The sequence below is a fragment of the Streptomyces sp. NPDC015144 genome, assembly GCF_043079735.1.
Lineage (GTDB): Bacteria > Actinomycetota > Actinomycetes > Streptomycetales > Streptomycetaceae > Streptomyces.
The window spans coordinates 72,159-183,180 of sequence record NZ_JBIBUU010000013.1 but is presented as its reverse complement, the minus strand read 5'-3'; the positions used below and the strand labels follow the sequence as shown (position 1 = coordinate 183,180).

The following is a 111,022-nucleotide window of genomic DNA, read 5'->3' as shown; positions in this document are numbered from 1 at the left end:
CCGGGCTCACCGAACTCCTCGCCGATCTCGGCAACACACAGGTGGCGCTCCCGGTGCTGGGCTGCGCGATCGTCCTCGCCCTGGTGCGCGGCGCGCGCCGCCGGGCGCTGTACGCGGCGCTCGCGATGGCCGCCGTGCCCCTGCTCGTCGTACCGCTGAAGGCGTGGATCGCCCGCCCGGGGCCGCTGACGGAGGCCACCGGCTACTACCCGTCCGGTCACGCGGCGACGGCCCTGGTGGCGTACGGGGCGGCGGCGCTGCTGGCGGCGCGCCCGGGGCGGTGGGGGTCGTGGATGATGCCCGTCGCCGCTGCCTTGCTGGCCACGGCGACGGGCATCGGTCTGGTGCTGCGCGGCTACCACTGGCCGCTGGACGTGCTGGGCAGCTGGCTCCTGTTCGGTGCGGTGCTGCTGCCACTGCGTCCCGGTGGGGTACGGAGTCTCAGCGCTTGAAGTAGGCGTCGAAGTTCTTCGAGAACTCCCCGTTGTTGAACCGGTCCCAGTTGATCGACCAGGTCATCAGTCCGCGCAGGGCGGGCCAGGTGCCGTGGGTGGCGTAGGAGCCGCAGTCGGTCTTCTTGGTGAGGCAGTTGAGCGCCTTGGTGACCTCGGCGGGCGAGGTGTGGCCGTTGCCCGCCTGGGTGGAGGCCGGCAGCCCGATGGCGACCTGCTCGGGGCGGAGCGGTGGGAAGACCTTGGTCTGGTCGCCCGCCACCGGGAAGCCGGTGAGCAGCATGTCGGTCATGGCGATGTGGAAGTCGGCGCCGCCCATCGAGTGGTACTGGTTGTCCAGGCCCATGATGGAGCCGGAGTTGTAGTCCTGGACGTGCAGCAGGGTGAGGTCGTCGCGCAGCGCGTGGATGACCGGGAGGTAGGCGCCCGCCCGCGGGTCCTGGCCGCCCCAGGGGCCCGAGCCGTAGTACTGGTAGCCGAGCTGGACGAAGAAGGTCTCCGGGGCCATCGTCAGGACGAACTTCTCGCCGTACTTGGCCTTGAGGGTCTTCACCGCGGAGATCAGGTTGACGACGACCGGGGTGGTCGGGTTCCGGAAGTCGGTGTCCCCGGTGTTCAGCGAGAGGGAGTGGCCCTCGAAGTCGATGTCGAGGCCGTCCAGCCCGTACTCGTCGATGATCCTGCTGACCGAGGAGACGAAGGTGTCCCGGGCGGCGGCGGTGGTGAGCTGCACCTGGCCGTTCTGGCCGCCGATGGAGATGAGCACCTTCTTGCCCTTGGCCTGCTTGGCCTTGATGGCGGCCTTGAACTCGGCCGCCGACTCGACGTTCGGGCACTCGGCCACCGGGCAGAGGGAGAAGCGGATGTCGCCGGAGGTGACCGAGGTCGGTTCGCCGAAGGCGAGGTCGATGACGTCCCAGGAGTCGGGCACGTCCGCCATCCGGGTGTAGCCGGAGCCGTTGGCGAAGCTGGCGTGGAGATAGCCGACGAGCGCGTGGGCGGGCAGTTTGCCGTCGCCCCCGCCGCCGCCCGCCGTGGTGGTGGCCTGGACGGCGGCCGACTTGGCGGACTCGCCCGCCGCGTTGACCGCGGCGACCTGGAAGCTGTACGCGGTCGACGCGGTGAGGCCGGTCACGGTGGCGGAGGTGCCGGTGGCGGAGAGGACCTTCGTGCCGCCCCGGTAGACGTTGTAGCCGGTGGCGCCCGGGGATCCGGTCCAGGAGAGGTCGACGGTGGAGGCGGTGGCGGTCCCCGCCTTCAGCCCGGTGGGGACGGCCGGGAGTTCGACCGGGGCGCCGCCGGGGCCGGTCAGGGAGAGGTCGTCGGCGTAGTAGGCGGGGGTGCCGAACCAGCCGTGGGTGTAGACGGTGACCTGCTTCGTGGCCGGTCCGGTCTTGAACGTGGTGGTGAGCTGCTTCCAGTCGGACGAGGACGAGGTCCAGGTGGAGACGTCGGTGGTGCCGGTGGACTCCGCGCCGAGGTAGACGTACGAGCCCTGCACCCAGGCGCTCAGCGTGTACGTGGAGTCGGGCTGGACGTTCACCGTCTGGGAGCACTTGGCGTTGTCGGCGCCGGCCGGGGTGGCCTTCAGCGCCGACGTACCGCCGTGTGCCGGGGTGCTGACGACGGCTCCGCTGCCCGCTGTGCAGCTCCAGCCGTCCAGTCCCGCCTCGAAGCCGCCGTTGCGGGCCAGTTCGGCGTCGGCCGCGGCGGCGGACGGGGCGAGTGCGGTCAGCCCGCCGGCGGCGAGCAGGGCGGCCGAGAAGGCGGCCACGACACCGGTCAGGCGGGCGGGGGGTCCCGTACGTTCCACAACGGCCTCCGTGCATGGGGGAATCGAGTGCGGCGGCCACAACATGGTCCAGACCAATCAGGTTGTCAAGACCTCTGACAGCACGGGGCCTTCCGTCCGGTCGGCCCCGCGCGCCTCCCCCGCTGCCGTCGACGGCCCTCAGCGGCCTCCGCGCCCGGCCGCCGCCTCGTGCATCGCGAGCTCCAGCAGCGCCGCGTCGGTGAGGGTCCCCGAGCCGTCCGGCGGGATCAGCCAGCGCACCCCGTCCCGGGCGGGACGGCCCGGGTGGGGTACGACGATCCAGGTGCCCCGCCCCACGCCGCGCACCCCGGTGCCGACCCAGCGGCCGGCGGTGCCCGGCGCCACGAAGAAGCCCATCCGGGTGTCGCCGAACCCGGCGAGCACCGGGCCGGGCCGGTCGATCAGCCGGGTCAGGACGTCGAAGGTCGGGTGGCCCAGCTCCCCCGGGATGATCAGCACGTCCCAGCGTTTCCCGGCGGGCAGGAGGGCGACCCCTCGGGGGTCGCGCTCCCAGACCCACCGGCAGGCGTCCGGGTCCGGCGCCACCGATACGAGCCATTCGACTGCCGCTTCGACCCCCGTGCCGCTCATGGCTTGTCTCCTTTTCCGTGTTCCTGTGCCCGCCGACCTTGGTTACCGGCGCGTACACACGGGTGAGAGAGCGGAGTCGCCGGGTTATGACGCGGCTTCGGGAAAGAAATTCAGAAAAAGCGGCCCGGCCGCCTGCGGGCGGCCGGGCCAGGGGTCCGGAGGGTCCTTTTTCAGACACCCCGGAGGGTTATTCAGAAGGCGATTCCCGGAGTCGGTCGTTGGTTCCCGGGATCACCGGTGATGCCGGGGTCAGCTGTCGAAGCCGAGTCCCAGCCGGTCCATCGTCTTCAGCCAGAGGTTGCGACGGCCCTGGTTGTTGTCGGCCCTGGCCAGGGACTTCCTGGTCAGCTCGATCCCGGCCCAGGCGAACGGCTCGGGCGGGAACGGCATGGGCTTGGTGCGGACCATTTCCAGCGTGGTCCGCTCGTTCTGCTCGCCCGCCAGCAGGTCGAGCATCACCTCGGCCCCGAATCGCGTGGAACCGACGCCCAGGCCGGTGAATCCGGCGGCATAGGAGACCTGCCCCTGATGGGCGGTTCCGAAGAACGCGGAAAAACGCGAACAGGTGTCGATCGCCCCGCCCCAGGCATGGCTGAAACGGACTCCGGCGAGCTGCGGGAAGCAGTCGAAGAACTGCGCCGCGAGCTTGAGGAAGGTCTCCGGCCGCTGGTCGAGTTCGGCGCTCACCCGGCCGCCGTAGGGGTAGATCGCGTCGTACCCGCCCCACAGGATCCGGTTGTCGGCCGACAGCCGGAAATAGTGGAACTGGTTGGCGCTGTCGCCCAGGCCCTGCCGGTTCTTCCAGCCGATGGAGGCGAGCTGGTCGGCGGTGAGCGGCTCGGTCATCAGCGCGTAGTCGTAGACCGGCACGGTGAACGGGCGGACCCGCTTGACCAGCGACGGGAAGACGTTCGTGCCGAGCGCGACCCGGCGGGCGAAGATCCGCCCGTACGGGGTGCGGGCGGCCATCCCCCGGGAGGACCGGGCGAGTTCGAGGCCCCGGGTGTGCTCGTAGATCCGCACGCCCAGGTCGAGGCAGGCCCGCTTCAGGCCCCAGGCCAGCTTGGCGGGGTGGAGCATGGCCACGCCCCGCCGGTCCCAGAGACCGCCCAGGAAGGTCGGCGAGTCGACCTCGGCGCGCAGCGCGTCGCCGTCGAGGAAGTCGGTCCCGGTGAAACCGAGCTTCGTCATCTCCTCGTGCCACTCGTGGAGCTCTTCGAGCTGGTAGGGCTCGGTGGCGACGTCGATCTCACCGGTGCGCTCGAACTCGCAGTCGATGCCGTAGCGGGCGACGGCGTCCTCGATGGCGTCGAGGTTGCGCTCGCCGAGCTCCTCCAGCTTGTGGATCTCGTCCGGCCAGCGCTCCACACCATTGGGCAGGCCGTGGGTGAGGGAGGCGGCGCAGAAGCCGCCGTTGCGGCCCGAGGCGGCCCAGCCCACCTCGTGCCCCTCGATCAGGACGACGTCCCGCTCCGGCTCGCGCTCCTTGGCGATCAGCGCGGTCCACAGACCGCTGTAGCCGCCGCCGACGACCAGCAGGTCGCAGTGCTCGTCCCCGGTGAGCGCGGGCAGTGCCTCGGGCTTGCCGGGGTCGTCCAGCCAGAACGACACGGGCTTCGCGTCGGAGAGTGATTGGGCGGCGATACGCATGGCAACTGGGGCCATGGTTTCCAACTCCTTCAGAGCTTTCTAGCGTGTGCTGTTCTTGCGCCGGTTGGCGATGAGCTGACCGACGACCACCACCAGCACCGCGATGACGAACATCGCCGTACCGATGACGTTGATCTGCACGGGCGTGCCGCGCTGTGCCGATCCCCAGACGAACATGGGGAAGGTCACGGTGGAGCCCGCGTTGAAATTGGTGATGATGAAATCGTCGAAGGAGAGCGCGAAGGCCAGCAGCGCTCCCGCCGCGATTCCGGGGGCGGCGATCGGCAGGGTCACCCGGAGGAAGGTCTGCACGGGGCCGGCGTACAGGTCGCGGGCGGCCTCCTCCAGCCTCGGGTCCATCGACATCACGCGTGCCTTCACCGCCGTCACGACGAAGCTGAGGCAGAACATGATGTGCGCGATGAGGATCGTCCAGAAGCCCAGCTGCGCGCCCATGTTGAGGAAGAGCGTGAGCAGCGAGGCGGCCATGACGACCTCGGGCATCGCCATCGGCAGGAAGATCAGCGAGTTGATCGCGCCGCGCGCCCGGAAGCGGTAGCGGACCAGCGCGAACGAGATCATCGTGCCGAGCACGGTCGCGCCGATGGTGGCCCAGAGCGCGATCTGGAGGGAGAGCGAGAGCGAGCCGCACATGTCGGCGACGCCGCAGGGGTCCTTCCAGGCGTCCAGCGAGAACCGCTGCCAGGCGTAGTTGAAGCGCCCGTTCGGCTTGTTGAACGAGAACACCATGACGACGACGTTCGGAAGGATCATGTACGCGAGGGTCAGCAGACCCGCGAGGACGATCAGGTTCCGGCGAATCCAGCGCAGTACGGGCATCAGACCAGGTCCTCCGTCCCGGAGCGGCGGATGTAGACGGTGACCATGATCAGGACGGCCGCCATGAGGATGAAGGAGAGCGCGGCCGCCGTCGGGTAGTCCAGGACCCGCAGGAACTGGGTCTGGATGACGCTGCCGACCATCTTCGTGTCGGTGGATCCCAGCAGCTCCGCGTTGACGTAGTCACCGCTGGCCGGGATGAAGGTGAGCAGGGTTCCGGAGACGACGCCCGGCATGGAGAGCGGGAAGGTCACCTTGCGGAAGGTGGTGGCGGGGGTGGCGTACAGGTCGCCGGCCGCCTCGTGCAGCCTGCCGTCGATCCGCTCCAGCGAGGTGTAGAGCGGCAGGATCATGAACGGCAGGAAGTTGTACGTGAGGCCGCAGACGACCGCCATCGGAGTGGCCAGCACGCGGTTGGACTCGGTCCAGCCCAGCCAGCTGGTCACGTCCAGGACGTGCAGCGTGTTCAGTACGTCCACGACCGCGCCGCCGTCCGCGAGGATCGTCTTCCAGGCGAGCGTGCGGATCAGGAAGCTGGTGAAGAACGGGGCGATGACCAGGACCAGCAGGACGTTGCGCCAGCGGCCCGCCTTGAAGGCGATGAGGTAGGCGAGCGGGTAGCCGAGCAGCAGGCACAGCAGGGTGGCGGTGCCGGCGTACATCAGGGAGCGCAGGAACTGCGGGTAGTACTCGGCGAGCGCGTCCCAGTAGGTCTGGAAGTGCCAGGTGACCTCGAACCCCTTCTCCAGGGATCCGGTCTGGACGGAGGTCGAGGCCTGGTAGACCAGCGGGAGCGCGAAGAAGACGACGAGCCACAGGATGCCCGGGAGCAGCAGCCAGTAGGGGACGAGCCGCTTGCGGGTGGAGGGCTTGCGTATCTCCGGTTCGGTGACGGGCGCCGGTGGCGCCTCCTGGATGACGGTCACGCCGCGTCCTCCACCGTCTCCACACCGGCGTCGATGTCCTGGGCCGCGTCCAGTCCGAAGGTGTGCGCGGGGTTCCAGTGCAGCACGACCTCGGCGCCGGGCGCGAGCCGGGAGTCGCGCTCGATGTTCTGCTCGTAGACCTGGAGCGCCTTGCCGGCCGGGCTCTCCACGACGTACTGGGTGGACACCCCGATGAAGCTGGTGTCGACGATCCGGCCGGTGACCCGGTTGCGGCCGTCGGCGACGGTGTCGGCGTCCTCGGCGTGGATCAGCGAGATCTTCTCGGGGCGTATGCCGACGAGCAGCTTGCCGCCGTCCTTGACGGGGGCCGTACATCGCCCGGCGGGCAGCCGGAGCTTCCCGCCGCCCGCGGAGACGACCAGCTCGTCGCTGCCGGCGGAGACGATCTCGGCCTCGATGAGGTTGGAGGTGCCGAGGAAGTTGGCGACGAAGGTCGTCCGCGGGTTCTCGTACAGGTCGGCGGGGGCGCCGAGCTGCTCGACCCGGCCGCCGTTCATCACCGCGACCGTGTCGGCCATGGTCATGGCCTCCTCCTGGTCGTGGGTGACGTGGATGAAGGTGATGCCGACCTCGGTCTGGATGCGCTTGAGCTCCAGCTGCATCTGGCGGCGGAGCTTGAGGTCGAGGGCGCCGAGCGGCTCGTCGAGCAGCAGGACCTGGGGGTGGTTGATCAGGGCGCGGGCGACGGCGACGCGCTGCTGCTGGCCGCCGGAGAGCTGGTGCGGCTTGCGCTTGGCGAAGTCGCCGAGCTGGACGAGGTCCAGCATCTCGTCGACCTGCTTCTTCACCGACTTGATGCCGCGCCGGCGCAGACCGAAGGCGACGTTCTCCGCGATGTCGAGGTGCGGGAAGAGCGCGTAGCTCTGGAAGACCGTGTTGACCGGCCGTTTGTACGGCGGGAGGGCGGTGATGTCCGTGTCGCCGAGGAAGACCGTGCCGGTGGTGGCCTCCTCCAGGCCGGCGATCATCCGCAGGGTGGTGGTCTTGCCGCAGCCGGACGCGCCGAGCAGGGCGAAGAAGGAGCCCTGCGGAACGGTCAGGTCGAGCGGTTGGACGGCGTTGAAGGAGCCGTAGGTCTTGCTGATCCCGGTGAGGCGGACGTCGCCGCCGGTCTGCTGCTGTGTCATGGAGCGCGGTCCCAGTGGTGTCAGAGGGGGATCTGGGGGAGATCGGGGGATCGGGAGATCGCGACGATCAAGGGTGCGGGAGAGATCCCGAGGATCGATGTGCGGTGGGGGTGAGCAGAAAGCGGGCCGGGGCGGGCCGTGCGGTCAGGCGCCGATGAGCTTGGCGAACTTCTCCTCGTACGCCGTCTCTTCCTTGGTGCTCAGGGAGCGGAAGGAGTGCGACCGGGCGGCCATTTCCCTGTCCGGGAGGATCAGGGTGTTGGCGGCCATCTTCTCGTCGATCCGGGCGAGTTCGTCGCGGACGCCGTCGACCGGGCAGACGAAGTTGATGAAGGCGGCGAGGCGGGCGGCGACCGGCGGCTCGTAGTAGTAGTCCATGAGCTTCTCGGCGTTGGTCTTGTGCCGTGCCTTGGCCGGGACCAGCATGTTGTCGCTGGAGGTGATGTATCCGGCGGCCGGGATGGCGTACTTGATGTCCGGGTTCCCGGCCTGGAGCTGGATGATGTCGCCGGCCCAGGCGACGCAGGCGGCGATGTCGCCCTTGTCGAGGTCGGCGGTGTAGTCGTTGCCGGTGAAGCGGCGTATCTGCTTCTTGTCGACGCCCTTCTGGAGCCGGTTGATCGCGGCGTCGTAGTCGGCGTCGGTGAAGGAGGCCGGGTCCTTGCCCTGGTCGAGCAGGGTCATGCCGATGGTGTCGCGCATCTCGGAGAGGAAGCTGACCCGCCCCTTGAGCGCGGGGTCGTCCAGGAGCTGGGTGACGGAGTCGACCTTGCGGCCGCCGGTCGCCCTGGAGTTGTAGGCGATGACGGTGGGGATGCCGGTCCAGGGGTACGAGTAGGCGCGGCCGGGGTCCCAGTCCGGGGTACGGAACTGGGCCGAGAGGTTGGCGAAGGCGTGCGGCAGGTTCGAGGCGTCGAGCCGCTGGGCCCAGCCGAGCCGGATGATGCGGGCGGCCAGCCAGTCGGTGACGATGATCAGGTCGCGGCCGGTGTCCTGGCCCGCCGCCATCTGCGGCTTGATCTTGCCGAAGAACTCGACGTTGTCGTTGATGTCCTCGGTGTACTTGACGCTGATCCCGGTGCGCTTGGTGAACGCCTCCAGGGTGGGCCGGCTCTTCTTGTCCTCGCCGATGTCCATGTACTCGGTCCAGTTGGAGAAGTTGACCTGCTTCTCCTCGGCCGAGTGGTCGTCGGAGGCCGCGGCGGCGTCGCCCTCCCGCTGGGCGGGCGGAATACCGCAGGCGCTCAGTGTGCCCAGCCCGCCGATCGCCAGCGCCCCCATGCCGGAGGCGCGGAGGAGCGATCGGCGGGTCAGGGCGCCCCGGCCACTGGTGAGACTGCGTCGCATCGCGGCGATCTGGGCCGCGGAGAGCCGCTCCGGCTCGTACTGCTCCATGCGCGTTTCCCTTTCGGGTGTGAAGGCCGGGGTCGGCCGGATTATCGGTCCCCGAAGATCGTGCGGTGCCAGTCCTTGCGGGCGACCGCGGTGTTGTCGTACATGACGTGCTTGACCTGCGTGTACTCCTCGAAGGAGTACGCCGACATGTCCTTGCCGAAGCCGCTGGCCTTGTATCCGCCGTGCGGCATCTCGCTGATGATCGGGATGTGGTCGTTGACCCAGACGCAGCCGGCCTTGATCTCGCGGGTGGCGCGGTTGGCGCGGTACAGGTCGCGGGTCCAGGCCGAGGCGGCCAGGCCGTACGGGGTGTCGTTGGCGAGCCGCAGGCCCTCGTCGTCGGTGTCGAAGGGCAGCACGACCAGGACCGGGCCGAAGATCTCGGACTGGACGATCTCGCTGTCCTGGGCGGCCCCGGCGACCAGCGTCGGCCGGTAGTAGGCGCCCGCCGCCAGCTCGCCGCCGGGTGCCTCCCCGCCGGTGACGACGGTGGCGTAGGCGCGGGCGCGCTCGACGAAACCGGCGACCCGGTCGCGCTGGGCGTGGCTGATCAGCGGGCCGAGGTCGGTCGACGGGTCGGAGGGGTCGCCGAGCCGGACGGTCTCCATGAGCTCCGCGACGCCCTGCACGAAGGCGTCGTACAGCGGGCGCTGGACGTAGGCACGGGTGGCGGCGGTGCAGTCCTGGCCGGTGTTGATGAGCGCGCCGGCGACGGCGCCGTGGACCGCGGCTTCCAGGTCGGCATCGTCGAAGACCACGAAGGGGGCCTTGCCGCCGAGTTCCAGGTGGAGGCGCTTGACGGTGGCGGTGGCGATCTCCGCCACCCGCTTGCCGACGGCGGTGGAGCCGGTGAAGGAGGTCATGACCACGTCGGGGTGGCCGACCAGGTGCTCACCGGCCACCTTGCCCGCCCCGGTGACGATGTTGATCACACCGTCGGGGATGCCCGCCTCGGTGGCCGCCTGGGCGAACATCAGCGAGGTCAGAGGGGTGATCTCGGCGGGCTTCAGCACGATGGTGTTGCCCGCGGCGACGGCCGGGAGGACCTTCCAGGCGGCCATCTGGAGGGGGTAGTTCCAGGGCGCGATCGAGCCGACGACACCGATCGCCTCGCGGCGCACGTAGGAGGTGTGGTCGCCGTCGTACTCACCGGCCGACTTGCCCTCCAGGTGACGGGCGGCCCCGGCGAAGAAGGAGGTGTTGTCGATGGTGCCGGGCACGTCGAACTCGGTGGAGAGCTTGATCGGCTTGCCGCACTGGAGGGACTCCACCCGCGCGAAGTCCTCGGCCTGCTCGGCGAGGACGGCGGCGAAGCGGTGCATCGCCTCGGCCCGCTCGGCGGGCGTCGCGCCCGACCAGCCGGGGAACGCCTCCTTCGCGGCCGCCACGGCGGCGTCCACGTCGGCCGTACCGGCCAGCTCGTAGGTGTAGACGGTCTCGCCCGTCGCCGGGTCCACCACGTCGTGGTGGTGTCCCGAGGTTCCGGACCGCAGCTTTCCGCCGATGTACTGTGCGCCGTCCGCGAAGCGGTCCCGCACCTGGATGCCGTTGCCCATGACGTTCTCCTCCGCCGCTGACCCCTCATTCGGGGGCGGCGTAGCTTCTGCTCGATTTGAGTGCCGATCCTGACAGAGGGGAGTAACCCCAACAAGTGATTCCGTTGTTGCCTTTTGGTTACGCGACGGAATCTATTGACCATGTGTCGCGTCGGCGCGGAATTACCCGTACGGAGTGTCAGTGGCGGATGCCAGAATCGCATGCCATGGAACACATGGTCGATCTTCTCGCCCGTACCGCTCGCGGCGAGAAGGTGAAGTACCTGCACTTCTGGGGGCACCGCCCCCGGCCCGACGGGCGGGTCGGAGCGAGCTGTCTGAGCCAGTGGTGGCCCTCGCCCTTCACCGTCGACGGTGTGCGGTACGCCTCGGCCGAGCACTGGATGATGGCCGCGAAGGCCCGTCTGTTCGGCGATGCGGAATCGGAGGCGGCCGCCGTCGCGGCGAGAAGTCCGGCCGAGGCCAAGAAAGTGGGCCGGCTGGTGCGCGGTTTCGACGAGGCGATATGGGAGCGCGAGCGGTTCGCCCTGGTGACGGCCGGCAGCGTGCACAAGTTCCGGGCCCATCCGGAACTGCGGGAGTTCCTGGTGAACACCGGGGAGCGGGTGCTGGTCGAGGCGAGCCCGATGGACCGGGTCTGGGGCATCGGGCTGGCGGCGGACGATCCGCGGGCGGCGAGCCCGGCGGGCTGGCGGGGGCTGAACCTGCTGGGCTTCGCGCTGATGGACGCGCGGGCGGAGCTGCGCGCGGCCGCCTGAGCGGGGCCGGACATGCCCGCGGCCCGGCGGGGACCATGGTTCCGGTCCCCCGCCGGGCCGCGGGCGTGCGGTGTGGTGCCGAGGGCCGGGCCCGTCAGCGGTGGGTGTCGACGACCAGGGAGGTGGCGAACGGGTCGTCGTTGTACGTGCCGTCCTCTTCGTACTCGTCGATGTTCGCGGCGATGATCCAGACGAAGAAGCTGATGATCACCACGCCGAGGGTGATGCCGATGGATCCCAGGATGATCCCGGTGAGCGCCTGGCCGCTGTTGGTCGCCTCACCGCGCTGTGCCCGCTTGCGCCCCAGGATGCCGAAGATCAGGGCGAGCGTGCCCAGGATCAGGCTGGGAATGCCGTAGACGCAGAACAGGCAGACCGCCAGGATGCCCAGCACCATCGCCGCGGTGCCCAGGCCGTTGGAGGGCGGCGCGACGCCCCAGGCCGTCTGGCCGTAGCCGGGGTAGGAGGGGTAGCCGCCGTACGGCGGCGCGGGCTGCGGGGCGGGATAGCCGTACGGTCCGGCGGGCGGCGGCATCTGCTGGCCCGGCCCGTTCGGTCCGACCGGCGGCGGCGGTACGTCACCGGCGGCGGGCTCCGGGGCGGTCGGCGCCGGAGCGCCGAATCCGGGCGCCGACGGTGCGTCGGACGGCGCGGGGCTCTCCCCGTCCCCTGCCTCGGGCTGCTGGTGCGCGGCGGCCGGCTTCTCCAGCCGCACATTGTTCTCCGGCAGCGCGGCTCTGTTCTCCGGCGGGGCCCACGGGTCGCTCGACGCGCCCCCGCCCTCGGGCCGCTCTGTGCTGTCTGACATGTGCCTCCCCCATCGTGTCCCGTCATGCTACGGCCCCGGATCCGGCGGACCGACGCGGCCTACGATGATCCCCGTCCCCTGCCCGGCCGACCGAGCCCGGCAGCCGAGCCGTCCACGCCCCGGAGCACCCGATGTCCGATCTCCGTCCCTTCATCGCGGGACTGCCCAAGGCCGAGCTGCATGTCCACCATGTCGGGTCCGCCTCCCCCCGTATCGTCGCCGAACTGGCCGCCCGGCACGCCGACTCCAAGGTCCCCACGGACCCCGAGGCGCTCGCCGACTACTTCACGTTCACGGACTTCGCGCACTTCATCGAGGTGTATCTCTCCGTCGTGGACCTGATCCGCACGCCGGAGGACGTCCGACTGCTGACCTTCGAGGTCGCCCGTGACATGGCGCGGCAGAACATCCGCTACGCGGAGCTGACGGTGACGCCGTACTCCTCGACCCGGCGCGGCATCCCCGAGCAGGCGTTCATGGAGGCGATAGAGGACGCCCGCACGGCCGCCGAGTCCGAGCTCGGGGTGGTGCTGCGCTGGTGCTTCGACATTCCGGGCGAGGCCGGGCACGAGGCCGCGGAGGAGACCGCCCGGCTCGCCGTGGACCTGCGGCCCGAGGGGCTGGTCTCGTTCGGGCTCGGCGGCCCGGAGATCGGCGTGGACCGCCCGCAGTTCAAGCCCTACTTCGACCGGGCGATCGCCGCGGGCCTGCACTCCGTGCCGCACGCCGGGGAGACCACCGGGCCGCAGACCGTCTGGGACGCCCTGACCCACCTGCGCGCCGAGCGCATCGGCCACGGCACCAGCTCCGTCCAGGACCCGGAGCTGCTGGCCCACCTCGCCGAGCACCGCGTCCCGCTGGAGGTCTGCCCGACGTCGAACGTCGCGACCCGCGCGGTGCCGGACATCGAGCAGCACCCGGTGCGCGCGATGGTGGACGCGGGTGTGCTGGTCACGATCAACAGCGACGACCCGCCGATGTTCGGCACCGATCTCAACAACGAGTACGCGGTCGCGGCCCGGCTGCTCGCGCTGGACGAGCGCGGCCTCGCGGAGCTGGCGAAGAACGCGGTCGAGGCCTCCTACCTGGACCCGGCCGGCAAGCGGGCGCTGGCCTCCGAGATCGACACGTACACGGCGGACTGGCTGCGGCGGGGCTGAACACCGGACGGGCGGGGCAGGGCGGCTGAGGGTCGGCAGTCGGGGCGGGGTGGCTGAGGGTCGGCAGTCGGGGCGGGGCGGCTGAGGGTCGACCGGTCGGGGCCGGGCAGTCGGGGGCCGGGCGGTCGGGGGTCGGGCGGTCACAATGACCACATGGTCACCACAGTCACCGCCGTGGCCCACCGCGGCGATCCGTACCGGGTCCGGGAGAACACCCTCGCCTCGATCCGTTCCGCGCTCGGCCGGGGCGCGGACGCGGTCGAGGTCGACGTACGGGTCACCCGCGACGGCGTGCCCGTCCTGCTGCACGACGCCACGCTGAAGCGGCTGTGGGGGCACGACGTCCGGCTCGACCGGCTGACCCACCGGGAGCTCGCCGGGCTGACCGGGGGCGGTGTGCCCACGCTGCACGAGGCGCTGGACGCCGCGGGGGCGCACCGGCTGATGATCGACCTGCCGGGCTCCACCGACGCCTCGGTCCCGGCGGTCGTCGGCGCGGTCCGGGAGGCCGGGGCCGGTGAGCGGGTCTACTACTGCGCCGGGCCCGCCGCGATGCTCCGGGTACGGGCCGCCGACCCGCGGGCCGAGACCGCGCTGACCTGGTCGACGGCCGCGCCACCGCGCGCCGTGCTGCTCGACGCGGTGCGGCCGCGCTGGCTGAACTACCGGTTCGGGCTGGTGGACCGGGAGCTGACGGACCGGGCGCACCGGGACGGGCTGCTGGTCTCCGCCTGGACGGCCGACACCCGGCGGACCATGCGCCGTCTGGTCCGGCACGGCGTCGACTCGGTCACCACCAACCGGGTCGACGTCCTGCGCGGAGTCCTCGGCCGCCCGGCGGAGGAAACGGCGATATGACCGAGGGCGTTCCCTCAGGACCGGTCCGGGCCGCGGACGGCGCGGCTCCGGGGCCGCACCCCGCCAGGGGGCCCGGTGCCAGGCGCCTCGGTCCCCGCACCGTCGACCTGCTCGTCGTCCTGCTCGTACAGGCGGTCATGACGATGCCGTTCGTGGTGCCGCGCGCCCCGGACCTGCCGCCCGCGACCTGGACGGCGTACGGGCTGACCACGCTGACGGCGGTGCCGCTGCTCCTGCGCCGGCGGGCGCCGGTCCTGGTGCTGCTCGCGGTGCTCGCGACCGGAGCGCTGTACAACACCGTGCTGGACGGGCCGGGCCAGCCGCTCCCGTACACCGGGATCGTGGCCGTCTACACCGTGGCCGAGCTGTCCCCGCCGCCGAAGCGGATCGGGGTGCTGGTGCTGACGGCGGTGGCGGTGCTGGTCTCGGTGGGGCTGGACGGCCAGGACCTGCGGGAGCTGCTCTTCTCGCTGTTCGTGTTCGCGGCGACGTACGTCTTCGGAAGGCTCACGGTGGTGCGCCAGGCGTATCTGCGCGCGGTGGAGGACCGGGCCCGGCAGCTGGAGCTGACGCGCCGGATCGAGGCCGAGCGGGCCGTGACCCGCGAACGGGCCCGGATCGCCCGGGAGATGCACGACATCCTGTCCCATGCGGTGAGCCTGATGATCGTGCAGGCGGAAGCGGGTCCGGTCGCGGTGCGTACGGCGCCCGAGCGCGCCGAGGCGGCCTTCGAGGCGATCTCGGAGACGGGCCGGGACGCGATGGTGCAGCTGCGCCGGATGCTCGGTCTGCTGCGGGAGCCGGACGCCTCGCCGGACGCGCCGCGCGCGCCGCAGCCCGGGACGGCGGCGCTGCCCGGACTGGTGGAGCGGGTGCGCGACAGCGGACTCGCCGTCTCGTACCGGGTGACGGGCGATCCCCGGGAGCCCGGCCCGGCGGTCGGCGCCACCGTCTACCGGATCGTGCAGGAGGCCCTGACCAACGTGGTCAAGCACGCGGACGCCGACATGGTCCATGTCCTGCTGGACCACGGAACCGAGGCGCTGGTCCTCACCGTCACCGACGACGGACGGGGCCCCGGCGACGGCCCCGGAACCGGGCTCGGGCTGGTCGGCATCCGGGAGCGGGCGACCGCGCACGGCGGTACGGCCGCCTCCGGCCCCGGCCCGGACGGGCGCGGGTTCCGGCTGCGGGTGACGATTCCATGGACCGCCCCGGGTGCCGGGAGCGAACGAGTGGGGGGAGAGGCACGGTGACGATCCGTGTGGTGGTGGCCGACGACCAGGAGCTGGTCCGCAGCGGCTTCGCGATGATCCTGGACGCGCAGCCGGACATCGAGGTGGTGGCCGAGGTCGGCGACGGGGACGCGGCGGTGGCGGCGGTACGGCGGCTGGCGCCCGACGTGGCGCTGCTCGACATCCGGATGCCCGGCACGGACGGCATCGAGGCCTGCCGCGCCCTCAGTGCCGGGACCGACTGCCGGACGGTGATGCTGACCACCTTCGACTCCGACGACTACGTCTTCGAGGCGCTGCGCGCGGGTGCGAGCGGCTTCCTGCTCAAGGACGTCCGCCGGGACGACCTGGTGCACGCGGTACGGGTGGTGGCGGCCGGGGAGTCGCTGCTCGCGCCGTCGGTGGCGCGGCGGCTGATCGCCGAGTACACGGCGCGGCCGGCCGCCGCGGCGCCCTCGGCCCGGCTGGAGGTGCTGACCGGCCGGGAGCGCGAGACGTTGCTGCACCTGGCCCGCGGGCTGTCGAACGCGGAGATCGCGGCGGCGCTGGTAGTCAGCGAGCACACGGTGAAGACCCATGTCGGCAATGTGCTGTCGAAGCTGGGGCTGCGCGACCGCGTCCAGGCGGTGATCTGCGCGTACGAGTGCGGTCTGGTGACTCCCTCGACGGGCTGAGTCCCCCGGGGGAGGGAGGCGCGGCGCTCCCCTCCCCCGCGCGAGCGAGGGCGTCTCCCTCCCATGACCCCTCGGTCGGGTGATCCGCCCGGAGGCTGCCTTCAACAGGATGGAATCCGACAGCAGTCGAGGTTCCACGTCCAGGAGGCACCGGAGATGAACGCACGCATGTCCCGCACCGCCGTCGCGGCAGCGCTGGCTCTCGGTATCGCGGCGGGCCCCGCCGTCCCGGCCCTGGCGGCGCCCGGCGCCCCGCCCGCCGCAGGAGCCACCGCACAGCGGGCGGTCACCGGGCGGGCGCCGGACGCCGGGGCGCTGCGGTCCGCGCTCGCCGGGCTGCCGAGGGACGACGCGACCGCCGCGCTGGTCCGCGTCTCGGGCACCGGGGGCTCCTGGCGGGGCAGCGCCGGTGTCCACGATCTGGCCTCCGGGCGGCCGGCGGACCCGGGCGGGCGCTTCCGGGCCGGATCGGTGACCAAGGTCTTCACCGCCGCGGTGGTGCTGCAGTTGGCCGGGGAGGGGCGGATCGGGCTGGACGCCCCGGTGCGGCGGTATCTGCCGGACCTGATCCCGGCGGCGTACGGGGCGGTGACGGTGCGCCAGCTCCTGGACCACACGAGCGGCATCCCGTCCGTGGGGGACGGCGGCACCCTGGAGGACTGGTACGCGCACCGCTTCGACCGGCGCGATCCGGTGCGGACCGTGCGCGAGGCCACCTCGCACGAGCCGGACTTCGCGCCCGGCACCCAGCAGCACTACGACAACATCGGCTACACCGTGGCGGGGCTGCTGATCGAGCGGGTCACGGGCGAGGCGTACGCCGCGCAGGTCTCCCGCCGCATCCTTGAGCCGCTGCGTCTGCGGGACACGTACTTCCCGGGGGCCGACCCGACGATCCGGGGTCCGCACAACCACGGGTACCAGGTCTTCGGCGCGGGCGATCTGCGCGATGTGACGGTGTGGGGGGTGACGGACGCGTGGGCGGCGGGCGACCTGATATCGACCACCGCGGACCTGGAGCGGTTCACCCGGGCGCTGTTCGGGGGCCGGGTGGTGCGCGGTCCGCTGCTGGAGGCGATGTTCACGCTGCCCGGCGACGCGGTCCGCGAGTACGGCACGGGCAAGCCCGCCGCGTACGGCGCGGGCCTGTCGGTGATGCGGCTGGGCGGGCGTGACGTCTGGGGGAAGACGGGTGGCCGCTGGGGGTACAACACGGTGATCGCGGCCACCCGCGACCTCTCCCGGACGCTCGTCTACAGCGTCAACTCCACGGACGCGAAGGGCGAGGGGATGAACCCGACGGCGCTGGGCATCGTGGTCGCCGCCTTCGGCGCCCCGTCGGCCGGCTGAGCCCCGGGCCCTCCGGTCGGCCGGGCCGGGGCCCGGGGCCCCACCAGGTTCCGGCAGGTCAGTCGACCGGGACGGCCGGCGTGGCCGGCGTGGCCGTGGCGGCCGGACCGGGGAGCGGAATCCGCTCCAGCGACTCCAGCCGCTTGATCATGCGGCGCAGCACGAGCAGCGGGATCACGCCGAACACGCCGAACGACATGTCGATGACGGACCACCAGAAGGGAATGCCGCGGATGGGGCCGCAGATCAGCGCGAGCGGGATGATCCCGGCGCAGGCGATCATGCCGAACTCGATGACCCAGATATTGCGGACCGGGTCGCGGTAGGGGCCGTAGAAGGCGACCGCGATGACGAGATGCGCGAGGGCCAGCCAGTCGGTGCCGTACAGCACGAAGGGGTACTTCGCGTCGGCCTCGTCGAGGCCGGTGCGGACCTTGGTGATCCACTCCATCAGCGCCGGGAAGTGCTCCGGGACGGGAGAGGCCGAGGACCTCAACAGGTCCTCGGCCCAATGGAGTTCGTGCACGAGCGGAAAGGCGGTCACCCCGCTCAAGATCAGACAGACGACAAAGACGGCCAACCACACGCGTATGCGCCTCAGCAAGGCTCTTCGCTCGCTCATGTCCCGCAGCGTACGCCCGCGTTCACGGCCCTCCGGGGCCGCCCCCGGCCCGGCCCGGGACATCCGGGGGGCCGCCTCCCGGCCCGGCCCCGCCGCTCAGAGACCGACGATGCCGTTCCACTTCTTGGCGAACTCGGTGCGCTCCTCGGAGGTGACGTCGCGGGCGATGGCGAGCCGCTTGCGCATGTCGTCGTCGGGGAAGATCAGCGGGTCCTCGGCGAGTTCGGCGGTCTCCTTGTCCTTGGCGGAGGCGAGCACCTCGCGGGCGGCGGGCACCGGGCAGACGTAGTTGACCCAGGTCGCCAGTTCGGCGGCGACCTCCGGCTCGTAGTAGTAGTCGATGATCCGCTCCGCGTTGCGCTTGTGGCGGGCGAGGTTGGGGATCATCATCGACTCCGCCCAGAGCTCGGCGCCCTCCTCGGGCACCACGAACTCGATCTCGGGGTTGTCGGCCTGGAGCTGGATGACGTCGCCGGAGTAGGCCTGGCAGGCCAGGACGTCGCCGGTGGACAGGTCCTTGATGTAGTCGTTGCCGGTGAAGCGGCGGATGTGCCGCTTCTTCACCAGCTTCTCGATCTGCTCGCACACCAGGAAGAAGTCGTCCCGCTGCCAGCGGGTGACGTCGACGCCGTTGCCCTGCATCAGCAGGGCGATGGACTCGTCGAGCCCGGACATGAGCGTCACCTTGCCGCGCAGGTCGTCCGCCCACAGATCGCTCAGGTGCTTGATCTCGCGGCCGAGCTTCTTGCGGTTGTACGCGATGCCGGTGATCCCGGACTGCCAGGGGACGCTGTACAGGCGGCCCTTGTCGAAGGCGGGCGACCGCAGCTGCGGGTCGAGGTACTTGGCGACGTTCGGCTGCTTCGCCCGGTCCATCTCCTGCACCCAGCCCAGCCGGACGAACCGGGCGGACATCCAGTCGCTGATCACGATCAGATCGCGGCCGGTCTGCTGGTGGTTCATCAGCGCCGGGCTGATCTTCCCGAAGAACTCGTCGTTGTCGTTGATCTCCTCCGTGTACGTGACGGAGATCCCGGTCCGCTTGGAGAAGGCGTCGAGGGTGGGCCGCTTCGACGTGTTCTCGTCGTCGGTGTCGATGTAGAGCGGCCAGTTCGCGAAGTGCAGGCTGTGGTCGCTCGCCGAGGTGTCGCGCCCGGCGCGGTCACCGGGCGCCACGTAGGCGGCGGGCACACCGCACCCGGCCAGCGCGGTACCGGCCGCCGTGGCTCCGAGGGCGCGCAGCAGGGAGCGGCGGGACATGGGGTTCTTCGCAATTGCTCGCACCAGCGAAGGATGCCGGGCGGGCCGCCGGACGGGCAATGGACCAACCGTCCAGCGGCGGCGGCACCCGCCGCACACCCTGTCGATCCGTCCGGGGTCCGCCGCCGGTACCCGGGAACGGGAACGGCCCCGGGCATGCGCCCGGGGCCGTGACTGCCGGCCGGTTGTTCGCCGGCCGTGTCCGCTCGTCAGCCGTCGAGGGAGGTCATGACGTGCTTGATGCGGGTGTAGTCCTCGAAGCCGTAGGCGGAGAGGTCCTTGCCGTAGCCGGACTTCTTGAAGCCGCCGTGCGGCATCTCGGCGACGAGCGGGATGTGGGTGTTGATCCACACACAGCCGAAGTCGAGGTTCTTGGACATGCGCATGGCGCGGGCGTGGTCCTTGGTCCACACCGAGGAGGCCAGGGCGTACTCGACTCCGTTGGCGTACTCCAGGGCCTGGGCCTCGTCCGAGAACTTCTGGACGGTGATGACCGGGCCGAAGACCTCGTTCTGGATGATCTCGTCGTCCTGCTTGAGGCCGGAGACGACCGTCGCGGCGTAGAAGTAGCCCTTCTCGCCGACGCGGTGGCCGCCCGCCTCGACCTTGGCGTGGGCGGGCAGACGCTCGATGAAGCCGCTGACCTGCTTCAGCTGGTTGGCGTTGTTGAGCGGCCCGTACGCCACGTCCGCGTCGTCCGGCAGACCGGTCCTGGTGTCGGCGGCGGCCTTGGCGAGCTCGGCGACGAACTCGTCGTGGATGGACTCGTGGACCAGGACGCGGGTCGCGGCGGTGCAGTCCTGGCCGGCGTTGAAGTAGCCCGCGCCGGCGATGCCCTCGACGGCCGTGGCGATGTCGGCGTCCTCGAAGACGACGACCGGGGCCTTGCCGCCGAGTTCCAGGTGGACGCGCTTGACGTCCTTGGCTGCGGACTCGGCGACCTGCATGCCGGCCCGTACCGAGCCGGTGATGGAGGCCATCGCCGGGGTCCGGTGCTCGACCATCGCGCGGCCGGTGTCCCGGTCGCCGCAGATGACGTTGAAGACGCCCTTGGGCAGGATCTGGCCGATGATCTCGGCGATCAGCACCGTCGACGCCGGAGTGGTGTCGGACGGCTTGATGACGACGGTGTTGCCCGCGGCGAGCGCCGGGGCGAACTTCCAGACCGCCATCATCATCGGGTAGTTCCACGGCGCGACCTGCGCGCAGACGCCGACCGGCTCGCGGCGGACGATGGAGGTCAGGCCCTCCATGTACTCACCGGCGGAGCGGCCCTCCAGGAGCCGGGCGGCGCCCGCGAAGAAGCGGATCTGGTCCACCATCGGGGGGACCTCTTCGACCCGGGTGAGCTCGATCGGCTTGCCGGTGTTCTCCGACTCGGCGGCGATCAGGTCCTCGGCGCGCTCCTCGAAGGCGTCCGCGATCTTCAGCAGGGCCTTCTGGCGCTCGGCGGGCGTGGCGTCGCGCCAGGCGGGGAACGCGGCCGCGGCGGCTTCCATCGCGGCGTCGACATCGGCCTGGCCGGAGAGCGGCGAGGTCGCGTAGACCTCTTCCGTCACCGGGTTGACCACGTCGATGGTCCGCCCGTCAGCGGCGTCCCGGAACTCTCCGTTGATGTAGTTGCGCAGACGGCGCACCTCGGTGGTCACAACCACCCCTCCTGTCACACGTCAATGGGTGAGATCCCCAGCGTAGTGGTTGGGGTGTCGCTTTCGACATGCCCACCCGCCGCGAACTTCGGATTCAGTGAGATCGAGACCCTCAAACAACGGATTTCATCGATCTGGGGTTGCCAGACGGACGAGTCCCGTGCACAGTGGATGCGTGGCCAGTCGCAGCGCAGACTCCAGGACCGGGAACGGATCGTCACCAGCGGTCGATGCCGTCTCCCTCGCCATCATCGAGCAGCTCCAGGAGGACGGGCGCCGCCCGTACGCCGCCATAGGCAAGGCCGTCGGCCTTTCCGAGGCAGCCGTGCGGCAGCGCGTCCAGAAGCTGCTGGATCAGGGCGTGATGCAGATCGTCGCCGTCACCGATCCCCTCACCGTGGGGTTCCGGCGCCAGGCGATGGTCGGCATCAATGTCGAGGGCGACCTCGACCCCGTCGCCGAGGCACTCTCGGCCATGGCCGAGTGCGAGTACGTGGTGATGACCGCGGGCTCCTTCGACCTGATGGTGGAGATCGTCTGCGAGGACGACGACCACCTGCTGGACACGATCAACAAACGCATCCGGGCCCTGCCCGGTGTGCGCTCCACCGAGAGCTTTGTTTACCTGAAGCTCAAGAAGCAGACCTATATGTGGGGAACCCGATAGCCGTGAGCAAGGACCTCAGCCGAACCGCGTACGACCACCTGTGGATGCACTTCACCCGCATGTCGGACTACGAGACCGCGCCCGTTCCCACCATCGTCCGTGGTGAGGGCACCTACATCTACGACGACCAGGGCAAGCGCTACCTGGACGGCCTGTCCGGCCTGTTCGTGGTCAACGCCGGTCACGGCCGTCACGAGCTCGCCGAGACGGCGTACAAGCAGGGCCAGGAGCTGGCCTTCTTCCCGGTGTGGTCCTACGCCCACCCGAAGGCCGTCGAGCTGGCCGAGCGCCTGGCCGACTACGCGCCGGGCGACCTCAACAAGGTCTTCTTCACCACCGGTGGCGGCGAGGCCGTGGAGACGGCCTGGAAGCTGGCCAAGCAGTACTTCAAGCTGCAGGGCAAGCCGACCAAGTACAAGGTCATCTCCCGCGCGGTCGCCTACCACGGCACCCCGCAGGGCGCTCTGTCCATCACCGGTCTGCCGGCCCTGAAGGCCCCCTTCGAGCCGCTGGTCCCCGGTGCCCACAAGGTGCCGAACACCAACATCTACCGCGCCCCGATCCACGGCGACGACCCCGAGGCCTTCGGCCGCTGGGCCGCCGACCAGATCGAGCAGGAGATCCTCTTCGAGGGCCCGGAGACCGTCGCCGCGGTCTTCCTGGAGCCGGTGCAGAACGCCGGTGGCTGCTTCCCGCCGCCGCCCGGATACTTCCAGCGGGTCCGCGAGATCTGTGACAAGTACGACGTGCTGCTCGTCTCCGACGAGGTCATCTGCGCCTTCGGCCGCCTCGGCACGATGTTCGCCTGTGACAAGTTCGGCTACGTGCCGGACATGATCACCTGCGCCAAGGGCATGACCTCGGGCTACTCCCCCATCGGTGCCTGCATCGTCTCCGACCGCGTCGCCGCGCCGTTCTACGAGGGTGGCAACACCTTCCTGCACGGCTACACCTTCGGTGGCCACCCGGTCTCCGCGGCGGTCGGCCTCGCCAACCTCGACATCTTCGAGCGCGAGGGCCTCAACCAGCACGTGCTGGACAACGAGAACGCCTTCTTCACCACGCTGCAGAAGCTCCTCGACCTGCCGATCGTCGGCGACGTCCGCGGCAACGGCTTCTTCTACGGCATCGAGCTGGTGAAGGACAAGGCCACCAAGGAGACCTTCACCGACGAGGAGACCGAGCGCGTCCTGTACGGCTTCCTCTCCAAGGCGCTGTACGAGAACGGCCTGTACTGCCGGGCCGACGACCGTGGCGACCCGGTCGTCCAGCTCGCGCCGCCGCTGATCTCCGACCAGTCGACGTTCGACGAGATCGAGGGCATCCTGCGCAACGTCCTCACGGAGGCGTGGACCAAGCTGTAACCACCTCCGCGACGGCCGGCCGACCACGGATCGCCGGCCGTCGCCCACGCACGGTGCCTACGGCCCGGATGCGCCCAATCGAGTGGGAGGGACGCATCCGGGCCGTGTGCTGTGCGCTCACCGCGGTTCGAATCCTTACGGTGCCGGTGACCGATCGGCCTTGTTTTCGTTCCCCCGTACGAGGGACGGGAATTTCGATCTGAACCGAGGTGTACGCCATGGTGGCCCCGCCGGACAACGATGTGATCTGGGCGCGTTCCCTGCACCACTCCCACAACGGATCGCCCGCCCTCGGCGGTGTCTCCGTCGGGGTCCGCGACGGCGAGATCCTTGCCGTGACCGGCCCCCGGGGCTGCGGAAAGACCACCCTGCTGCACTGTCTGTCCGGTCAGCTGGTGCCCGAGCAGGGCGAGGTGTGGTTCAACAGCGTGCCCGTCCACACCATGGGCCCCCGGCTGCGCGAGCGGCTGCGCCGCGACCGCTTCGGCTGGATCGCCCCCGAGCCGCAGCTGGTGCCCGAGCTGAACACCTGGGAGAACACCGCCCTCCCGCTGCTGCTGCGCGGCACCCCGCGCCGCGAGGCGAAGAAGACCGCCCTGGAATGGCTGGAACGGCTCGACATCGGCGGCTGCGCCCGGCAGCGGCCGCATACCCTGCTCCAGAACCAGCGCCAGCGGATCGCCGTGGCCCGCGCCCTGGCCGGCGCCCCCACCGTGATCTTCGCCGACGAGCCCACCGCGACCCTGCACCGCGACGACCGCACCCACGTCCTGCGCACCCTCACCAGCGCGGCCCGCTCGCACGGCATCACGATCGTGCTCGCCACCCACGACGCGGAGATCGCCGCCCTCGCCGACCGCGCGATCCCGCTGCTGGACGGCCGCCGGATCGCCACCGTCGCCCTGCCCGACAGCTCCGACACCGAAGGCCGGCCGGCGTGCTCGCTCTCCGTCTAGCCCGGGGCTCCCACCCGCTGGTCCTGCTGCGGCGGCTGCTGGTCGCCGCCGCCTCCGCCGGGGTCGGCTTCCTGCTGCTGTGCACGCTCAGCCACGCCGCCGCGCATCCGGAGCACGCCGACGCGGCGGTGCCGCGCCTGCTGTGGTGCCTGGTGCCGCTCGCCGCCACCGTGCAGTTCGCGGTCGCGGTCACCCGCACCGACCCGAGCACCCGGCCCCGCTCCGGGCTCTCCGCCGTGGGCCTCGGGCCGGTCCGGCTCGCCGTGCTCGGCGCGGTCTCCACCGCCGTCTCCTGCACCCTCGGCTCCGCCCTGGCGCTGCTCTTCTTCCTGCATCTCCGCGGCGACCTGTCCGGACTGCCGTTCGACGGCGCGGCGGCCGGGCTGCTCGACGCCGGTGCCCCGCTGCCGCTCGCCGCCGCGCTGGTGCTGCTGGCCCTGGTCCCGGTGAGCGCGGCCGGGCTGAGCGCCTACGCGCTGCGCGCCGAGCGGGTCCCCGCGCCGGTCTCCCCCAAGGTCCCCGACCCGGACGTCCTGACCGAACCGGAACCGCCCGACCCGGCGGCACCCCCGGCGGGGCTGCCGTGGGGGGTGGCACTGGCCTCGGCCGGTCTCGCCATCGAGGCGTACATGGCGCGCGGCGGCGGGCGCGGCCTGCTCCCGCTGCCCGGCCGGACGGAAGCCACCCCCGCCGGGGTGCTGGCGGGCTGGACGCTGGCGGCCCTCGGGCTGGCCGTGGCGGGACCGGGCCTGGCCCATCTCTGCGGACGGCTGCTCCAGGCGGTGCGCCCCGGCGCCGTGCGGCTGCTGGCGGGCCGGGTGCTGATGGACGAGGCGCGCCGGATCGGGCGTCCGCTCGGCGTGGTCTGCGCGGTGCTCGCCACCGCGGTCGCCGGTTACGCGCTGTACGGGGCCGGGAGCCGTCCGCCCGGCCCGCTGGCGGCACTGGGCGGGGTGCTGGTGCTCGGCTGTACGACGGCGACCCTGCTGACCTCGGCGCTGGAGGCCCGGCAGGACCGGGCGCGGACGGCACGCGCGCTGCTGCGGCTCGGGGCCCCCGCCTCGGCCCTGCGCGCCGCGACCGCGCTGCGCGCCACCGCCCTGCTGCTGGTCTTCGCCCCGCTGACCTGGCTGGTCGCCGAGCTGGCCGCGCTCCCGCTGGCCGCCTGAGCCGAACCCGCAGGCCAATTCCTCCGGGCCGAACCGTTTCCTCCGGGCCGTCTCCCCGGACCGTTCTTCCGGGCGGGCCGGATCGCGAGTCCGGCACGGTCCGGAAGGGACGGCCCACGGCCCCGGTGCCGGATCAGCGGGCGGGCTCCAGGACGACGACCTCCGCCGCGTCGAATCCGACACCGACCGCCGCCCCTTCCTCGGGGGCGTCCCGGGGCGCGCACTCCGCCTCCAGCTCCGGGCCGGTCGGCGGGGTCAGCCGCACCATGACCCGGCTGCCGCGGAACGTCCGCCCCCCGGCCACGCAGCGCAGCCCCTGCTCCGGGGAGCCGATCCGTACCCCGGCCGGCCGTACCAGCAGCTCGCACGCCCCCTGCGGCGAGTCCTCCGGCACCGGCACCTTGCCCCACACCGTCTCGGCGACCCCACCGGTCACCGTCGCCGCCACCACGTTGTCGAAGCCGAGAAAACCGGCCACGAAGGCGGAGACGGGCTGCCGCCACACCTCCAGCGCGGTGCCCACCTGGGCGATCCGGCCCTCGCGCATCACCACCGTCCGGTCGGCCAGCGCGAACGCCTCGCCCTGGTCGTGCGTGACGGCGAGCACGGTCGTGCCCAGCTTCCGGAAGAGCGCACGCAGTTCGACGACGAGCCGTTCGCGCAGCCCCCGGTCGAGCTGGCCCAGCGGCTCGTCCAGCATCAGCAGCTTGGGGCGCGGGGCGAGGGCCCGCGCGAGGGCGACGCGCTGCTGCTCGCCGCCGGAGAGCGTGGCGACGGCGCGCCGCTCGGCCCCGGGCAGGCCCACCAGGTCGAGGAGTTCACCGACCCGGCGTTCCTGGTCGCGGCGGGAGGCGCCGCGCATCCGCAGCCCGAAGGCGACGTTGGCGCCGACGTCCCGGTGCGGGAAGAGCTGATGGTCCTGGAACATCAGGCCGAGGCCGCGCCGGTGCACCGGCACCCCGGACTGGTCCGCACCGTCCAGCAGCACCCGGCCGCCGTCCAGGCGCTGGAGCCCGGCGACCACCCGCAGCAGGGTGGACTTGCCGCTTCCGCTCGGCCCCAGCACGGTGACGATCTCGTGCTCGGCGACCGCCAGATCCACCGCGTCGAGCGCCGCCCGCCCGCCGAAGCGGACGGTGGCCGATTCCAGTGTCAGCATTTCCAGAACTCCCCGGACATCTCTAGAACTCGCCGGTCCGGTCCGTACGGACTCGTTCGAGCAGCAGCAGCGAGACGGCGCAGACCACCATCAATAGGGTGCTGAGCGCCATCGCCTGGCCGTAGTTCAGCTCCCCGGCCCGCCCCAGCAGCCGGGCCACGGCGACCGGCAGCGTCGGCCGGTCGGGCCGTGCGATGAACACCGTCGCGCCGAACTCGCCGAGCGAGACGGCGAAGGCGAAACCGGCCGCGACCAGCAGCGCCCGCCGTACCAGCGGCAGATCGACCTCCCGCCAGGCCCGCAGCGGCGAGGCCCCGAGCACCGCCGCCGCCTCCCGCAGCCGCCCGTCCACCGCGCGCAGCACCGGCAGCATCGTCCGTACGACGAAGGGCACCCCGACCAGCGCCTGGGCGAGCGGCACCAGGATCCAGGAGGTCCGCAGGTCCAGCGGCGGCTCGTCCAGGGTGATCAGGAAGCCGAAGCCGACGGTGACCGCGGAGACCCCGAGCGGCAGCATCAGCAGCGCGTCGAATCCGCGCGCCAGCCGGCCCGCCCGCCGGGTCAGCGCCGCGGCGGCGAGCCCGCCGATCACCACCGCGATGGCCGTGGCGACCAAGGCGTACTGGAGGGAGTTGGCGACCGCTTCGAGCGGCGCGACCAGGAACGTACCGCCGCTCGCGTCCGCCGATCCCAGCGCCCGGTAGTAGTCGAGCCCATGGCCGTCCCCGGTGTTCACGGAGCGCTCCACGAGCACCCCGAGGGGCAGCAGGATCAGCAGCAGTACGGTCAGCAGCACCCCGCCCAGCAGCGCCCACTGCCCGGCACCGCGCGGCCTGTGCGCCGTGCGCGCCGGGTCGACCAGGCGCAGAGCTCTCTCCCTGCGCCGGACGGTCCAGGCGTGCACGGCGAGGATCGCACCGACCGCGGCGAACTGCACCAGGGTCAGCACGGCGGCGGTCGGCAGGGCGAGGAGCTGCGCGGTCTGCCGGTAGATCTCCACCTCCAGGGTGGCGAAGCCGGGACCGCCGAGGATCTGCACGACCCCGAAGGAGGTGAAGGTGAAGAGGAAGACCATCAGCGCGGCGGCGGCCACAGCGGGGGCCAGCGCGGGCAGGGTGACCCGGCGCCAGGCGGCGAACCGTCCGGCGCCCAGCACCCTGGCGGCCTCCTCCTGCCGGGGGTCGAGCTGGGCCCACAGCCCGCCGACCGTGCGGACGACCACCGCGTAGTTGAAGAAGACATGGGCGAGCAGGATCGCCCAGACGGTGGTGTCGAGCCGTACGCCCCAGAGTTCGTCGAGGAATCCGCCGCGCCCGAGCAGGGCCAGGAAGGCGGTCCCGACGACGACGGTCGGCAGCACGAACGGCACCGTGACGACCGCCCGCAGCAGTTGCTTGCCGGGGAAGTCGAAGCGGGCGAAGACATAGGCGCCGGGCAGCGCGATCAGCAGGGTCAGGGCGGTCGAGGCGAGCGCCTGCCAGCAGGTGAACCAGAGCACCTCGCGGATCTCCGGCCGGCCCAGCACCTCGCCGATCCGCCCGAACTGCCAGACACCGTCCGTCTTCAGCCCCCGGCCGACGATCGCGGCGACGGGGTAGGCGAAGAACAGCGCGAAGAACGCGACGGGCACGGCCATCAGACCGAACCGCGTCGCGCCCCGCCGCAGGGCCGGACCGCGGGCCGGGCGCACGGCTCCGCCGCCCGGTCCCGGCCCGCGTCCCGCGGTCCTCGTTACTTCACGACGAGCGAGGACCACGACTGGACCCACTGCTCACGGTTCTTGGCGATCAGTTCCGGGGCGACGGTCCCGGGCCGGTCCACCGTCGCGCCGAACTTCGTGAACAGCTCCGGCAGCTTCGCGTCCCCGGAGACCGGGTTCACGAACATGTTGAGCGGCATGTCCTCCTGGAACCTCTTGCTGATCAGGAAGTCCAGCAGGGCCTTGCCGCCCTTCTCGTTCGGCGCCCCGTCCAGCAGCCCGGCGAACTCGATCTGCCGGAAGCAGGCGCCGGTGACCACGCCGGTCGGGGCCTGGGCCGGCTGCGGCTTCGCGTACAACACCTCGACGGGCGGGCTGGAGGCGTACGAGACGACGAGCGGCCGGTCTGCCTTGGCCTTCTTGCCGCCCGCCGAACCGGAGAACTCCTCGTTGTACGCCTGCTCCCAGCCGTCGACGACCTTGACACCGTTGGCCTTGAGCTTCTTCCAGTAGTCCTGGTAGCCGTCCTCGCCGTAGGCCGCGACGGTGCCGAGCAGGAAGCCGAGGCCGGGCGACGAGGTCGCGGCGTTCTCGGTGACCAGCAGGTTCTTGTACGCGGGCTTCGCCAGGTCGTCGAAGCTGGCCGGCGGTGCCAGCTTCCTGTCGGCGAAGTACTTCTTGTCGTAGTTGACGCAGATGTCGCCGGTGTCGACCGGGGTGACCCGGTGCTCGGCGTCGAGCACGGTGTCCTTCGCGACCCGGTCGAGGCCCTTGGCCTCGTACGGGGTGAAGAGCCCGCTGTCGAGGGCGCGGGAGAGCAGGGTGTTGTCGACGCCGAAGAACACATCGCCCCGGGGCGAACCCTTGGTCAGGATCTCCTGGTTGAGCGCGACGCCCGCGTCCCCGCTCTTCAGTACCTTGACGGTGTAGCCGGTCTCCTTGGTGAACTCCGCCAGGACCTCCTTGGAGGCGTTGAAGGAGTCGTGGCTGACCAGCGTCACGGTCTTGGAGCCGGGGCCCTTGGTGCCGCCGGAGCCGGCGGACGTGTCGTCGGAGCCTCCGCATCCGGCGAGTGCGGTGACGCCGACCGCGGCGGCGAGGGCCGAGACCGCGAGCCGGCCGGTCCTGTGTGTGGTGCTCATTGTGGATTCCTCCTGGGTTTTGGCCAGGAAGAGACGCGGCCCCACCCGCGGAAAGCGGGCAGGGCGCAACAGCATGAGTTGATGACCGAACTTCCTACCCGGAATGACCCGGGCGAGGTTCAGAGGGTCTGCGGCCGACCTGTCCTCGGTGCCGCACTCTCAGCGCTGTGGCGCTCCCCTGTCGGAATATGAAGTTGATTTCGGGCACAGAGTACACGGGCCTCGACGGCCACCCCGGGGGGTGTCCGTTCCGGCCGTCCTCCACCGGACCGGACACCCCCCGGCGCACTCAGCGCTCGGACGCCGCCAGCTGCCCGCAGGCCCCGTCGATCTCCTGGCCCCGGGTGTCCCGCACGGTCACCGGCACGCCGTGGGCGGCGATCGCCTCGACGAAGGCCCGCTCGTCCTCGGGCCGCGAGGCGGTCCACTTGGAGCCGGGCGTGGGGTTCAGCGGAATCAGGTTGACGTGTACACGCTTGCCCTTGAGCAGCCGGCCCAGCCGGTCGCCGCGCCACGCCTGGTCGTTGATGTCCCGGATGAGCGCGTACTCGATGGAGATGCGACGGCCGGACTTCTCCGCGTACTCCCACGCGGCGTCCAGCACCTCGGCCACCTTCCAGCGGGTGTTCACCGGCACGAGGGTGTCGCGCAGTTCGTCGTCCGGCGCGTGCAGCGACACGGCGAGCCGGCACTTGAAGCCCTCGTCGGCGAAGCGGAGCATCGCCGGCACCAGGCCCACGGTGGAGACCGTGATCCCCCGCTGCGAGAGCCCCAGTCCGTCCGGCTCCGGGTCGGTCAGCCGACGGATCGCGCCGACCACCCGGTTGTAGTTGGCGAGCGGCTCGCCCATGCCCATGAAGACGATGTTGGAGAGCCGGGCCGGACCGCCGGGGACCTCCCCGTCCCGCAGCGCCCGCATGCCGTCGACGATCTGGTGGACGATCTCGGCGGTGGACAGATTGCGGTCGAGCCCGGCCTGCCCGGTCGCACAGAACGGGCAGTTCATCCCGCAGCCCGCCTGCGAGGAAATGCACATCGTCACGCGCTCGGGGTAGCGCATCAAAACGGACTCCACGAGCGTCCCGTCGTGGAGCTTCCAGAGCGTCTTGCGGGTGGTGTCGTCGTCGCAGCTGATGTGGCGGACCACCGACATCAGGTCGGGGAACATCGCCTCGGCGAGCTTCTCCCGCGAACCGGCGGGAATGTTGGTCCACCCGGCGGGGTCGTGCGTGTACCGCGCGAAGTAGTGCTGCGAGAGCTGCTGGGCGCGGAACGGCTTCTCGCCGATCGCGGCGACGGCCTCCCTGCGCTCGGCGGGCGTGAGGTCGGCGAGGTGCCGCGGCGGCTTCTTGGCTCCGCGGGGCGCGACGAAAGTGAGTTCTCCGGGCTTAGGCATGGTTCATCCAGTGTCGCAGACACGCCGTGGTCCTCCGGGCCGTCGCCCAGCTCAGGCCAGGCGACGGCTACGCGGAGCCGGTCGTCATTGGTCGTCACCGGTTGTCACTGGCAACCCTTCGACGGCCCACAGACGGCCCGGCGTCATGGCTCTACCACAGGTAAAAGCCCCAGGTGGGGAACCGCGCGCCCGCAAGGCATGCCACCATCGGTGCGCTTCCCAGCAGCTCTTACCGCTTCTTGCGGATGCTGCGCTTCTTCGCCTTGGCTTCTTTCTCCTTGCGCTGCGCGACCCCATAGGCGGACCAGGGCCCCTGATGCTTCGCGCAACGAGAGGTGCCTACTACTGCGAGATTTCGGCACGCCGTACCGGCATTGGTTCGAGCGCCGCACTTGGACTGTGATGCCATTGCCTGCCCTCCATGAATCTACGAGTTCTGGACCAGGGGCAGGCTTCCACTGAGTGCCGCGCCGGAGGAGGCGTATCCGCGAGGCACGGAAGCACGCTCGGGATCACCCGCGCTGCCCCTCCGACAGGCAGGCGAGGGCTGGTGTGCCAAGCTGTAATGACCACCCTAGGGAAGTGAGGAGTAATGGCGGAAAACGCCAGGGACATCGCCGACGTACTGCGTGAACGCATCCGCTCCGGCGATCTGGCTCCCGGCGTGCGACTGCCCGGCGAGCCCGCCCTAGTGAAGTCGTACGGAGTAGCCAAGGAGACAGCACGTCGGGCCCTGATGCTGCTGGTCAGCGAAGGGCTCGCAGTGCGCCGCAAGGGAAGCGGCACATACGTCCGGGAGTTTCAGCCCATCCGTCGGGTCGCGAATCGTCGACTCGCGCAGGAAGGCTGGGGATCGGGACGATCGATCTGGAGTTCCGACGTGGGCGAGCGCCCCATGCAGGTCACGGACCTTCGTGTATACGAGGCGCCGGCCCCGGCTGACGTGGCGCGCGTCCTGGGCTTGGCCGACGGAACTCCCGTCATCGTGCGAGACCGCTTGTTCACGGTGGAGGGCGAGCCGGTACAGGCGGCCGTCTCCTACCTGCCGGCCGACCTCGTTCGCGAGTCACCTATCGCCCGACAGGACACCGGACCAGGGGGAACGTACGCGCGCTTGGCCGAGCTCGGAGCCAAGCCGGTTCGGTTCATCGAGGAGCTGCGGTCGCGCATGCCCAGCCGGGAAGAATCTGAGCGGCTACGGCTGGCTGACGGAACTCCCGTAGTCGAGATCTACCGGACAGCACTCACAGCCCAGGACAGACCGGTCGAGGTAAACCGGATGTTGCTGGACGCCGGGGCATACGTCATGGAGTACCACATCACCGGCTGACGCAACTTGCACACAGCCCCCGAAGGACCCGCTGTCGCGGGTCCTTTTTTCATGCTCGCTTGACCTCCCTAGGGAGATCCGCTTTAAATATCCCTAGGGAGGTTCACGCGAACCTAAGCCCGCGAGGGCTTCTTCGTCGTGGGCGGACCTTGCTCAGCAACTCCATAGCGCGATCCACCGCAGCACGACGGCCGTGACAGCACCGGCCGAGGCGAGTGGAGACCAGTCGGCAGAGAAAGGGCCCCCGTCACACCGGGGCCCGACAACCCAAATGGGAGCTACGCCACCGACTTGAAAGAACCGCATGGCACACATTGACGCTGCCACCTCAGACGTCCGGGACTTCGGTACTCCCCGGATCGAGCAGCGCCGTGCGAACAGGAGAACCGAATCCTGTCCCTGTCCCCGCCTCGCTAGGAGGTCGGCATGAGCCGACGGCATACCAAGGCGTCACCCGCACTGGACCCGCGCGAGTGACTGCGCCCTCCGCGTCGGCGGCCGAGCAAGCAGGCCGCCAGTTCGACCGAACTTCCTGCGGCTATCGCAGGCCGGTTGCCTCCTCCGCCCGTCCGGTTCCGCGCTCAGCGCGAGGGCTGTACGGGCGGGGCTGAGGGGAGTCGGAGAGTCCGGCCCCGGAAGGGGAAAGCCCGATGGAGATCGCCGCTGCTGTTGTCGCGGTCGTCGGCACCGTGCTGGGGGCCGCCGTGGTTGGCGTCCAGCAGTACTTCGCGGTTCGGGCCCAGCGCCGGCAGGCACTGCGGGACCGGGCCATGACCGCCCTGGGCGACCTGATCGTCGCCCTGGCAGATCACCGCCGCGCGATGTGGACGCGGGAGGACCTGCGCCTGTCCGGCGCGGCCCCGGCCGATGTGGCTGAGGCGCGCGAGGCAAGCCACGTCACCCGCTCGGCCGTCACCGCCCCGCAGGTCGCCCTCACGGTGCTGCTTCCGCAGCTCCGGCGCGACATTGACGGAGCGGTCCGTGCCACGTACGAGATGCGCCACGCCCAGACCGTCGAGGTCTTGGCCTCCCGCCGTGAGGCCGCCGTATCCGCGGCCGACGCGCTGACCGCCACGGCAGCGCACATTCTGTCCCGCCCCTGACCAGGAGGACTCATGGACCGCCTTGAGGAAGTACTCGCCCGAGCCGCTCAGCGGCAGAAGGAACTGGACGAGATGCACGCCGACTACGAAGCCATCGACGCAGCCGAGTACGAGGAGTTCAACCGCGAGATGGACGCCCGCGACGCCGCCCGCGCCCGGCGCTACCAGGACTGAGCACCACCGCCCCGGCAGTCACGCCGTGAGGGCGCCGGATCGGATCCGGCCCGGGGCACGAGCCGCCCGCAGCAGCGAGCGGCCAGAGAGAGGACCCAGCCATGCAGAAGAGTTACGAAGACCTCCGCGACGAGATGGCCGCCGAGCGGGCGGCCGAGGAAAGGGCGTCCCAGGCCGCGTGGGAGGCCGCCCACGGGCCCATCGACTACCAGGACGTCGTCTACGGCTGTCACGGCAGCCACGGCTGGCGCAGCTAGCTCGCAGCACCCACCCCGAAACGGCGAGCGGTCCCCAGGTGGCACCCCGGGGACCGCAGTCGGGCCGTTCCATTCAAGAGGAAGAGAAGAGACCCATGAAGAACATCGTTGCTGGTCGCGAGCCCGTTACCGCGACCGAGTTCGTCGAGCTGTCGCTCGGCATCGACCTGGAGCTGTTCACCGGCCCGGACGCCGAGTCCGCCCAGGAGCGGGCGGCCCGGCTGGACGTCGCCCGTGCGGTCCTCGCGGAGCTCCGCGAGACCGACCCGGAGGTCGCCGAGTACGCGGCCTCGCTGCTGCGGACCCTCCCGATGAAGCCCCGCACCGCCCCGTCCCGGCGTCGTTCGGGTCGCCGCCCGGCCACCGCCGCCGTTTCGACCGGTTCGGCGGTGGCGGCATGAGCGCGCCGACGATGAGTCGCCTGTCCGCTGCGGTCACGGTCCTCGCGTCGCTGACGGAGACGTTCTCCGGCCTGCCGGCGCTGAGCCCGGCGGTTGCGGTGCACTGCCCCGACCGGCTGACCCTGACCGCCTACGACAGCTTGTCCAAGTTCGAGGCGTGGCGGGCCGCTCTGGGCATCGACCCCGCCGAGGTGTCCATGGACGCCGAGGGCGGGGTTGGCCCCCTGATGTGGCTGGAGACCAGCACGGTCATCAAGGGCGTCACTGTCCGGCTGGTCGGCTTCGGGCAGGTCCGGGAGGACCGCCGTGCGGAGACGGACCTCGTGGGGGCGATGACCGTATGAAGCGGACCGCTCCCGCCTCGCAGATCGCGGCGTTGCAGTCGCTCCAGTCCGGTCTGACGAAGGTTCTGATCACGGTCGCGGTGGTCGCGCTGGCGTTCACCGCGACGAACGTGACCCTGTTCGCGATCGACCACCACATCAGCGTGTGGATCGCGTGGCTGCTGGACCCGATGGTCGCGGTCGCGCTCGGCGCGGTCCTGATCGTGGACGGCCGCCTGTCCGAGCACGGCGTCAAGCCCTCCGGGTGGGCCACCGTGCTGCGCTGGTTCGCCGGTCTGGGGACGTGGCTGATGAACTGCTGGAGCTCCCTTTGGCCCGCCGGGGCCGGTTTCGGGGTGCCTCGGCAGATCGACCCGGCCGGTCTCGTCCTCCATTCCATCCCCCCTGTCCTCCTGATCGTTCTGGCTGAAGCGATCACGTTCTACCGGCGCGCGATCCTCGACCGGATCGCCGACCTGCGCGAGCAGGTGGACGCCAGGGTGGAAACGGTGGACACCGAGCCCGTCCACCCCGCGTCCCCCACCATGTCCACCCCGGCCGCACCCGAGGCGCCGCTCCCGGCCCCGGCACCCGCCCCGGTGGCAACACTGCCGGTCATCTGCGGTGCACAGCGGGTGTATCCCCTGGCCGTCCCCCCGCTGTCCACCCCGGACGACGACGGGCCCGAGACCGGGCCCCGGCTGAGCGCCGAGGAGGCCGCCGAAGTCATCCGGCAGTGCTTCCTCGACGGCGACACGATCAGTCAGGCTGCGGTGAAATCCACCCGGTCCACCTCCTACGTCCACAAGGTCTACGGCCGCCTCGCCAACCCCCCGGAGGACGGCCCCGGATTGCTCCTCGTGGCGGGGTGACGGCCATGGCATCCACCCCCGTCTACCGCTGGCGCCTCGCCCCCGAGGGCCTGGCCACCCGCCGTCAGCTCCGCGCCCTCGGGCTGCGGCCCGGCGGGCAGGACGTTGTCGCCCAGCTCGAAAGGCCCCGCCGACGGCGGGGCCCGCTGGTCGCCTACCTCTACCGGGTCGACCGGGCCCGGCCGGTGCGGCCGATGACCCCGGCCCGCCGGGCCGCGCTCGCCGCCGCGATGACCGCCCGCCGCACCTGCCCCGTCTGCCGGCAGGACCGCGGCTACTGCATCCCCCGGTCGCTCGGCATGTGCGTGACCTGCCACGACAACCCCACCGAAGGGGAGTCCCGTGTTCGCTGACATCGCGTTCCTGCTCTACCTCGGCCACCTGATCGCCGACTACCCGCTGCAGACCGACCACCAGGCCGAGCACAAGGCCGGGCCCGGCCTGGCCGGATGGCGGGCGAACCTCAGCCACGCCACCACACACGTCGTGGTCTGCGGCCTCCTCCTCGCGCTCGGTGCGGCCGTGCTCGGGTGGCGGCTCCCGGTGCTGCCTGCTCTGGCCGCGCTGGTGTGGATCGGGGCCACGCACGCGGTGATCGACCGGCGCTGGCCGGTGGCTGCCTGGATGCGCTGGGCCCGCCAGGAGTCCTGGGCCGCCGCCGGTGGTACCGCGCACGTCGACCAGACCGCCCACATCGCCGCGCTCGTCGTCGCGGCCCTCTGCCTCTCCGCCTGAAAAGGAGCACACATCATGGTTTTTGCCCAGTCGAACGTTCCCCCGCAGGCCGGTCCGGCCGGGGCTGCCGGGGCGCAGACCAAGAACACCAACACGAAGAACTGGACGGGTTTCGCTCCGTCCTTCGGGCTGAACTTCAACGTGCAGCAGGGCCCCGCCCCGGCCGCCGCCCCGGCGGCCGGGGGGCAGGGGATGCCGGGCCAGGGCGGGTCGCACTTCGTGCTGGGTGAGCCGTCCTTCGACAGCACCGACGACGTGCGGTCCTACTGCAACCACGTCCGTGCCCTGATGCTGCAGGCGTCGATCGAGCTGGCGATCGCCTCGAAGATCCTGGAGGCCCGCCTCGCGCAGGCCCAGACACTGCCCGGCGACAACCCGATCCAGGGCCGCATGAGGGCGCTCAAGGTCTCCCGGAAACTCAAGAAGGCCGCCGACGGGGCGACCGCCGCCGCGAAGAGCGCGGTCGGAGCGCACGCCGCGTTCACCCGGGAGTACGCCGACCTGATGCGCCCGCGCCCCCAGCGCCCGTCGACCACCAACCCGTTCAAGTTCTGAGAAGGGTCCACCTCATGAGCAGCAAGCAGAAGGACGTGGCTCAGCAGCACGAGGAGCGGCTGAACTCGGGGTCCGGGACGTCGAAGATGTCGTCGTGGCTGTGGCACCGGACCAAGCCCTACACCCCGCCGTGGATCGTGACCGGTGGTGTGTTCGCCGCTGGTGCCGGGGCCAACCTCCAGTGGGAGGGGGCCCCGTGGGCGGGGGTCGGACTGACGCTCGCGTCGGTGGGGCTGACGGCCGCGACGTGGTGGGCGGGGCGGGCGGCGGGGCCGCAGCGCCGTCTGCACTCGGCAATCACCGTGGCGGCCGGGACGGGGTGGGTGACCGCCGCTGCCCTGTCCGGGCCGCTGACCGGTCCGCTGCCCGACCTGTACCTGATGGGCGGCGCCGCCCTGGCCCTGTCGTGGAACATCCGCCAGGCCATGCGGGCCTCGGCTCCCGAGGGCTCGGCGGCGGCCGCGGACAAGGGGCTCCTGGAGAAGGTCGGGCTCGCCCGCACCAAGCTCCGCGACGTGAAGGTCGAGCCGAACCGGGTGACCGTCCCGTACGAGCTGCCGGCCGGTGAGCTGACCAACGATGACGTGGCCAAGGCGATCCCCCGGATCGCGTCCGCGCTCGACGTGCCGACCACCGCGATCCGCGTCCAGCACGACCCCGACTCCGCGAGGAAGGGCCAGTTCGTCATCGTGCCCGAGGACATGCTCAAGGACGCCACCCGGTGGCCCGGCCCGTTCGCTCCGGGACAGTCCGTCGCCGTGCCGCTGCGGGTCGGCGTGTACGACGACGGCTCGGACCTGGTCCTGCCGCTGCTCGACGCGATCCACATGCTCGTCATGGGGATGACCGGCTCCGGGAAGACCGAGGGCGCGCTCGACGTCATGTTCGAGCTGCTGTCCCGCAAGGACGTCGTGGTCTGGCTCGCCGACGCGGCCAAGGGCGGACAGGACTTCATGCCGCTGGTCCCCGCGATGGACTGGGCCGCTCTCGACAGCGCGTCCGCCGCCGCGATGGCCGCCACCGTCCAAGCCGTCATCCCGGTCCGGGCCGCCTGGCTGCGCGACCACCGCTACCGGGCGTGGGAGCCCGCAGCCGCACAGAAGCAGACCGACCCCGCCCACTCCTGCCGCAAGGACGGCACCGCGTGCGGCTGTGACGGACTGCAGTACCTGGTCGCCTGGTTCGAGGAGGCCGCCAAGCTCCTGCGGGAGATGGGCGAGGACACCTTCACCGGCATCGCGCAGGAGGCCCGGTCGGCGGGCGTCACCCTGGTCATCTCCATGCAGCGCGCGTCCGGCTACCAGCTCTCCACCGACACCCGCGCCTCGCTCCCGGCGGCCATGTGCTTCGGGGTCCGGGGCGACGACGCGGGGTTCGCCCTCCCCGAGGAAGTCCTGGACGCGGGCGCCAACCCGGCCGCCTGGGGCAACAAGCGCAAGGGCTACGTGTACCTGGTCTCGGCCGGGGTGGACGAGGACCTGTACGCCAACCCCGCCCGCACGTTCTGGACCGGCCCGTCCGGCGAGTACGAGAAGGCCGCCGCCTGGATCGTCAGCGAGTTCGCAGCCGTGCGCCCCGAGCTGGACGCGGTGACGGCCCGGGGCGCCGAGCAGGTCGCGGGCCAGATGTTCACCGGCCGCCGCGAGCGCGCGGCCGGCGCCCCGCTCCCGGCCCCCGCCGTGGCGGTGACCGAGCAGGAAGCGTCCGCCCAGGAGGTCGCCTCGCTCGTCGACGCCGAGGACGCCGAGCACGACGCGACCGCCGAACTCCCGGCCGCCGCCGGATCGGCCGCGCTCCCCGCCGCGAAGCCGTCGCCCGAGGAGGCCCGCGAACTCCTCGACGAAATGGTCCGGATGCTCGCCTCGGTCGGCCCCGGCACCGTCGCGGTCAAGAACCTGACCCCCTACCTGGAGCAGATCGGCCGCGAACGTTCCTGGGTCTCCAAGGAGATGAAGCGGATGGCGGAGGAAGGGCGCCTGGCCGCGACCGGCGAGGCGGGCGTCTACCGCCTCCTCCCCGCCCTCGCCGCCGCCTGACAGGGACCCGCACACCCCCGCACACCCCGCACACCCGCACAGCGCGAATCCCCACGTCACACGGCGTGTGAATCGGCCCGCACACCGCCCCGCACACCCGAATCACACCCCGCCGCACAGGGCCGCCCCGCACCCCCAGGGGCGGCCCTCACACACCCGCGAGGCACCCATGGACACCCCTCCCCACCCCCGCCACATCCCCCCCGACAACCACCCCGCCCCCCTTCCGATGACCGACGCCGAAGCCGCCGCCGAAGCCGAACGGATCATCACCACCGCCTTCCACGACCCGACCCCGCTCCCCGCGTACGGGCCGACACCCCCCGTCCCCCAGCCCGGCCGCCCACCCATGTCCCAGAAGGCCACCGACGCCAGCGCGCTCATGCTCTCCGGCAGCGTCGCCGCCCTCTCCACCGGCGGCGCCACGTCGCTCGTGCTCTACACCCTCGGCCAGGTCGACCCGGTCACCCTCGCCCTCGGCGCCGCCGGACCCGTCGCCCTCGTCCTCGCCGCCGGATCCCTCCTGCGCTCCCTCGGCCGCGCACGAGCCGACACCCACACCGAACACCACCACCACTACACCGGCCCCGTCACCCAGGACCACCACACCACCCACACCACCACACGCGGCCTCTGGGCCAAAACCACCAACCAGTCCTGAGAGGACCCCCCATGCCGACCTCCCCCCGCAGGCCCTCCTACCCGGCACCCGTGAACCCCTCCGGCAGCGGCCCCGGCCGCTGGAACGACGCGGGCGGCCAGGGCCCCAACACCCAGCCCGTCCGCGTCCCCCGCCGCCCGCGCCCCACCGCCTCCTGACGCGGGCCGCCACCTGCACCCTCCACTCGAAAGGACATCCGGGATGCCTGGCAGCCGCCCTCTCGTCCACCGCTTCAGCGACGCCGTCGCCAGCCTCTCCGGCACGCGCACCGTGCGCTGCCTCACCCCCGGATGTGGCGTCCGCATCCGCCACCGGGCCCTCACCCCCGGCGACGCACACGACCTCATCCACCTCGCCACCACCCACACCCTCCACGCCCCCGAGCAGAAGGCGCGGGCCGTACGGCTCCGCGTCCAGCGCTCCACCTGGCCCCGGCCCGCGCTGATCCTCACCGAAACCCCCCGCCCCGACTGCCCCGACTGCGGCGGCGAGGGCGGACACCACCACGACTACGGCGACCACGAAGGCGAGTACGCGGGCACCGAATGGGAGCCGTGCGTGTGCTGGGACGAGACCCAGCGCTGGACCCTGCTGAAGCTCCCCGCCCGGCCCCGGTGGCTACGCCGCCGCCGCGATGTCGCGGACCCGTGGGCCAGCAACGAACCGCCCTTCTAAGTGAAAGGACCCTGTATGACCGACATCGTGACTGTGAAGCTCGACGTCCAGAACAAACCCGATATCCAGTACAGCTGCGACTTCGCCCTCACCCCGCAAGTCATCACCCTGATCTACCGGCTCGACCTCCCGGACCCCTCTCCGGAAGGCATCCACCCGATCCGAGCAGAGGTCGAAGGGCGCGCCTACAAGCTCCGCCCGACCTCAATGGGCATGGACCGCAACCGCCGCTGCCGCTGGTTCTACCGCGCCCACCCGGAGTTCTGGCCCGACTGGCTGATCCAGCTCGGGGCCGAATACCGCCCGCAGCGCGGCGCCTGACACCAGCACAACCGAGGGCGGCCCCGTCCTCACGCCAATGAACCCGGGGCCGCCCTCGTCCAGCACAACTCAACCGTGGAACTGGAGGAGTCCAGCATGACCCACCCCACCCTCATCCGGCGAGACCAGCCCCTCCTGACCGCCGCCCTGGACGCGGCCGAGCGCGGCTGGCACGTCTTCCCCCTCCGCCCCGCCGACAAGCGCCCCGCCCTCCACGGCGAAGCTGTCTGCCCCGGGATCGGGGACTGCGCGGGCGGGCATCGCAAGTGGGAGGACCGGGCCACCATCGACCCGGACCGCATCCGCCGGGCCTGGGCCGACCGCCCGTTCAACATCGGCATCGCGACCGGCCGGTCCGGGCTGGTCGTCGTCGACCTCGACATGCCCAAGCAGAAGACGAAGAGCAGCACGGGCACGCCTTGCGGCGTGACGACCTTTCAGGCGCTCTGCGAGCGCGCCGGGCACCCGGTGCCCACCACCTACCGGACCCGGACCGCGAGCGGCGGGCACCACCTCTACTTCACCGCCCCGCCCGGATCCCGGCTGACGAACAGTGCGGGCAAACTCGGCAGGCTCATCGACACCCGCGCCCACGGCGGATACGTCGTCGCCGCCGGGAGCTTCACCGCGACCGGCCCCTACACCGTCACCGACCCCACCCCGCCCATCCCGCTCCCCGGATGGCTGCACACCCTCCTCGCACCCCGCCGCTCCTCCCGCGTCCCGTCGCCCAGCGCGTCCTCGACCCGGGCCTCCCGGTACGCCAGCGCCGCGCTCCGGGCAGAGACCGCGACCGTACGGGCCGCTCCGGAAGGGGAACGCGACTGCACGCTGCTCTCGGCGGCGCGAGCACTGGGGCGGTTCATCGCGTGGGGCGACCTTCCCCGATCCGGGGTGGAGGAGGCTCTTCAGGAGGCGGGGGAGGCGGCCGGCCTGTCACCGCGCCAGTGCCGCTCGACCGTACGCAGCGGTCTGAACTGGTCCATCGCGCACAACCCGCAGCGGAGGGCCGCGTGAACCGCCCTCCCCGCTCCTCCCTGAAGAGCCTTCCCGCTCACCCCACCGGCCCCGGCCCCGCCGAACCGGCCCAAGCCAGTCGGGGCGGTGGTGCGGCGAAGAACGCCGCCGAAGGCGTCCCTTCTGGTCCTGACCCGCAGGCCGGGCATGGGCGCCGCCCGATCGCCTGGCTCATCATCACCGCCCCGCGCGGCGCTACCCCCACCGCAACCAGTACGTGTGACTGCGGCCGGGATCTCTTCGCCGCAGGCCACCGCCGCGTCCTCGCCCTGATCGACGACCACGCCCGCCACCGCGACCTCTGCCCGCTCCGCGCCACCGAGGAAAGGAACGTCTCATGAGTCCGCACGATCCCGAGCTGTGGGCCGGGTTCGAGGAGATGACCCCTGAGGATGTCGCCGGACCTGTGTGGGACGAGCCCGTGCCGCTCAACCCGCGCGGCCAGCTCCCGGTCTTCCCCGTCGACGCGCTGCCCGACTGGCTCGCGGCCATGACGGCCGGTGTCGCCGAGGAGACGCAGACGCCCGTCGACCTCGCCGGGTGCCTCGCGCTGGCCGCCATCGGCACCGCCGCCGGCGGGCGCCTGACCGTGACCGTGCGCGGGCAGTGGAGCGAGCCCGTCACCCTCTACACTGCCGTCGCCCTCCCGCCCGGCAACCGCAAAAGCGCAGTGTTCGGGCTCATGACCAAGCCGCTCCTCGCCGCCGAGAAGGCCCTGATCGAGCTCACGGCGCCGCAGAGGGCCGAGGCCGCCGCCTCCGCCCGGATCGCGAAAGCCGCGGCGGAGAAGGCCGAGAAGATGGCCGCGAACGCCGAGGCCGACAAGCTGGCCGACCTGACCGCCCAGGCCATCTCGCTGTCCGAGGCCGCCGAGCGGGCCGTCGTCCCGTCCGAGCCCCAGCTCGTCGCCGACGACGTCACCGCCGAAAGCCTGACCACTCTGCTCGCCCAGCAGGACGGGCGGATCGCGATCCTGTCCGCCGAAGGGGAGATCTTCGAGATCATCGCCGGACGCTACTCCGGCGTCCCGAACATGGGGATCTTCCTCAAGGGCCACGCGGGAGACATGGCCCGCGTCAACCGCCAGGCCAGAGACGCCCAGTACATCGAGAGCCCCGCCATCACCATGGGCCTCGCCGTACAGCCGGAAGTCCTCGACGCCATCGGGCAGATCAAGGGCGCCGACGGCCGCGGACTGCTCGGACGGTTCCTCTACTCCAAGCCCAAGTCGCTCGTCGGCTACCGCAACCTCACCCCGGAGCTCCTGAACCCTGAGGTCGCCGACACCTACGCGAAGAAGCTCGGTGGCCTGGCGCTGACTCTCGCGGGCTGGACCGAGACCGCCGCGCTCACCCTCACGCCCGAGGCGGACGCGGTTCTCCTGGCCTACCAGCGCGTCTCCGAATCCCGGCTCCGAGAGGACGGACCACTTCGCCCGATCGTGAACTGGGCCGCCAAACGCGACGGAGCCGTCGCCCGCATCGCGGGGCTCCTCCACCTCGCCACCCACCCCGAGGACGCCTGGACCCGGCCGATCGAGGCCGCCACGATGGCCGCCGCGACCGAGATCGGGGACTACTTCACCGCCCACGCTCTCGACGTCTTCAACGCCATGAAGGCCGACCCCGCCCAGGGCCCCGCCCACACCCTCCTGACCCACCTGACCGAGACCCGCACCCCGACCTTCACCAAACGCGACCTCTTCCGCGCGGTGCCCCGCAGCGAGTTCCCCGCCATGGGCGACCTCGACCCCGCCCTCAACCTCCTGGAGGACCACGGCTGGGTCCGCCAGCAGCCCCCGCCGCCCCGCACCACCCGCGGCGGCCGACCGCCCTCCCCCCGCTACGAGACCCACCCCCGCCTCACCCGCGCCGCCTGAAAACCCCCGAAACCCGTGACAGAACTGACAGAACCTCCCGACCAGCTGCCTGACCTGCGCAAACGGCCACTTCCGGGGCTCTGACAAAACCTCCGGAAACTCTGACAGAACTCAAAAAACCTCGCCCACCCGGCGAGCGGCCCGCCGTGACAGAACCTAGGTTTCCGAGGTTCTGTCAGAGTTTTTTGAGGTTTTGTCACAGCGGCCGAAGCCACAGAATCAGCAGGTCAGCGGGCATACGGCGAGGTTCTGTCAGTTCTGTCAGCACTTTCCGGGGTTTCTGAACCCCGGGCCGAGCTGAAGGAGCCCGATGGCCACCGCCAAACCGCCCCAGCCCGCCGCCGAACTTCCCACCCGCTACCTCACCCCCGACGACCTCGCAGCGCTTCTGTCCGTCCCACTGGAGACGGTCTACGCCTGGCGGAAGAAGCGCACCGGCCCGCCCGGATTCCGCATCGGCAAGCACCTCCGGTACGACCCCGGCGCCGTGCACGCCTGGATCGGCGCGCTGACCGAACACCACGCTGCCTGACCGCCCACCACCCCAGGGGCGCGGCCATCACCGGTCGCGCCCCTGCTCTGCACCTGAAGGAGCACAACTTTGGCCGGCCACGTCCAGGACCGCTGGTACAAGACCGAGATCGACGCCAACGGCAAGGAACGCCGGGTCAGAACCGACCGCTACGGCACCGGCCTCCGCTACCGCGCCCGGTACATCGGACCGGACGGTAGTGAGCAGTCCAAGAGCTTCCCCGACAGGCAAAAGCGCCTTGCTGAGAAGTGGCTCACCAACATCGCGTCCGACATGTCACGCGGTCAGTACATCGACCCCCGCGCGGCCCGAATCACCTTCCAGACCTACGCTGAGAAATGGCTCTCGGCTCATACCGCCGACCTGTCCAGCCAGATCGTGACGGAACAGCGGTTGCGTCTCCACGCGTTCCCCGTCCTCGGCAGTCGTCCGCTCGACTCATTCCGCCCTGAGCACGTCCGCGGACTCGTCAGCATCCTGGAAGCGAACCCTGCTGTGAGCGGCGCGTACGCGCGCAACATCTACGGTGACGTGCGAGCGGTGCTCAGCGCGGCCGTGGACGACGGTCTGTTGTCACGCAATCCGTGCTCCGTGAAGTCCGTCCGTCCGCCGGCAGTCGAGCGGCGCCGCGTCGTGCCATGGCTACCCACCCAGGTGCGCGCCGTTCGCGCGGCGCTGCCTGAGCGGTACCGGACCATGGTCGACACCGGGGCAGGGTGCGGACTCCGACAGGGTGAGATCGTGGGGCTCGCCGAGGACGCGGTCGACTTCGAGGGCGGAATCCTGCGAGTGGTCCGGCAGGTGAAGCTCATCCGAGGGAAGGCAGTATTCGCCCCGCCCAAGTGCGGCAAGGAGCGAGACGTACCTCTGCCGCCCTCGGTGGCGGAAGCCCTCCGCACCCACGTCGACGCCTTCAAGCCGGTGGGGATCACGCTGCCGTGGCGGAAGCCGGACGGTCCCAAGGTGTCGGCCCGACTCCTGTTCACGAACACCGCGAGCGGGGTCGTGTGGCGCAGCAACTTCAACATCCAGGAGTGGAAGCCCGCGCTGGCGGTCGCTGGCCTGATCCCGGACGCCGACGACGACGGCAAGTTCGAGTCGGCTCGGGAGCACGGCATGCATGCTCTGAGGCATTTCTACGCCTCGGTACTGCTGGACGCTGGAGAGAGCATCAAGGCCGTGAGCCAGTACCTGGGGCACACGGACCCCGCCCTGACGCTGCGGGTGTACGCGCATCTCATGCCGTCGAGCCAGGAACGGACCCGGAACGCCATTGACGGGCTGTTCTTGCCCGCCCCCGAGGAGCCAGACGGCCCAGAGACGGCCCAGTAGCACGCAAACGGCCCCTGAACAGCACTAAACGCGCTGGTCAGGGGCCGTTTGATGCCGGATCAACGCCAGTTCTCCGGGCTTAGGCATGGTTCTTCCAGTGTCGCAGACAGAACGGTGAGGGCCCGCCGTCCTGTGGACAGCGGGCCCTCACCGGTGAAATAGCAGGTCAGCGGGGTGTTGATCAGGTGGAGCCGACGAACAGCACCAGCAGCAGCCAGACCACCGGCGCGGTCGGCAGCAGCGAGTCCAGCCGGTCCATGATGCCGCCGTGCCCCGGCAGCAGCGTGCCCATGTCCTTGATCCCGAGGTCCCGCTTGATCATCGACTCGCCCAGGTCGCCCAGGGTGGCACTGGCCGCGACCGCGAGCCCGAGCAGGAGCCCCTGCCACCAGGAGCCGCCGTCGATCAGGAACTGCATGCACAGCGCCCCGGCGACCATCGCGAAGGCGACGGCTCCGAACAGGCCCTCCCGGGTCTTTCCGGGGCTGATGCGCGGCGCGAGCTTGTTCTTCCCGAACCGCCAGCCGACGGCGTACGCGCCGGTGTCGCTGACCACGGTCAGCAGCAGGAAGGTGAGCACCCGCTGCGGCCCGTCGTCGGCGGTCAGGAGCATGGCAACGAAAGTGGCGAGGAACGGCACGTAGAACGCGGCGAAGACACCGGCCGTGACGTCCCTGAGGTAGTCCGCGGGCGGCTGGGCCATCCGCCAGACCAGCACCGCGAGCGCGGTCAGCGCCATCGCCACCCAGGCGCCTTCGGCGCCCTTCACGTAACCGGCCACCACCATCGCCGCGCCGCCCACCGCGAGCGGGATCAGCGGCGCCCGGATGCCCTTGCGCTCCTGGAGCCGGGAGGTCAGCTCCCACAGCCCCACCACGACGGCGAGGACGATGACGGCGACGAAGACGGCCTTCACGATGAAGAGCGAGGCGACGATGACGGCGCCGAGCCCCACACCGACCCCTATGGCAGCTCGCAGATCACGGCCCGCACGCTTCTTCTGCGGGGACGGCGGCGCGGTGGACATGGGCTCCTGCGGGATCTCGTCACGGAACAGGGGGCCGCCGCTCAGGCGTCCGGCCCCCCGGTCCCGGTCATCACGGTCGTCGGCGTCTCTGCCTGCGCCGGGAACGTCCGGCACACGCACATCGTAAGCAGGACCCACCGGAGCGGCCCGCATCTCGGGCGCGCCCCAGTGGCCGGCCGCCTGCGGGACGCCCCGGGAAGAGTCGTTCATCAGACTTCGAGCAGCTCGGCTTCCTTGTGCTTCAGCAGCTCGTCGACCTGCGCGACGTACTTCGCGGTGGTGTCGTCGAGCTCCTTCTCGGCACGACGGACCTCGTCCTCGCCCGACTCCTTGTCCTTGACCAGCTTGTCCAGGTTCTCCTTGGCCTTGCGGCGCACCGCGCGGATGGAGATCTTGGAGTCCTCGGCCTTGCCCTTGGCGACCTTGATGTAGTCGCGGCGGCGCTCCTCGGTGAGCTCCGGGAAGGTCACCCGGATGATGTTGCCGTCGTTGCTCGGGTTGACGCCGAGGTCGGAGTCGCGGATGGCCTGCTCGATGTTGCGCAGCGCGCTCTTGTCGAACGGCGTCACGACGGCCATGCGCGGCTCGGGAACCGAGAACGAGGCCAGCTGGTTGATCGGGGTCAGCGCGCCGTAGTAGTCGGCGACGATCTTGTTGAACATCGCCGGGTGCGCGCGGCCGGTGCGGATCGCGGCGAAGTCCTCCTTCGCGACGACGACGGCCTTCTCCATCTTCTCCTCGGCCTCAAGGAGGATTTCTTCGATCACCACGTGCTCCTGCATGTCTTGAGTGGGCCCGTCGTACTAGGGCCCGGCGGGTCCTGCGTCGCGTCCTCACCTGCACGGTGTCCGACCGGCAGGCCGTTGTCCATCCTCCGGACCGGTCCCGGTGGATTCCAGGGCGGCCCGTATCTCCCCGCCGTACGCCGGGGAGGCGCCCGGGGTCATCCGAGCCGGGTGCTCCGGTCACTCACGAGCGTGCCGATCTTCTCACCCTTGACCGCGCGGGCGATATTGCCGGTGGCGGTGAGCTCGAAGACGAGGATCGGCAGGTCGTTGTCACGGCAGAGCGTGATGGCGGTGGCGTCGGCGACCTTGAGATCGCGGGCGAGAACCTCGCCGTACTCAAGTGCGTCGAACTTCACCGCGTCGGGGTTGCGCTTCGGGTCGGAGTCGTAGACCCCGTCCACCCCGTTCTTGCCCATCAGGAGTGCCTCTGCGTCGATCTCCAGGGCGCGCTGGGCGGCGGTGGTGTCGGTGGAGAAGTACGGCATTCCCATACCGGCGCCGAAGATGACGACGCGCCCCTTCTCCAGGTGGCGAACGGCGCGCAGCGGAATGTACGGCTCCGCGACCTGCCCCATGGTGATGGCGGTCTGGACGCGGGAGTCGATGCCCTCCTTCTCCAGGAAGTCCTGGAGGGCCAGGCAGTTCATGACCGTGCCGAGCATGCCCATGTAGTCGGAACGGGCCCGGTCCATACCGCGCTGCTGGAGCTCGGCACCGCGGAAGAAGTTGCCGCCGCCGATGACGACCGCGATTTCCGCGCCGTCACGGACGACCGCCGCGATTTCCCTGGCGATGGCGTGTACGACGTCGGGGTCGACGCCGAGGCCCCCGCCGCCGGCGAATGCCTCTCCGGACAGCTTCAGCATGAAGCGTCCGGCCGCCTTGCCGTCCTCGCGCTTGTGGTCGCCTGTGGCGGCGTCCGCGCCCTTGTTCATGGAGATTCTCCTCGTGCACATACGAAGAAGGCCATTGCCGGTGGGTCTGGTGTCCCTCAGCGGCAATGGCCTCCTCGTCAGATCTGCGGTCGTACGGCGTGAGTGCGGCCGACGACTGCACTAGACCCTATCGCGGGGTCCACCGTTGTTCGCGGACGGACTCAGATGCCGACCTTGATGCGCGTGAAGCGCTTCAGGGTGACACCGGCCTCGTCCAGGACCTTCTGAACGGACTTCTTGTTGTCCAGCGCGTACGGCTGGCCCAGGAGGGTGGCCTCCTTGAAGAAGCCGTTGACGCGACCCTCGACGATCTTCGGGAGCGCGGCCTCCGGCTTGCCCTCGGCGCGGGTGGTCTCCTCGGCGACGCGGCGCTCGGCCTCGACGACCTCGGCCGGGACGTCCTCGCGGGACAGGTACTTCGGGGCGAACGCGGCGATGTGCTGCGCGATGCCCTTGGCCAGGTCGGCGTCGGCCTTGTCCAGCTCGACCAGGACACCGATCTGCGGCGGCAGGTCGGGCATGGTGCGGTGCATGTACGCGGAGACGTACGCGCCGGTGAACTGCGCGAAGCGGTCCAGGACGATCTTCTCGCCGAGGTTGGCGTTGGCCTCGTCGACGTACGCCTGGACGGTCTTGCCGGCCTCGATCTCGGAGGCGAGCAGCGCCTCCAGGTCGGCCGGGGAGGTCGCGGCGACGTGCGCGGCGAGGGTGTTCGCGACGCTCTGGAACTTCTCGCCCTTGGCGACGAAGTCCGTCTCGCACTTGAGCTCCAGCAGAACGCCGGACGTCTGGTCCTCGGAAATGAGGGAGACGACGGCGCCGTTCTCGGCAGAACGGCCCTCGCGCTTGGCGACGCCCTTCTGGCCCTTGATGCGGAGCGCCTCGACGGCCTTGTCGACGTTGCCCTCGGCCTCGTCGAGCGCCTTCTTGCAGTCCATCATGCCGGCGCCGGTCAGCTCGCGGAGCTTCTTGACGTCAGCGGCGGTGTAGTTCGCCATGAGTCTGTGTTTCTCTCTCGAAGTCTGAAAGATCTACGGGTGGACGGCGGGGGCGGTGCTTGTGGCACCCGCCCCCGCCGTCCGCAGCCGTGACGGGTGTCAGGCCTGCTCGGCGTCCGCGGCCGGAGCCTCGGCCTCGACGGCCGGGGCCTCGGTCTTCTCAGCCTCGGCGGCCTTCTCGGTCTCGGCGGAGGACTGCACCTCGGCGTCGGCCTTCTTGTCGCCCTCGAGCAGGTCGCGCTCCCACTCGGCGAGCGGCTCGCCGGCGGCCTTCTCGCCCGGCTTCGAGTCACCGGTGGCGGCACCGGAACGGGCGATGAGGCCCTCGGCGACGGCGTCGGCGATCACGCGGGTGAGCAGGGTGACGGAGCGGATCGCGTCGTCGTTGCCCGGAATCTTGTAGTCGACCTCGTCGGGGTCGCAGTTGGTGTCGAGGATCGCGACGACCGGGATGTGGAGCTTGCGCGCCTCACCGACGGCGATGTGCTCCTTCTTGGTGTCGACGATCCAGACGGCGCTCGGCACCTTCTGCATCTCGCGGATACCACCGAGGGTCTTCTCCAGCTTGGCCTTCTCGCGGGAGAGGACCAGGAGCTCCTTCTTGGTGAGGCCGGAGGCGGCCACGTCCTCGAAGTCGATGAGCTCGAGCTCCTTCAGACGCTGAAGGCGCTTGTAGACGGTGGAGAAGTTGGTGAGCATGCCACCCAGCCAGCGCTGGTTGACGTACGGCATGCCGACGCGGGTCGCCTGCTCGGCGATGGCCTCCTGGGCCTGCTTCTTGGTACCCACGAACATGATGGAGCCGCCGTGGGCGACGGTCTCCTTGACGAACTCGTAGGCGCGGTCGATGTACGACAGCGACTGGAGCAGGTCGATGATGTAGATGCCGTTGCGCTCGGTGAAGATGAAGCGCTTCATCTTCGGGTTCCAGCGACGGGTCTGGTGACCGAAGTGGACGCCGCTCTCCAGCAGCTCCCGCATCGTGACGACGGCCATGGCCGTACTCCTTGAGGTGCTCGGTTGTCGCGACCGCAGGATTGCTGTCGCGCCTAACGCCCCGACGCGCCGTGCCCGAAGGACCGAGGAGCGCGGCCACCATCCGCGAAGAGGGAGGTGGCGGGGCGTGCGAAGTCGACCCGGTGGCCCGGATCGCCGTATGAAGTGTACGGGACGGTCCGGGTGGCAGGTGACGGCGCTGTCCACAACGGGTCCGTCGTCCACAGATCCAGGCCAAGATCCCCGCGGATCGGTGGATCGCGGGACGGTTCCGCCATGCGATGCACGACTGATCCGAAGGCCCCGGGGGCCCCGTCCGCACCGGATGCCCCGTCCGCACCGGCTGCTGCCCTTCTCCGGGCCGGGGCCGGGCGGAGACGGGTGCGCGGAGTGCTGGTGGCCGCGGTGGCGGGGCTGCTCGCGGTGGTGTGCGGCCCGTCGGCCGCCACGGCCGGCGCCCCGCCGCGCACACCCGATTCCGTGCGCCCACCGGCTCCGCAGCCGGCGCCGGCTCCCTCCCCGGGCACGGGGGCCGACGGTGCGCGGAGCTGGCCGCTGGCCGGGCGGCCCTCGGTCGTACGGGGCTGGGAGCCCCCGGCCGGCCCCTACGCGCGCGGCCATCGCGGTGTCGACCTCGCCGCCCCTCCGGGTGCGCGGGTGCTCGCCGCGGCACCGGGAAAGGTGGCGTTCGCGGGGCGTGTGGCGGGGCGGGGAGTGCTGGTGATCGAGGTGTCCGGCAGTGGTGATCCGCCGCTGCGGACCACGTACGAGCCGGTGCGGGCGGTGGTTCCCGAGGGCGGCGAGGTGGTGGCGGGGCAGGAGGTGGCCGCCCTGGAGGCGGGGCCGTTCCACTGCGCCTCGGGCTGTCTGCACTGGGGCCTGCGTCGCGGCGACACCTACCTGGACCCGTTGTCACTGCTGCCGCCCCGGCTGCTGCGCAGAGGACCGTCCCGGCTGCTCCCGGTGTTCGGCGTCCCCGGACCCGGGCGGTAGGGAGGGAGGCCCCGGGTCGGCACCCCGGAGGCCGCGCCAGGTCAGCCCTGTGCGCCCCGTACACCGTGGAGGATCATGGCGACGGCGGTGTCCGCGATCGCGGACGGCTCCTCGGCCGCCGCCAGTTCGATCCGCCGCACCGCGGCGTCCACCGAGCCCTGGAGCAGCATCGCCGCCAGCCTCGGACGGCTGTGGCCGAGCGCGCCGAGCGCCTCGACGATCATGGCGATCAGCCCGCCGTGGGCGGCCCTGATCTTCTCCCGCGCCCCGGCGTCCAGCTCGCTCGCGGAGATGGCGACGACCGCCCGGTGGCGCCGGTCGCCGACCAGGTCGAGCTGGCGGCGCACATAGGCCTCGATCTTCTCCTCGGGCGTCGTGGCCTGCTCCATCGCGTGCTCGACCTCGGCCGCCCAGACCGGGAAGTCCACGGCGCAGAGCTCTTCGACGACGGCCGCACGGGAGCGGAAGTACTCGTACACCGAGGACCGGGCCAGGCCCGTGCGCTCGGCGAGGGCGGGGAAGGTCAGCGCCTCCGTTCCGCCCTCGGACAGCAGGGTGCGGGCGGCGTCCAGGAGGGCGCCGCGCTGCATCGTCCGGTGCTCGGCCACCGAGGCCGCTCGAATCCTGGGCACGTGTCCACTCTACGGCGAGGGTGTTCGAGAGAAAGCGTACGGCCCTGGCGCGTGGCCGAAGCCACGCTGCGGCGGATGCGGTTCAGCGCCCGGCGTCGGCCAGTTTCGCGCGCAGTTGCAGCACCGATTTGGTGTGGATCTGGCTGACCCTGCTCTCGGTCACCCCGAGGACGTTGCCGATCTCGGCGAGGGTGAGGCCCTCGTAGTAGTAGAGCGTCACGACGGTCTTCTCACGCTCCGGGAGGGTGTTGATGGCGCGTGCGAGCAGCCGTCTGAGCTCGCGGTCCTCGGCCACCTCGACCGGGTCGTCGGCGGTGGTGTCCTCCAGCGTGTCCATGAGGCTGAGCCGGTCGCCGCCCTCGCCGCCGACGTGCAGCAGCTCCTCCAGGGCGACCACGTTGGCCAGCGACAACTGGCTGAAAACAGCATGCAGTTCCTCCAGGGCGATCCCCATCTCGGCGGCCACCTCCGCCTCGGAGGGGGTGCGCCGCAGCTGCGCCTCCAACGTCGCGTAGGCGCGCTCCACCGCCCGTGCCTTCTGCCGCACCGAGCGCGGGATCCAGTCCAGCGCCCGCAGTTCGTCGATCATCGCGCCGCGGATGCGGGTGATGGCGTACGTCTCGAACTTGATCGCACGCTCGATGTCGAACTTCTCGATCGCGTCGATCAGTCCGAAGACCCCCGAGGAGACGAAGTCCGCCTGCTCGACATTGGACGGCAGGCCCACGCTCACCCGGCCCGCGACGTACTTCACCAGCGGCGAGTAGTGCAGGATCAACTGCTCCCGCAGCCGCTCGTCGCCGGTGGACTTGTACGAACGCCACAGCTCGTCGAGCGAGGAGGGCGCAGGGGGGCGCACAGTGCCACGCGCAGCCGGTGGTACTGCCGCGCGGTCAGACCCGGAGGTGTGCTGGGGCATGTGGTGCCTTGAGCCGTTCTGCTGTGGGTGCTGGGACGTATGTCTGAGTCGGGGTCCTCGTGAGCGTAGCGTGACCGCGAGGTAGCGGTCCGCGCAGGATAAGGGATCGGTGCTCCGCGAATCCGGCCGATCCGCCATGAATTCCGACATGAATGGGATCCGGGGCCGTCGCGGCGCGCGTCGGCCCCGGAGGCGTCTCCGAGGGATCTACCGAGGTCATCGGCATCACCTTTTCACCCGAATGCCCCAGGTCAAGCACCGCCCCGCCGCGCGTCGTCACGGCGAGTCGCCGGCGGCGCCAACCGCCATCCCTCGCCATCCCGTTCGACGAACCCCAGTGAGTGCAGTTCGTACAGTCGGCCGAGCGCTTCGTCGGCGCTGGTTCCGGCGGTGCGCGCCACCTCGCGTCCGTCGGCCGCGCCCCGCCCCGGCAGCGCGTCCAGGACGCGGGCGGTGACCGGGTCCAGCAGGTCCCGGGGGTGTACGGGGCCGGTTCTGGCCGGTGCCAGCTCCCCCATGTCCCCGACCAGTTCGACGACTTCCGAGGCATCGGTCACCAGGACCGCCTCGCCGCGCAGCAGCTCGTGCACCCCTGCCGAGAGACCGCTGGTCACGGGGCCGGGCACCCCCATCGACAGGCGGCCGAGCCGTTGCGCGCAGCGGGCGGTGACCAGCGAACCGCTGCGGTACTCCGCCTCGACGACGACCGTGCCGCGCGTCAACGCCGCGATGACCCGGTTGCGCTGGATGAATCTGCCACGGGTCGGATGATCGGACGGGGGCAACTCTCCGATGACGAGCCCCTGTTCCGCGATACGCCCGATCAGCTCGGCGTGTCCCCGGGGGTAGGGGACGTCCACCCCGCAGGCCAGGACCGCCGCCGTCGCCCCGCCCACGGCGAGCGCGCCGCGATGTGCCGCTCCGTCGACCCCGAAGGCGGCGCCTGACACGACCACCCAGCCCAGCTCGGCGAGTCCCGCGCCGAGACCGGCCGCCATGTGCGATCCGTAGGGCGTGCAGGCCCGTGCGCCGACCACGGCCACCGAGCGCAGTGCCCAGAGCCGCAGGTCACGGGGGCCGCGCACCCACAGTCCGGTCGGCCGGGCGTCCCCGAGGTCGTCCAGTTGGCTGGGCCACTCCCGGTCCCCGGGGCAGACGAACCGTCCGCCGCGGGCGGCGATCGCCGCGAGGTCCCGTTCCGGCTCGGCCCTCTCCGCCCGCAGCCGGTACCCGGCGAGCCGTCTCGGGGTCATGCCGCCGAGCCGTTCCGCCGCGCCGTCCGTGCCGGTGAGGCGTCGCACCAGTTCGACGGCACCGTACTCGCGCAGCCAGCGCCCGCCGCGCTCGTCCCCGGGCTCGACGATGCGGGTCAGAGCCGCCCGCGCCAGCCTCTCCTCGGCGCTCACCGCCCCGCCGGGTCCGACCGTCGCTCCCGGTCCCCGGCCGCCCTCCTCCGGCTCCTTCGCCACCGCCCGGTTCATGACGCTCCGGCGCGCGTCCGGGCGCCCCTCGGAACACCGGTGCGCAACTCCAGTGCCTGCGCGACGTCGGACGCCTCCGGGCGCTCGGCCCCGCGCAGGTCCGCGACGGTCCACGCCACCCTGAGCACCCGGTCCAGCCCCCGGGCGGTGAGCATGCCCCGGGCCAGGTCCCGCTCGGCCTCGGCGAGCGCGCCCGGGGCGGCGGCCAGGCCGGTACGCAGCTCATGGCCGGACACCTCGCTGTTGGTCGACCGGCCCGTCCCCGCCAACCGTTTCGCGGCCCGCGCCCTGGCCTCCCGGACCCGGGCCGCGACGAGGGCGGTCGGCTCGCCCCGGCCACCCTGGCCGATCAGGTCCTCGCGCCGGACCGGGGCGACGGTGACCCGCAGATCCAGCCGGTCGAGCAACGGCCCGGAGAGTCTCGACTGATAGCGCCTGACCGTGGCCGACGAGCATTCGCACCCCTCCCCGTTGAGGCGGTGCCGTCCGCACGGGCACGGGTTGGCGGCCAGCACCATCTGGAACCTGGCGGGCAGCCGCACCACCCCGGCGCTGCGCGCCACCACGACATGGCCCGACTCCAGCGGCTGGCGCAGCGCGTCCAGTACCCGGACCGAGAACTCCGGTGCCTCGTCGAGAAAGAGGACTCCGCGGTGGGCCAACGAGACCGCGCCGGGCCTCGGCAGCCCATTGCCCCCGCCGACCAGCGACTGCATGGTCGCCGAGTGGTGGGGCGCGCAGTAGGGCGGCCGGGCGACCAGGGGCTCGCCCGGCGGAAGGATGCCCGCCACCGAGTGGACCGCCGTCACCTCCAGGGACTCCTGCCTGGTCAGCGGGGGCAGGATCGCGGGAAGCCGTTCGGCCAGCATGGTCTTGCCCGCGCCCGGCGGCCCCGAGAGCAGCAGATGATGGCCTCCGGCCGCCGCGACCTCCAGGGCCATGCGGGCCAGCGGCTGCCCCGCCACGTCCGCCAGGTCCGGCGCGCTTCCCCCGCCCTGCCCGGCGGTGCGGGCGAGCCCGGTGCCGACACCCTCGCCGGGCACCATCAGCCCGGCCAGCATGGTGTCGGGCCGACCCTCCTCGCGAGGCTCCGGCTCGTCGGGGACGGGCTCCTCGCAGAGCACCGCGATCAGCTGTCGCAGGCTCCGTACCCCGAGGACGGAGACCCCGGGGACCAGCGCGGCCTCCCCCGCCGTCTGCTCGGGCACGACGACCTGCCGGTATCCGGCCTCCGCCGCGGCGAGCACGGCCGGGAGCACCCCGCGTACCGGCCTGACCCGCCCGTCGAGTCCCAGCTCGCCGATCATCACGACATCGGCGATCGACGCCGGGTCGATCCGCTCGGCAGCCCCGAGCACCGCGCAGGCGACGGCGAGGTCGAAGCCCGAACCGCTCTTGGGCACGGAGGCGGGCGACAGGCCCACCGTGAGCTTCTTCTGCGGCCACTCGGCCCCCGAGTTCGCCACCGCGGCCCTGACCCGGTCCCGGCTCTCCACCAGGCTCTTGTCCGGCAGCCCGACCAGGGTGAACGCCGCCACCCCCGCCTCCAGGTCCGCCTGGACCTCCACCACCACGCCCTCGACGCCGACGAGCGCCACCGAACAGGCCCGTGCGAACCCCATCTCAGGCCACCCCCCGCGCATGCTCCGCGACGGGCGCACCGCGCCTGGGCAGCACGATCCCGACCAGGTCGATCCGGACCCCGCCAGGCGGCGGGCCGCCGTGCCGGTCCAGCCAGATGCCGGCCAGCCTCCGCAGCCGCTCCGCCTTCACCGGCGTGACGGCCGCCATCGGATGCTCGAACGCGCCCGCCCTGCGGGTCTTCACCTCGCAGAGAACGAGCGCGTCGCCGTCCATCGCGACGATGTCGACCTCACCGGCGCGACAGCGCCAGTTCCGTTCCAGTACGGACATGCCGGCCTCGGCCAGCAGCCGCGCCGCCAGATCCTCGCCGTACCGCCCGAGTGCCCCCCGTGCGTTCATTTCGGCACCACCTCCGGGACCGACTCTGACGTCTTCGGCCCCGGCTTGTGGATCTTGGTGGACAACTCCGGGATTGTGGACAACCCGGCCACCCGGAAGAGGGAATCGGTCCCCTTTTTGAGGCGGGATCAGGCGGGATCAGCCGCCCGGAAGCTCGAGATCGCTCTTGTTGAGCTCCTCGATGTTGACGTCCTTGAACGTCAGCACCCGTACCTGCTTGACGAAGCGCGCGGGCCGGTACATGTCCCAGACCCAGGCGTCCGCCATCGACACCTCGAAGAACACCTCGCCCTGGACCGAATGCACCTGCATCTCGTAGTCGTTGGTGAGGTAGAAGCGCCGCTCGGTCTCGATCACGTATTTGAACAGACCGACGACGTCGCGGTACTCCCGGTAGAGCTTCAGCTCCATCTCGGTCTCGTACTTCTCGAGGTCCTCGGCGCTCATTGGCATGTTCCCCTTCAGCCGTGCGTCCCCCCATTGTGCGCCAGGCCCCCGGCCTCTAAGCGATTTCGGGGTCGAGAACCAGTGGCGTTCGCGGGGGACCCTCGTCGAGCAGCGTGCGCAGCAGCCCGGCGAGCCTGGTCGGGTACACCGTCTCACGCGCCGCCGACAGTTCGGCGGAGGTCCACCATCTCAGCCCCGAGACGCTGCGCCGCTCCAGACCGGTCTGTCCGCTGGTGTCGGTGTCGGTCCGGTCCGTGCGGGCCAGGTAGTACCACTCGTCCTGCTCCCAGCGGCGGCCGTCGAACGGGAACGAGCACATCCGCCGCCAGAGCAGCGGGCCCAGCTCGACCGCGGTGATCCCGGTCTCCTCGGCGAGTTCGCGCAGGGCGGCCTGCTCCCGGGTCTCGTCGCCCTCCAGACCGCCGCCGGGGGTGAACCACCAGTCGCGCCGCGGGTCGTCCGGCTCGAAGCCGTGCAGCAGGAGGATGCGGTCGTCGGGGTCCAGGAGCACCACGCGGGCGACCTTGCGCCGTTCAGTGCGCATCGGCGGGCCGCCTCTCCCGCCCGTTCCGCGCCGAGCGGGTGAGCAGCGTCTCGACCGGCCCGTACGCCGCGCCGCCCAGGATGAGCACCACGCCCACGACCACGGCCCAGAGCTGGGTCCGGAGCGGTCCGGGCGAGGAGACCCCGCCGGGAAGACCGGCGAAGGCGCTCGGCCGGTCCACCATCCCGTTCATCGGCCAGGCGATGGCGTCCACCCGGGCCCGCACCTCGGAGCGGGGGACCGAGCCCTTCCCCGCGTCCTCCAGGTGGACCCGGGAGTCCAGCGAGGCGGTCCGGTCGTCGCCCAGCAGGAAGAGCTGCCCCTCGGGCACCTCGGCCGTGAAGTCCTCGACCGAGGCCCGCTCCTTGTACCGCAGATACGGTTCTTCGAGGGGCCGGCCGTTGATGCGGAGCCGGCCGTCCTTGCCGCAGCAGGAGATCCGGTCGCCGCCGATCCCGACGACCCGCTTCACCATCGGCATGTCGCCCCAGGCGGGATCGGTGAAGACCACCACGTCGCCGCGGCGCACCTCACCGCCGTCGATCCGTTCCGCGAGCACCCGGTCGCCCGCGTTCACGGTGGGGGTCATGGACTGGGTCGGCACCGTGTACGGCTCGTACACCACGGCGCCCCAGGCGAACCCGCCCAGGAAGAGCACGCAGCCGACGGCCACCGCCAGACCCGACAGCACACCGCCGAGCCGGCTCCGGCCGTCGCCCGTACGTCCTTGACCGCTCATCCCAGCCTCCCCGCCTCGGCGATCGCCGATCCGAGTCGGCACCCTACCCGGCGGTACGCCCACCGGTCAGCCTGCGGCGGCGCCACAGCACCAGCGGAACCGCCCCGGCCAGGCCGATCGCGCCGGGGGCCGCGGCCGCGGCGGCGCTCAGCCCCGGCTGGTCGAAGGTGTCCGGGACGGGCAGCGTCGACCAGCGGTTGATCGGCCAGGCCACGACGACGGCCCGGCCCACGACCTCGTCGACGGGCACGAAGCCCTTGGTCTTCTCGTCGATGTGGTAGCGCGAGTCCCAGGAGTTCTGCCGGTGGTCGCCCATCACCCAGATCTTGCCGTCGGGCACCGTGAACGGTCCGAAGGGCTTGTCGTCGCAGGCCGAGTTGCCCGGGAAGATGTACGGCTCGTCGAGCGCCTTCCCATTGACCTTGACCGGGCCGCCCTTCGCGCACTGCACGGTGTCGCCGCCGACCGCGATGACCCGCTTGATCAGGTCCTTCTCCTTGGAGGAGGGCATCAGGCCGATGAAGCTCAGCACGTCCTGCACCACGTTCGACTCGGGGGTCGGCTCGCCGGCCAGCCAGTTCTCCGGGTCGTGGAAGACGACGACCTCGCCGCGCTCGGGCTCCGAACCGAACCACGGCGTCAGCTTGTCCACCAGCACCCGGTCACCCCGCTGAAGGGTGTTCTGCATCGAATCCGAGGGAATCGAGAACGCCTGCACCAGGAACGTCTTGATCAACAGGGCCAGGACCAGGGCAACCACGATGAGCAGCGGCAGCTCCTTCCAGAACGGCCGCTGCGGCTTCCCCGTCCCCTCCCCGTCGAGGTCCCCGTCCTCGGGTCGCTCCGCCCCGGGTGCGGCCGGGTCCGCCGCCTGCTCCGGCGGGCCGGGGACGGCGTCGGCGGGCGGGCCGGGCCTCTCCGCGGGCTCTCCATGTCCAGATCGTGCACCGGCAGCCACGTCACTCACATCCAGTCCTCACTCTGCGCCCCGCCTGCTCCGGGGCCCTGTCCGTTCAGGCCCACTGCCCCGAACAACGAACGGGAGTTCCGCAGTGCCGCTGCTCGTTCCCGGCCGCATCGCCGTGGACGGGTCCCCGGAGTCCGGGGCCCGCCGCACGGCAACCGCCCTCCGGTTGTTCGGCGTACTCGCCGAACAACCGGAGGGCGGTTCATCCGTATCACCCGGCGCCCCGTTCCGGAGCACCGGTGTCCTTCATATCGCGGACCCGGGCCGTGGCACAGCCCGCCGGGTCCGCGGGCCCGGCACGGCGCGACGGGTCACGGCGTGCTGTCGGCCGGGGCGGTGTGCCGGCCGGCCAGGACGGCCCGCCTGCGCCGCCACAGGACGAACGGCACGGCACCGGCGAGACCCAGCACTCCGGGGGCCGCTCCCAGCGCCGCGTTCAGACCCGGCTGGTCGAAGGTCTTCGGGATGGGCAGCGTCGCCCAGCGGTTGATCGGCCAGGCCACGACGAAGGCGCGGCCGACGACCTCGTCGTTGGAGACCGTGCCGTTGCCCGGCAGCTCCTGGTGGTAGCGGGAGTCGCGGGAGTCCTGGCGGTGATCGCCCATCACCCAGATCCGGCCCTCGGGCACCTTGATCGGGCCGAACGGATCGTCGTTGCAGGGCGTGTTCCCGGGGAAGATGAAGGACTTCTCGTCCAGGGCCTTGCCGTTGACCACGACGGGGCCGTTCTCCTTGCACTCCACCGTGTCGCCGCCGATCGCGATGACCCGCTTGATCAGGTCCTTCTCCTCGGCGGAGGGCATGAGGCCGATGAAGCTGAGGAACTTCTGGACCGCGTTCGGGTGGACCTCGGGGGTGTCGTCCAGCCAGCCGCCCGGGTCGTGGAAGACGACGACCTCGCCGCGCTCGGGCTCCGAACCGAACCACGGCGTCAGCTTGTCCACCAGCACCCGGTCGCCTCGCTGGAGGGTGTTCTGCATCGAATCGGAGGGAATCGAGAACGCCTGCACCAGGAACGTCTTGATCAGCAACGCGAGAACGAGCGCGATGACGACGAGCAGGGGCAGCTCCTTCCAGAAGGAGCGCGGCTTCTTCACCGCCCCGCCGCCGTCCGGAGTCTCACCGTCGATCCCCGCGTGACCCGCCGCCCCGGCGGACTCGGCGTTGCCCGAACGGCCCGGCCGGTCCTCGGGTTCCTCGTGTCCGGATCGTGCGCCGACGGCCAAATCCCCCACATCCACTCCTTACTCCGTGCCACCGCCTGCTCCCTAGCCGGTGCAGGCCCACCACTCCCATAACGAGCGGAAGTTCCGCAGGGCTCGGGAGAGGAGCCAATCCGTTGAGATCGGGGGACGCCACCGTATGCGACGGGCCCGGTGCGCCGGTCGTTCCGGCGCGTGCCCGCGGAACCTGTGAGAAGGTCCCCGGTTCGTCCAGTTCTCGCCAGTGGCCGACCGGCCAGGCGATCACCATGGCGCGCCCCACGACCTGCTCCTCGGAGACCGTGCCGTGTCCCGGGTCGTCCAGGTGGTAACGGGAGTCGGCCGAATCCGATCGGTGGTCGCCCATCACGAAGATCCGGCCCTCAGGAACCTTTACCTCGAATTTGATGAGGGAGGGCGGATTCCCCGGGTAGAGGTAGGGCTCGTCCAGCGGTACGCCGTTGACGGTGATCCGGCCGTCCTTGCCGCAGCACTTCACCGTGTCGCCGCCGACCCCGACGACCCGCTTGATCAGGTCCTGCTCGTCGTCCGAGGGCAGCAGCCCGATGAAGGTCAGGACCTCCTTGACCTGCTTCACGACGACCGGCGACTCCTTCTTGGCGCCGCTCTCCTTCCTCAGCCAGCCCCCGGGGTCGCGGAAGACGACGACGTCACCGCGCTCGGGCCGGGAGCCGAACCACGGCGTCAGCTTGTCCACCAGCACCCGGTCGCCGATCCTGATGGTCTGCTCCATCGATCCCGAGGGGATCACGAACGCCTGCACCAGGAAGGTCTTGAGGACGAGTGCGATCAGCACCGCCACCAGGGCGAGCAGCGGGATCTCCCGGGCGGCGGAGCCCCGACGCCGCCATTTGACCCGGCGCGCCAGCTTCCGCCGCTCCACCCGGGTGCGCGGGGTGCGCGCGGCCGGCGGACCGTCGTCCTCCGGGCCGCCCCCGCTCCGGCCGCGGCCGCGGCCGCGGCTACCCATGGCCCGCGCCCGGCAGCGAGCCCAGTCGCCCTGGCGGCCAGCCGATCCAGTCCACCCGGCCGATCACCCTGTCGACCGGGACCATCCCGCCGCCCGGTTCCCCGAGGTGGTCGCGGGAGTCACGGGAGTTGCTGCGGTGGTCGCCCATCATCCACAGGGTGCCGTCGGGGACGACGATGTCGAAGCGCACCCGGGAGGCCGCGTCCCCCGGGTACAGGTAGTCCTCGGTGACCGGCCGCCCGTTCACCTCGATGCGGCCCTTCCTGTCGCAGCAGACCACCCGGTCACCGCCCACGCCCACCACGCGTTTCACGTAGTCGGTCTCTTCGGGTCCGGCCAGCCCGAGGGAGGCGGCCGCCGAGTGCACCAGGGCGGCGACGGGATTCTCCTCCGGGGGCTCCTGCACGAACGATCCGGTGCCGTCGAAGACCACCACGTCACCGCGGTGCGGCCCGGAGCCGGAACGGTACGCCAGCTTGTTGACCAGCACCCGGTCCCCCACCTCCAGCGTCGGTTCCATCGAGCCGCTGGGGATCTGATACGGCTGCACCACGTAATTGCTCAGGAGCAGCACGAAGACCGCGCAGACGGCCCCGAGGAGGGCGGTCCGCCGCCAGGTCCAGTTCGTCGGACCGTCGGGCCGGTCCGGAATACGCAAGGAGCGCGATCCCTCCCCCGGCACCGTCGTGGGTGCGGAGGAGGGATCGCGCTCCGAGAGCTCAGCTTCCGTGTCCATCGGGGCCAGAGCCTATCCGGCCATCCTGTGGACCAGGGAGGCAGCTCAGTTGTCGCGCTTCTCCTTGATCTTCGCGGCCTTGCCGCGCAGCTCACGGAGGTAGTACAGCTTGGCGCGACGGACGTCACCGCGGGTGACGAGCTCGATCTTCTCGAAGATCGGGCTGTGCACCGGGAAGGTGCGCTCGACGCCGACGCTGAAGGAGACCTTGCGGACCGTGAAGGTCTCGCTGACGCCCGCACCCTGGCGGCGGATGACTACGCCCTTGAACTGCTGGATACGGGAGCGGTTGCCCTCGATCACGCGGACGTGGACGTTGACGGTGTCACCGGGGCGGAACGACGGGACGTCGGTACGCAGCGACGCGGCATTGACGTCGTCGAGCAGGGAAGCCATGTTGTCTGCTTTCTTCGCCGATGCCACAGGTCATCGACGGGAACTAGGGAGGAACGGAGGTGCTGATCGCGTCGGACGGGCGTCGGGACCTTCCCCGCTCGCGTGGGGACGGTCGGGGTTCCCCCTGTGGCAGGGGCGCACGCCGGACGTACAGCAGCGGCCTATTCTTCCACGGCCTCGGGCCTGCGCCAAAATCGGCCGTCCGGGGCGGGCGACCAGCCGAGGATGGAGAGCATCTCGCGGTCCTTCTTGTCGAAGCCCGCGGCGTCGCAGCGCTCGATCAGATCGGGCCGGTGGAGGGCGGTACGGCGGAACGCCTCGTCCCGCCGCCAGCGGGCGATCTTCCCGTGGTGGCCGCTGAGCAGCACCTCGGGGATCTCCCGGCCACGCCACACCGGCGGCTTGGTGTAGACCGGCCCCTCCAGCAGGTTGGCCATGGCGCCGGGGGCGAAGGAGTCGTCCCGGTGCGATTCGGCGTTGCCGAGCACGCCGGGCAGCAGCCGGGCCACCGCCTCGGTGACGACCAGGACCGCGGCCTCCCCGCCGGCCAGCACGTAGTCGCCGATGGAGACCTCGACGACCGGCATCCGGGTGGCGTACTCCTCCGTCACCCGCCGGTCGATGCCCTCGTAACGGGCCGGGGTGAAGATCAGCCACGGGCGCTCGGAGAGGTCGACGGCGAGTTCCTGGGTGAAGGGGCGGCCGCTGGGCGTGGGCACCACCAGCACCGGGGAGTGCGCCCCGGCCTCGTAGCCGTCCGCCAGCACGTCGTCCAGCGCCTCGCCCCAGGGCTCGGTCTTCATGACCATGCCGGGTCCGCCGCCGGCCGGGGTGTCGTCGACCGTGTGGTGCCGGTCGTGGGTCCAGGAGCGCAGGTCGTGCACGTGGACGCCGAGGCGGCCGCTCGCGCGGGCCTTGCCGACCAGGGAGACGTTCAGCGGGTCCAGGTACTCCGGGAAGATCGTGACGACGTCGAGCCGCATCAGCGGTCCTCCCCCTCGGCCGGGGCGCCGTCGCCCGCCTCGTCCCGGGCGGAGGCGACCACGGCCTGGTCGGCGTCGATCAGACCGGGCGGCGGATCGATCACCGCGCGCTGCTCGTCCAGGTCGATCTCGGTGACGATCTCCTCGACGAACGGGATCATCACCTCGCTGCCGTCCGGCCGCTCGACGATGAAGAGGTCCTGCGAGGGCAGGTGCGTGATCTCGGTGATCCGGCCGATCCCGGTGCCGTCGGCCAGGACCACGTCGAGGTCCATGAGCTGGTGGTCGTAGAACTCCTCCGGGTCCTCCGGGAGTTCGGCCGGGTCCACCTCGGCGATCAGGAGCGTGTTGCGCAGGGCCTCGGCGGCCGTACGGTCGCGCACGCCCTCGAAGCGCAGCAGCAGCCGCCCGCTGTGCACGCGTCCGGTCTCGATCGTCAGCGGTCCGGTGGCCGCCGGTTCGGTGGCGAGCACGGCCCCGGGGGCGAGCCGCAGCTCCGGCTCGTCCGTACGGACCTCGACGGTGACCTCGCCCTTGATGCCGTGGGCACGGCCGATCCGCGCGACTACCAACTGCACCTTGTGTCTCTCCTGTCATACGACGACGGGCCGGGGCGGGCTCATGGCCCTCCCCGGCCCGTGCCGGTGTTCAACTCTGTCAGCGAACCTGGTCCACATCGACGAGGTCGACGCGGATGCCACGGCCGCCGATGGCGCCCACGACGGTACGCAGCGCGCGGGCGGTGCGGCCGTTACGGCCGATCACCTTGCCGAGGTCGTCGGGGTGGACCCGGACCTCCAGCACGCGGCCGCGGCGCAGGTTGCGCGAGGCGACCTGCACATCGTCGGGGTTGTCGACAATGCCTTTCACGAGGTGCTCGAGAGCCTCCTCGAGCATGCTCAGGCCTCGGTCGACTCGGCCGCGTCGGCAGCCTCGTCAGCCTTCTTGTCGGACTTCTTCGCCTTCTGCGTGATGGCCTCGCCCTTGGCCTCCTCGCCGTCGCCCAGGCTCTCGAAGAGGGCCCGCTTGTCGGCCTTCGGCTCGGGCTGCAGCAGCGGCGCGGGGGCCGGGAGGCCCTTGTGCGCCTGCCAGTCACCGGTGAGCTTCAGGATCGCGAGGACCGGCTCGGTCGGCTGGGCGCCGACGGACAGCCAGTACTGCGCACGCTCCGAGTTGACCTCGATGCGCGAGGGGTTCTGCACCGGGTGGTACAGACCGATCTCCTCGATGGCCCGGCCGTCACGGCGGGTACGGGAGTCGGCGACGACGATGCGGTAGTGAGGCGAACGGATCTTGCCCAGACGCTTCAGCTTGATCTTGACTGCCACGGGAGTGGTGTCTCCTGGTCTATGACGTGGTTGGGCACAACGAAGATGCCACGTGGGGTTGCGGTACTCGGGTGCCCGATGGACGCGTCAGCCGGAGGAGAGAGGGGTCCTGTGCGACTGTCGAGTACAGCTAGCCATTGTGCCACACCGCATCGGGTCACCCCACCGCGACCGCGGCTTCCGGGATACGGAAGGGCTTCCCGCAACCTCCGCAGACGATCGGCGCCTGCGCCAGGACCGACGGGACGACCCGGACGTTGCGTCCGCAGTCGCACACGGCCTTGACCCGGACTCCCCCGCCGGAGGAGCCGTGCCGGGCGGCCGGCCCGCGGAAGGAGCGCTTGGTGTCGGCGGCGGTGGCGACCGTGTGCGCCTTGAGGGCGCGCTGCAGCCGCTCGATCGTCGGCCGGTACCGGCGCTTGGCCTCGGGGTTCAGGGCGACCAGCGAGAAGCCGCTGCTGGGGTGGGGCTCCTCGACGTGGTCGAGGCCCAGCTCCTCGGCGATCGCGAGGAATCTGCGGTTGTGGTAGCGGCCCGCGCGCGAGGTGTCGCGGACGCCTCGCGCGGCGGCGATGCCATGGACTGCCTCGTGGAGCAGTCGTTCGAAGGAGAGCTCGGCGCCACAGGCGGACGAGGATTCTCCGATCAGGGACTCGGGCGCGGCCAGATCAGGCAGCTCGGGGTGGTACCGCTGAATGTCGGCCCACGCCTGTGCCAGCTCTGCGGCAAGTACAGGTGGTGTCGTGCTCACGTCGTGACCAACGAGCACGGGTGCCCCGGTGTTCCGATTCCGGGCCATCCCAAATAATTTGCACGTACCAGTCAGTTGCTCAGTGATGCGTCCCGACGAGGGCGGGTGCGCAGAACTGCGGAGAAGCCGCGCAGCTCGCCTCAAGGTGGTACGTAGCGCGCGTACGTCGGACCCGCGGATCCGGGCCGTGCGGCGGGGGCGGGCGGCTCGATCGCGGCGGGCCCCGGCGACGGTGGGCGCGTGCCACCGGGGGCGACGATACCGGGCGCGCGGTATGGACCTGACACCGGCCCGTGCCGCCGTCGCCGGGGCGCCGGGCGCTCGACGTGCCCGGTCCGGCGTGTCGGGTGAGACTGGGGCGAGGCGCGGAGCGCGCGTCGCGGGCGGGGGCGGGCATGCGCGCGGGGGAGATCACGTGCCCGGAGCACGTACTCGGGGAGTACCGATCGGAACACGGCCGGGAACCGGCGGATTGGGGCGCTTTCCATGACACGTACGCTCGTCCGGCACCGCAGCCGCACGGAGGCACCCGCACGACACCCGAGGCCGGGCGGCCACGCCCGGGACGGGAAGCGGGACCCCGGCCCCGATCGGGGCCGGGAACGGCAGGACCGTGAACGGCAGGACCGTGAACGGGAGGGCCGGGAGCGGGAACCCGACCGGGACGGACTCCAGGAGCGGATGCTCACGCCGCTGTACGAAGCGGTGTACGAGCGCCTGGACGTGGGCACCGGCACCCGGCTGCTCTCCCTCGGCCACGCGACGGGCCCGGCGCTGCTGCTGGCCGCGGCGCGCGGGGCGCGGGTCACCGGCGTGGACGGCGATCCGGAACGGCTGGCGCTGGCCCGGCCGCCCGACGGGGTGCCGTACGACCTGGTCACCGCGTTCGCCCCGGCCGGCTGCGCCTCCGAGGGCGGTGCGGAACTGGCGGCCGCGGTGCGGTCGGCGGCGGGACTGGCCGCGCGGGGCGGCACGGTGGTGCTCACCGGCTGGGGTCCGCCGGAGCGGTGTGCGGCGGCGCCCGTGCTGCGGGTCGCGGGGCGGCTCTCCGGGCGGGACGACCTGGAGGAGCTGGCCGTGCGGGCCGGGCTGAATCCGAACGGTTCGGGCCGGGTGGCCTGCCCGTTCGCCTATCCGGACCTGGGGAGTGCGGTGCGGGCGCTGACCTGCACCGGGCTGCTGGACGCGGCGGTGCGGGCGACGGGCCGGGCCCGGGTGGAACGGGAGGCCGCGCGGGCGCTGCGGCCGCACCGGCGCGGGGACGGCACGGTGTGGCTGCCGAACGTCTTCCGCTATCTGGTGTGCGCCGTCTGAGGCCCGCGCGGACCGCGCGGGCCTCCCGTCACTTGGCCAGCCGGGTGATCCCGGCCGCCCGGTACGCCGCGTCCTCGTCGAGGGTCTCGTGCTCCAGCAGCGCGGCGGAGAGGGCGTCCAGCCGCTCGCGGTTCTCCCGCAGGAGCCGGCAGGCCACCTCGTAGCACTCGTCGACGATCCGCCGCATCTCGTCGTCGACCGCGTCGAGGGTGGCGGGCGCCGCCGACAGGCCGTACGCCTGCTGGGCGTCGGCCGGGATCGCCGTCAGCCTGCCCACCCTGTGGCTCATGCCCCAGCGGCCGACCATCCCCCGGGCCAGGTTGGTGACCTGCTCCAGGTCGCTCTCGGCGCCGGTGGTGATCATTCCGAAGACCACCTGCTCGGCCGCCATCCCGCCGAGCGCCCCGACGATCCGGCCGCGCAGGTACTCCTCGGTGTACGCGTACTTGTCGGCGTCCGGGGTGGAGAGCGTGACGCCCAGCGCCCGGCCGCGCGGCACGATCGTCACCTTGCGGACCGGGTCGGCGCCGGGCTGGACCATGCCGAGCAGCGCGTGGCCGCTCTCGTGGTACGCGGTCCGGCGGCGCTCCTCGTCGGACATGACCAGGGAGCGTTCGGCGCCGAGCTGGACCTTCTCCAGGGCGTCGGAGAAGTCGGGCTGGGTGACCGCGGACTGGTGTCGCTTGACCGCCAGCAGCGCGGCCTCGTTGGCCAGGTTGGCCAGGTCCGCGCCGGTCATCCCGGGGGTGGTCCCGGCGACCTGGGCCAGGTCGACGTCGGGGGCCAGCGGGATCTGCCGGGTGTGGATCTCCAGGATCGCCTCCCGGCCGCTCCGGTCCGGCGGGCTGACCTGCACGATCCGGTCGAAGCGGCCGGGCCGGGTGAGCGCCGGGTCGAGCACGTCGGCGCGGTTGGTGGCGGCGAGCACGACGACGCCCTCCGAGCCGGAGAAGCCGTCCATCTCGGTGAGGATCTGGTTGAGCGTCTGCTCGCGCTCGTCGTGGCCGCCCATGCCGGAGCCGGCGCTGCGGGCCCGGCCGATGGTGTCGATCTCGTCGATGAAGATGATGGCCGGGGCGACCTTGCGGGCCTCCGCGAAGAGTTCCCGGACCCGGCCGGCGCCGACGCCGACGATCATCTCGATGAACTCGGAGGCCGACGCCGAGAAGAACGGCACCCCGGCCTCGCCCGCGACGGCCCGCGCCAGCAGGGTCTTCCCGGTACCGGGCGGCCCCGCGAGCAGCACCCCGCCGGGCATCCGGGCACCCATGCGGCGGTACGCCTGCGGATTCTTCAGGAAGTCCACGACGTCGTTGAGTTCGCCCTCGACCTCGTCGATCCCGGCCACGTCCTCGAAGGTGGTGCGCCTGGCGCCCTCCAGTTCGACGGGCTTGGGCGGGGGCTTGCGGCCGAAGCCGCCCATCCCGCCGCCCATGCCCCTGGCCATCCGCCGGGCGATGAACACCCAGAGCGCGATGAGGAGCAGCATGGGCGCGAGCGAGATCAGCAGGTTGGCGAGGAAGCTGCGCTGCTGGACGACGGGTTCGGCGGTGACCGTGACGTTGTCCTTGACCAGTTCGGCCCAGAGGTTGTCGTCCGCGAAGGCGGGGCGCTGGGTGACGAAGTCGGTGTACTTCTTGTCGCTCCCCGGGACCTTCGCCTCCTTCTTGAGCCGCCCCTCGATGGCGTCGCCCTTGGAGTAGATCTTCTCGACGTTGCCCGAGGTGACCTGCTTGCTGAACTCGGTGTACGAGACCGTCCGCTCCTCCTTCCCGTTGAAGAAGGAGAGCACCAGGTTGGCGACCAGGTAGACGGCGAGCGCGGTGAGCAGCAGCCTGCTCCAGCCGCCCGGCATCTTCCGGCCGGGCGACGGGGGCGGCGGGGCGCCCTCGGAGCGCCAGGGCTGGTCGGTCCGGTCGCGGGGAGGTACGGGGTTGGTCACGCGCACTCCTCTGCCGACAGCCGTTGATGCGACATTAAGTGAGGAATGCGGGCAGAGCCCTCCGAAGGGGTGTCCCGCTGGGCTCTTGGAGGGACGGGGCACGGGGCCGTACGCGCCGAGGGGGCGCCCGCCGTGGTGGCGGGCGCCCCCTCGGGACACCGTCGGGCCGTCACCGGCCCGGAGCGCGGGCGGGTCAGCCCATGAACTTCTTGAACTCGTCCGGGAGCTCGAAGTTCTTGTCCTCCGGCGCGGGCAGTCCGAGCGCGCCGCCCTGCGCCGCCTGGGCCCGGCGGGCCGCCGCGGCCTGCTCCTCGGCCTTGCGCTTCATCGGGTTGCCGCTCTTGCGCTTGCCCTTGGCCTGCTTGACCTGCTTCTTCTGCCGGCCGGGGCCACCGCCCATGCCCGGCATCCCGGGGATTCCCGGCATGCCGCCGCCCTGGGCCATCTTCGACATCATCTTGCGCGCGTCGAGGAACCGCTCGATCAGGTTCTTGACGGCGCTGACGTCGACACCGGAGCCCTTGGCGATACGGGCCCGGCGCGAACCGTTGATGATCGTCGGCTCGGCGCGCTCCTTCGGGGTCATCGACTTGATGATCGCGGCGGTGCGGTCCACGTCGCGCTCGTCGATGTTGTTGATCTGGTCCTTGATCTGCCCCATGCCGGGCAGCATCCCGAGCAGCTTGGAGATGGAGCCCATCTTCCTGACCTGTTCCATCTGGGCCAGGAAGTCGTCGAGCGTGAAGTCCTTGCCCTTGCTGGACGCCAGCTTGGAGGCCATCTTGGCGGCCTCTTCCTGGCTGAAGGTCTTCTCCGCCTGCTCGATCAGGGTGAGCAGGTCACCCATGTCGAGGATGCGGGACGCCATGCGGTCGGGGTGGAAGGCGTCGAAGTCCTCGAGCTTCTCACCGTTCGACGCGAACATGATCTGCTTGCCCGTGACATGGGCGATCGACAGGGCCGCGCCACCGCGGGCGTCGCCGTCGAGCTTGGAGAGCACCACGCCGTCGAAGCCGACGCCGTCGCGGAAGGACTCCGCGGTGTTGACCGCGTCCTGACCGATCATCGCGTCGACGACGAAGAGGATCTCGTCCGGGCTGACGGCGTCGCGGATGTCCGCGGCCTGCTGCATCAGCTCCTGGTCGATGCCGAGGCGGCCGGCGGTGTCGACGATCACCACGTCGTACTGCTTGGACCGCGCGTGCTCGATCGAGTCCTTGGCGACCTGGACCGGGTCGCCGACGCCGTTGCCCGGCTCGGGGGCGTACACCGCGACACCGGCGCGGTCGGCGACGACGCTGAGCTGGTTGACGGCGTTGGGGCGCTGGAGGTCGCAGGCGACGAGCAGCGGGGAGTGGCCCTGGCCCTTCAGCCAGAGGCCGAGCTTTCCGGCGAGGGTGGTCTTACCGGCACCCTGGAGACCGGCGAGCATGATGACGGTGGGCGGGTTCTTGGCGAACCGCAGCCGCCGGGTCTCGCCGCCGAGGATGCCGACGAGCTCCTCGTTGACGATCTTCACGACCTGCTGCGCCGGGTTCAGCGCCTGGGAGACCTCGGCGCCGCGCGCCCGCTCCTTGACGCTGGCGATGAAGGCACGGACGACCGGAAGCGCGACGTCCGCTTCGAGCAGGGCGATACGGATCTCGCGAGCCGTGGCGTCGATGTCCGCCTCGGACAAGCGGCCCTTGCCCCTGAGGTTCTTGAAAGTCGCGGCAAGGCGGTCGGAGAGAGTATCGAACACGGCGCTCGTCGGTCCTCAGGGTCGGGGGCAAAGTGGATTCGGTACCCCAGGGTATCCGGCCCGGCCGTGACGACGACCCCTGCCCGGGAATTCCGCGGCGCGGCCGCTCAGGCCCGCAGCGCGGCCTCGACCGTGCCGGCCACCGCCGACGCCCGCTCCCCGGGCAGCGGCTTCCCGTCCGGGTCGGTGACGTAGAAGGCGTCCACCGCGTTGGCGCCCAGCGTCGACACGTGCGCGCTGCGCACCCGTACCCCATGGCCTTCGAGCGCCCGGCCGATCCGGTGCAGCAGGCCCGGGGCGTCCTGGGCGCGCACCTCGATCACCGTCGCCCGCCGGGAGCCGCCCTCCGCGACGGTCACCCTCGGCGGCGGGGCCTGGGCGCCTCGGCGGGGCCGGGTGGCGGCCTCGCGTTCGGCGAGTCGGGCCGTGATGTCCAGGGTGCCCTCCAGCGCGCGGACGAGGTCGGCGCGGAGCCGGTCGGCCCGGGGCAGCGGGCCGTACTCGGCCGCCACCCGCCAGCCGAGCAGCAGCACCTCGCCGAAGCCGCCGAGCCCGCCGGGGAGTTCCAGGGTGCGCAGTTCGGCGGAGCGCACGGTGAGGCGGTGCAGGGCGAGGACGCCCGCCGCGGCGGGCAGCACCCCGGGCCGGTCGGGCAGCGCGATGTGGAGTTCCACGCCGACGGGCTCGGGGCCGTCCTCCGGTCCGGGGGGTCCGGTACGGGTGTGCAGGGCGAGGACCGGGCCTCCGGTACGCAGGGCCTCGACGGCGAGGCGTTCCTGCTCGGCGCCGGGGGCGGCCGGTTCCGGCTCCTCGGGGGCGCGCCCGGCGAGTACGGCGGCGACGCGTTCCACCAGATCGGCGACGAGCGCGGCGCGCCAGGCGGACCAGGCGGCGGGCCCGGTGGCGAGGGCGTCGGCCTCGGTGAGCGCGTGCAGCAACTCCAGCGCGGTGACGCCGCCGACCGCGTCCGCGACGAGGCGGACGGTCGCCGGGTCGTCCAGGTCGCGCCGGGTGGCGGTCTCGACGAGGAGCAGGTGGTGGCGGACGAGGGTGGCGACGAGATCCGCGTCGTGCCGGTCGAGGCCGATCCGGACGGCGGTGTCCCGGGCGACGGCCGCGCCGGTCACGGCGTGGTCGCCGGGCGTCCCCTTGCCGATGTCGTGGAGGAGGGCCGCGATCAGGAGGAGGTCGGGGCGGTGGACGCGCCGGGTGAGGGCCGAGGCGCGCACGGCGGTCTCGACGAGGTGGCGGTCGACGGTCCAGGTGTGGACGGGGTTGCGCTGGGGCCGGCAGTGGACGTGCTCCCAGGCCGGGAGGGACCGGGTGATCAGCCCTTCGGCCTCCAGCGCCTCCCAGACCTGGACGGTGGCGGCGCCAGCGCCGAGCAGGGTGACGAGCTGTTCGCGGGCCTCGGCGGGCCAGGGCACCGGCAGCGGGCGCCCGGCGGCGGCGAGTCTGCGCACCGCGTGCCGGGAGAGCGGCAGTCCGGCCCGGGCGGCCGCGGCGGCGGCCCGCAGCGGGAGCACCGGGTCGTGTTCGGGGCGTGCGGTGCGGGCGAGGACCACCTCGCCGCCGGCCTCGACGACGCCCTCGGCGAGCGGGGTGCGGGGCTCGGCGGTGGTGCGTCCGCCGCCCAGCACGGCGCGCAGCCGGGGCCGGGCGGACCGGGCGCGTAGCACCCGCCCGACCTCGCGCCAGGTGACGTCGGCGGCGTACGCGACGGTGCGGGCGGCCCCGTAGACCCGGCGGAGCAGGGCGTCCGCGTCGGGCAGGCCGAGTGCGGCGGCGACCTGGTCCTGTTCCTGGAGGGCGAGCCGGTCGGTGGCGCGGCCGGTGGTGAGGTGGAGGGCGTCGCGGGTGTCGAGCAGGACGCGGCGGGCTTCGGCGAGGCCCTCGCGGGGCGCGTCGGCGATCCAGGAGGCGGCGACGGCGCGCAGCGCGGTGGTGTCGCGCAGTCCGCCGTGGGCCTCCTTGAGGTCGGGTTCGAGGAGGAAACGCAGCTCGCCCAGGCGTGCGGCGCGTTCGCGGCAGAGCGCGTCGAGGGCGGGCAGCCGGGCGGGGGCCTGGGCGCGCCAGTCGGCGAGGACGGCGGTGCGCAGCGCGGCGCAGAGTGCGGCGTCCCCGGCGACGGGCCGGGCGTCGAGCAGCCCGAGCTGGACCCTGAGGTCGGCACCGGCCGCCCGGCGGGCCTCGGCGGGGGTGCGTACGGAGTGGTCGAGGGCGATGCCCAGGTCCCAGACGGGGTACCAGAGGTGGTCGGCGAGGGCGGCGACGGCGGCGGGGCCGGCCTTGCCGTCGTGCAGGAGCAGCAGGTCGAGGTCGCTGCGCGGGGAGAGTTCGCCGCGTCCGTAGCCGCCGACGGCGACGAGGGCGGCGCCGTGGACGCCGGTGTGGCGGGCGGCGGCGGTGAACAGGGCGGTGAGCCAGTCGTCGGTGAGCGCGGCGAGCGCGGCGCGGCGCGGCGGCCCGGCCGGTCCGGCGCCCTGGAGGAGGCGCAGCCGGGCCGCCGGGTAGCCGCCGGGCTCCGGGTCCGCCGGTCCGGTGGTCGGTTCGGTGCTCGTCACCCGGCTGCCTTTCGTCTGGGGGTTGCCGTACGGGGCCGGGGGGCCGGCGGAGGAAGCCGGCCCGGGACGTCCGGCCCGCGGGGCCCAGGGGGAGGCCGCCGCGGGCCGTACGGGTCCGGGCCGGCCCCGGTCAGAGGGCGTCCGGGCCGCGTTCGCCGGTCCGGACCCGGACGGCGGTCTCCACCGGCACGCTCCAGACCTTGCCGTCGCCGATCTTGCCGGTGCGGGCGGCCTCGACGACGACGTCGATGAGCTGTTCGACGTCCGCGTCCTCGGCCAGGACCTCGATGCGGATCTTGGGGACGAGGTCGACGGTGTACTCGGCGCCCCGGTAGACCTCGGTGTGGCCGCGCTGGCGGCCGTATCCGCTCGCTTCGGTGACCGTGAGGCCCTGGACGCCGAAGTCCTGGAGTGCCTCCTTGATCGCGTCGAGCCGGTGGGGCTTCACGACCGCGGTGATGAGTCTCATGCGTCCACCTTCTCCGTCTTCGCCGCCGCCGGGGTGCCGGGGGCGGGGTCCGCCGTGGTGCGCGGGGCGGAGCCGCCGCCCGCTCCGCTGTGGTCGTAGGCGGTCTCGGCGTGTTCGACCCGGTCGATGCCGGAGACCTCGTCGTCCTCGGTGACCCGCATGCCGATCGTCCGGTCCAGCAGGAGGGCCAGGGCCGCCGAGACGACCAGGGAGTACGCGAGGACGGCGAGGACGCCGACGGTCTGCTTGCCGAGCTGGTCGAGGCCGCCGCCGTAGAAGAGCCCCTTGGCGTCGGACTGGACTCCGCCGGTGGCGAGGAATCCGACGAGCAGGGAACCGACGATCCCGCCGACCAGGTGGACGCCGACCACGTCCAGCGAGTCGTCGTAGCCGAAGCGGTACTTCAGGCCGACGGCCATGGCGCAGAGCACCCCGGCGACCGCTCCGACCGCGATCGCGCCGAGCGGGCTGACCGCGCCGCCGGACGGGGTGATCGCGACGAGTCCGGCGACCGCGCCGGAGGCCGCGCCGAGGGTGGTGAAGGAACCGTGGCGGAGCTTCTCGTAACCGAGCCAGGCGAGCATCGCGGCACCGGTGGCGACCTGGGTGTTGACGAACATCACCGCTCCGACGCCGTCGTCGTTGCCGAGCCAGGACCCGGCGTTGAAGCCGAACCAGCCGAACCAGAGCAGTCCGGCGCCGAGCATGACGAGCGGCAGGCTGTGCGGGCGCATCGGGTCCTTCTTGAAGCCGACCCGCTTGCCGATGACCAGGATCACGCCGAGCGCCGCGGCCCCGGCGTTGATGTGGACGGCCGTGCCGCCCGCGAAGTCGATGACCCCCATCTCGTACAGCCAGCCGCCCGTGCCCCAGACCCAGTGGGCGACGGGGAAGTAGACGACGGTGGCCCAGAGGGTGATGAACAGGGCCCAGGCGGTGAACTTCACCCGGTCGGCGAGGGCGCCGCTGATCAGGGCCGGGGTGAGTACGGCGAACATCAGCTGGAAGACGGCGAAGACGTAGACCGGGATGGTGTAGCCGTCCCAGAGCTGGGTGACGCCGATGCCGCTGAGTCCGAGGTAGTCGGAGCTCCAGCCGACGACGGAGCCGACGTCGGTGCCGAAGGCGAGGCCGAATCCGTAGAGCACCCACAGGACCGTGACGATCCCGAGGCTGATGAAGCTCATCATCAGCATGTTGAGGGTGCTCTTGACCCGGACCATGCCGCCGTAGAAGAAGGCCAGGGCGGGGGTCATGAGCATCACCAGGGCGGAGCAGATCAGCATGAACCCGGTGTTGGCGGCAGACAGCGTCGGGGTGTCTGCGGCAAGCGTCGTGATGCCTGGGGGCATCGGCGTCTCCTCGTCGTCGAAGCGGCCGCGTGCGGGCGGTGGGGAGCGGCACCACGTGCGGGACCACTGGGGAAGGGTGCGGGCCGGTTGTGGCCACGAGATTCGCCCAGCGCGGTTTCCACCGATGCCGCACGGTGTTTCGCGGCGGTGACGAAGAGGTCCGGCGTGTTACGCCGTCATGAACCGGGAGTTGACGGGGGCACCGAGGGGTACGCGGACGCGGACCGGCCACGTCGGCCACCCGCTGACCTGGCAATGGGGGGAGCCGAAGTCGGTCGGTACGGGGTGGCCGGCGTGGCCGGGGTCGGGGCGCCGCTCGGAGTGGCTAGACCGCTTCCGCGGTCTCCGGCAGCTGTTCGGTGAGCAGGTCGGTGAGCCGGGCGACCTCGGGGATGTCCCCGAAGTCGCGGGCGGCGGTGTCGACGGTCTTGCGGAGGCGGGTGTTGACCCGCTCGGAGCGGACCTTCCGGGCGACCTTCAGGGCCCGCTCGGCCAGGACGGTGGACTGCTCCGGCTCGCGCTTGAGGAGGTGGACGGTGGCGAGGCCGATCAGGTTGAGCGCGTACGACCGCTGGTGTTCGTCGTCCTCCTCGAAGAGCTGGACGGCCTTCTCCATCAGGGGCTCGGCGAGCGAGGCGTACGTGGGGCTGCGGCCCGCCACGTAGGCGAGGTCGCGGTAGGAGTGGGAGTTCTCGCCGTTGAGCTCGGCCTCGGAGAAGAAGCGGATCCAGTCGGGCTCGGGCTCGCCGTCGAGCCCGACGTCGAGGAAGGTGTCCTCGGCCATCCGGACGGCCCGGCGGCACTTGCTGGGCTGGCCCATGTTGGCGTACGCGCGGGCCTCCATCGCATACAGCATGGCCTGGGTGCGCGGGGTGGCGCAGTCCCGGCCGCCGTACTGCGCGAGATGGATCAGCTCCAGGGCGTCGTCGGGGCGCCCGAGGTGGATCATCTGGCGGCTCATGCTGGAGAGGATGTACGAGCCCAGCGGCTTGTCACCGGCCTCCTTGGCGGCGTGCAGAGCGAGCACGAAGTACTTCTGGGCGGTGGGCTGGAGCCCCACGTCGTAGCTCATCCAGCCGGCCAGCTCGGCCAGCTCGGCGGCGCACCGGAAGAGCCGCTTGGCGGTGGCCTCCGGCTGCGGCTCCTGGAGCAGGTCGGTGACCTCGTGGAGCTGTCCGACGACGGCCTTGCGGCGCAGCCCGCCACCGCACTGCGCGTCCCACTGGCGGAACATCGCGGTGGTGGACTCCAGCAGGTCGAGCTCGGGGCCGGAGAGCCGGGACGGGCGGTGGGACGGGGCCGCGGGCTCCGGGGCGGTCCGGGCGGAGGCGGGGACGGGCACCAGCCAGCGCTGCATCGGCTCGATCAGCGCGGGCCCGGCGGCCAGGGCGAGCGAGGAGCCCAGGAATCCGCGCCGGGCGAGCATCAGGTCGCTGCGGGAGAACTCGCTGAGCAGGGCGACGGTCTGCGGGCCCGCCCAGGGCAGGTCGACCCCGGCGACCGAGGGTGACTGGTGCGCGGAGCGCAGGCCCAGGTCCTCGACGGCGACCACGGAACCGAAGCGTTCCGAGAAGAGCTCGGAGAGGATGCGTGGAATCGGCTCGCGCGGGTTCTCGCCGTCGAGCCAGCGCCGTACCCGGGAGGTGTCGGTGCTGATGTGGTGGGCGCCCATCTGGCGCGCCCGGCGGTTCACCTGGCGGGCCAGCTCCCCCTTGGACCAGCCGCTGCGCACGAACCACGAGCTCAGTTGTGCGTTGGGGCGCTTTCCGGCACTCGAAACGCCTGCGCCGCTGCCACTCACTGGAACGCCCCCATCCCGCTGGATACCTGTCGCGCGAACCACTACCAGAATGTCCTGAGCCGATGGCGCCGCTACGGAGAGAATGCGCCAGCGAACGAGTAGTCGACTTGCCTCCGGCATACCCGTGGGCGCACATACTTCCATGGTTCGTGTACCGACGGTAATCCTACGATCACCCCCTGGGCGAGAGGGATTACGGAATCGCCACCATTCGCCACCCCTTCGAATGAACACCACCCGCATCGGGCGCGATTCACTTGACGCACACGATCACCAGGGGGCGCGGTGATGCGGACCGGGGCGCGGGTGGAATCGCGCGCTCCCCGATGCCACCGGGCGCACTCCGGACCGACGACGACGGCGGGGCCGCACGGCGCCCCGGCCGTGCCGTGGCCGTCGTAACCACCGGCGAGTCGGACCCGTTGGAGGGGGTATGGGCTTCACGATCGGCGGCATCCGCGAGATCCGCACCGGCTCACGGCGTCGCGGCCGTGCCGCCGAGTGCACGGCACTGGCCGAGTACACCGGGCTGTGGGGCTGGGCGGTCGTTCCGGGGGCGCGGGCCGCGGCGGGCCGCTGCTCCTGCGGCGAGGCCGCCTGCCCCTCCCCCGGTGCCCATCCGCTGGACCGCGCCCCCGAGATCCCCGCGGGCACCACGCTCGACGCGGCGGCCCGTGCGTGGGCCCGGGTGCCGGGCGCCACCATGCTGCTGCCGGTGGGCCGTACGTTCGACGTGCTGGACGTCGCGGAGGCGGCCGGCCGCCGGGCGCTGGTGCGGATGGAGCGGATGGGGCTGCCGCTCGGCCCGGTCGCGGTGACCCCGGCCGGGCGGGCGCGGTTCTTCGTGGCCCCCGGGGCCGCCGCCGAGCTCCCGCAGCTGCTGTACCGGATGGGCTGGGACGACGCGGGGCTGGACCTGAAGGCGCTCGGGCCCGGCTGCCACATCACGGCACCGCCCTCCGACGAGGGCGGCCTGGGCCCGGTCCGCTGGCTGCGCCCCCCGGTGCTGGACACGGCGGCCGCCCCGCCGCAGGCCCGGCTGCTGCTCGGCACCCTGGCGTACAGCTGCCACCGCGCCCCCCTCTGCGGCTGACCCGGGGCCACCGGGCCGGTCCCCTCGACGCCGGGAGCCCGACCGCGGTGCTGCCGTGCGGTCGGGCTCCCGGACGTGTCCCTCGGGCGGGTGAGGACGGGTCAGTCGCCGATCAGGGCGTCGACGAACGCCTCCGGCTCGAAGGGGGCCAGGTCGTCCGGGCCCTCGCCGAGACCGACCAGCTTGACCGGCACGCCCAGCTCGCGCTGGACGGCGACGACGATGCCGCCCTTGGCGGTGCCGTCCAGCTTGGTGAGCACGATGCCGGTGATGTCCACGACCTCGGCGAAGACCCGGGCCTGCACCAGGCCGTTCTGCCCGGTCGTGGCGTCGAGGACGAGCAGGATCTCGTCGAGCGGACCGTGCTTCTCGACCACTCGCTTGACCTTGCCGAGCTCGTCCATGAGGCCGGTCTTGGTGTGCAGCCGCCCGGCGGTGTCGATGAGGACCACGTCGGCCCCCTCGGCGATGCCCTCCTTGACCGCGTCGAAGGCGATCGAGGCGGGGTCGCCGCCCTCGGGGCCGCGTACGGTGCGGGCGCCGACGCGCTCGCCCCAGGTCTGGAGCTGGTCGGCGGCGGCGGCGCGGAAGGTGTCGGCCGCGCCGAGCACGACGCTGCGGCCGTCGGCGACGAGCACCCGGGCCAGCTTGCCGGTGGTGGTGGTCTTGCCGGTGCCGTTGACGCCGACGACCATCACGACGCCGGGGGTGTCGAGACCGCTCTCCGTCTTGACCTGGCGGTCGAAGTCGGTGCCGAGCAGGGTGAGGAGCTCCTCGCGCAGCAGCGCGCGCAGCCCTTCGGGGGTGCGGGTGCCGAGCACCCGGACGCGCTCGCGGAGCCGCTCCACCAGCTCCTGGGTGGGGGCGACGCCGACGTCGGCGGTGAGGAGGGTGTCCTCGATCTCCTCCCAGGTGTCCTCGTCGAGGTTGTCCCGGGACAGGAGCGTGAGCAGCCCCTTGCCGAGGGAGTTCTGCGAGCGGGCGAGCCGGGCGCGCAGCCGTACCAGCCGGCCGGCGGTGGGCTCGGGCACCTCGATGGCCGGGGCGGCGGGCGCCTCCGGCTCGACGGCCTCGGGGGCCTCCTCGACGGGGGCCGCGGCCTCCGGCGGACCGACCTCCTCGATGGTGCGGCGCGGTTCCTCGCGCGGCGTTTCGGCCTCCTCGCCGACATGGGGCTCGGCGGGAGGTGTGATGGTCGGCGTGCTCGACGGCGCCGGGGGCAGCTGCTTCTTCTTGCGGCCGCTGACCACGAGCCCGCTGATCACGCCGACCGCGACCAGGGCGATGACTACAGCAAGGATGACGAATTCCATAACCCACCCAGTATCAGTCACGTCCGACCGGCGGGACCGTCCCGAAGGATCGCCCGGACACCCACCTGATCGTTATGCACTCTTTGGGCTGAAAGGTACGATCCTGCCCGTGGAGACCCGTGGCCTGGAACCCGTCCCCGACGGCGAGCGCACCGGCCGGGCCCGGTCCCTCTTCCCCACCTGGGTCGGCGCGAATCTGACCGTGCTCCTCCTCACCATCGGCGCGGGGCTCGTCGTCCTCGACCGGCTGAACCTCTGGCAGGTGCTGGCGGTCGCGGCGCTGGCCTCGGTGCTCGGTTTCGGGCTGGTCGGCCTGGTCTCGGTCGCGGGCAGCCGGGGCGGGGCTCCGGGCATGGCGCTCTCCCGGGCCGTCTTCGGGCAGCGCGGCAATCTGCTGCCCGGTGCGCTGACCTGGGTGGCCCGCTGGGGCTGGGAGACGGTGAACGCGGTCACCGGCAGCTACGCGGCGCTGGCGGTGCTGGACCGGCTCCTCGGCGTCCCGGCCGGCCGGCGCACCACCCTGGTGGTCCTGCTCGTCTTCGTGGGGTGCAGCTGGCTGGTGTCGGGGCTGGGCATGGGGGCGCTGCGGGTGTGCTGCACCTGGTCGGCGTATCTCTTCGGTGGCGTCAGCGTGCTCGTGCTGGTCCATCTGGCCGGTACGACGGACTGGCACGCCGTGCTCGCCCGGCCGGCCGGTCCGGCGGCGATGGTGGTCGCGGGGGTCGGCACGCTGGCGGCGGGCGGGATCAGCTGGGCCCCGTCGAGCCCGGACTTCGCCCGCTACCTGCCGCGTACGGCGTCCGGCTGGGCGATGACCGGGGCGACCGTGGCCGGTGCCGCCCTCGTCTATCTGCCGATGGTGGCGATGGGGGCGGTGATGGCGGTCGCCGAACCGGGGCTGGCCGCCGCCCGCGATCCGGTCGCGTTCATCGGGCCGCTGCTGCCGGGGTGGCTCGCGGTGCCGTATCTGCTGTTCGTCATGGCCGGAATGGTGCTGATCAACGCGATGTCGCTCTACTCGGCCGGGTTCACCGCGCAGACGCTGGGGTTCCGGGTCCCGCGCGCCCGGGCGGTCGGGATGAACGCCCTGATCAGCCTGGGTCTGGGGGGCTGGCTGATGTTCACGGCGGCCGGTTTCCTGGACGCGTTCGTCTCCTTCCTGACGCTGCTCGCCGTGACGTTCTCCGCCTGGATCGGCGTCTTCGCCGTGGACCTGCTGCGGGGCCGGGTGTACGACCCGGCGGCGCTCCTGGACACCACCCCGTCCAGCGCCTACTGGTACACCCGGGGCTTCGCCGTACCGGCCGTGGCCGCCTGGTCCGCCGGCCTGGTGGCGGGGCTGCTGCTCACCCGGGTGCAGTGGTTCAGCGGCCCGCTCGCCACCACCTGGGCCGGGCGCCTGGGGCTGGGCTGGGCGGCCGCGATCACGGTCTCCGCCACCCTGTACGCCGTACTGCCGCGCCCCGCCGGTCAGCCCCGGGCCGACGGCGGAAGGACCGAGGACGCACCTCTACACATCTGACGCTCTGTCAGCTACTGTCCCGTTCGCCGCGCCCGCCGACGATGGGGACACGTCTCATGGCCTTCACAGTGGTCCGGTTCAATCTCGTCGATCCCGACGCCGCCCCCGAGCCGCTCTCGGCCCGCTACCGCGCCGCGCTGGAGATGGCCGCGTACGCCGACGGGCACGGCGTCGACACCGTGCAGACCGAGGAGCACCACGGCACCACCAACTCCTGGCTGCCCTCCCCCTTCGCCTTCGCGGGCGCCGTCTTCGGCGCCACCTCCCGGATAGCGGTCACGGTCTCGGCGATCATCGGCCCGCTGCACGATCCGCTGCGGCTGGCCGAGGACATCGCCGTACTGGATCTGCTGAGCGCCGGCCGGCTGGTGACGGTGGCCGGGATCGGCTACCGGCCCGAGGAGTACGAGCAGGCGGGCGTCGAGTGGGGCCGTCGCGGCCGGCTCCAGGACGAGCTGCTGGAGACGCTGCTCCAGGCGTGGACCGGCGAGCCGTTCCCGTACCGGGGGCGGACCGTGCGGGTCACGCCGCGCCCGTACACCCAGCCGCACCCCTTGCTGCTGGTGGGCGGCAGTTCGCGGGCGGCGGCACGGCGGGCGGCCCGGCTCGGGCTGCCGTTCTTCCCGAGCGCGCACCTGCCGGAGCTGGAGGCGTACTACCACGAGCGGCGCGCCGCGTTCGGGACGGACGGCTTCTGCATGATGCCGTCCGCCGAGACGCCGCTGCTGCACGTCTCCGAGGATCCGGACCGGACCTGGGCCGTGTACGGCGAGCACTTCCTGCACGAGGCGCGCACGTACGCCTCCTGGCAGTCCAAGGACATCCGCTCGGCGGTGCGTTCGGCGGCGACGACGGTGGCGGAGCTGCGGGCCGAGGGGGTCTACCGGGTCCTGACCCCCGAGGAGTGCTCGGCGGCGGCCGGCGAGCTGGACAGCCTGGTGCTGCATCCGCTGTGCGGCGGGATGCCGGTCGAGGAGGGGTGGCGCAGCCTGCGGCTGTTCTGCACGGCGCTCGGACACTGAGGGGCCCGCGCGGCGCTCAGCCCATCTCCTCCAGCGCCTTGCCCTTGGTCTCCCTGACGAAGAGGAGCACGAAGGGGATGGAGAGCGTGGCGAAGCAGGCGTAGATGATGTACGTGGCCGAGAGGTTCCACTCGGACAGGCTCGGGAAGCTCGCGGTGATCGCCCAGTTGGCGAGCCACTGGGCGGAGGCGGCGACACCGAGCGCGGCGGCACGGATCCGGTTCGGGAACATCTCGCCGAGGAAGACCCAGACGACGACGCCCCACGACAGGGCGAAGAAGAGCACGAAGACATGGGCCGCGACGAGCGCGACCGCCCCCTGCGGGCTGGGCAGTTTGCCGTCGACCAGCTTCGAGGAGAAGGCCCACGCCTCGAAGGCGAGGGCGACGGCCATGCCGGTGGAGCCCGCGAGGGCGAGCGGTTTGCGGCCCACCCGGTCGACCAGCACCATCGCGATGACGGTACCGATGATGTTGATGATGGACGTGGTGAACGAGTAGAAGAAGGACTCGGTCGGGTCGATGCCGACGGACTGCCAGAGCGTCGCCGAGTAGTAGAACGCCACGTTGATGCCGACGAGTTGCTGGAAGACCGAGAGGCCGATGCCGATCCAGACGATCGGCAGGAAGCCGAAGCGGCCGCCGAGCAGGTCCCGGAAGGTGGACTTGTGCTCGCGGTGCATGGCGGTCTCGATCTCGGCCACCCGGGCGTCGAGGTCGACACCCCTGCCCTCGACCTCGGCGAGGATCCTGCGGGCCCGGTCCGTGCGGCCGACCGAGATCAGGAACCGGGGCGACTCGGGGATCGCGAAGGAGAGCAGCCCGTACAGGAGGGCCGGGACGACCATCACGCCGAGCATCCACTGCCATGCCTCCAGACCGCCGATCCGGCCGCGCTGGTCGCCGTCGGCGAGTTGCAGGATGCCGTAGTTGACCAGCTGGGAGATGGCGATGCCGATGACGATCGCCGCCTGCTGGAAGGAGCCGAGCCGGCCCCGGTAGGCGGGCGGCGAGACCTCCGCGATGTACGCGGGGCCGATCACCGAGGCCATCCCGATGGCGAAGCCTCCGATGATGCGCCACATCGCCAGGTCCCAGAGGGCGAACGGCAGGGCCGAACCGACCGCGCTGACGGAGAAGAGCCCGGCGGCGATCCGCATGCACTGGATGCGGCCGATGCGGTCGGCGATCCGGCCGGCGGTGGCCGCGCCGATCGCACAGCCGATCAGGGCGATGGCGATGACCTGGGCGAGGGTGGCGGAGCCGATGTCGTAGCGGCTGCGGATGGCCTCGACGGCACCGTTGATGACCGAGCTGTCGTAGCCGAACAGGAAGCCGCCCATGGCGGCGGCCGCGGTGATGAAGATGACGTGGCCGAGGTGGTCGGGCTGGCTCGCCCCGGCCGCCGGTCCCTGCGCTGTACTGGTCACATCTGCTCCTGACGGGTCATCCCCCAGTGGCGCACATCTTTCCGGCGGCCACCACTCGGGCGGTGGACGCCGGGCCCCGGCTCAGCGCAGCCGCTGGCTGATCACCTTGGAGACGCCGTCGCCCTGCATCGACACGCCGTACAGCGCGTCGGCGACCTCCATCGTCCGCTTCTGATGCGTGATCACGATGAGCTGCGAGCTCTCCTGGAGCTCCTCCATGATCCGGATCAGCCGCTGGAGGTTGGTGTCGTCGAGCGCCGCCTCCACCTCGTCCATCACGTAGAACGGGCTCGGCCGGGCCTTGAAGATGGAGACCAGCAGCGCCACCGCGGTCAGCGAGCGCTCCCCGCCGGAGAGCAGCGAGAGCCGCTTGACCTTCTTGCCGGGCGGCCGCGCCTCGACGTCCACCCCGGTCGCGAGCATGTTCTCCGGGTCGGTCAGGACGAGCCGGCCCTCGCCGCCCGGGAAGAGCCGCGAGAAGACGCCCTCGAACTCCCGGGCGGTGTCCCGGTACGCCTCCGTGAACACCTGCTCGACCCGCTGGTCGACCTCCTTGATGACCTGGACCAGATCGGCCCGGGTCTTCTTCAGGTCCTCCAGCTGCTCGGAGAGGAACTTGTGCCGCTCCTCCAGCGCCGAGAACTCCTCCAGGGCGAGCGGATTCACCTTTCCGAGCTGCTGGTACGCCCGTTCGGCCGACTTGAGCCGCTTCTCCTGCTCGGCCCGGACGAAGGGGACCGGCCGGTTGCGCGGATGCTCCGGGTCCTCGGGCAGCTCCTCGCCCTCCGCCACCGGGGACGGCGGTACGGGCTGGTCGGGACCGTACTCGGCGGTCAGCCCGGCGGGCTCGACGCCCAGCTCCTCCAGCGCCTTCGTCTCCAGCTGCTCGATCCGCAGCCGCTTCTCGGCGCCGAGCACCTCGCCCCGGTGCACGGAGTCGGTGAGCCTGTCCAGCTCGCTCTTGAGCTCGCGGCCCCGGCCCCGCTCCGCCGCCAGCTCCCGCTCCCGCTCCCCCTTCGCCGCCTCGGCCGCGGCCCGCTCCCGCTCGGCCCGGACGACCGAGACCTCGACGTGGGCGAGGAGCTGGCGGGCGCCGGAGGCCACCGCGGCGGCCACCCGGGCCTCGTGGCGGCGGCGGGCCCGGCGGCGCTCGGCGCGGGCCCGGGCCTCCCGTTCGGCCCGGGCGCCCCGGTCGAGGGCGTCCGCCCGGCCCGCGAGTGCCTTGACCCGCTCCTCGTGGGTACGGGCCTGGAGGCGGGCCTCCATCTCGGTCTGGCGGGCGTTGGCGCCGTCGGCGGCGAGCCGGTCCCGTACGGCGGTGTCCGGCTCGTCCGCCACGGGGACCTCCTCGGCGACCAGCAGCCGCTCGGCCAGCTCCTCGGCCTCCTCGACCGCCCGGTCCAGGGCTTCCTGGGCGCGGGCGGCGGAGGCGGTCGTCCGCTCGGCCTCGCCCGCGGCGCCCCGGGCCTGCCCGGCCAGCCGCCCCAGCTGCTGGGCGACCCCCGACTTCTCCCGCTCGGCGGCCCGGCGCCGCTCCCCCAACTCGTCGACGAGCCCGGCCGCGGCCCGGCGCCGCTCCCCGGCGGCCTGCTGCGCCTCGGCGGACTCCGCGCACCGCACGGCCAGCTCCTCCAACTGGGCGGCGGCCTCGTCGACCGACGCCTGCACTTCGAGGAGGCTGGGCGCACCGGCGGAGCCGCCGTGCGCGAAGTGGGCGGAGAGGATGTCGCCCTCGGCGGTCACGGCCGTCAGTTCCGGGCGGGCCTCGACGAGATCCTCGGCGTCCTCCAGGGTGGCGACGACCACCATGTCCCGCACCAGTACGCGTACGGCGTCCACCAGTTCGGCGGGACCGCCGACCAGATCGGCCACGGCGGGCGGCCCCGCGTCCACGCGGACGGCCGGGGCCACCTGTCGCGGCGCCCCGGTCCGGACCCCGCCCAGCAGCAGCGCGGCCCGCCCCGCGTCCTGCTTGCGCAGCAGCCGGATGGCCTCCGCCGCCGAGGCCGGGTCCGTCGCCGCGACCGCGTCGGCCGCCGCGCCGAGCGCCGCCGCGACCGCCACCTCGTACCCCGTCGCCACGGTCAGCAGTTCCGCGGCCGGACCGAGCAGCCCGGCCGGCCGGTCCCGCGCCCCGAGCAGCGCGCCCGTACCGTCCTTGCGGCGCAGCCCGAGGGCCAGCGCGTCGTGCCGGGCCGCCACCGCCGCCCGCCTCCGCTCCTCGGCGGTGGCCGTCTCCCGGGCCGCGGTGAGCTCCGCCTCCGCCCGGGCCAGCTCCTGGCGGGCGGTCTCGTACTGTTCGCCGAGCTCCTCGTCCCCGGCGTCCAGCCCGGCCACCTCGGCCTTCAGCTGCTCGTACTCCTCCTGGGCGGCGACCGCCCGCTCCCGCGCCTCGTCCCGGGCGGCGGCCAGCCGGTCGATCTCGGCCTGCGCCGAAGCGGCCCGGCCCCGGGCCGCGTTCACCTGACCGGTCAGCCGGGCGAGCCCCTCGCGGCGGTCCGCGATGGCGCGGGCGGCGTCCTTGAGGCGGCGCTCCTCGGCCGCCAGTTCCCGTTCCAGCTCGGCGCGGTGGGCCGAGGTGTCCTCCAGGGCGTGCTCGGCGGCGGTGAGCGCGGCCGTCAGCTCCGCCTCCTGCTCGCGGATCCGGGCGGCCTCCCGCTCCATGTCCTCGGGGTCGCGGCCGCGCCGCTCCTCCTCGACGGGTGCGGCGGCGCTCGTGACCCGGGCGTCGGCCAGCGAGACCGTGCCGCGGACCCGCTCGGCCAGCTGGGAGAGCTCGTACCAGGTCTGCTGGGCCCGCTGGAGCCGGGGGGCGAGGCGCCGCACCTCCTCCTCCAGCTCCGCCTCACGGCCGAGCGCCGCTCTCAGCTCCGTCTCGGCGGCCTCGCGACGCTGCTTGAGCGCGGCCTCGTCGGCGATCTCGTCGCGCAGCGCCGTGCGGAGCGTGACCAGGTCGTCGGCGAGCAGCCGCAGTCTGGCGTCGCGCAGGTCGGCCTGGATGACGGCGGCCCGGCGTGCCACGGCGGCCTGTCTGCCGAGCGGCTTCAGCTGCCGTCGCAGCTCATCGGTGAGATCCTGGACGCGGGCGAGGTTGGCGCCCATCGCGTCCAGCTTCCGCAGCGCCTTCTCCTTGCGCTTGCGGTGCTTGAGGACGCCCGCGGCCTCCTCGATGAAGGCGCGGCGGCCGGCCGGGTCGGCGTGGAGCACGGAATCGAGCTGGCCCTGGCCGACGATGACGTGCATCTCCCGGCCGATGCCGGAGTCGGAGAGAAGCTCCTGGATGTCCAGGAGGCGGCAGGTGTCGCCGTTGATCTGGTACTCGCTGCCGCCGTTGCGGAACATGATCCGGGTGATCGTCACCTCGGCGTACTCGATGGGCAGCGCGCCGTCGGAGTTGTCGATGGTCAGCGACACCTCGGCCCGGCCGAGCGGCGGGCGCCCGGTGGTGCCGGCGAAGATGACGTCCTCCATCTTGCCGCCGCGCAGGGATTTGGCCCCCTGTTCCCCCATGACCCAGGAGAGCGCGTCCACCACATTGGATTTGCCGGAGCCATTGGGGCCGACGACACAGGTGATACCGGGTTCGAACCGGAGCGTCGTGGCGGAGGCGAACGACTTGAAACCACGCAGGGTCAGGGCCTTGAGGTGCACGCCGCCGGACTCTACCTTTCACTCTCGGTTTCACCCATGAAGGTGCAGGGCACATCAGACGTTAAGGGAAGGGGTACGCCGGGGGGCAGGTTCCGTGCAGGTCCGGGCGGAAATGGCGCCGGACGCCGGTGCGGACGGAAAAGAAAAAGGGACGCCGAAGCGCCCCTTGGTAAAACTTGTGCGGTACTCCGCACGGTGGTTCTGGTGCAGCTGCGCAGGCCGAATCAACACATGTCACGGAAGTGACAGATCAAGAGCAGTGATCTTCAATGATCCGACGGTGATTCCGGCGACGATCCGGGTGATGATCCCCGGCGGCTGACGCATACGGACCCGACCGGCCACGAGGGCCCATCGGTCAGGTCAGCGCCGGCTCCGCCTGAGGTACGTCGATGTCGATGCTGTCGAGCAGCGACTCTTGGTGCTGTGCGGCGGCGGTCAGCGCGTCGTTCTCGTCCTGGATCCGTACGAGCTCGGATTCCAGGTCCTGGACACGCTGTTGGAGCCGTCGCATCTCGGCGAGGAGTCGCGGGTCGGAACCGCCGACGTAACCGAGAAGCGCCTTTGCCATGATGGATGGTCCTCCACACTGAGTGACCGACCGATGCGGTGTGGGTCGTGAGGGAATCGCACCCGCGGTGCTCGGCAGTGCTCTGTCGTCACTGCTGTCCTGCTGCCGAACAGCTCTGCCAAACAGCTAAGGTGCGCGGGGATTTCAGAGTCTCACCAAAAAGTTTGACGGTCAACACGATCACGCCCGACAGAGGGGGCATCCCGCGGCGCGCGGCCCGACGATCATGCGGCGCGTCTCTCCGGCGGGGCCCGACGGGGCGTGGAGATCATTCCTATTGCGGCAGCCTGGCACGTCCACTCATTCCTGGCAACCATCCGGACATTCCGCAGGTCATTTCATGTGTACGGGAATGCAGGACCCCCCGGTGACCCTTCGACCGCAATCGAACACGGTCCGAACATCGGGTGCTCCGCGCCCCCGGGCGGGCCGGGCTCAGCGGATGGCGAAGCCCTCGTAACCTCCGCGCGGCGTGTCCCATATCTCAGTGACCCCGTCCACACGTCCGGGTGTGTCGGCCGAGCGCAGCCAGTCCAGCAGCCGCTCGCAGCTCTCCCGCCGCCCTTCGGCGACGACCTGCACCCGGCCGTCGTCGAGATTGAGCGCGAAGCCGGTGAGACCACCGATCTCCAGCGCGTTCTCCCTGGTGAACCAGCGGAATCCGACCCGTTGCACCCGGCCGCGCACCCAGGCGGTCAGCCGTACGTCTTCGTCCATGCCCGAACGCTAACCGGCCGACCGCGCCCGGAGCACATCCCTCCGTATGGCCATGGCGTACAGTCCCCACCCAATAGACTCACCCGAACGGGTTAAGACCGGTGGCGTCGGAATGACGTCCGGACCGTCAGAAGGGCTCAGCAGATGGGACGCCATCGTCGCTCCGCCGTCACTCCGGCCACCGACGACCAGGAGGCCCCGGGTGCGGCCCGAAGGCCGGTCGGGCACCGCGGGAAGCGGTCCGGCTCGGCCGTCCGCACCGGAATGGTCGGTGTCTCCGCGGCGCTCGCGGTGGGGGCCGTGGCGATGACCACGGGGCTGATACCCGGCGGCGACACCCTCACGATCGGCGGCGGCGCCGCCGACCGGGTGCGCGCCGACAGCTCCCCCGACGGACAGGCCGAGGCCGGCCGGGGCGCCACCGCCGCCGACCGGGGCACGGGCCGGGCCGGTGGCCCGCACCGGAGCCCGTCCGCGGCCGGATCGCCCACCGCCGCCCCGTCCGCCTCGAAGCCGCCCGCCGCCGAACGGAAGAAGCCGTCCGCCCCGGCCGCGAAGCCGACTCCGTCCAGGACCGCCGCCCGCAGCACCGCCCCGGCCGCCACCAAGGCTCCCGCCGCGCCGAGGACCACCGCCGCCGCCCGGGGCTCCGCCGTCACCGACGCGCAAGCCGCCGTACTCGCCCTGGTGAACCAGGAGCGCGCGAAGGTCGGCTGCTCCCCGCTGACCGCCAGCTCCCCGCTCACCTCGCTGGCGCAGGACTACAGCGAGGACATGGCCGCCCGCGGCTTCTTCGACCACACCGACCCGGAGGGCCGCTCCCCCTGGGACCGCGCCTCGAAGGCCGGTGTCCAGGGCCTGGCCGCCGAGAACATAGCCCGCGGCCAGGCGGACGCGCGGGCCGTGATGGCCGCCTGGATGGACAGCCCGGGCCACCGCGCCAACATCCTGAACTGCGACTACAAGACCTTCGGCCTCGGTGTCCACCACGGCTCCGGCGGCCCCTGGTGGACCCAGGAATTCGGCTTCTGACGCGGAGCCGGGCAGGGCCGCCCGGAACTCCCCGCGCGCCCCGGCCCGGGTCGGTAGCCTGTCGCGATGGGCGACATACTGGACACGGGGCCGTTCTTCCACGGCACGAAGGCCGACCTGCGTACCGGGGACTTCCTGACCTCGGGCTTCCGCTCCAACTACCGGCCGGACGTCGTCATGAACCACGTCTACTTCACGGCGCTCCGCGACGGTGCCGGTCTCGCGGCCGAGCTCGCCGCCGGTGACGGCGAGCCCCGCGTCTACCTCGTCGAGCCGACCGGGGAGTTCGAGAACGACCCCAACGTCACCGACAAGAAGTTCCCCGGCAACCCCACCCGCTCCTACCGCAGCAGGGACCCGCTCCGGATCGTCGCCGAGGTCGGCGACTGGACGCGGCTGACCCCCGAGGCGCTCCGGACCTGGCGGGACCGGCTCGCCGCGATCCGCGCGGACGAAAGGGGCGAGATCCTCAACTGAGGACCGCCCCCGGTGGCCTCACCGCGGGCGCTGGCACTTCGGGCAGAAGTGGGACGACCGGTTCATGAAGGCGACGCGCCGGATCGGGGTCCCGCAGCGGCGGCAGGGTTCGTCCTCCCGGCCGTAGGCGTCGAGGGAGCGGTCGAAGTAGCCGGACTCGCCGTTCACATTGACGTAGAGGCTGTCGAAGCTGGTGCCGCCCTGGTCGAGTGCGGCGTTCATCACGTCGCGGACATGGCCGAGCAGCTCGGCGGACCGGGGGCGGGTGAGGTTCGCGGTCGGCCGGTCGAAGTGCAGCCGGCTGCGCCAGAGCGCCTCGTCCGCGTAGATGTTGCCGACGCCGCTGATCAGCGACTGGTCGAGCAGGGCCCGCTTGACCGTGGTGCGGCGCAGCCGCAGGGCCGTGTGGAAGGCGGCGTCGTCGAAGGCCGGGTCCAGGGGGTCGCGGGCGATGTGCGCGATGGCCTCGGGGAGCCCGTCGGGGGTGTTGTCGTGGAGCGAGAGCCCGCCGAAGGTCCGCTGGTCGACGAAGCGGAGCTCGGTGCCGAGGGCGTCGTCGAACCGGACCCGGACCCGCAGGTGCTTCTCGTCCGGCGCGTCCTCGGGCTGCACGAGCAGCTGGCCGCTCATGCCGAGGTGGCCCAGGAGCGAGCCGGCCGCGTCGTCCAGCGGGATCCAGAGGTACTTGCCGCGCCGCATCGCCGTACCGAAGCGGGCGCCGGTGAGCCGGGCCGCGAAGTCCGCCCCGCCGCCCGGATGGCGGCGGACCGCGCGCGGGTGCAGCACCTCGGCCCCGGCGACGGTGCGGCCGGCGGTCCAGCGCTCCAGACCACGCCGTACGACTTCGACCTCGGGCAGCTCGGGCACGGTGACGCTCCTGGGAAAGAGGGGTGGGGGCTGATCCGACTCAGGGATCCGGTTCAGGGATCCGGTTCAGGCAGGACAAAACCCCCGGTGCACCGGGCACCGGGGGTTGCCTCGCCTCAGGCGGGAGCCGCGTCCGTGGACGGCGGGTCAGCGGGGGCGTCGGTGGCGCCCCCGTCGGCGGCGGCCTTCGCCGCTGCCGCCCGCTCCTCCGCGGCTGCGCTGATCCCGCGCCAGGCGGACTCCGCCGCCTGCTGCTCCGCTTCCTTCTTGCTACGGCCGGTGCCGGTGCCGTACGAGACACCACCGACGCGAGCAGCAGCAGTAAAGGTCTTCTCGTGGTCCGGGCCGGTCTCCGTGACGACGTACTCGGGGACGCCGAGACTCTCGCCGGCGGTGAGCTCCTGGAGACTGGTCTTCCAGTCCAGGCCGGCACCGAGGTTGGAGGACCTGTCGATCAGCGGGTCGAAGAGCCGGTGGACCAGCTCCGAGGCCGCGCTGAGGCCCTGGTCGAGATAGACCGCGCCGATCACCGCTTCAAGGGTGTCGGCGAGGATGGACGCCTTGTCCCGGCCACCCGTGCCCTCTTCGCCCCGGCCGAGCCGGATGAAGGAGCCGAGTTCGAGGCCGCGGCCCACTTCCGCAAGCGCACGCGAGTTGACCACCGCGGCCCGCAACTTGGCCAGCTGGCCTTCGGGCAGGTCGGGGTGGGTGCGGTACAGCGTGTCCGTGACCACCAGGCCGAGCACCGAGTCCCCGAGGAATTCGAGCCGCTCGTTGGTGGGCAGACCGCCGTTCTCGTACGCGTACGAGCGATGGGTCAGCGCACGCACCAGAAGGGCGGTCTCGAGTCGATACCCGAGCCGCCCTTCCAGAAGCGTGTGGGACGAGGCTGTGTTGACGTTGTCTGCCTTCTTCTTGGCGTGGGACAACTCAGACATCGGGCCTCTCACCAGCCGCTCAGACTTCGAGGACCTGGCGCTTGTTGTACGTGCCGCAGCTGGGGCACGCGATGTGCTGCAGCTTCGGCTCCTGGCAACGCTCGCACGAAACCAGGGTGGGGACCGCAGCCTTCCACTGCGACCGGCGGTGGCGCGTGTTGCTGCGCGACATCTTCCGCTTCGGAACAGCCACGGCTACTTCTCCTGCTTCTCGTCGACGCCCGCTTCGGCGCCGCCCATGTTGTCCTTCTCGCCGTCCTGAACGGTGTCGGCGAGTCCTTGCAATGCCGCCCAACGGATGTCGACGGCGTCGTGGTGATGACCGGGGTTCTCGTCCAGCCTGACTCCGCACTCGGAGCACAGACCGGCACAGGACTCCCGGCACACCGGCTGCATCGGCAGTGCGAGCACCACCGCGTCACGCAGCACTGGTTCGAGGTCGAACAAGCCGTCCTCGACGAAGAGCCTGTCCTCGTCGTCCTCGGCGTCGTCGGCCGGTTCCGCCTTCGGGCGGCCACGGTCATCGGCGTCAGGGTACGAGAACATCTCCTGGAAGTCCGCCACGACCTCAAGGCGCAGCGGCTCCAGACACCTTACGCACTCCCCCTCGGCGGACGCACGGGCGGTGCCTGTGACAAGCACCCCTTCCATGACCGATTCGAGGCGGAGGTCCAGCTCCACGGGCGCGCCCTCGGGCACGCCGATGACCCCGTCGATGCCGAGGACCGCGGGCGGACCGGGTGCGTCCACCGTGCGGGAGAGCCGCTGGAGGGCACCGGGACGCCGCCCCAGCTCGTGCGTGTCGAACACGAGGGGGTTTCGGTGGTCGAGGTGGCCGTTCAGGGCTGTTCCTGCTTTCGCGATTATGTGCAGCGCACATCGTGGGGAGGGCCGACCGGCTTCGGAGCCGAAGGCGGGCAGCCGGGATCGCGGACATACACGCGACCGAAGAGCCAGGATACTGGACGCGCCGCCCAGCTCCCAATCCGGGCCGTCCGCCCCCGCGGGCCCGTCCGGTCAGCGCCCCTGTTCGTAGCGGCGGAGCTGGTCCAGATCGATCATGCTGGTGTCGAAGAGGCTGGTCTCGTCGAGGGCGCTCCCGGGCTGCTCGGGAAGGCCCTGCTGGGGCTGTACGGGCTGCTGCCAGCCGTCGTAGCCCTGGGCGGCCGGCATCTGGGCCTGGCCCTGGCCCTGGCCCTGGTCGTAGCCCTGCTGCTGGTAGGCGGCGTACGGGTCCGGCTGCTGCGGGTAGCCGTAGGCGTCCTGCTGGGGCTGCTGCTCCTGGTAGCCGTAGCTCTCCGCGTAGGTGGGCTGGGAGCTTTCCGCGTAGGTCGGCTGGGCCTGGGCGGGGAACTGCTGCGGGGGCTGCTGGTGCACCGGCGCGGGCTCCGGGGTGGCGAGCTCGGCGAGCCCGGCCCAGTGGTCCTCGTCGCTCATGCGCGGCCGGCCGCCCGCCGCGTCCTGGGCGGCCACGTGCGCGCCCAGATCGTCGGTGGGGATCCGGCCGTGCAGCTTCTGCCGGCCCCGGCCGACCGCCTCCAGGGTCTTGGCCAGCACCGCCTCGAAGGCGCCGAGCTTGGTGTCGACGTACTCGTCGGCCCGGCGCTGGAGCGTGGCCGGGTCGGTGGAGCGCTCGGGGGCCTCGGCGAAGTCCGGGTCCTCGTAGCCCTGCTCGTCGAAGGGGGTGCCGCGGCCGAGGAGCTTCTCGCGGCCCCGGTCGACGGAGCCGATGGTCTTGGTGAGGACGACCTCGAAGTTGGCGAGCTTGCTGTCGACGTACTCGTCGGCCTCGGCCTTGACCTCGGCGGCCTCCCGGCGGGCCTCCTCCAGGATCCGGTCGGCCTCGCTCTGGGACTGCCGGGCGATCTCGGTGCCGGCGATCAGCGAGGTGCGCTCGGCGCGGGCGGACTCGATGATCCGCTCGGCCTCCTGGCGGGCCCGCTCGGCCAGCTGCTCCTGGCCGCCGATGAGCTCCTGGGCGTGGGCGAGCGAGCCGGGCAGGGCCTCGCGCACCTCTTCGAGCATCGCCAGGAGGTCGGCGCGGTTGACCACGCACGAAGCCGACATGGGCATCGACCGGGCGCTCCCGACGACTTCGACGATCTCGTCGAGCTTCTTCTGCACGTCCACCGTGTGCTCGCCACTCTCTACAGCCGATTGGAGACGGACGGGACCGACTGTACGGCCAGCCGGCGCCCGTCCGACACCTGCTGACGGACCGTCAGTTCACCGGTTCCCGGCGAGGCGCTCGGCGAGGGCCTCCTGGACCACCGGCGGGAGCAGGTGCGAGACGTCGCCGCCCCAGGTGGCGACCTCCTTGACCAGGGAGGACGACAGGAAGCTGTAGGTGGGGTTGGTCGGCACGAAGAGCGTCTCGACGCCGGACAGGCCGTTGTTCATCTGGGCCATCTGGAGTTCGTAGTCGAAGTCGCTGACGGCCCGCAGGCCCTTCACGATCGCCGGGATGTCGCGCTGCTTGCAGAAGTCGACCAGGAGGCCGTGGAAGGACTCGACCCGGACGTTGCCGAACTCGGCGGTGGCCTGCTCGATCAGGTCGATCCGTTCCTCGACGGTGAACAGCCCCTGCTTGGACTGGTTGATCATCACCGCGACATGTACGACGTCGTACAGCTTCGAGGCACGGCCGATGATGTCGAGGTGCCCGTTGGTGATGGGGTCGAAGGACCCCGGACAGACGGCGCGGCGCAATGTGATTCCCTCCCTCTCCGGTCCGGTCATCGTGCGTCTTCGCACGTAGAGGCGGCGCGACCGTACCAAAGCGTGCCCTCGCCGTATCGACGGGCCCGCAGGGGTTCGAACCCCTCGGGCCAGCCGAATTCCCCGCCTCTGGTGCTGCGTTCCACGGTGACGAGCGCGTCGCTGGTGAGCCAGCCCTGAGCACGGAGTGTGAGCAGTATCTCGGCAAGATCGTCGTCGGTGACGGCGTACGGCGGGTCCAGGAAGACCACGTCGTACGGCTCGGCCGGTGCCGGGCCCGTCACGATCTGCTCCGCTTTGCCGGTGCGGACCTCGGCGCCGGGGAGGCCGAGGGTGCGGACGTTGTCGCGGACGGTCCTCACGGCCCTGGCGTCTGCCTCGACGAGCAGGGCGTGGACCGCGCCCCGGGAGAGCGCCTCCAGGCCGACGGCGCCGGAGCCCGCGTACAGATCGGCGATCCGGATGCCCTCCAGGGTGCCGAGCAGCGCCTCCCAGGTGGAGAAGAGGCCCTCGCGCGCCCGGTCGGAGGTGGGACGGGTGCCGGTGCCGGGCGGCACGGCCAGGCGGCGTCCGCCGGCCGTGCCGGCGATCACGCGGGTCATGGGTGTCTGGTCCTCGGGTCGTGGGCGGCCCGCGGGGTGCCGCGGCGCCGTGCCCCCACGATATGGCGTGGCGGCCGGTCGGGCCCGCGCACCCGGGTGCCTCGGGGCCTCACCCCTTGTCGAGGTACTGCTCGCGCCCCTTGTCCAGCAGGGCGTCCAGCGCGGTCCGCAGCTCGGGCAGACCGGACAGTTCCGGGTCGGCGGCGACGATCGCGACCGCCTCCTCGCGGGCGGCGGCGATGACCTCCTCGTCGTCGATGACGGCGAGCATCCGCAGCGAGGAGCGGACCCCGGACTGGGCCTGACCGAGGACGTCGCCCTCGCGGCGCTGTTCGAGGTCGATCCGGGAGAGCTCGAAGCCGTCGAGGGTGGCGGCGACGGCGGAGAGCCGGGCGCGGGCCGGGGACGCCTCGTGGGCCTCGCTGACCAGCAGGCAGAGCCCGGGGGCCGAGCCCCGCCCGACCCGGCCGCGCAGCTGGTGCAGCTGGGAGACGCCGAACCGGTCGGCGTCCATGATCACCATGGCGGTGGCGTTGGGGACGTTGACGCCGACCTCGATGACGGTGGTGGCGACCAGGACGTCGACCTCGCCCGCGGCGAAGCGGCGCATGACGTCGTCCTTGTCCTCCGGGTTCATCCTGCCGTGCAGTACCTCGACGCGGAGTCCGGCCAGCGGGCCCTTGGCGAGCTGCTCGGCGATCTCCAGCACGGCCAGCGGCGGACGCTTCTCGCCCTCGTCCTCGGCGGTCTTCTTCTTCGCCCTCTTCCCCGCCGCCTCGTCCTCGGCGTCGTCGCCGATGCGGGGGCAGACCACGTACGCCTGGTGGCCGCCCTCGACCTCCTCGCGCACCCGGTCCCAGGCGCGGGTGAGGAAGTGCGGCTTGTCCTTGGCGGGGACCACGTGGCTGGCGATCGGCGAGCGGCCGGCCGGGAGCTGGTCCAGGACGGAGGTCTCCAGGTCGCCGAAGACGGTCATGGCGACCGTACGGGGGATGGGGGTGGCGGTCATGACCAGCAGGTGCGGCGGCTGCTTGCCCTTGGAGCGCAGGGCGTCGCGCTGCTCCACGCCGAAGCGGTGCTGCTCGTCGACGACGACCAGGCCCAGGTCGTGGAACTTGACCTTGTCCTCGATCAGGGCGTGGGTGCCGATCACGATGCCGGCCTCGCCGGTGACCAGGTCGAGCAGGGCCTGGCGGCGGGCGGCGGCGCCCATCGAGCCGGTGAGCAGCACCACCTTCGTGCCCTGCTCGCTGCCGCCGAGGAGCCCGCCCTCGGCCAGGTCGCCCATCATCTCCGTGACGGACCGGTGGTGCTGCTGGGCGAGCACCTCGGTGGGGGCCAGCATGGCGGCCTGGCCGCCCGCGTCGACGACGCCGAGCATGGCGCGCAGGGCGACCATGGTCTTGCCGGAGCCGACCTCGCCCTGGAGGAGCCGGTGCATCGGGTGGTCGGTGGCCAGGTCGTCGAAGATCTCGGCGGAGACCTTCCGCTGCCCCTCGGTCAGGGTGAAGGGCAGCCTGGCGTCGAAGGCGTCGAGCAGCCCGCCCGGGACGGGCCTGCGGGGCGCCGCCGGGAGCTGTGTGTCGGCGTATCTGCGGCGGGCCAGCGCGACCTGGAGGACGAATGCCTCGTCCCACTTGAGCCGGTCCCGGGCCTCGGCGATGTCCGCCTTGGTCCGCGGGCGGTGGACCTTCTGGAGCGCCTCGGGCAGGGCGGTGAGGCCCCGGCCCTCGCGCAGCCCCGGCGGCAGCGGGTCGACGGCCTCCCCGGCACGCGGCAGCACCGTGTCGACCGCCTTGGCGATCCGCCACGAGTCGATCTGCTTGCAGGCGGGGTAGATCGGCAGCAGCCGCCCGGCGAAGGCGTCCACCGCCTCGCTGTCCCCGGCGCCCTCGGCCCCTTCCGCGTCCAGCAGCTGGTACGTGGGGTGGGCCAGCTGCATCTTCCGGTTGAAGACGGAGACCTTGCCCGCGAACATCGCCCGCCTGCCCGGCAGCAGCTCCTTGTGCGGCTTGTGGACGCCATGGCCGAAGAAGACCAGCTGGAGGCGGCCGTGGCCGTCGGTGAGGGTGACTTCGAGGCGTCTGCCGCGGCCGCCGTTGAACGTCAGGACGCGGGCGTCGGCGACCTGCGCGACCACCGTCACGTGCTCGTCCAGCGGGAGGTCGGACAGGGCCGTGAGCCGGCCGCGCTCCTCGTACCGCCGCGGGTAGTGGTGGAGCAGATCACCGACCGTGTGCAGGTCGAGGTGTTCGGCCATCACCTTGGCGGTGGCGCCGCCGAGCAGCTTCTTGAGAGGTTCGTCGAACGCAGACACGCCGTCCATTGCACACCACGGCACCGACAATCGTCCGGCGGGCACCGCCGCGGCCCGGGAATCCCGTACCGCCCGCCGGCCCTACTCGACCCCGATGAGGAGCGGAGCGCTCCGGTGGCCGCCCGGGTAGACCATCGTGTCGACCGCCAGGTAGCCCTCGCGCACGTGCTCCTCCAGCGCCTCCGCGAGGCCGGCGGGGGCGTCCTCGCCCAGCACCAGGGTGACCAGTTCGCCGCCGGCCGCCAGCATCCGGTCCAGTACGGCGCGGGCGGTCCGGACCACGTCCTCGCCGATGACGGCGACGTCGCCGTCGATCAGGCCGAGTACGTCGCCGGCCTGGCAGATGCCCGCCATGGTCCAGGACTGCCGTTCGGCGACGGCGAGTTCGGCGTAGCGGGTGGCTCCGGCGGCGGCGGTCATCGCCACCACGTCCTCGTCGAAGCTGCGGCCCGGTTCGTGGACGGCGAGCGCCGCGATGCCCTGGACGGCGGCCCGGGTGGGGACGAGGGCGACCCGGATCCCCTCCGTACGGGCCTGCTCGGCGGCCGCGGCGGCGGTGTGGCGCAACTCGGCGTCGTTGGGCAGCAGGACCACCTCGCGGGCGTGCGCCCGGCGGATCGCGTCGACCAGTTCACCGCTGGCCGGGGGCTCGCCGGGGCGGGCCAGCACGGTCGTGGCCCCGGCCTCCTCGCACAGCCCGCGGAGCCCCTCGCCGGGGACGACCGCGACGACGGCGCGCTGCGCGGGCTCGGCGTGGGGCTGGGTCCGGTCCGCGCCGAAGTGGGTGATCCGGATGCGGTACGGGCGTCCCGCCTCGACCCCGGCCTCCACGGCCGCGCCCGCGTCGTCGACGTGCACATGGACGTTCCACAGTCCGTCGCCGCCCACCACCACGAGCGAGTCGCCGAGGCCGTCGAGCCGGTCCCGCAGCCGGTCCACCGCCTCGTCCGACGCCTCCAGCAGGTAGATCACCTCGAAGGCGGGCCCGTCCGCCGCAGCGCAGTCGCCCGGCTCCGGCACCGCGGGGACCCGGCGGACCGGTTCCGCCGCCGCCGCCGGGACCCGCCCGCCGACCGCCTCGACGAGCGCCCCGAGCACCGCCACCAGCCCGCGCCCCCCGGCGTCCACGACACCGGCCCGGCCGAGGGCGGCGAGCTGTCCGGGGGTGGCCTCCAGGGCGGTGCGCGCCCCGTCGTACGCGGCACGGGCGACCTCGGCGGGCCGGGCGGCGTCCCCGGTGCGGGCGGCGGCGTCGGCGGCCGCGGCGGCCACCGTCAGGACGGTGCCCTCGACGGGGTGGGCGACGGCCTGCCGGGCCGCCGCGGCGGCGACCGCGAGGGCCCGCCGCAGGTGGTCGGCGTCATGGCCGAGGGCCAGTTCGCCGGCCATCCCGCGCAGCAGTTGGGCGAGGATCGTGCCGGAGTTGCCGCGGGCGCCGATCAGGGCGCCGTGGGCCATGGCCCGTACCGCGTCGGCGGTGTCGGGGGCGGTGGCGCCGGTCTCGTGGGCGGCGAAGACCGCTTCGACGGCCCCGGCGGCGGATTCCACGGTGAGGTAGAGGTTGGTGCCCGTGTCGCCGTCGGCGACCGGGTACACGTTGATCGCGTCGATCGCCGCGCGCTCCCGGCCCAGCGCCTCCAGCGCCAGGGAGCACCAGGTACGCACCGCGACGGCGTCCATGTCGTCGGCGGTCTGCGGCACCTGTCGGTCCTCCTCTGGTGCGGCCGTGGGCGGCCGGCTGGATGGCAGCGTAGCCCCGGGTCCGGGGCGGGGCGGGGACAGGGGTCGGGACGGTCGGGGTGGAACCCGTGGTAGTTTCGTTCTACCGAAGCGGCCGTTGTATGCTGCTTCGGTTGCCCGATGAAAATCGGGCCATCCCTCCGGTACCGCCACTTCAGTCACCTGATTCCGGCGCGCCGGATTTCACTGTAAGTGCATCTGAAGTCTTTGGAGTGACCCGTGGCTGCCAACTGCGACGTCTGCGGCAAGGGGCCGGGCTTCGGCAACAACATTTCGCACTCGCACCGCCGTACGTCCCGTCGCTGGAACCCCAACATCCAGCGCGTGCGTGCCGTGGTCGGTCGGACGCCGAAGCGGCTCAACGTCTGCACCTCGTGCATCAAGGCCGGCAAGGTCGCGCGCTGACGTTCCCGTCGTAGCGCAGCCTTCCGGTTGCCCGAAAAGCCGGTCCACCTCGGTGGACCGGCTTTTTGCTGTGCTCAGGAGCCCTGGCGGGTGCTCCAGCCGTGGTCGACCGGGCCGATCCCGGCGCCGAGCGGGAAGCCCGCCGCGATGGCCCCGGTGACGTAATCCTTCGCTCCCCGTACCGCCGTGGGCACGTCCTGTCCCAGGGCCAGTCCGCAGGCGATCGCGGAGGCGAGGGTGCAGCCGGTGCCGTGGGTGTGGCGGTTGTCGTGCCGGGGGGCGGGCAGCCAGTGCTCCTCGGTGCCGTCGGTGAGCAGGTCCACGGGGTCGCCGGGGAGGTGCCCGCCCTTGACGACGACCCAGCGCGGGCCGAACTCCAGCAGGGCGGCGGCGGCCCGGAGCATCCCGGGCCCGTCCGCCACCCGGACCCCGGTGAGCTGGGTCACCTCGTCCAGGTTCGGGGTGGCGACGGTGGCGACCGGCAGGAGTTTCGTCCGTACGGAGTCGAGGGCCTCGGCGGCGAGCAGTGGGTCGCCGTGCTTGGAGACGCCGACCGGGTCGACGACGGCCGGGGCGGCGGTACCGGCGAGCAGTTCGGCCACCGTCTCCACCAGGAGGGCCGAGGAGAGCATCCCGGTCTTGACCGCCTGCACCCCGATGTCGTCGACCACGCTGCGGTACTGGGCGCGGACCGCCTCGGCCGGCAGTTCCCAGGCGCCCTGGACCCCCAGCGAGTTCTGGGCGGTGACGGCGGTGAGCACGCTCATCCCGTGCACCCCGTGGGCCAGCATGGTCTTCAGGTCGGCCTGGATGCCCGCACCGCCGCCGGAGTCCGATCCGGCGACGGTGAGTACTCGGGCGGGTGCGGCGGCGGGTGCGGGTATCGGCATACGCCGCAATCTACTGGGCGTCCTCGATGTCCCCGAAGTGGTCCCAGCCCTTGCTCGTCCACGGTGCCCCGTCGACCGTGACCTGCGGCAGCGCGGAGGGGTTGAGGACCTCGCCGATCACCTTCCAGCGGGCGGGCAGCTTCACGTCCGGCGGGAAGGTGGCGACGATCGCGTGGTCCTCGCCGCCAGTCAGTACCCACTGGAGCGGGTCGACGCCGACGGCCTGCCCGATGTCGGACATCTGGGAGGGGATGTCGATGAGCCCGGCCCTCAGGTCGATCCGGACCTTGCTGGCCTCGGCGATGTGCCCGAGGTCGGCGACGAGCCCGTCGCTCACGTCCGTCATGGCGGTGGCGCCGAGCCCGGCGGCCGCGGGGCCCGCGTGGTAGGGCGGTTCGGGGCGGCGGTGGGCCTCGACGAAGGCGCGCGGCGAGCGGAAGCCCCGGGAGAGGACGGCGTACCCGGCGGCGGACCAGCCGAGCCAGCCGGTGACGGCGACGACGTCGCCGGGCTGGGCGCCGGCCCGGGTGACCGGTTCGTGGTTGCGCAGGTCGCCCAACGCGGTGATCGAGACGGTGATCGTGTCTCCCCGCACCACGTCCCCGCCGACCACGGCCGCGCCCGCGACCTGGCACTCGTCGCGGATGCCGTCCATCAACTCCCCGGCCCAGGTGACCGGGAGTTCGGCCGGGACGACCAGGCCGAGCAGCAGCGCGGTGGGCACCGCGCCCATGGCGGCGATGTCGGCGAGGTTCTGGGCGGCGGCCTTGCGGCCGACGTCGTACGCGGTCGACCAGTCGCGGCGGAAGTGCCGCCCCTCCAACAGGATGTCCGTACTGGCCACGACCCTGCGGTCGGGAGCGGTCACGACCGCGGCGTCGTCGCCGGGGCCGAGCCGTACCGCCGGAGTGGTGGTGAGCCGGGACGTGAGCTCCCTGATGAGCCCGAACTCCCCCAACTCGCCCACGGTTCCCTTCACCGAGTCTCACCTCTCATCTGTAGCGCCGGACCCTCGTCCGGCTGCTTCGGCGGCCGGGGTGCCGGGGCGCGGCCGGCCGCCGCCGGGAGCGGTCCGCTCCGCCCGCCCTGGTCATCCCCGTGCCCCTTCCGGACCGCCGTGCCAGCGGTCGCGGGCCGTCCCTGCTGTCGGTAGTGTCGGAAGACACGTCAACCTGTGTGCGGTACGCGCCACGCGGTGGACGTCAACGCATCCCAGGTCTCCCCGTGGCACGCGGTGACGCGATAACGTGGCGTCCCTTTCTTCCCCCGCATGATCCTCGTGGCCGCCCTGGAGGTTCCGTGGTACAGGCGTACATCCTTATTCAGACCGAGGTGGGCAAGGCGTCGACCGTCGCCGAGACCATCTCCCGAGTTCCGGGAGTGATGCAGGCAGAGGACGTCACCGGCCCCTACGACGTGATCGTCCGCGCCAAGGCCGACACGGTCGACGAGCTGGGCCGCATGGTGGTCGCCAAGGTCCAGCAGGTGGAGGGCATCACCCGAACCCTGACCTGCCCGGTCGTCCATCTGTAGTCCCCGTCTACGCTGGGCCGGTGACCTCATCGCGCCGGTTCCTCCGCCGTCCCGTGCTCCCCGGCCTGGCCGTGGCCGCTTCGCTGCTGGCCGCGGCGGGCTGTTCCTCGACGGACGCCGCGGGGTCGATCACGGTTCCCACACCCTCCGCGCAGGCCGCGGCGTACTGCCGCGCACTCCACGAGGAGCTGCCGAGGACCGTTGCCGGACTCGACCGCGGTGACGCCGGACCGAAGTCCGAACTGACCGCCGAATGGGGGGACGGGGAGATCGTACTGCGCTGCGGCGTCCCCCGGCCCGCGAAGATGGACGACCCCATGGCGAAGGGCACCGAGGCGAACGGCGTCAACTGGCTGCTGGAGCGGTCGAAGGACGGTGGCCCGCGGTTCACGACGACGTACCGCAAGGCGTACGTGGAGGTGACGCTCTCGGCGGCGTACGCGCACGACGCGAGCCCGCTGGCCGCGTTCGGCGCGCCCATCAGCAGGACGGTTCCCGGGCTGTAGGGCAGGGTCCGGCGCCGCAACAGCGCCGGACCCCGCCCCGGGAAGGTCAGCGCAGGCCGGTCGGGCGGCGCAGCGCGGCCTGGATCAGCCGGTCCACCAGCTCCTGGTAGCTCACGCCGCTCTCCTGCCACATCCGCGGGTACATGGAGATCGGGGTGAAGCCGGGCAGGGTGTTGACCTCATTGATCACGAACGTGCCGTCCTCGGTGAGGAAGAAGTCGGCCCGGACCAGCCCCTCGCAGGAGGTGGCCTCGAAGGCTTCGATCGCGAGCCGCTGGACCTCGGCGGTCTGCTCCTCGGTGAGCGGGGCGGGCACGAGGCCGGGGGCCGAGTCGATGTACTTGGCCTCGAAGTCGTAGAACTCGTGCGAGGTCACCGGCGGGATCTCGGCGGGCACGCTGGCGCGCGGCCCGTCCTCGAACTCCAGCACCCCGCACTCGATCTCGCGGCCCCGCAGCAGCGACTCGATCAGGAACTTGGGGTCGTGGCGGCGGGCCTCCTCGATCGCCTCGTCGAGCCCGGCCGGGTCGTCGACCTTGGTGATGCCGATCGACGAACCGGCCCGCGCGGGCTTCACGAAGAGCGGCCAGCCGTGCTCACCGGCGAAGTCCATGATGCGCCTGCGGGCACCGGAGGGGTCGTTCTCCCACTCGCGGGGCCGGACCACCAGATAGGGGCCGACCGGCAGTCCGAAGGAGGTGAAGACCCGCTTCATGTACTCCTTGTCCTGGCCGACGGCCGAGGCGAGCACGCCGGCGCCGACGTAGGGCACACCGGAGAGTTCGAGCAGGCCCTGGAGCGTGCCGTCCTCCCCGTACGGGCCGTGCAGTACGGGGAAGACGACGTCGACCTCGCCGAGCGCCTTGGGGACGGAGCCGGGCTCGGTGTACGTCACCTCGCGGCTGCGGGGGTCGGCGGAGAGCGCCACGACCCCCTCGGCGGAGTCGGCGAGCTGGGCCACGTCCGGCATCGTCCGGTCCGTGATGGCCATGCGTTCGGGCTCGTCGGCGGTGAGCGCCCAGCGTCCGTCGGCCGTGATACCGATCGGCAGGACGTCGTACTTGGTCCGGTCGATGGCGTTCAGGACGGCGCCGGCCGTGACGACGGAGATGCCGTGTTCGGAACTGCGGCCGCCGAACACGACGGCCACGCGCGGCTTGCGGAGCTGCCGCTCCGGGCTCTGGGGGAGGTTCTCGCTGCTCATATCGGGTTGAGCGTACCTGCTGGTACCTCGCGCGTCAGCGTCGCCGGGTCGGCCCGGAGCGGTGGCCCCGGACGTTCACCGCTCCGGTCGTGTCCGGCCCGTTCCGGGGCCGGACGGCTCAGCGCCGCTCGGGCTTGGCGCTGCGCGACATCAGCTCGGCCAGCGCGACCATCGGGGGTTTGCCCTCGTGGACGATGCCGACGACCGTCTCGGTGATCGGCATGTCGACGCCGTGCCGCCGGGCCAGATCGAGCACCGACTGGCAGGACTTGACGCCCTCGGCGGTCTGCTTGGTGACGGCGATGGTCTCCTGGAGCGTCATGCCCTTGCCCAGGTTGGTGCCGAAGGTGTGGTTGCGCGAGAGCGGGGAGGAGCAGGTGGCCACCAGGTCGCCCAGGCCCGCGAGTCCGGAGAAGGTCAGCGGGTCGGCGCCCATGGCGAGGCCGAGCCGGGTCGTCTCGGCGAGGCCCCGGGTGATCAGCGAGCCCTTGGCGTTGTCGCCGAGGCCCATGCCGTCGGCGATGCCGACCGCGAGACCGATCACGTTCTTCACCGCGCCGCCGAGTTCGCAGCCGACCACGTCGGTGTTGGTGTACGGGCGGAAGTAGGAGGTGTGGCAGGCGGCCTGGAGGCGTCGGGCGACGGCCTCGTCCGGGCAGGCGACGACGGCGGCCGCGGGGCGGCGTTCGGCGACCTCCCGGGCGAGGTTGGGGCCGGTGATGACGGCGATCCGGTCCGCGGGGATCCCGGCGACCTCCTCGATGACCTCGCTCATCCGCTTCGCGGTGCCGAGTTCGACGCCCTTCATCATGGAGACGAGCACGGTGTCGGGGGCGATGTGCCGGGACCACTCGGCGAGGTTGGCGCGCAGCGTCTGCGAGGGCACCACGAACACGACGAAGTCGGCGCCGTCCAGCGCCTCGACGGCGTCCGTGGTGGCCCGGACCGAGGCCGGGAGCTCGATCCCCGGCAGGTAGTCCGGGTTGGTCCGGGTCGTGTTGACGGCCTCGGCGAGCTCGGCGCGGCGGCCCCAGAGGGTGACCTCGCAGCCGGCGTCGGCGAGGACCATGCCGAAGGCGGTACCCCAGGAACCGGTTCCGAAGACGGCGGCCTTCACGGGCTGCGTCACTTGCGTCCCTCTCCTTCGGCCTTGCGCCGCTGCTCCGCACGGGCCTTGCGGTGGTCGTAGGGGTGCTCGGGGGCCTTCTCGCCCCGCACGATCTCCAGTTGCTCGGTGATCGCGGCCATGATGACCTCGGTCGCCTCGCGCAGGACCTCGGGCGTGGGCTCCTCGTCGTAGAACCGGGAGAGGTCCACGGGCGGTCCGGCCTGCACCTGAAGGGTCTTGCGGGGGAAGAGCCGGAGCTTGTGCTCCTTGGCGTACGGGGGCATGGCCAGGTTGGCGCCCCACTGCGCGACGGGGATGACCGGGACCTTCGTCATCAGCGCGACGCGGGCGGCGCCGGTCTTGCCGGCCATCGGCCACATGTCGGGGTCGCGGGTGAGCGTGCCCTCGGGGTAGAAGGCGACGCACTCGCCGCGCTCGATGGCGTCGACGGCCGCCCGGAAGGCGTCCAGGGCGTTGGTCGACTCGCGGTACACCGGGATCTGTCCGGTGCCGCGCAGCATCATTCCGACAAAGGGGGTCTTGAAAAGTCCGGCCTTGGCGAGGAGCCGTGGCACCCGGCCGGTGTTGTACTGGAAGTGGCCGTAGGAAAGCGGGTCCAGATAGGAGTTGTGGTTGACCGCGGTGATGAATCCGCCGTCGGCCGGAATGTGTTCCGTCCCCCGCCAGTCACGCTTGAACAGAACCACCAGCGGCGGTTTTGCGATGACCGCCGCCAGGCGGTACCAGAAGCCGATTCTGCGGCGGGACACTCGGACACCTTCCTCTAGGGACTTCCAAGAACTTGATCTCTGCCTGGCTACCGAGGGTCAAGTCTCGCCCCAGGCCCCTGCTCTGTCGAGAACACCGTACGCCCCGCTTTCCGGACCGCCTCCCCGGGTGCGGACCGACTCCCCGCTCCTCCGCGTTCCCGCGTCGGCAGGCGAGAATAGGCGGCGAAGCCCACCGAGGGGGAGATCGCCACGAACACCGACCCGACCGGGTCCTGGTCCCTGGTCGTCCCGTTGAAGCCCCTGGCCCTGGCCAAGAGCAGGCTGGCCGCCGCGGTCGGACCGGTGCTGCGCCCCCGACTCGCCCTCGCCTTCGCCCGGGACACCGTGGCCGCCGCGCTGTCCTGCCCGGCGGTGCTGGATGTGGTGGTGGTCACGGACGATCCCCGGGCCGGGACCGCGCTCACCGCGCTCGGGGCCCGGGTCGCCCCCGACGCCCCCGGCCGCGGGCTCAACGCCGCGCTCGCGCACGGCGAGCGGACCGTACGGGCCGGCCGGCCCCGGGCCGCGGTCGCCGCACTCAACGCGGACCTGCCCGCGCTGCGCGCCGATGAATTGGCCCGGGTCCTCGATTTTTCCGCGAAATTCCCCCGCGCATTTGTGACCGATGCGGCAGGAATCGGGACAACATTTCTTTCGGCCGCCCCCGGGGTGGAATTGCGCCCGGCTTTCGGCGGCCCGTCACGCGCCCGCCATCTGGGCTCCGGGGCGGTGGAAATCGACCTGCCGGGCATCGATTCGGTGCGCCAGGACGTGGACACCGGCGACGATCTGCGGGCCGCGACGGCCCTGGGGGTCGGGGCGTACACGGCGGAGCACCGGTCCGCGGCGGCCGCCGCTCCGGACCGTTAGGCTGGCGCCCATGCAGGCCACCTCGTACACCTACGACCCCGAGACCCGTTGCGGCAGCGTGCTGCTCGACGACGGCACGCCGGTGGACTTCGACGCCCGCGCCTTCGACGCCGGCGGGCTGAGGCTGCTGCGTCCGGGGCAGCGGGTGCGCATCGAGGGCACCGGCGAGGGCGCGGCCCTGCGGATCACCCTGGTGACGCTGCAGACCTTCTGAGCGCGGACTTCCGGGCACACCGCGGCTTTCGGAGACCGGGGCCCTGCGGCCCGTGCGCCCCGCACCCCCGTAACGGCCCGCGGGCCGGGCTCCCCGAAGGGAACCCGGCCCGGCGCGTGTGAGAAAGACCGTGCGCTGCTCGGCCTCACTTCTTGCGCGCGGTGGCCTTCTTCGCCGTGGTCTTGCGCGCGGTGGTCTTCTTCGCGGGCGCCTTCTTCGCCGTCGCCTTCTTGGCGGGGGCGGTCTTGGCGGCGACGGCCTTCTTCGCGGTCGTGGCCTTCTTCGCCGCGGCAGCGGTGGTCTTCTTCGCCGTGGCCTTCTTCGCGGCGGCGGCCGTGGTCTTCTTGGCGGTGGTCTTCTTCGCCGCCGTGGTCTTCGCCGCGGTGGTGGCCTTCTTCGCCGTCGCCTTCTTCGCCGTGGCCTTCTTGGCGGTGGCCTTCTTGGCCGCGGCCTTGGCGGTCGTACGCGTGGAAGAACCGCCCGAGAGGCTGCCCTTGGGCGCCTTCTTGACGGCCACGTCGTTCTTGGGGAGCTTCTTCGAGCCGCTCACCAGGTCCTTGAAGCCCTGACCCGCACGGAAGCGGGGCACCGAGGTCTTCTTGACCCGCACGCGCTCACCCGTCTGCGGGTTACGGGCGTAGCGGGCCGGGCGGTCGACCTTCTCGAACGAGCCGAAGCCGGTGACCGAGACCCGGTCACCCGCGACAACCGCACGGACCATCGCGTCGAGCACCGCGTCGACGGCGTCGGCGGCCTGCTGACGGCCTCCGAGCTTGTCGGCAATCGCTTCTACGAGCTGCGCCTTGTTCACGTCTTCCCCTTCGGAGACATTGCCAGAACGAATGTGTTCAAGCGTTTTCGCACGTTAGGCAGATATATACCGCAAATCAAACACGAAACGGGCTAATCACCCTAGTGCCGCAACGAAGTCGACTGCTGCGCAGTTCCGCAGAGTCAGTCACCTTCGGGGAATCGGCCCTCATCGAGGTCCTTCATCAACCGGTCCAGACGCCTTGCCGCGCCCGGGAGATCGTGCTTAGCCGCGGCCGTGATGGCCAACAGCTTCCGGGAGAGCGCCATCCGTACGCCCTCCGGGACTTGCAGTTCACGCACGACTGTGTGCGCTTCCTTCAATCGGTCGGCGACTTGGCCGTAAAGCTTGAGTTGGCTGTCGCGTCCCATGCACCGATTGTGCCATCTGGGGCGAGTTGTCGCCCGACAGGGTCTCAACAAGCGACTGCGCCCCCTACCAGATGGCAGGGGGCGCAGTCCGGGAAACGTGCTGCTCAGGCTTGAATTGTACGCGGTTTGAAGGTCGGCCTGGCCGCCTCGTAAGCCGCGATGTCCGCTTCGTTCTGAAGGGTGAGGCTGATGTCGTCCAGGCCGTTCAGCAGCCGCCAGCGGGAGTTCTCGTCGAGCTCGAAGTCGACGGTGACGCCCTCCGCGCGGACCTGGCGGGCCTCCAGGTCGACGGTGATCCCGGCCGTGGGGTCGGCCTCGGTCAGCTCCCAGAGCGCGTCCACCACCGACTGGTCCAGGACCACGGTCAGCAGCCCGTTCTTCAGCGAGTTGCCACGGAAGATGTCGGCGAACCGGGAGGAGATCACGGCCTTGAAGCCGTAGTTCTGCAGCGCCCACACGGCGTGCTCGCGGGACGAGCCGGTGCCGAAGTCGGGCCCGGCGACCAGGACCGTGGCACCCGCCCGCTCGGGGCGGTTGAGGACGAAGTCCGGGTCCTTGCGCCAGGCCTCGAAGAGTCCGTCCTCGAAGCCGTCCCGGGTGACCTTTTTCAGCCAGTGGGCGGGGATGATCTGGTCGGTGTCGACGTTGCTGCGGCGCAGCGGGACGGCCCGGCCGGTGTGCGTGGTGAAAGCTTCCATGGTTCTCAGACTCCGGCGGGGGTGCGGACGTCGGACAGGTCGGCGGGCGAGGCCAGGTGGCCCAGCACGGCGGTGGCGGCGGCCACCTGCGGGGAGACCAGGTGGGTGCGGCCGCCCTTGCCCTGCCGGCCCTCGAAGTTGCGGTTCGAGGTGGAGGCGGAGCGCTCGCCGGGGGCCAGCTGGTCCGGGTTCATGCCGAGGCACATCGAGCAGCCGGCGTGCCGCCATTCGGCGCCCGCGGCGGTGAAGACCTTGTCCAGGCCCTCCTCGACGGCCTGGAGGGCGACCCGGACGGAGCCCGGGACGACCAGCATCCGTACCCCGTCGGCGACTTTGCGGCCCTCCACGACGGCGGCCGCGTTGCGCAGGTCCTCGATCCGGCCGTTGGTGCAGGAGCCTACGAAGACGGTGTCCACGGCGATCTCGCGCAGCGGCTGCCCGGCGGTCAACCCCATGTACTCCAGGGCCTTTTCGGCGGCGGTGCGCTCCGAGGCGTCCTCGTACGAAGCGGGGTCGGGGACGTTGGCCGACAGCGGGGCGCCCTGGCCGGGGTTGGTGCCCCAGGTGACGAACGGGGCCAGCTCCGCGGCGTCGATGACGACCTCGGCGTCGAAGACCGCGTCGTCGTCGGTGCGCAGCGTCTTCCAGTACGCGACGGCGGCGTCCCAGTCCTCGCCCCGCGGGGCGTGGTCCCGGTCCTTCAGGTAGGCGAAGGTGGTCTCGTCCGGGGCGATCATGCCCGCGCGGGCGCCGGCCTCGATCGACATGTTGCAGACGGTCATCCGGGCCTCCATCGAGAGCTTCTCGATGGCCGCGCCCCGGTACTCCAGGATGTAGCCCTGGCCGCCGCCGGTGCCGATCCGGGCGATGACCGCGAGGATCAGGTCCTTGGCCGAGACGCCGTCGGGCAGCTCGCCGTCGACGGTGATCGCCATGGTCTTCGGGCGGGCCAGCGGCAGCGTCTGGGTGGCCAGCACGTGCTCGACCTGGCTGGTGCCGATGCCGAACGCCAGCGCGCCGAAGGCGCCGTGCGTGGACGTGTGGGAGTCGCCGCAGACGACGGTGGTGCCGGGCTGGGTCAGCCCCAGCTGCGGGCCGACCACGTGCACGACGCCCTGCTCGACGTCGCCCAGCGGGTGCAGCCGCACGCCGAACTCCGCGCAGTTCTTGCGCAGGGTCTCCAACTGGGCGCGGGAGACCGGGTCGGCGATCGGCTTGTCGATGTCGATGGTCGGGGTGTTGTGGTCCTCGGTGGCGATGGTGAGGTCGAGGCGCCGCACCGGCCGTCCGGCCTGCCGGAGGCCGTCGAAGGCCTGGGGGCTGGTCACCTCGTGCAGCAGGTGCAGATCGATGAAGAGGAGATCGGGCTCGCCTTCGGCGCGCCGGACGACATGGTCGTCCCAGACCTTCTCCGCGAGTGTCCTACCCATCGCTTTCCCTCCGGCCGGCGTCTTCGCCGGCTCAACTAGAGATTCGGTGCGCCACCGTCCGGCCCCCCGGGCGGGGCGACGGCTGCGGGCCGTTGTGCGGCCGCTTCCCCAGGTTCGCAACTTCCGCCGATAATTGAACTTGCGTTTCACAGAGTGAGACGGGAGTATCGTCGTATGGACAACTCTAGCGGCGTAGGCGTTCTCGACAAGGCAGCTCTGGTATTGAGCGCCCTGGAGTCCGGTCCGGCCACTCTCGCCGGGCTGGTCGCGGCGACGGGGCTGGCCCGGCCCACGGCCCACCGGCTGGCGGTGGCGCTGGAACACCACCGGATGGTGGCCAGGGACATGCAGGGCCGGTTCATCCTCGGCCCCAGGCTGGCGGAGCTCGCGGCGGCGGCGGGCGAGGACCGCCTGCTGGCCACGGCGGGCCCGGTGCTCACCCACCTCCGCGACATCACCGGCGAGAGCGCGCAGCTCTACCGCAGACAGGGTGACATGCGCATCTGCGTGGCGGCGGCGGAGCGGCTGTCCGGTCTGCGGGACACGGTGCCGGTCGGCTCCACGCTCACCATGAAGGCCGGCTCCTCGGCCCAGATCCTGATGGCCTGGGAGGAGCCGGAGCGCCTGCACCGCGGCCTCCAGGGCGCCCGCTTCACGGCCACGGCCCTCTCGGGCGTACGGCGCCGCGGCTGGGCCCAGTCGATCGGCGAGCGCGAGCCGGGCGTGGCCTCCGTCTCGGCGCCGGTGCGCGGCCCGTCCAACCGGGTGGTCGCCGCCGTCTCGGTCTCCGGACCGATCGAGCGGCTGACGCGGCACCCGGGCCGGATGCACGCCCAGGCGGTCATCGACTCGGCGGCCCGGCTCAGCGAGGCCCTGCGCCGCAACGGCTGACCCGCCGCACCCCTCCCCTTCCCCGGCCGCCCCAGCGTCGTGGCGGCCTTCTTCCCGGCGCCCGCTCCTTCTTGCTACTTCGCGCCCGAGCGGTGCGCGAGCCGGTCCGCGGCCCTGCGCCCCCGCCCCTCGATCGGCAGCACCCCCGTCGCCCGCGCGAGGCCGTACGCGGGCATGTCCGCGTAGATCGCCTCGTAGCCGCCCTCGGGGACTATGTACGTCTCGTGCCAGAGCCCCACGTGCTGCCGGGACTTGTGCTCCTTGCGGTTCATCGCCGCCCACGCCCGCCGGTGGAACATGTCCGGCGCGCTCGCGTACGCGTACAGCTTCTCCTTCGACTCCCAGTACTGGACGACGTAGTACGTCCGCGGCGAGCCGGTCAGCAACGTGTGCCCCAGGAGCCCGCGCTCCTTGTTCCGCCCCAACTCCCGCAGCATGCGCACCATCGCGGCGAACACCGGCACCCAGTGGCGCACGCCCCGGAAGTGGTTGATCCGCATCCCGATCAGCAGCACCACCACCTCCCCCTCGGCCGCGGCGGTGGTCCGTCCCGCAATCGGTTTCGTGAACACGATCAGCCCCCTGCTTCGTTGGAGAGTGACGCTATCCAATGATTGGATAGTGCCACTGCCCAAGGGATGGCGCAAGGGAAGGCACGGCACATGCGGCTCTCGGAACTGAGCGAACGGAGCGGGGTCAGCACCGCGACGATCAAGTACTACCTGCGGGAGGGCCTGGTGCACCCCGGCCTCCGGATCACCGCCACGCAGGCCGAGTACGACGAGAGCCATCTGCGCCGGCTGCGCCTCGTACGGGCCCTGATCCAGGTGGGGCGCCTCCCGGTGGCCACGGCGCGCGAGGTCCTCTCCCACGTCGACGACGACTCCCTGGGCCGGACGATCAGGCTGGGCGCGGCGCTCTGGGCGCTCCCGAACGGCCCGGACGCCGACGAGGAGGCCCCGGAGACGGTGGCCGCCCGCAAGGCCGTGGAGCAGCTGCTGGAGGGGCTCGGCTGGGCCACCTCGCAGGAGATCGGCACCCTCTCCCCCGCGTACCGCGCCCTGGTGTCCTCGGTGGCGACCCTGATCCGCCTCGGCTACCCCTGTGACGTGGATTACCTCACCGAGCACGCCCGCCTGATGCACCAAGTCGCCGTCCAGGACCTGGACATGATGGAGACGTATCCGACGGAGGCGGAGCAGGTGGAGGCGGCGGTCGCCTCGATCGTGCTGTACGAGCCGCTGCTGATGGCGCTGCGCAGGATGGCGCAGGAGGAGGAGTCGGCCCGGCGCTACGGTCTCTGACCGGCCGGGCGCCCCGGCGCCCGGTGCAGCAGAAAGGCCCTCCGCCGAAGCGAAGGGCCTTTGACTGTTTCTCTGTTGTACCCCCGACCGGATTCGAACCGGCGCTACTGCCGTGAGAGGGCAGCGTGCTAGGCCGCTACACAACGGGGGCTTGTTACTACTTGTTGCATTTCTGCGCTGGGCTACCAGGACTCGAACCTAGAATGACGGTACCAGAAACCGTAGTGTTGCCAATTACACCATAGCCCATGGTGTTACCAGTACCCCCGACCGGATTCGAACCGGCGCTACTGCCGTGAGAGGGCAGCGTGCTAGGCCGCTACACAACGGGGGCCCTAGCGATCCTGCATCGAGATCGTGGGTGCGACCCAGGTGATCTCGCGGGAAGGATCTGTACCCCCGACCGGATTCGAACCGGCGCTACTGCCGTGAGAGGGCAGCGTGCTAGGCCGCTACACAACGGGGGCTTGTTACTACTTGTTGCATTTC

At 71.7% G+C, this 111,022-nt stretch carries 113 protein-coding genes, 4 tRNA genes, 1 pseudogene and 1 riboswitch (1 of these 119 running past the window's edge); of the genes and pseudogenes, 45 read left to right on the top strand and 73 right to left on the bottom strand.

Annotated features, from left to right (window positions below; translation table 11 throughout):
- A protein-coding gene (locus ACF08W_RS22700) for a phosphatase PAP2 family protein (RefSeq protein ID WP_392280335.1) crosses the window boundary here: on the top strand, positions 1–452 show its 3' portion. Its footprint begins 355 nt before the window's first position; 452 of the gene's 807 nt are visible here — the last part of the coding sequence; the start codon falls outside the window, past its left edge; its stop codon occupies positions 450–452.
- Here ACF08W_RS22700 and ACF08W_RS22695 read toward each other — a convergent pair.
- The 8 genes from ACF08W_RS22695 to ACF08W_RS22660 form a co-directional block, all read right to left on the bottom strand.
- Positions 442–2,265, bottom strand: a complete 1,824-nt coding sequence (locus ACF08W_RS22695) for a chitinase (protein WP_392280334.1) — start codon at positions 2,263–2,265, stop codon at positions 442–444. The genes ACF08W_RS22700 and ACF08W_RS22695 overlap by 11 nt on opposite strands.
- A gap of 138 nt (positions 2,266–2,403) precedes the next feature.
- Positions 2,404–2,856 (bottom strand): hypothetical protein, encoded by a 453-nt coding sequence (locus ACF08W_RS22690; protein ID WP_385212064.1) that lies wholly within the window; start codon positions 2,854–2,856, stop codon positions 2,404–2,406.
- A gap of 249 nt (positions 2,857–3,105) precedes the next feature.
- Positions 3,106–4,521 carry an NAD(P)/FAD-dependent oxidoreductase gene (locus ACF08W_RS22685; protein WP_392280333.1) on the bottom strand — a complete coding sequence of 472 codons (1,416 nt, stop codon included), beginning with the start codon at positions 4,519–4,521 and terminating at the stop codon, positions 3,106–3,108.
- A gap of 24 nt (positions 4,522–4,545) precedes the next feature.
- On the bottom strand, positions 4,546–5,346 hold the full coding sequence (locus tag ACF08W_RS22680; protein ID WP_385212060.1) for an ABC transporter permease: 801 nt from the start codon (positions 5,344–5,346) through the stop codon (positions 4,546–4,548).
- Positions 5,346–6,272, bottom strand: a complete 927-nt coding sequence (locus tag ACF08W_RS22675; protein ID WP_385212058.1) for an ABC transporter permease — start codon at positions 6,270–6,272, stop codon at positions 5,346–5,348. The genes ACF08W_RS22680 and ACF08W_RS22675 overlap by 1 nt, the downstream gene beginning before the upstream one ends.
- Positions 6,269–7,420: an ABC transporter ATP-binding protein gene (locus tag ACF08W_RS22670; RefSeq protein ID WP_385212056.1), complete on the bottom strand. Its 1,152-nt coding sequence runs from the start codon at positions 7,418–7,420 to the stop codon at positions 6,269–6,271. The genes ACF08W_RS22675 and ACF08W_RS22670 overlap by 4 nt, the downstream gene beginning before the upstream one ends.
- 144 nt (positions 7,421–7,564) lie before the next feature.
- Positions 7,565–8,815, bottom strand: coding sequence for a PotD/PotF family extracellular solute-binding protein (locus ACF08W_RS22665; protein WP_392280332.1), 1,251 nt, complete (start codon positions 8,813–8,815; stop codon positions 7,565–7,567).
- A gap of 41 nt (positions 8,816–8,856) precedes the next feature.
- A complete protein-coding gene (locus ACF08W_RS22660) occupies positions 8,857–10,371 on the bottom strand; it encodes a gamma-aminobutyraldehyde dehydrogenase (RefSeq protein WP_352276379.1) in 1,515 nt (504 codons plus the stop codon).
- Positions 10,372–10,586: 215 nt separating this feature from the next.
- Between ACF08W_RS22660 and ACF08W_RS22655 the strand changes: the two genes are divergently transcribed.
- Complete coding sequence (locus ACF08W_RS22655) at positions 10,587–11,129, top strand: NADAR family protein (RefSeq protein ID WP_392280369.1); 543 nt, start codon at positions 10,587–10,589, stop codon at positions 11,127–11,129.
- A gap of 94 nt (positions 11,130–11,223) precedes the next feature.
- On the opposite strand, the gene ACF08W_RS22650 is transcribed toward ACF08W_RS22655, so the two are convergent.
- The gene (locus ACF08W_RS22650; RefSeq protein WP_392280331.1) at positions 11,224–11,937 is read right to left on the bottom strand and encodes a DUF4190 domain-containing protein; all 714 of its coding nucleotides are present in this window, start codon (positions 11,935–11,937) and stop codon (positions 11,224–11,226) included.
- A gap of 131 nt (positions 11,938–12,068) precedes the next feature.
- Between ACF08W_RS22650 and ACF08W_RS22645 the strand changes: the two genes are divergently transcribed.
- From ACF08W_RS22645 to ACF08W_RS22625, 5 genes and pseudogenes are all read left to right on the top strand, one after another.
- Positions 12,069–13,097 carry an adenosine deaminase gene (locus ACF08W_RS22645; protein WP_392280330.1) on the top strand — a complete coding sequence of 343 codons (1,029 nt, stop codon included), beginning with the start codon at positions 12,069–12,071 and terminating at the stop codon, positions 13,095–13,097.
- Positions 13,098–13,250: 153 nt separating this feature from the next.
- Positions 13,251–13,955, top strand: coding sequence for a glycerophosphodiester phosphodiesterase (locus tag ACF08W_RS22640; RefSeq protein WP_392280329.1), 705 nt, complete (start codon positions 13,251–13,253; stop codon positions 13,953–13,955).
- A 137-nt stretch (positions 13,956–14,092) separates the two neighbouring features.
- Positions 14,093–15,211 (top strand): sensor histidine kinase, encoded by a 1,119-nt coding sequence (locus ACF08W_RS22635; protein WP_392280368.1) that lies wholly within the window; start codon positions 14,093–14,095, stop codon positions 15,209–15,211.
- Positions 15,208–15,947, top strand: a pseudogene (locus tag ACF08W_RS22630) (response regulator). The gene ACF08W_RS22635 and the pseudogene ACF08W_RS22630 overlap by 4 nt, the downstream one beginning before the upstream one ends.
- Before the next feature lie 73 nt (positions 15,948–16,020).
- Positions 16,021–17,214: a serine hydrolase domain-containing protein gene (locus ACF08W_RS22625; protein ID WP_385212046.1), complete on the top strand. Its 1,194-nt coding sequence runs from the start codon at positions 16,021–16,023 to the stop codon at positions 17,212–17,214.
- A gap of 58 nt (positions 17,215–17,272) precedes the next feature.
- Here ACF08W_RS22625 and ACF08W_RS22620 read toward each other — a convergent pair whose 3' ends face one another.
- The 3 genes from ACF08W_RS22620 to ACF08W_RS22610 form a co-directional block, all read right to left on the bottom strand.
- Entirely contained in the window at positions 17,273–17,836 is a 564-nt protein-coding gene (locus ACF08W_RS22620) for a hypothetical protein (protein WP_392280328.1), read from the bottom strand.
- 96 nt (positions 17,837–17,932) lie between these two features.
- Entirely contained in the window at positions 17,933–19,096 is a 1,164-nt protein-coding gene (locus ACF08W_RS22615; protein ID WP_392280367.1) for a spermidine/putrescine ABC transporter substrate-binding protein, read from the bottom strand.
- Between the two features lie 209 nt (positions 19,097–19,305).
- The gene (locus ACF08W_RS22610) at positions 19,306–20,745 is read right to left on the bottom strand and encodes a gamma-aminobutyraldehyde dehydrogenase (RefSeq protein ID WP_352276367.1); all 1,440 of its coding nucleotides are present in this window, start codon (positions 20,743–20,745) and stop codon (positions 19,306–19,308) included.
- A gap of 160 nt (positions 20,746–20,905) precedes the next feature.
- Here ACF08W_RS22610 and ACF08W_RS22605 point away from each other — a divergent pair, with 160 nt between their 5' ends.
- The 4 genes from ACF08W_RS22605 to ACF08W_RS22590 all read left to right on the top strand — a co-directional run bounded on the left by ACF08W_RS22605 (position 20,906) and on the right by ACF08W_RS22590 (position 24,901).
- Entirely contained in the window at positions 20,906–21,412 is a 507-nt protein-coding gene (locus ACF08W_RS22605) for an Lrp/AsnC family transcriptional regulator (protein ID WP_352276365.1), read from the top strand.
- Positions 21,397–22,776 carry an aspartate aminotransferase family protein gene (locus ACF08W_RS22600; RefSeq protein ID WP_352276364.1) on the top strand — a complete coding sequence of 460 codons (1,380 nt, stop codon included), beginning with the start codon at positions 21,397–21,399 and terminating at the stop codon, positions 22,774–22,776. Before ACF08W_RS22605 ends, ACF08W_RS22600 begins: the two co-directional genes overlap by 16 nt.
- A gap of 218 nt (positions 22,777–22,994) precedes the next feature.
- A complete protein-coding gene (locus ACF08W_RS22595) occupies positions 22,995–23,732 on the top strand; it encodes an ABC transporter ATP-binding protein (protein WP_392280327.1) in 738 nt (245 codons plus the stop codon).
- Positions 23,714–24,901 carry a hypothetical protein gene (locus ACF08W_RS22590; protein ID WP_392280326.1) on the top strand — a complete coding sequence of 396 codons (1,188 nt, stop codon included), beginning with the start codon at positions 23,714–23,716 and terminating at the stop codon, positions 24,899–24,901. Before ACF08W_RS22595 ends, ACF08W_RS22590 begins: the two co-directional genes overlap by 19 nt.
- 133 nt (positions 24,902–25,034) lie before the next feature.
- On the opposite strand, the gene ACF08W_RS22585 is transcribed toward ACF08W_RS22590, so the two are convergent.
- From ACF08W_RS22585 to rlmN, 4 genes are all read right to left on the bottom strand, one after another.
- Positions 25,035–26,060: an ABC transporter ATP-binding protein gene (locus tag ACF08W_RS22585; RefSeq protein WP_392280325.1), complete on the bottom strand. Its 1,026-nt coding sequence runs from the start codon at positions 26,058–26,060 to the stop codon at positions 25,035–25,037.
- 22 nt (positions 26,061–26,082) lie between these two features.
- Positions 26,083–27,696, bottom strand: coding sequence for an ABC transporter permease (locus tag ACF08W_RS22580; protein WP_392280324.1), 1,614 nt, complete (start codon positions 27,694–27,696; stop codon positions 26,083–26,085).
- Positions 27,697–27,791: 95 nt separating this feature from the next.
- Positions 27,792–28,901 (bottom strand): thiamine ABC transporter substrate binding subunit, encoded by a 1,110-nt coding sequence (locus ACF08W_RS22575; protein WP_385212032.1) that lies wholly within the window; start codon positions 28,899–28,901, stop codon positions 27,792–27,794.
- A gap of 73 nt (positions 28,902–28,974) precedes the next feature.
- Positions 28,975–29,091, bottom strand: a riboswitch (TPP riboswitch).
- Between the two features lie 99 nt (positions 29,092–29,190).
- Positions 29,191–30,297 carry a 23S rRNA (adenine(2503)-C(2))-methyltransferase RlmN gene (gene rlmN / locus ACF08W_RS22570; protein WP_352276357.1) on the bottom strand — a complete coding sequence of 369 codons (1,107 nt, stop codon included), beginning with the start codon at positions 30,295–30,297 and terminating at the stop codon, positions 29,191–29,193.
- A gap of 592 nt (positions 30,298–30,889) precedes the next feature.
- Here rlmN and ACF08W_RS22565 point away from each other — a divergent pair.
- The 20 genes from ACF08W_RS22565 to ACF08W_RS22470 all read left to right on the top strand — a co-directional run bounded on the left by ACF08W_RS22565 (position 30,890) and on the right by ACF08W_RS22470 (position 44,500).
- Positions 30,890–31,627, top strand: a complete 738-nt coding sequence (locus ACF08W_RS22565) for a GntR family transcriptional regulator (RefSeq protein WP_392280323.1) — start codon at positions 30,890–30,892, stop codon at positions 31,625–31,627.
- 650 nt (positions 31,628–32,277) lie between these two features.
- Positions 32,278–32,730 (top strand): protein kilB, encoded by a 453-nt coding sequence (locus tag ACF08W_RS22560; protein WP_392280322.1) that lies wholly within the window; start codon positions 32,278–32,280, stop codon positions 32,728–32,730.
- A gap of 12 nt (positions 32,731–32,742) precedes the next feature.
- On the top strand, positions 32,743–32,904 hold the full coding sequence (locus tag ACF08W_RS22555; protein ID WP_392280321.1) for a hypothetical protein: 162 nt from the start codon (positions 32,743–32,745) through the stop codon (positions 32,902–32,904).
- A gap of 101 nt (positions 32,905–33,005) precedes the next feature.
- Positions 33,006–33,161, top strand: a complete 156-nt coding sequence (locus ACF08W_RS22550; RefSeq protein ID WP_392280320.1) for a hypothetical protein — start codon at positions 33,006–33,008, stop codon at positions 33,159–33,161.
- A gap of 95 nt (positions 33,162–33,256) precedes the next feature.
- Complete coding sequence (locus ACF08W_RS22545) at positions 33,257–33,562, top strand: hypothetical protein (RefSeq protein WP_392280319.1); 306 nt, start codon at positions 33,257–33,259, stop codon at positions 33,560–33,562.
- Positions 33,559–33,906, top strand: coding sequence for a hypothetical protein (locus ACF08W_RS22540; RefSeq protein ID WP_392280318.1), 348 nt, complete (start codon positions 33,559–33,561; stop codon positions 33,904–33,906). The genes ACF08W_RS22545 and ACF08W_RS22540 overlap by 4 nt, the downstream gene beginning before the upstream one ends.
- Positions 33,903–34,757 carry a hypothetical protein gene (locus tag ACF08W_RS22535; RefSeq protein ID WP_392280317.1) on the top strand — a complete coding sequence of 285 codons (855 nt, stop codon included), beginning with the start codon at positions 33,903–33,905 and terminating at the stop codon, positions 34,755–34,757. Before ACF08W_RS22540 ends, ACF08W_RS22535 begins: the two co-directional genes overlap by 4 nt.
- 5 nt (positions 34,758–34,762) lie before the next feature.
- Positions 34,763–35,110: an RRQRL motif-containing zinc-binding protein gene (locus tag ACF08W_RS22530; protein ID WP_392280316.1), complete on the top strand. Its 348-nt coding sequence runs from the start codon at positions 34,763–34,765 to the stop codon at positions 35,108–35,110.
- Positions 35,100–35,492, top strand: coding sequence for a DUF3307 domain-containing protein (locus ACF08W_RS22525; protein WP_392280315.1), 393 nt, complete (start codon positions 35,100–35,102; stop codon positions 35,490–35,492). The genes ACF08W_RS22530 and ACF08W_RS22525 overlap by 11 nt, the downstream gene beginning before the upstream one ends.
- A 15-nt stretch (positions 35,493–35,507) precedes the next feature.
- Positions 35,508–36,047 (top strand): plasmid transfer protein TraA, encoded by a 540-nt coding sequence (gene traA, locus ACF08W_RS22520; RefSeq protein ID WP_392280314.1) that lies wholly within the window; start codon positions 35,508–35,510, stop codon positions 36,045–36,047.
- A 14-nt stretch (positions 36,048–36,061) separates the two neighbouring features.
- Positions 36,062–38,083: a plasmid transfer protein TraB gene (traB, locus tag ACF08W_RS22515; RefSeq protein ID WP_392280313.1), complete on the top strand. Its 2,022-nt coding sequence runs from the start codon at positions 36,062–36,064 to the stop codon at positions 38,081–38,083.
- A 229-nt stretch (positions 38,084–38,312) separates the two neighbouring features.
- Entirely contained in the window at positions 38,313–38,744 is a 432-nt protein-coding gene (locus ACF08W_RS22510; RefSeq protein ID WP_392280312.1) for a hypothetical protein, read from the top strand.
- Between the two features lie 11 nt (positions 38,745–38,755).
- Complete coding sequence (locus tag ACF08W_RS22505) at positions 38,756–38,902, top strand: hypothetical protein (protein WP_392280311.1); 147 nt, start codon at positions 38,756–38,758, stop codon at positions 38,900–38,902.
- A 187-nt stretch (positions 38,903–39,089) separates the two neighbouring features.
- Complete coding sequence (locus tag ACF08W_RS22500; RefSeq protein WP_392280366.1) at positions 39,090–39,419, top strand: hypothetical protein; 330 nt, start codon at positions 39,090–39,092, stop codon at positions 39,417–39,419.
- Between the two features lie 15 nt (positions 39,420–39,434).
- On the top strand, positions 39,435–39,740 hold the full coding sequence (locus ACF08W_RS22495) for a hypothetical protein (protein ID WP_392280310.1): 306 nt from the start codon (positions 39,435–39,437) through the stop codon (positions 39,738–39,740).
- Between the two features lie 96 nt (positions 39,741–39,836).
- Complete coding sequence (locus ACF08W_RS22490) at positions 39,837–40,757, top strand: bifunctional DNA primase/polymerase (protein ID WP_392280309.1); 921 nt, start codon at positions 39,837–39,839, stop codon at positions 40,755–40,757.
- Entirely contained in the window at positions 40,754–41,098 is a 345-nt protein-coding gene (locus ACF08W_RS22485; protein WP_392280308.1) for a hypothetical protein, read from the top strand. The genes ACF08W_RS22490 and ACF08W_RS22485 overlap by 4 nt, the downstream gene beginning before the upstream one ends.
- A complete protein-coding gene (locus ACF08W_RS22480; RefSeq protein ID WP_392280307.1) occupies positions 41,095–42,636 on the top strand; it encodes a YfjI family protein in 1,542 nt (513 codons plus the stop codon). The genes ACF08W_RS22485 and ACF08W_RS22480 overlap by 4 nt, the downstream gene beginning before the upstream one ends.
- 310 nt (positions 42,637–42,946) lie before the next feature.
- Positions 42,947–43,168 carry a helix-turn-helix transcriptional regulator gene (locus tag ACF08W_RS22475; RefSeq protein ID WP_392280306.1) on the top strand — a complete coding sequence of 74 codons (222 nt, stop codon included), beginning with the start codon at positions 42,947–42,949 and terminating at the stop codon, positions 43,166–43,168.
- Between the two features lie 69 nt (positions 43,169–43,237).
- Entirely contained in the window at positions 43,238–44,500 is a 1,263-nt protein-coding gene (locus ACF08W_RS22470) for a tyrosine-type recombinase/integrase (protein WP_392280305.1), read from the top strand.
- Between the two features lie 181 nt (positions 44,501–44,681).
- On the opposite strand, the gene ACF08W_RS22465 is transcribed toward ACF08W_RS22470, so the two are convergent.
- From ACF08W_RS22465 to rpsB, 5 genes are all read right to left on the bottom strand, one after another.
- The gene (locus ACF08W_RS22465; protein ID WP_385212017.1) at positions 44,682–45,737 is read right to left on the bottom strand and encodes a phosphatidate cytidylyltransferase; all 1,056 of its coding nucleotides are present in this window, start codon (positions 45,735–45,737) and stop codon (positions 44,682–44,684) included.
- Entirely contained in the window at positions 45,737–46,294 is a 558-nt protein-coding gene (gene frr, locus ACF08W_RS22460; protein ID WP_352276476.1) for a ribosome recycling factor, read from the bottom strand. The genes ACF08W_RS22465 and frr overlap by 1 nt, the downstream gene beginning before the upstream one ends.
- A 176-nt stretch (positions 46,295–46,470) precedes the next feature.
- Positions 46,471–47,250 (bottom strand): UMP kinase, encoded by a 780-nt coding sequence (gene pyrH / locus ACF08W_RS22455; RefSeq protein WP_352276355.1) that lies wholly within the window; start codon positions 47,248–47,250, stop codon positions 46,471–46,473.
- A gap of 161 nt (positions 47,251–47,411) precedes the next feature.
- The gene (tsf, locus tag ACF08W_RS22450; RefSeq protein WP_352276354.1) at positions 47,412–48,248 is read right to left on the bottom strand and encodes a translation elongation factor Ts; all 837 of its coding nucleotides are present in this window, start codon (positions 48,246–48,248) and stop codon (positions 47,412–47,414) included.
- 99 nt (positions 48,249–48,347) lie between these two features.
- A complete protein-coding gene (rpsB, locus tag ACF08W_RS22445; protein WP_352276353.1) occupies positions 48,348–49,244 on the bottom strand; it encodes a 30S ribosomal protein S2 in 897 nt (298 codons plus the stop codon).
- Positions 49,245–49,625: 381 nt separating this feature from the next.
- Between rpsB and ACF08W_RS22440 the strand changes: the two genes are divergently transcribed.
- Positions 49,626–50,237, top strand: coding sequence for a peptidoglycan DD-metalloendopeptidase family protein (locus ACF08W_RS22440; RefSeq protein ID WP_392280304.1), 612 nt, complete (start codon positions 49,626–49,628; stop codon positions 50,235–50,237).
- A 41-nt stretch (positions 50,238–50,278) separates the two neighbouring features.
- Here the strand turns inward: ACF08W_RS22440 and ACF08W_RS22435 are convergent, their stop codons facing one another.
- From ACF08W_RS22435 to ACF08W_RS22350, 18 genes are all read right to left on the bottom strand, one after another.
- Positions 50,279–50,845, bottom strand: coding sequence for a TetR/AcrR family transcriptional regulator (locus ACF08W_RS22435; RefSeq protein WP_392280365.1), 567 nt, complete (start codon positions 50,843–50,845; stop codon positions 50,279–50,281).
- A 106-nt stretch (positions 50,846–50,951) separates the two neighbouring features.
- Positions 50,952–51,788, bottom strand: coding sequence for an RNA polymerase sigma factor WhiG (gene whiG, locus ACF08W_RS22430; RefSeq protein ID WP_352276351.1), 837 nt, complete (start codon positions 51,786–51,788; stop codon positions 50,952–50,954).
- Between the two features lie 251 nt (positions 51,789–52,039).
- Positions 52,040–53,269 (bottom strand): DNA-processing protein DprA, encoded by a 1,230-nt coding sequence (gene dprA, locus ACF08W_RS22425; protein ID WP_385212011.1) that lies wholly within the window; start codon positions 53,267–53,269, stop codon positions 52,040–52,042.
- Positions 53,266–54,891 carry a YifB family Mg chelatase-like AAA ATPase gene (locus ACF08W_RS22420; protein ID WP_392280303.1) on the bottom strand — a complete coding sequence of 542 codons (1,626 nt, stop codon included), beginning with the start codon at positions 54,889–54,891 and terminating at the stop codon, positions 53,266–53,268. The genes dprA and ACF08W_RS22420 overlap by 4 nt, the downstream gene beginning before the upstream one ends.
- Position 54,892: 1 nt before the next feature.
- Positions 54,893–55,252, bottom strand: a complete 360-nt coding sequence (locus ACF08W_RS22415; protein ID WP_352276332.1) for a YraN family protein — start codon at positions 55,250–55,252, stop codon at positions 54,893–54,895.
- A gap of 138 nt (positions 55,253–55,390) precedes the next feature.
- Complete coding sequence (locus ACF08W_RS22410) at positions 55,391–55,699, bottom strand: DUF2469 domain-containing protein (RefSeq protein ID WP_003965949.1); 309 nt, start codon at positions 55,697–55,699, stop codon at positions 55,391–55,393.
- A gap of 55 nt (positions 55,700–55,754) precedes the next feature.
- Positions 55,755–56,243: an NUDIX hydrolase gene (locus ACF08W_RS22405; RefSeq protein WP_352276331.1), complete on the bottom strand. Its 489-nt coding sequence runs from the start codon at positions 56,241–56,243 to the stop codon at positions 55,755–55,757.
- The gene (lepB, locus tag ACF08W_RS22400; protein WP_392280302.1) at positions 56,233–56,982 is read right to left on the bottom strand and encodes a signal peptidase I; all 750 of its coding nucleotides are present in this window, start codon (positions 56,980–56,982) and stop codon (positions 56,233–56,235) included. Before lepB (ACF08W_RS22400) ends, ACF08W_RS22405 begins: the two co-directional genes overlap by 11 nt.
- A 43-nt stretch (positions 56,983–57,025) precedes the next feature.
- The gene (lepB, locus tag ACF08W_RS22395; RefSeq protein ID WP_392280364.1) at positions 57,026–57,940 is read right to left on the bottom strand and encodes a signal peptidase I; all 915 of its coding nucleotides are present in this window, start codon (positions 57,938–57,940) and stop codon (positions 57,026–57,028) included.
- Between the two features lie 320 nt (positions 57,941–58,260).
- Positions 58,261–59,175 carry a signal peptidase I gene (gene lepB, locus ACF08W_RS22390; protein ID WP_392280363.1) on the bottom strand — a complete coding sequence of 305 codons (915 nt, stop codon included), beginning with the start codon at positions 59,173–59,175 and terminating at the stop codon, positions 58,261–58,263.
- Positions 59,069–60,142 carry a signal peptidase I gene (lepB, locus tag ACF08W_RS22385; RefSeq protein WP_392280301.1) on the bottom strand — a complete coding sequence of 358 codons (1,074 nt, stop codon included), beginning with the start codon at positions 60,140–60,142 and terminating at the stop codon, positions 59,069–59,071. Before lepB (ACF08W_RS22385) ends, lepB (ACF08W_RS22390) begins: the two co-directional genes overlap by 107 nt.
- Positions 60,135–60,878, bottom strand: a complete 744-nt coding sequence (gene lepB / locus ACF08W_RS22380; protein WP_392280300.1) for a signal peptidase I — start codon at positions 60,876–60,878, stop codon at positions 60,135–60,137. The genes lepB (ACF08W_RS22385) and lepB (ACF08W_RS22380) overlap by 8 nt, the downstream gene beginning before the upstream one ends.
- Before the next feature lie 45 nt (positions 60,879–60,923).
- Positions 60,924–61,274 (bottom strand): 50S ribosomal protein L19, encoded by a 351-nt coding sequence (rplS, locus tag ACF08W_RS22375; RefSeq protein ID WP_352276324.1) that lies wholly within the window; start codon positions 61,272–61,274, stop codon positions 60,924–60,926.
- A 161-nt stretch (positions 61,275–61,435) separates the two neighbouring features.
- The gene (gene trmD / locus ACF08W_RS22370; RefSeq protein ID WP_392280299.1) at positions 61,436–62,257 is read right to left on the bottom strand and encodes a tRNA (guanosine(37)-N1)-methyltransferase TrmD; all 822 of its coding nucleotides are present in this window, start codon (positions 62,255–62,257) and stop codon (positions 61,436–61,438) included.
- Positions 62,257–62,835 (bottom strand): ribosome maturation factor RimM, encoded by a 579-nt coding sequence (rimM, locus tag ACF08W_RS22365; RefSeq protein ID WP_352276320.1) that lies wholly within the window; start codon positions 62,833–62,835, stop codon positions 62,257–62,259. The genes trmD and rimM overlap by 1 nt, the downstream gene beginning before the upstream one ends.
- 79 nt (positions 62,836–62,914) lie before the next feature.
- Entirely contained in the window at positions 62,915–63,154 is a 240-nt protein-coding gene (locus ACF08W_RS22360) for an RNA-binding protein (RefSeq protein ID WP_005311361.1), read from the bottom strand.
- Between the two features lie 2 nt (positions 63,155–63,156).
- Positions 63,157–63,585 carry a 30S ribosomal protein S16 gene (gene rpsP / locus ACF08W_RS22355; protein ID WP_352276318.1) on the bottom strand — a complete coding sequence of 143 codons (429 nt, stop codon included), beginning with the start codon at positions 63,583–63,585 and terminating at the stop codon, positions 63,157–63,159.
- Between the two features lie 157 nt (positions 63,586–63,742).
- Positions 63,743–64,336 carry a hypothetical protein gene (locus ACF08W_RS22350; RefSeq protein WP_352276316.1) on the bottom strand — a complete coding sequence of 198 codons (594 nt, stop codon included), beginning with the start codon at positions 64,334–64,336 and terminating at the stop codon, positions 63,743–63,745.
- Positions 64,337–64,822: 486 nt separating this feature from the next.
- Between ACF08W_RS22350 and ACF08W_RS22345 the strand changes: the two genes are divergently transcribed.
- Complete coding sequence (locus ACF08W_RS22345; RefSeq protein WP_392280298.1) at positions 64,823–65,650, top strand: class I SAM-dependent methyltransferase; 828 nt, start codon at positions 64,823–64,825, stop codon at positions 65,648–65,650.
- 28 nt (positions 65,651–65,678) lie between these two features.
- On the opposite strand, the gene ftsH is transcribed toward ACF08W_RS22345, so the two are convergent.
- The 6 genes from ftsH to ACF08W_RS22315 form a co-directional block, all read right to left on the bottom strand.
- On the bottom strand, positions 65,679–67,592 hold the full coding sequence (ftsH, locus tag ACF08W_RS22340; RefSeq protein WP_392280297.1) for an ATP-dependent zinc metalloprotease FtsH: 1,914 nt from the start codon (positions 67,590–67,592) through the stop codon (positions 65,679–65,681).
- A 193-nt stretch (positions 67,593–67,785) separates the two neighbouring features.
- Positions 67,786–69,333 (bottom strand): signal recognition particle protein, encoded by a 1,548-nt coding sequence (gene ffh / locus ACF08W_RS22335; RefSeq protein ID WP_352276312.1) that lies wholly within the window; start codon positions 69,331–69,333, stop codon positions 67,786–67,788.
- 107 nt (positions 69,334–69,440) lie between these two features.
- Entirely contained in the window at positions 69,441–71,897 is a 2,457-nt protein-coding gene (locus tag ACF08W_RS22330) for a [protein-PII] uridylyltransferase (protein WP_392280296.1), read from the bottom strand.
- A gap of 130 nt (positions 71,898–72,027) precedes the next feature.
- Complete coding sequence (locus tag ACF08W_RS22325; protein WP_392280295.1) at positions 72,028–72,366, bottom strand: P-II family nitrogen regulator; 339 nt, start codon at positions 72,364–72,366, stop codon at positions 72,028–72,030.
- Entirely contained in the window at positions 72,363–73,718 is a 1,356-nt protein-coding gene (locus ACF08W_RS22320) for an ammonium transporter (RefSeq protein WP_385211880.1), read from the bottom strand. Before ACF08W_RS22320 ends, ACF08W_RS22325 begins: the two co-directional genes overlap by 4 nt.
- 325 nt (positions 73,719–74,043) lie before the next feature.
- Positions 74,044–75,519 carry a hypothetical protein gene (locus ACF08W_RS22315; protein WP_352276307.1) on the bottom strand — a complete coding sequence of 492 codons (1,476 nt, stop codon included), beginning with the start codon at positions 75,517–75,519 and terminating at the stop codon, positions 74,044–74,046.
- 433 nt (positions 75,520–75,952) lie between these two features.
- Between ACF08W_RS22315 and ACF08W_RS22310 the strand changes: the two genes are divergently transcribed.
- Complete coding sequence (locus ACF08W_RS22310; RefSeq protein ID WP_392280294.1) at positions 75,953–76,612, top strand: bifunctional DNA primase/polymerase; 660 nt, start codon at positions 75,953–75,955, stop codon at positions 76,610–76,612.
- Positions 76,613–76,713: 101 nt separating this feature from the next.
- On the opposite strand, the gene ftsY is transcribed toward ACF08W_RS22310, so the two are convergent.
- Positions 76,714–77,925, bottom strand: a complete 1,212-nt coding sequence (ftsY, locus tag ACF08W_RS22305; protein ID WP_352276303.1) for a signal recognition particle-docking protein FtsY — start codon at positions 77,923–77,925, stop codon at positions 76,714–76,716.
- A 109-nt stretch (positions 77,926–78,034) separates the two neighbouring features.
- Here ftsY and ACF08W_RS22300 point away from each other — a divergent pair, with 109 nt between their 5' ends.
- The gene (locus ACF08W_RS22300) at positions 78,035–79,447 is read left to right on the top strand and encodes a purine-cytosine permease family protein (RefSeq protein ID WP_392280293.1); all 1,413 of its coding nucleotides are present in this window, start codon (positions 78,035–78,037) and stop codon (positions 79,445–79,447) included.
- 56 nt (positions 79,448–79,503) lie between these two features.
- Complete coding sequence (locus ACF08W_RS22295; protein ID WP_385211872.1) at positions 79,504–80,469, top strand: LLM class flavin-dependent oxidoreductase; 966 nt, start codon at positions 79,504–79,506, stop codon at positions 80,467–80,469.
- 16 nt (positions 80,470–80,485) lie between these two features.
- Here the strand turns inward: ACF08W_RS22295 and ACF08W_RS22290 are convergent, their stop codons facing one another.
- The 4 genes from ACF08W_RS22290 to ACF08W_RS22275 all read right to left on the bottom strand — a co-directional run bounded on the left by ACF08W_RS22290 (position 80,486) and on the right by ACF08W_RS22275 (position 86,837).
- Entirely contained in the window at positions 80,486–81,898 is a 1,413-nt protein-coding gene (locus ACF08W_RS22290) for a sugar porter family MFS transporter (protein WP_352276299.1), read from the bottom strand.
- Positions 81,899–81,979: 81 nt separating this feature from the next.
- Positions 81,980–85,549, bottom strand: a complete 3,570-nt coding sequence (gene smc / locus ACF08W_RS22285) for a chromosome segregation protein SMC (RefSeq protein WP_392280292.1) — start codon at positions 85,547–85,549, stop codon at positions 81,980–81,982.
- Between the two features lie 358 nt (positions 85,550–85,907).
- Positions 85,908–86,120 (bottom strand): hypothetical protein, encoded by a 213-nt coding sequence (locus ACF08W_RS22280; RefSeq protein WP_352276296.1) that lies wholly within the window; start codon positions 86,118–86,120, stop codon positions 85,908–85,910.
- Between the two features lie 435 nt (positions 86,121–86,555).
- Positions 86,556–86,837 (bottom strand): acylphosphatase, encoded by a 282-nt coding sequence (locus tag ACF08W_RS22275; protein WP_385211868.1) that lies wholly within the window; start codon positions 86,835–86,837, stop codon positions 86,556–86,558.
- A gap of 144 nt (positions 86,838–86,981) precedes the next feature.
- Between ACF08W_RS22275 and ACF08W_RS22270 the strand changes: the two genes are divergently transcribed.
- Both ACF08W_RS22270 and arr read left to right on the top strand, forming a co-directional pair.
- A complete protein-coding gene (locus ACF08W_RS22270; protein WP_392280291.1) occupies positions 86,982–87,869 on the top strand; it encodes a CAP domain-containing protein in 888 nt (295 codons plus the stop codon).
- 66 nt (positions 87,870–87,935) lie between these two features.
- Entirely contained in the window at positions 87,936–88,346 is a 411-nt protein-coding gene (gene arr, locus ACF08W_RS22265) for an NAD(+)--rifampin ADP-ribosyltransferase (protein WP_392280290.1), read from the top strand.
- Positions 88,347–88,364: 18 nt separating this feature from the next.
- Here arr and mutM read toward each other — a convergent pair whose 3' ends face one another.
- The 9 genes from mutM to ACF08W_RS22220 all read right to left on the bottom strand — a co-directional run bounded on the left by mutM (position 88,365) and on the right by ACF08W_RS22220 (position 97,489).
- Positions 88,365–89,213 carry a bifunctional DNA-formamidopyrimidine glycosylase/DNA-(apurinic or apyrimidinic site) lyase gene (mutM, locus tag ACF08W_RS22260; protein ID WP_352276290.1) on the bottom strand — a complete coding sequence of 283 codons (849 nt, stop codon included), beginning with the start codon at positions 89,211–89,213 and terminating at the stop codon, positions 88,365–88,367.
- Positions 89,214–89,329: 116 nt separating this feature from the next.
- The gene (gene rnc, locus ACF08W_RS22255) at positions 89,330–90,151 is read right to left on the bottom strand and encodes a ribonuclease III (protein WP_352276289.1); all 822 of its coding nucleotides are present in this window, start codon (positions 90,149–90,151) and stop codon (positions 89,330–89,332) included.
- 19 nt (positions 90,152–90,170) lie between these two features.
- The gene (gene rpmF / locus ACF08W_RS22250) at positions 90,171–90,344 is read right to left on the bottom strand and encodes a 50S ribosomal protein L32 (RefSeq protein WP_003965982.1); all 174 of its coding nucleotides are present in this window, start codon (positions 90,342–90,344) and stop codon (positions 90,171–90,173) included.
- Between the two features lie 2 nt (positions 90,345–90,346).
- A complete protein-coding gene (locus ACF08W_RS22245; protein ID WP_385211861.1) occupies positions 90,347–91,018 on the bottom strand; it encodes a YceD family protein in 672 nt (223 codons plus the stop codon).
- A 150-nt stretch (positions 91,019–91,168) separates the two neighbouring features.
- Positions 91,169–92,281: an ATP synthase F0 subunit B gene (locus ACF08W_RS22240; protein WP_392280289.1), complete on the bottom strand. Its 1,113-nt coding sequence runs from the start codon at positions 92,279–92,281 to the stop codon at positions 91,169–91,171.
- 96 nt (positions 92,282–92,377) lie between these two features.
- Positions 92,378–92,860, bottom strand: coding sequence for a pantetheine-phosphate adenylyltransferase (gene coaD / locus ACF08W_RS22235; protein WP_352276468.1), 483 nt, complete (start codon positions 92,858–92,860; stop codon positions 92,378–92,380).
- A 26-nt stretch (positions 92,861–92,886) separates the two neighbouring features.
- On the bottom strand, positions 92,887–93,471 hold the full coding sequence (gene rsmD, locus ACF08W_RS22230; protein ID WP_392280288.1) for a 16S rRNA (guanine(966)-N(2))-methyltransferase RsmD: 585 nt from the start codon (positions 93,469–93,471) through the stop codon (positions 92,887–92,889).
- A gap of 109 nt (positions 93,472–93,580) precedes the next feature.
- Entirely contained in the window at positions 93,581–95,797 is a 2,217-nt protein-coding gene (gene recG, locus ACF08W_RS22225) for an ATP-dependent DNA helicase RecG (RefSeq protein WP_392280287.1), read from the bottom strand.
- 72 nt (positions 95,798–95,869) lie between these two features.
- On the bottom strand, positions 95,870–97,489 hold the full coding sequence (locus ACF08W_RS22220; protein WP_385211853.1) for a DAK2 domain-containing protein: 1,620 nt from the start codon (positions 97,487–97,489) through the stop codon (positions 95,870–95,872).
- A 258-nt stretch (positions 97,490–97,747) separates the two neighbouring features.
- Between ACF08W_RS22220 and rpmB the strand changes: the two genes are divergently transcribed.
- Complete coding sequence (gene rpmB / locus ACF08W_RS22215; RefSeq protein WP_030928661.1) at positions 97,748–97,933, top strand: 50S ribosomal protein L28; 186 nt, start codon at positions 97,748–97,750, stop codon at positions 97,931–97,933.
- A 74-nt stretch (positions 97,934–98,007) separates the two neighbouring features.
- Here the strand turns inward: rpmB and thiD are convergent, their stop codons facing one another.
- Positions 98,008–98,823: a bifunctional hydroxymethylpyrimidine kinase/phosphomethylpyrimidine kinase gene (thiD, locus tag ACF08W_RS22210; protein ID WP_392280286.1), complete on the bottom strand. Its 816-nt coding sequence runs from the start codon at positions 98,821–98,823 to the stop codon at positions 98,008–98,010.
- Positions 98,824–98,833: 10 nt separating this feature from the next.
- Positions 98,834–99,802 (bottom strand): thiamine-phosphate kinase, encoded by a 969-nt coding sequence (locus ACF08W_RS22205; protein WP_352276277.1) that lies wholly within the window; start codon positions 99,800–99,802, stop codon positions 98,834–98,836.
- A gap of 320 nt (positions 99,803–100,122) precedes the next feature.
- On the opposite strand from ACF08W_RS22205, the gene ACF08W_RS22200 reads away from it, so the two are divergent.
- Both ACF08W_RS22200 and ACF08W_RS22195 read left to right on the top strand, forming a co-directional pair.
- Positions 100,123–100,356: an Lrp/AsnC ligand binding domain-containing protein gene (locus ACF08W_RS22200; protein WP_352276276.1), complete on the top strand. Its 234-nt coding sequence runs from the start codon at positions 100,123–100,125 to the stop codon at positions 100,354–100,356.
- A 20-nt stretch (positions 100,357–100,376) separates the two neighbouring features.
- Positions 100,377–100,862, top strand: coding sequence for a DUF3515 domain-containing protein (locus ACF08W_RS22195; RefSeq protein WP_392280285.1), 486 nt, complete (start codon positions 100,377–100,379; stop codon positions 100,860–100,862).
- Between the two features lie 46 nt (positions 100,863–100,908).
- Here ACF08W_RS22195 and ACF08W_RS22190 read toward each other — a convergent pair whose 3' ends face one another.
- From ACF08W_RS22190 to ACF08W_RS22180, 3 genes are all read right to left on the bottom strand, one after another.
- Entirely contained in the window at positions 100,909–102,066 is a 1,158-nt protein-coding gene (locus ACF08W_RS22190; protein WP_352276274.1) for a D-alanine--D-alanine ligase family protein, read from the bottom strand.
- Positions 102,067–102,184: 118 nt separating this feature from the next.
- Entirely contained in the window at positions 102,185–103,195 is a 1,011-nt protein-coding gene (locus ACF08W_RS22185; protein WP_366296063.1) for an NAD(P)H-dependent glycerol-3-phosphate dehydrogenase, read from the bottom strand.
- The gene (locus ACF08W_RS22180; RefSeq protein WP_392280284.1) at positions 103,192–103,944 is read right to left on the bottom strand and encodes a lysophospholipid acyltransferase family protein; all 753 of its coding nucleotides are present in this window, start codon (positions 103,942–103,944) and stop codon (positions 103,192–103,194) included. Before ACF08W_RS22180 ends, ACF08W_RS22185 begins: the two co-directional genes overlap by 4 nt.
- A 252-nt stretch (positions 103,945–104,196) precedes the next feature.
- On the opposite strand from ACF08W_RS22180, the gene cofC reads away from it, so the two are divergent.
- Together cofC and ACF08W_RS22170 are read left to right on the top strand one after the other, a co-directional pair.
- The gene (gene cofC / locus ACF08W_RS22175) at positions 104,197–104,814 is read left to right on the top strand and encodes a 2-phospho-L-lactate guanylyltransferase (RefSeq protein ID WP_385211844.1); all 618 of its coding nucleotides are present in this window, start codon (positions 104,197–104,199) and stop codon (positions 104,812–104,814) included.
- Positions 104,815–104,824: 10 nt separating this feature from the next.
- On the top strand, positions 104,825–105,028 hold the full coding sequence (locus ACF08W_RS22170; RefSeq protein ID WP_352276269.1) for a hypothetical protein: 204 nt from the start codon (positions 104,825–104,827) through the stop codon (positions 105,026–105,028).
- A gap of 145 nt (positions 105,029–105,173) precedes the next feature.
- Here ACF08W_RS22170 and ACF08W_RS22165 read toward each other — a convergent pair whose 3' ends face one another.
- The 4 genes from ACF08W_RS22165 to leuC form a co-directional block, all read right to left on the bottom strand.
- On the bottom strand, positions 105,174–105,839 hold the full coding sequence (locus ACF08W_RS22165) for an HU family DNA-binding protein (RefSeq protein WP_352276268.1): 666 nt from the start codon (positions 105,837–105,839) through the stop codon (positions 105,174–105,176).
- A gap of 143 nt (positions 105,840–105,982) precedes the next feature.
- A complete protein-coding gene (locus ACF08W_RS22160; RefSeq protein WP_352276266.1) occupies positions 105,983–106,210 on the bottom strand; it encodes a hypothetical protein in 228 nt (75 codons plus the stop codon).
- Positions 106,211–106,314: 104 nt separating this feature from the next.
- On the bottom strand, positions 106,315–106,908 hold the full coding sequence (gene leuD / locus ACF08W_RS22155; RefSeq protein ID WP_352276264.1) for a 3-isopropylmalate dehydratase small subunit: 594 nt from the start codon (positions 106,906–106,908) through the stop codon (positions 106,315–106,317).
- Between the two features lie 5 nt (positions 106,909–106,913).
- On the bottom strand, positions 106,914–108,338 hold the full coding sequence (gene leuC, locus ACF08W_RS22150) for a 3-isopropylmalate dehydratase large subunit (protein WP_385211840.1): 1,425 nt from the start codon (positions 108,336–108,338) through the stop codon (positions 106,914–106,916).
- 174 nt (positions 108,339–108,512) lie between these two features.
- Between leuC and ndgR the strand changes: the two genes are divergently transcribed.
- Complete coding sequence (ndgR, locus tag ACF08W_RS22145) at positions 108,513–109,229, top strand: IclR family transcriptional regulator NdgR (protein ID WP_030928691.1); 717 nt, start codon at positions 108,513–108,515, stop codon at positions 109,227–109,229.
- A 74-nt stretch (positions 109,230–109,303) separates the two neighbouring features.
- Here ndgR and ACF08W_RS22140 read toward each other — a convergent pair whose 3' ends face one another.
- A complete protein-coding gene (locus ACF08W_RS22140) occupies positions 109,304–109,801 on the bottom strand; it encodes a DUF4188 domain-containing protein (RefSeq protein WP_392280283.1) in 498 nt (165 codons plus the stop codon).
- 90 nt (positions 109,802–109,891) lie between these two features.
- Between ACF08W_RS22140 and ACF08W_RS22135 the strand changes: the two genes are divergently transcribed.
- On the top strand, positions 109,892–110,533 hold the full coding sequence (locus ACF08W_RS22135) for a MerR family transcriptional regulator (protein ID WP_352276259.1): 642 nt from the start codon (positions 109,892–109,894) through the stop codon (positions 110,531–110,533).
- A gap of 78 nt (positions 110,534–110,611) precedes the next feature.
- Here the strand turns inward: ACF08W_RS22135 and ACF08W_RS22130 are convergent.
- From ACF08W_RS22130 to ACF08W_RS22115, 4 genes are all read right to left on the bottom strand, one after another.
- A tRNA-Glu gene (locus ACF08W_RS22130) sits at positions 110,612–110,684 on the bottom strand.
- 26 nt (positions 110,685–110,710) lie between these two features.
- Positions 110,711–110,782, bottom strand: a tRNA-Gln gene (locus ACF08W_RS22125).
- 12 nt (positions 110,783–110,794) lie between these two features.
- Positions 110,795–110,867: transfer RNA gene (locus ACF08W_RS22120), tRNA-Glu, on the bottom strand.
- 60 nt (positions 110,868–110,927) lie between these two features.
- Positions 110,928–111,000 (bottom strand) — tRNA-Glu (locus tag ACF08W_RS22115).
- Positions 111,001–111,022: the final 22 nt, after the last annotated feature.

Bases quoted from the DNA above. Each gene is read 5' to 3' on its own strand.
- ACF08W_RS22690 (WP_385212064.1), bottom strand. From the start codon at position 2,856: ATGAGCGGCACGGGGGTCGAAGCGGCAGTCGAATGGCTCGTATCGGTG.
- ACF08W_RS22685 (WP_392280333.1), bottom strand. From the start codon at position 4,521: ATGGCCCCAGTTGCCATGCGTATCGCCGCCCAATCACTCTCCGACGCG.
- ACF08W_RS22680 (WP_385212060.1), bottom strand. From the start codon at position 5,346: ATGCCCGTACTGCGCTGGATTCGCCGGAACCTGATCGTCCTCGCGGGT.
- ACF08W_RS22670 (WP_385212056.1), bottom strand. From the start codon at position 7,420: ATGACACAGCAGCAGACCGGCGGCGACGTCCGCCTCACCGGGATCAGC.
- ACF08W_RS22665 (WP_392280332.1), bottom strand. From the start codon at position 8,815: ATGGAGCAGTACGAGCCGGAGCGGCTCTCCGCGGCCCAGATCGCCGCG.
- ACF08W_RS22660 (WP_352276379.1), bottom strand. From the start codon at position 10,371: ATGGGCAACGGCATCCAGGTGCGGGACCGCTTCGCGGACGGCGCACAG.
- ACF08W_RS22655 (WP_392280369.1), top strand. From the start codon at position 10,587: ATGGTCGATCTTCTCGCCCGTACCGCTCGCGGCGAGAAGGTGAAGTAC.
- ACF08W_RS22650 (WP_392280331.1), bottom strand. From the start codon at position 11,937: ATGTCAGACAGCACAGAGCGGCCCGAGGGCGGGGGCGCGTCGAGCGAC.
- ACF08W_RS22645 (WP_392280330.1), top strand. From the start codon at position 12,069: ATGTCCGATCTCCGTCCCTTCATCGCGGGACTGCCCAAGGCCGAGCTG.
- ACF08W_RS22640 (WP_392280329.1), top strand. From the start codon at position 13,251: ATGGTCACCACAGTCACCGCCGTGGCCCACCGCGGCGATCCGTACCGG.
- ACF08W_RS22635 (WP_392280368.1), top strand. From the start codon at position 14,093: ATGACGATGCCGTTCGTGGTGCCGCGCGCCCCGGACCTGCCGCCCGCG.
- ACF08W_RS22625 (WP_385212046.1), top strand. From the start codon at position 16,021: ATGAACGCACGCATGTCCCGCACCGCCGTCGCGGCAGCGCTGGCTCTC.
- ACF08W_RS22620 (WP_392280328.1), bottom strand. From the start codon at position 17,836: ATGAGCGAGCGAAGAGCCTTGCTGAGGCGCATACGCGTGTGGTTGGCC.
- ACF08W_RS22615 (WP_392280367.1), bottom strand. From the start codon at position 19,096: ATGTCCCGCCGCTCCCTGCTGCGCGCCCTCGGAGCCACGGCGGCCGGT.
- ACF08W_RS22595 (WP_392280327.1), top strand. From the start codon at position 22,995: ATGGTGGCCCCGCCGGACAACGATGTGATCTGGGCGCGTTCCCTGCAC.
- ACF08W_RS22585 (WP_392280325.1), bottom strand. From the start codon at position 26,060: ATGCTGACACTGGAATCGGCCACCGTCCGCTTCGGCGGGCGGGCGGCG.
- ACF08W_RS22580 (WP_392280324.1), bottom strand. From the start codon at position 27,696: ATGGCCGTGCCCGTCGCGTTCTTCGCGCTGTTCTTCGCCTACCCCGTC.
- ACF08W_RS22575 (WP_385212032.1), bottom strand. From the start codon at position 28,901: ATGAGCACCACACACAGGACCGGCCGGCTCGCGGTCTCGGCCCTCGCC.
- rlmN (WP_352276357.1), bottom strand. From the start codon at position 30,297: ATGCCTAAGCCCGGAGAACTCACTTTCGTCGCGCCCCGCGGAGCCAAG.
- ACF08W_RS22565 (WP_392280323.1), top strand. From the start codon at position 30,890: ATGGCGGAAAACGCCAGGGACATCGCCGACGTACTGCGTGAACGCATC.
- ACF08W_RS22560 (WP_392280322.1), top strand. From the start codon at position 32,278: ATGGAGATCGCCGCTGCTGTTGTCGCGGTCGTCGGCACCGTGCTGGGG.
- ACF08W_RS22555 (WP_392280321.1), top strand. From the start codon at position 32,743: ATGGACCGCCTTGAGGAAGTACTCGCCCGAGCCGCTCAGCGGCAGAAG.
- ACF08W_RS22550 (WP_392280320.1), top strand. From the start codon at position 33,006: ATGCAGAAGAGTTACGAAGACCTCCGCGACGAGATGGCCGCCGAGCGG.
- ACF08W_RS22545 (WP_392280319.1), top strand. From the start codon at position 33,257: ATGAAGAACATCGTTGCTGGTCGCGAGCCCGTTACCGCGACCGAGTTC.
- ACF08W_RS22540 (WP_392280318.1), top strand. From the start codon at position 33,559: ATGAGCGCGCCGACGATGAGTCGCCTGTCCGCTGCGGTCACGGTCCTC.
- ACF08W_RS22535 (WP_392280317.1), top strand. From the start codon at position 33,903: ATGAAGCGGACCGCTCCCGCCTCGCAGATCGCGGCGTTGCAGTCGCTC.
- ACF08W_RS22530 (WP_392280316.1), top strand. From the start codon at position 34,763: ATGGCATCCACCCCCGTCTACCGCTGGCGCCTCGCCCCCGAGGGCCTG.
- traA (WP_392280314.1), top strand. From the start codon at position 35,508: ATGGTTTTTGCCCAGTCGAACGTTCCCCCGCAGGCCGGTCCGGCCGGG.
- traB (WP_392280313.1), top strand. From the start codon at position 36,062: ATGAGCAGCAAGCAGAAGGACGTGGCTCAGCAGCACGAGGAGCGGCTG.
- ACF08W_RS22510 (WP_392280312.1), top strand. From the start codon at position 38,313: ATGACCGACGCCGAAGCCGCCGCCGAAGCCGAACGGATCATCACCACC.
- ACF08W_RS22505 (WP_392280311.1), top strand. From the start codon at position 38,756: ATGCCGACCTCCCCCCGCAGGCCCTCCTACCCGGCACCCGTGAACCCC.
- ACF08W_RS22495 (WP_392280310.1), top strand. From the start codon at position 39,435: ATGACCGACATCGTGACTGTGAAGCTCGACGTCCAGAACAAACCCGAT.
- ACF08W_RS22490 (WP_392280309.1), top strand. From the start codon at position 39,837: ATGACCCACCCCACCCTCATCCGGCGAGACCAGCCCCTCCTGACCGCC.
- ACF08W_RS22480 (WP_392280307.1), top strand. From the start codon at position 41,095: ATGAGTCCGCACGATCCCGAGCTGTGGGCCGGGTTCGAGGAGATGACC.
- ACF08W_RS22475 (WP_392280306.1), top strand. From the start codon at position 42,947: ATGGCCACCGCCAAACCGCCCCAGCCCGCCGCCGAACTTCCCACCCGC.
- ACF08W_RS22465 (WP_385212017.1), bottom strand. From the start codon at position 45,737: ATGAACGACTCTTCCCGGGGCGTCCCGCAGGCGGCCGGCCACTGGGGC.
- pyrH (WP_352276355.1), bottom strand. From the start codon at position 47,250: ATGAACAAGGGCGCGGACGCCGCCACAGGCGACCACAAGCGCGAGGAC.
- tsf (WP_352276354.1), bottom strand. From the start codon at position 48,248: ATGGCGAACTACACCGCCGCTGACGTCAAGAAGCTCCGCGAGCTGACC.
- rpsB (WP_352276353.1), bottom strand. From the start codon at position 49,244: ATGGCCGTCGTCACGATGCGGGAGCTGCTGGAGAGCGGCGTCCACTTC.
- whiG (WP_352276351.1), bottom strand. From the start codon at position 51,788: ATGCCCCAGCACACCTCCGGGTCTGACCGCGCGGCAGTACCACCGGCT.
- dprA (WP_385212011.1), bottom strand. From the start codon at position 53,269: ATGAACCGGGCGGTGGCGAAGGAGCCGGAGGAGGGCGGCCGGGGACCG.
- ACF08W_RS22420 (WP_392280303.1), bottom strand. From the start codon at position 54,891: ATGGGGTTCGCACGGGCCTGTTCGGTGGCGCTCGTCGGCGTCGAGGGC.
- ACF08W_RS22415 (WP_352276332.1), bottom strand. From the start codon at position 55,252: ATGAACGCACGGGGGGCACTCGGGCGGTACGGCGAGGATCTGGCGGCG.
- ACF08W_RS22410 (WP_003965949.1), bottom strand. From the start codon at position 55,699: ATGAGCGCCGAGGACCTCGAGAAGTACGAGACCGAGATGGAGCTGAAG.
- ACF08W_RS22405 (WP_352276331.1), bottom strand. From the start codon at position 56,243: ATGCGCACTGAACGGCGCAAGGTCGCCCGCGTGGTGCTCCTGGACCCC.
- lepB (WP_392280302.1), bottom strand. From the start codon at position 56,982: ATGAGCGGTCAAGGACGTACGGGCGACGGCCGGAGCCGGCTCGGCGGT.
- lepB (WP_392280301.1), bottom strand. From the start codon at position 60,142: ATGGGTAGCCGCGGCCGCGGCCGCGGCCGGAGCGGGGGCGGCCCGGAG.
- lepB (WP_392280300.1), bottom strand. From the start codon at position 60,878: ATGGACACGGAAGCTGAGCTCTCGGAGCGCGATCCCTCCTCCGCACCC.
- rplS (WP_352276324.1), bottom strand. From the start codon at position 61,274: ATGGCTTCCCTGCTCGACGACGTCAATGCCGCGTCGCTGCGTACCGAC.
- trmD (WP_392280299.1), bottom strand. From the start codon at position 62,257: ATGCGGCTCGACGTCGTCACGATCTTCCCGGAGTACCTGGACCCGCTG.
- ACF08W_RS22360 (WP_005311361.1), bottom strand. From the start codon at position 63,154: ATGCTCGAGGAGGCTCTCGAGCACCTCGTGAAAGGCATTGTCGACAAC.
- ACF08W_RS22345 (WP_392280298.1), top strand. From the start codon at position 64,823: ATGACACGTACGCTCGTCCGGCACCGCAGCCGCACGGAGGCACCCGCA.
- ACF08W_RS22325 (WP_392280295.1), bottom strand. From the start codon at position 72,366: ATGAGACTCATCACCGCGGTCGTGAAGCCCCACCGGCTCGACGCGATC.
- ACF08W_RS22320 (WP_385211880.1), bottom strand. From the start codon at position 73,718: ATGCCCCCAGGCATCACGACGCTTGCCGCAGACACCCCGACGCTGTCT.
- ACF08W_RS22310 (WP_392280294.1), top strand. From the start codon at position 75,953: ATGGGCTTCACGATCGGCGGCATCCGCGAGATCCGCACCGGCTCACGG.
- ftsY (WP_352276303.1), bottom strand. From the start codon at position 77,925: ATGGAATTCGTCATCCTTGCTGTAGTCATCGCCCTGGTCGCGGTCGGC.
- ACF08W_RS22295 (WP_385211872.1), top strand. From the start codon at position 79,504: ATGGCCTTCACAGTGGTCCGGTTCAATCTCGTCGATCCCGACGCCGCC.
- ACF08W_RS22280 (WP_352276296.1), bottom strand. From the start codon at position 86,120: ATGGCAAAGGCGCTTCTCGGTTACGTCGGCGGTTCCGACCCGCGACTC.
- ACF08W_RS22275 (WP_385211868.1), bottom strand. From the start codon at position 86,837: ATGGACGAAGACGTACGGCTGACCGCCTGGGTGCGCGGCCGGGTGCAA.
- ACF08W_RS22270 (WP_392280291.1), top strand. From the start codon at position 86,982: ATGGGACGCCATCGTCGCTCCGCCGTCACTCCGGCCACCGACGACCAG.
- arr (WP_392280290.1), top strand. From the start codon at position 87,936: ATGGGCGACATACTGGACACGGGGCCGTTCTTCCACGGCACGAAGGCC.
- rnc (WP_352276289.1), bottom strand. From the start codon at position 90,151: ATGTCTGAGTTGTCCCACGCCAAGAAGAAGGCAGACAACGTCAACACA.
- rsmD (WP_392280288.1), bottom strand. From the start codon at position 93,471: ATGACCCGCGTGATCGCCGGCACGGCCGGCGGACGCCGCCTGGCCGTG.
- recG (WP_392280287.1), bottom strand. From the start codon at position 95,797: ATGGACGGCGTGTCTGCGTTCGACGAACCTCTCAAGAAGCTGCTCGGC.
- thiD (WP_392280286.1), bottom strand. From the start codon at position 98,823: ATGCCGATACCCGCACCCGCCGCCGCACCCGCCCGAGTACTCACCGTC.
- ACF08W_RS22190 (WP_352276274.1), bottom strand. From the start codon at position 102,066: ATGAGCAGCGAGAACCTCCCCCAGAGCCCGGAGCGGCAGCTCCGCAAG.
- ACF08W_RS22170 (WP_352276269.1), top strand. From the start codon at position 104,825: ATGCAGGCCACCTCGTACACCTACGACCCCGAGACCCGTTGCGGCAGC.
- ACF08W_RS22160 (WP_352276266.1), bottom strand. From the start codon at position 106,210: ATGGGACGCGACAGCCAACTCAAGCTTTACGGCCAAGTCGCCGACCGA.
- leuD (WP_352276264.1), bottom strand. From the start codon at position 106,908: ATGGAAGCTTTCACCACGCACACCGGCCGGGCCGTCCCGCTGCGCCGC.
- leuC (WP_385211840.1), bottom strand. From the start codon at position 108,338: ATGGGTAGGACACTCGCGGAGAAGGTCTGGGACGACCATGTCGTCCGG.
- ndgR (WP_030928691.1), top strand. From the start codon at position 108,513: ATGGACAACTCTAGCGGCGTAGGCGTTCTCGACAAGGCAGCTCTGGTA.
- ACF08W_RS22135 (WP_352276259.1), top strand. From the start codon at position 109,892: ATGCGGCTCTCGGAACTGAGCGAACGGAGCGGGGTCAGCACCGCGACG.